Origin of the sequence: Sphingopyxis sp. SE2, from assembly GCF_032227185.1 — a bacterium.
Classification (GTDB): domain Bacteria; phylum Pseudomonadota; class Alphaproteobacteria; order Sphingomonadales; family Sphingomonadaceae; genus Sphingopyxis.
Window position 1 is genome coordinate 2209262 of record NZ_JAPMXW010000001.1, and the last position, 115343, is coordinate 2324604.

General features: G+C 64.2%; 107 protein-coding genes. 33 read left to right on the top strand and 74 right to left on the bottom strand.

The genetic code is table 11. The features are described from left to right. Positions 1-157 precede the first annotated feature (157 nt). Complete coding sequence (locus tag OVY29_RS10525) at positions 158-2404, bottom strand: TonB-dependent receptor (RefSeq protein ID WP_313911295.1); 2247 nt, start codon at positions 2402-2404, stop codon at positions 158-160. 177 nt (positions 2405-2581) lie between these two features. Between OVY29_RS10525 and OVY29_RS10530 the strand changes: the two genes are divergently transcribed. Continuing rightward, positions 2582-3151 carry a MarR family transcriptional regulator gene (locus OVY29_RS10530; RefSeq protein WP_313911296.1) on the top strand — a complete coding sequence of 190 codons (570 nt, stop codon included), beginning with the start codon at positions 2582-2584 and terminating at the stop codon, positions 3149-3151. Here OVY29_RS10530 and OVY29_RS10535 read toward each other — a convergent pair whose 3' ends face one another. Genes OVY29_RS10535 through OVY29_RS10560 form a run of 6 tightly spaced genes read right to left on the bottom strand, consistent with a single transcriptional unit; the run spans position 3152 to position 9530 of the window. After that, positions 3152-4762: an acyl-CoA carboxylase subunit beta gene (locus OVY29_RS10535; protein WP_313911297.1), complete on the bottom strand. Its 1611-nt coding sequence runs from the start codon at positions 4760-4762 to the stop codon at positions 3152-3154. 3 nt (positions 4763-4765) lie between these two features. Further along, positions 4766-5227, bottom strand: a complete 462-nt coding sequence (locus tag OVY29_RS10540) for an acetyl-CoA carboxylase biotin carboxyl carrier protein subunit (protein WP_313911298.1) — start codon at positions 5225-5227, stop codon at positions 4766-4768. Continuing rightward, positions 5227-6702 carry an acetyl/propionyl/methylcrotonyl-CoA carboxylase subunit alpha gene (locus tag OVY29_RS10545; protein WP_313911299.1) on the bottom strand — a complete coding sequence of 492 codons (1476 nt, stop codon included), beginning with the start codon at positions 6700-6702 and terminating at the stop codon, positions 5227-5229. The genes OVY29_RS10540 and OVY29_RS10545 overlap by 1 nt, the downstream gene beginning before the upstream one ends. Before the next feature lie 4 nt (positions 6703-6706). Continuing rightward, entirely contained in the window at positions 6707-7477 is a 771-nt protein-coding gene (locus OVY29_RS10550; RefSeq protein WP_313911300.1) for an SDR family oxidoreductase, read from the bottom strand. Positions 7478-7479: 2 nt separating this feature from the next. Further along, positions 7480-8340 (bottom strand): SDR family oxidoreductase, encoded by an 861-nt coding sequence (locus OVY29_RS10555; protein WP_313911301.1) that lies wholly within the window; start codon positions 8338-8340, stop codon positions 7480-7482. Continuing rightward, on the bottom strand, positions 8337-9530 hold the full coding sequence (locus tag OVY29_RS10560) for an acyl-CoA dehydrogenase family protein (RefSeq protein WP_313911302.1): 1194 nt from the start codon (positions 9528-9530) through the stop codon (positions 8337-8339). Before OVY29_RS10560 ends, OVY29_RS10555 begins: the two co-directional genes overlap by 4 nt. 181 nt (positions 9531-9711) lie before the next feature. Here OVY29_RS10560 and OVY29_RS10565 point away from each other — a divergent pair, with 181 nt between their 5' ends. The 7 genes from OVY29_RS10565 to OVY29_RS10595 all read left to right on the top strand — a co-directional run bounded on the left by OVY29_RS10565 (position 9712) and on the right by OVY29_RS10595 (position 17817). Continuing rightward, positions 9712-11244, top strand: coding sequence for an AMP-binding protein (locus OVY29_RS10565; RefSeq protein WP_313911303.1), 1533 nt, complete (start codon positions 9712-9714; stop codon positions 11242-11244). After that, a complete protein-coding gene (locus OVY29_RS10570) occupies positions 11241-12020 on the top strand; it encodes an enoyl-CoA hydratase/isomerase family protein (protein ID WP_313911304.1) in 780 nt (259 codons plus the stop codon). Before OVY29_RS10565 ends, OVY29_RS10570 begins: the two co-directional genes overlap by 4 nt. A gap of 75 nt (positions 12021-12095) precedes the next feature. Continuing rightward, on the top strand, positions 12096-12605 hold the full coding sequence (locus OVY29_RS10575) for a hypothetical protein (RefSeq protein WP_313911305.1): 510 nt from the start codon (positions 12096-12098) through the stop codon (positions 12603-12605). A 105-nt stretch (positions 12606-12710) separates the two neighbouring features. After that, complete coding sequence (locus tag OVY29_RS10580; protein ID WP_313911306.1) at positions 12711-14882, top strand: TonB-dependent receptor; 2172 nt, start codon at positions 12711-12713, stop codon at positions 14880-14882. After that, positions 14879-15766 carry an alpha/beta fold hydrolase gene (locus OVY29_RS10585; RefSeq protein ID WP_313911307.1) on the top strand — a complete coding sequence of 296 codons (888 nt, stop codon included), beginning with the start codon at positions 14879-14881 and terminating at the stop codon, positions 15764-15766. Before OVY29_RS10580 ends, OVY29_RS10585 begins: the two co-directional genes overlap by 4 nt. Before the next feature lie 57 nt (positions 15767-15823). Beyond that, positions 15824-16786: a triacylglycerol lipase gene (locus tag OVY29_RS10590; protein ID WP_313911308.1), complete on the top strand. Its 963-nt coding sequence runs from the start codon at positions 15824-15826 to the stop codon at positions 16784-16786. After that, positions 16783-17817, top strand: coding sequence for a lipase secretion chaperone (locus OVY29_RS10595; protein WP_313911309.1), 1035 nt, complete (start codon positions 16783-16785; stop codon positions 17815-17817). Before OVY29_RS10590 ends, OVY29_RS10595 begins: the two co-directional genes overlap by 4 nt. A 5-nt stretch (positions 17818-17822) precedes the next feature. On the opposite strand, the gene OVY29_RS10600 is transcribed toward OVY29_RS10595, so the two are convergent. The 10 genes from OVY29_RS10600 to OVY29_RS10645 form a co-directional block, all read right to left on the bottom strand. Beyond that, on the bottom strand, positions 17823-19490 hold the full coding sequence (locus tag OVY29_RS10600; RefSeq protein ID WP_313911310.1) for an acyl-CoA dehydrogenase family protein: 1668 nt from the start codon (positions 19488-19490) through the stop codon (positions 17823-17825). Then, positions 19487-21346, bottom strand: coding sequence for an AMP-binding protein (locus OVY29_RS10605; protein WP_313911311.1), 1860 nt, complete (start codon positions 21344-21346; stop codon positions 19487-19489). The genes OVY29_RS10600 and OVY29_RS10605 overlap by 4 nt, the downstream gene beginning before the upstream one ends. 44 nt (positions 21347-21390) lie before the next feature. After that, positions 21391-22206 (bottom strand): SDR family NAD(P)-dependent oxidoreductase, encoded by an 816-nt coding sequence (locus OVY29_RS10610; protein WP_167921592.1) that lies wholly within the window; start codon positions 22204-22206, stop codon positions 21391-21393. A 240-nt stretch (positions 22207-22446) separates the two neighbouring features. Beyond that, entirely contained in the window at positions 22447-23205 is a 759-nt protein-coding gene (locus tag OVY29_RS10615) for a tyrosine-protein phosphatase (RefSeq protein WP_167921593.1), read from the bottom strand. Between the two features lie 28 nt (positions 23206-23233). Next, positions 23234-24334, bottom strand: coding sequence for an NAD(P)-dependent alcohol dehydrogenase (locus OVY29_RS10620; RefSeq protein ID WP_167921594.1), 1101 nt, complete (start codon positions 24332-24334; stop codon positions 23234-23236). Between the two features lie 15 nt (positions 24335-24349). After that, positions 24350-25318, bottom strand: a complete 969-nt coding sequence (locus OVY29_RS10625) for a hypothetical protein (protein WP_167921595.1) — start codon at positions 25316-25318, stop codon at positions 24350-24352. After that, positions 25315-25794 (bottom strand): hypothetical protein, encoded by a 480-nt coding sequence (locus OVY29_RS10630; RefSeq protein WP_167921596.1) that lies wholly within the window; start codon positions 25792-25794, stop codon positions 25315-25317. Before OVY29_RS10630 ends, OVY29_RS10625 begins: the two co-directional genes overlap by 4 nt. Then, positions 25791-26951, bottom strand: coding sequence for a phosphotransferase family protein (locus OVY29_RS10635; protein WP_167921597.1), 1161 nt, complete (start codon positions 26949-26951; stop codon positions 25791-25793). Before OVY29_RS10635 ends, OVY29_RS10630 begins: the two co-directional genes overlap by 4 nt. Beyond that, the gene (locus OVY29_RS10640) at positions 26932-27879 is read right to left on the bottom strand and encodes a hypothetical protein (RefSeq protein ID WP_313911312.1); all 948 of its coding nucleotides are present in this window, start codon (positions 27877-27879) and stop codon (positions 26932-26934) included. Before OVY29_RS10640 ends, OVY29_RS10635 begins: the two co-directional genes overlap by 20 nt. A gap of 88 nt (positions 27880-27967) precedes the next feature. Next, entirely contained in the window at positions 27968-30580 is a 2613-nt protein-coding gene (locus tag OVY29_RS10645) for a TonB-dependent receptor domain-containing protein (RefSeq protein WP_167921599.1), read from the bottom strand. A gap of 136 nt (positions 30581-30716) precedes the next feature. Between OVY29_RS10645 and OVY29_RS10650 the strand changes: the two genes are divergently transcribed. Then, a complete protein-coding gene (locus tag OVY29_RS10650; RefSeq protein WP_313911313.1) occupies positions 30717-31763 on the top strand; it encodes a 2Fe-2S iron-sulfur cluster binding domain-containing protein in 1047 nt (348 codons plus the stop codon). 16 nt (positions 31764-31779) lie between these two features. Then, entirely contained in the window at positions 31780-33219 is a 1440-nt protein-coding gene (locus OVY29_RS10655; protein ID WP_313911314.1) for an aldehyde dehydrogenase, read from the top strand. Positions 33220-33262: 43 nt separating this feature from the next. On the opposite strand, the gene OVY29_RS10660 is transcribed toward OVY29_RS10655, so the two are convergent. Both OVY29_RS10660 and OVY29_RS10665 read right to left on the bottom strand, forming a co-directional pair. Beyond that, entirely contained in the window at positions 33263-33610 is a 348-nt protein-coding gene (locus OVY29_RS10660; protein WP_167921602.1) for a DUF2834 domain-containing protein, read from the bottom strand. Then, positions 33610-34719 carry an alkane 1-monooxygenase gene (locus tag OVY29_RS10665; protein WP_313911315.1) on the bottom strand — a complete coding sequence of 370 codons (1110 nt, stop codon included), beginning with the start codon at positions 34717-34719 and terminating at the stop codon, positions 33610-33612. The genes OVY29_RS10660 and OVY29_RS10665 overlap by 1 nt, the downstream gene beginning before the upstream one ends. 136 nt (positions 34720-34855) lie before the next feature. Between OVY29_RS10665 and OVY29_RS10670 the strand changes: the two genes are divergently transcribed. After that, entirely contained in the window at positions 34856-35584 is a 729-nt protein-coding gene (locus OVY29_RS10670) for a MerR family transcriptional regulator (RefSeq protein WP_313911316.1), read from the top strand. Here the strand turns inward: OVY29_RS10670 and OVY29_RS10675 are convergent. From OVY29_RS10675 to OVY29_RS10720, 10 genes are all read right to left on the bottom strand, one after another. Beyond that, entirely contained in the window at positions 35539-36711 is a 1173-nt protein-coding gene (locus OVY29_RS10675) for an enoyl-CoA hydratase-related protein (RefSeq protein ID WP_313911317.1), read from the bottom strand. The two genes, OVY29_RS10670 and OVY29_RS10675, sit on opposite strands and share 46 nt — an antisense overlap. Before the next feature lie 14 nt (positions 36712-36725). Beyond that, complete coding sequence (locus OVY29_RS10680) at positions 36726-38117, bottom strand: AMP-binding protein (protein ID WP_313911318.1); 1392 nt, start codon at positions 38115-38117, stop codon at positions 36726-36728. 2 nt (positions 38118-38119) lie between these two features. After that, the gene (locus OVY29_RS10685) at positions 38120-39043 is read right to left on the bottom strand and encodes a 3-keto-5-aminohexanoate cleavage protein (protein WP_313911319.1); all 924 of its coding nucleotides are present in this window, start codon (positions 39041-39043) and stop codon (positions 38120-38122) included. 12 nt (positions 39044-39055) lie between these two features. After that, a complete protein-coding gene (locus tag OVY29_RS10690; RefSeq protein ID WP_313911320.1) occupies positions 39056-40300 on the bottom strand; it encodes an acetyl-CoA hydrolase/transferase C-terminal domain-containing protein in 1245 nt (414 codons plus the stop codon). 18 nt (positions 40301-40318) lie between these two features. Next, entirely contained in the window at positions 40319-41113 is a 795-nt protein-coding gene (locus tag OVY29_RS10695; RefSeq protein WP_313911321.1) for an enoyl-CoA hydratase-related protein, read from the bottom strand. Beyond that, positions 41110-41529, bottom strand: coding sequence for a PaaI family thioesterase (locus OVY29_RS10700; protein WP_313911322.1), 420 nt, complete (start codon positions 41527-41529; stop codon positions 41110-41112). Before OVY29_RS10700 ends, OVY29_RS10695 begins: the two co-directional genes overlap by 4 nt. Before the next feature lie 7 nt (positions 41530-41536). Continuing rightward, complete coding sequence (locus OVY29_RS10705; RefSeq protein ID WP_313911323.1) at positions 41537-42301, bottom strand: glucose 1-dehydrogenase; 765 nt, start codon at positions 42299-42301, stop codon at positions 41537-41539. Positions 42302-42315: 14 nt separating this feature from the next. Continuing rightward, positions 42316-42801 carry a MarR family winged helix-turn-helix transcriptional regulator gene (locus tag OVY29_RS10710; RefSeq protein ID WP_054735054.1) on the bottom strand — a complete coding sequence of 162 codons (486 nt, stop codon included), beginning with the start codon at positions 42799-42801 and terminating at the stop codon, positions 42316-42318. Positions 42802-42904: 103 nt separating this feature from the next. After that, positions 42905-44071, bottom strand: a complete 1167-nt coding sequence (locus tag OVY29_RS10715) for an acyl-CoA dehydrogenase family protein (RefSeq protein WP_313911324.1) — start codon at positions 44069-44071, stop codon at positions 42905-42907. A 27-nt stretch (positions 44072-44098) separates the two neighbouring features. After that, positions 44099-44986: an SDR family oxidoreductase gene (locus tag OVY29_RS10720; protein ID WP_313911325.1), complete on the bottom strand. Its 888-nt coding sequence runs from the start codon at positions 44984-44986 to the stop codon at positions 44099-44101. 139 nt (positions 44987-45125) lie between these two features. Here OVY29_RS10720 and OVY29_RS10725 point away from each other — a divergent pair, with 139 nt between their 5' ends. From OVY29_RS10725 to OVY29_RS10770, 10 genes are read left to right on the top strand one after another with little or no spacing between them, the layout of a single operon-like run. Continuing rightward, complete coding sequence (locus OVY29_RS10725; RefSeq protein WP_313911326.1) at positions 45126-46556, top strand: 3-oxoacyl-[acyl-carrier-protein] synthase III C-terminal domain-containing protein; 1431 nt, start codon at positions 45126-45128, stop codon at positions 46554-46556. Positions 46557-46559: 3 nt separating this feature from the next. Further along, complete coding sequence (locus OVY29_RS10730) at positions 46560-47759, top strand: acetyl-CoA acetyltransferase (protein ID WP_313911327.1); 1200 nt, start codon at positions 46560-46562, stop codon at positions 47757-47759. 11 nt (positions 47760-47770) lie between these two features. Further along, positions 47771-48223, top strand: a complete 453-nt coding sequence (locus tag OVY29_RS10735; protein WP_313911328.1) for a MaoC family dehydratase — start codon at positions 47771-47773, stop codon at positions 48221-48223. Then, entirely contained in the window at positions 48220-49083 is an 864-nt protein-coding gene (locus OVY29_RS10740; RefSeq protein WP_313911329.1) for a CoA ester lyase, read from the top strand. Before OVY29_RS10735 ends, OVY29_RS10740 begins: the two co-directional genes overlap by 4 nt. Before the next feature lie 16 nt (positions 49084-49099). Beyond that, positions 49100-50278, top strand: coding sequence for an acyl-CoA dehydrogenase family protein (locus OVY29_RS10745; protein ID WP_313911330.1), 1179 nt, complete (start codon positions 49100-49102; stop codon positions 50276-50278). Positions 50279-50288: 10 nt separating this feature from the next. Further along, positions 50289-51203 carry an SDR family NAD(P)-dependent oxidoreductase gene (locus OVY29_RS10750; protein WP_313911331.1) on the top strand — a complete coding sequence of 305 codons (915 nt, stop codon included), beginning with the start codon at positions 50289-50291 and terminating at the stop codon, positions 51201-51203. 3 nt (positions 51204-51206) lie between these two features. After that, entirely contained in the window at positions 51207-52061 is an 855-nt protein-coding gene (locus tag OVY29_RS10755) for a MaoC/PaaZ C-terminal domain-containing protein (RefSeq protein ID WP_313911332.1), read from the top strand. Beyond that, entirely contained in the window at positions 52058-53005 is a 948-nt protein-coding gene (locus OVY29_RS10760; RefSeq protein WP_313911333.1) for a nitronate monooxygenase, read from the top strand. Before OVY29_RS10755 ends, OVY29_RS10760 begins: the two co-directional genes overlap by 4 nt. Then, positions 53002-53997, top strand: a complete 996-nt coding sequence (locus OVY29_RS10765) for an NADP-dependent oxidoreductase (RefSeq protein ID WP_313911334.1) — start codon at positions 53002-53004, stop codon at positions 53995-53997. The genes OVY29_RS10760 and OVY29_RS10765 overlap by 4 nt, the downstream gene beginning before the upstream one ends. A 14-nt stretch (positions 53998-54011) precedes the next feature. Beyond that, on the top strand, positions 54012-54722 hold the full coding sequence (locus tag OVY29_RS10770) for an SDR family oxidoreductase (protein ID WP_313911335.1): 711 nt from the start codon (positions 54012-54014) through the stop codon (positions 54720-54722). 12 nt (positions 54723-54734) lie between these two features. On the opposite strand, the gene OVY29_RS10775 is transcribed toward OVY29_RS10770, so the two are convergent. The 9 genes from OVY29_RS10775 to OVY29_RS10815 all read right to left on the bottom strand — a co-directional run bounded on the left by OVY29_RS10775 (position 54735) and on the right by OVY29_RS10815 (position 65745). Next, positions 54735-55493 (bottom strand): enoyl-CoA hydratase, encoded by a 759-nt coding sequence (locus OVY29_RS10775; protein WP_313911336.1) that lies wholly within the window; start codon positions 55491-55493, stop codon positions 54735-54737. Beyond that, positions 55490-57049, bottom strand: a complete 1560-nt coding sequence (locus OVY29_RS10780; RefSeq protein ID WP_313911337.1) for a class I adenylate-forming enzyme family protein — start codon at positions 57047-57049, stop codon at positions 55490-55492. Before OVY29_RS10780 ends, OVY29_RS10775 begins: the two co-directional genes overlap by 4 nt. Before the next feature lies 1 nt (position 57050). Then, on the bottom strand, positions 57051-57839 hold the full coding sequence (locus OVY29_RS10785; RefSeq protein WP_313911338.1) for an enoyl-CoA hydratase/isomerase family protein: 789 nt from the start codon (positions 57837-57839) through the stop codon (positions 57051-57053). A gap of 181 nt (positions 57840-58020) precedes the next feature. After that, positions 58021-60312 (bottom strand): TonB-dependent receptor, encoded by a 2292-nt coding sequence (locus tag OVY29_RS10790; RefSeq protein ID WP_313911339.1) that lies wholly within the window; start codon positions 60310-60312, stop codon positions 58021-58023. Positions 60313-60446: 134 nt separating this feature from the next. Then, a complete protein-coding gene (locus OVY29_RS10795) occupies positions 60447-62339 on the bottom strand; it encodes an AMP-binding protein (protein ID WP_313911340.1) in 1893 nt (630 codons plus the stop codon). Continuing rightward, on the bottom strand, positions 62336-63001 hold the full coding sequence (locus OVY29_RS10800; protein ID WP_313911341.1) for a class II aldolase/adducin family protein: 666 nt from the start codon (positions 62999-63001) through the stop codon (positions 62336-62338). The genes OVY29_RS10795 and OVY29_RS10800 overlap by 4 nt, the downstream gene beginning before the upstream one ends. Then, positions 62998-64026 (bottom strand): 4-hydroxy-2-oxovalerate aldolase, encoded by a 1029-nt coding sequence (gene dmpG / locus OVY29_RS10805; protein ID WP_313911342.1) that lies wholly within the window; start codon positions 64024-64026, stop codon positions 62998-63000. The genes OVY29_RS10800 and dmpG overlap by 4 nt, the downstream gene beginning before the upstream one ends. Next, positions 64023-64967, bottom strand: a complete 945-nt coding sequence (locus OVY29_RS10810) for an acetaldehyde dehydrogenase (acetylating) (protein WP_313911343.1) — start codon at positions 64965-64967, stop codon at positions 64023-64025. The genes dmpG and OVY29_RS10810 overlap by 4 nt, the downstream gene beginning before the upstream one ends. A gap of 1 nt (position 64968) precedes the next feature. After that, positions 64969-65745, bottom strand: a complete 777-nt coding sequence (locus tag OVY29_RS10815) for a fumarylacetoacetate hydrolase family protein (protein ID WP_313911344.1) — start codon at positions 65743-65745, stop codon at positions 64969-64971. A 110-nt stretch (positions 65746-65855) separates the two neighbouring features. On the opposite strand from OVY29_RS10815, the gene OVY29_RS10820 reads away from it, so the two are divergent. The 6 genes from OVY29_RS10820 to OVY29_RS10845 are packed head-to-tail and all read left to right on the top strand — an operon-like array spanning position 65856 to position 70737. After that, positions 65856-67118: an aromatic ring-hydroxylating oxygenase subunit alpha gene (locus OVY29_RS10820; RefSeq protein WP_167921633.1), complete on the top strand. Its 1263-nt coding sequence runs from the start codon at positions 65856-65858 to the stop codon at positions 67116-67118. Further along, the gene (locus tag OVY29_RS10825; RefSeq protein ID WP_313911345.1) at positions 67115-67621 is read left to right on the top strand and encodes an aromatic-ring-hydroxylating dioxygenase subunit beta; all 507 of its coding nucleotides are present in this window, start codon (positions 67115-67117) and stop codon (positions 67619-67621) included. Before OVY29_RS10820 ends, OVY29_RS10825 begins: the two co-directional genes overlap by 4 nt. A gap of 9 nt (positions 67622-67630) precedes the next feature. Then, positions 67631-68527, top strand: coding sequence for a VOC family protein (locus OVY29_RS10830; RefSeq protein WP_313911346.1), 897 nt, complete (start codon positions 67631-67633; stop codon positions 68525-68527). Next, a complete protein-coding gene (locus tag OVY29_RS10835; protein WP_313911347.1) occupies positions 68520-69263 on the top strand; it encodes an SDR family oxidoreductase in 744 nt (247 codons plus the stop codon). Before OVY29_RS10830 ends, OVY29_RS10835 begins: the two co-directional genes overlap by 8 nt. Positions 69264-69295: 32 nt before the next feature. Beyond that, positions 69296-70126 (top strand): alpha/beta fold hydrolase, encoded by an 831-nt coding sequence (locus OVY29_RS10840; protein WP_313911348.1) that lies wholly within the window; start codon positions 69296-69298, stop codon positions 70124-70126. After that, the gene (locus OVY29_RS10845; RefSeq protein ID WP_313911349.1) at positions 70123-70737 is read left to right on the top strand and encodes a TetR/AcrR family transcriptional regulator; all 615 of its coding nucleotides are present in this window, start codon (positions 70123-70125) and stop codon (positions 70735-70737) included. Before OVY29_RS10840 ends, OVY29_RS10845 begins: the two co-directional genes overlap by 4 nt. Here OVY29_RS10845 and OVY29_RS10850 read toward each other — a convergent pair. The 3 genes from OVY29_RS10850 to OVY29_RS10860 all read right to left on the bottom strand — a co-directional run bounded on the left by OVY29_RS10850 (position 70734) and on the right by OVY29_RS10860 (position 73407). Next, a complete protein-coding gene (locus OVY29_RS10850; protein WP_313911350.1) occupies positions 70734-71591 on the bottom strand; it encodes a fumarylacetoacetate hydrolase family protein in 858 nt (285 codons plus the stop codon). The two genes, OVY29_RS10845 and OVY29_RS10850, sit on opposite strands and share 4 nt — an antisense overlap. 108 nt (positions 71592-71699) lie before the next feature. Then, positions 71700-72629 carry an electron transfer flavoprotein subunit alpha/FixB family protein gene (locus OVY29_RS10855; protein ID WP_313911351.1) on the bottom strand — a complete coding sequence of 310 codons (930 nt, stop codon included), beginning with the start codon at positions 72627-72629 and terminating at the stop codon, positions 71700-71702. A 28-nt stretch (positions 72630-72657) separates the two neighbouring features. Then, on the bottom strand, positions 72658-73407 hold the full coding sequence (locus OVY29_RS10860; protein ID WP_313911352.1) for an electron transfer flavoprotein subunit beta/FixA family protein: 750 nt from the start codon (positions 73405-73407) through the stop codon (positions 72658-72660). A 112-nt stretch (positions 73408-73519) separates the two neighbouring features. On the opposite strand from OVY29_RS10860, the gene OVY29_RS10865 reads away from it, so the two are divergent. Next, positions 73520-74662 (top strand): acyl-CoA dehydrogenase family protein, encoded by a 1143-nt coding sequence (locus tag OVY29_RS10865; protein ID WP_313911353.1) that lies wholly within the window; start codon positions 73520-73522, stop codon positions 74660-74662. A 38-nt stretch (positions 74663-74700) separates the two neighbouring features. Here OVY29_RS10865 and OVY29_RS10870 read toward each other — a convergent pair whose 3' ends face one another. Together OVY29_RS10870 and OVY29_RS10875 are read right to left on the bottom strand one after the other, a co-directional pair. Continuing rightward, positions 74701-75924: an NAD(P)/FAD-dependent oxidoreductase gene (locus tag OVY29_RS10870; protein WP_313911354.1), complete on the bottom strand. Its 1224-nt coding sequence runs from the start codon at positions 75922-75924 to the stop codon at positions 74701-74703. Positions 75925-76119: 195 nt separating this feature from the next. Then, positions 76120-77373 (bottom strand): aromatic ring-hydroxylating dioxygenase subunit alpha, encoded by a 1254-nt coding sequence (locus OVY29_RS10875; RefSeq protein ID WP_313911355.1) that lies wholly within the window; start codon positions 77371-77373, stop codon positions 76120-76122. A 227-nt stretch (positions 77374-77600) separates the two neighbouring features. Here OVY29_RS10875 and OVY29_RS10880 point away from each other — a divergent pair, with 227 nt between their 5' ends. Together OVY29_RS10880 and OVY29_RS10885 are read left to right on the top strand one after the other, a co-directional pair. Further along, positions 77601-78305: a CoA transferase subunit A gene (locus OVY29_RS10880; RefSeq protein WP_409581461.1), complete on the top strand. Its 705-nt coding sequence runs from the start codon at positions 77601-77603 to the stop codon at positions 78303-78305. Then, positions 78305-78946 carry a 3-oxoacid CoA-transferase subunit B gene (locus tag OVY29_RS10885; protein ID WP_313911356.1) on the top strand — a complete coding sequence of 214 codons (642 nt, stop codon included), beginning with the start codon at positions 78305-78307 and terminating at the stop codon, positions 78944-78946. The genes OVY29_RS10880 and OVY29_RS10885 overlap by 1 nt, the downstream gene beginning before the upstream one ends. Positions 78947-78961: 15 nt before the next feature. Here OVY29_RS10885 and OVY29_RS10890 read toward each other — a convergent pair whose 3' ends face one another. The 13 genes from OVY29_RS10890 to OVY29_RS10950 all read right to left on the bottom strand — a co-directional run bounded on the left by OVY29_RS10890 (position 78962) and on the right by OVY29_RS10950 (position 92959). Further along, positions 78962-79756, bottom strand: coding sequence for an SDR family NAD(P)-dependent oxidoreductase (locus OVY29_RS10890; protein WP_313911357.1), 795 nt, complete (start codon positions 79754-79756; stop codon positions 78962-78964). A 13-nt stretch (positions 79757-79769) separates the two neighbouring features. Next, a complete protein-coding gene (locus OVY29_RS10895) occupies positions 79770-80531 on the bottom strand; it encodes an enoyl-CoA hydratase-related protein (protein WP_313911358.1) in 762 nt (253 codons plus the stop codon). Positions 80532-80581: 50 nt separating this feature from the next. Continuing rightward, on the bottom strand, positions 80582-82228 hold the full coding sequence (locus OVY29_RS10900; RefSeq protein WP_313911359.1) for a GMC family oxidoreductase: 1647 nt from the start codon (positions 82226-82228) through the stop codon (positions 80582-80584). Between the two features lie 55 nt (positions 82229-82283). Further along, positions 82284-83783, bottom strand: coding sequence for an AMP-binding protein (locus OVY29_RS10905; protein ID WP_313911360.1), 1500 nt, complete (start codon positions 83781-83783; stop codon positions 82284-82286). A 28-nt stretch (positions 83784-83811) separates the two neighbouring features. Continuing rightward, a complete protein-coding gene (locus OVY29_RS10910) occupies positions 83812-84702 on the bottom strand; it encodes an enoyl-CoA hydratase (RefSeq protein WP_313911361.1) in 891 nt (296 codons plus the stop codon). A 69-nt stretch (positions 84703-84771) separates the two neighbouring features. Next, on the bottom strand, positions 84772-85638 hold the full coding sequence (locus tag OVY29_RS10915; RefSeq protein WP_313911362.1) for an enoyl-CoA hydratase/isomerase family protein: 867 nt from the start codon (positions 85636-85638) through the stop codon (positions 84772-84774). 43 nt (positions 85639-85681) lie between these two features. Continuing rightward, on the bottom strand, positions 85682-86422 hold the full coding sequence (locus tag OVY29_RS10920) for a glucose 1-dehydrogenase (RefSeq protein WP_313911363.1): 741 nt from the start codon (positions 86420-86422) through the stop codon (positions 85682-85684). A 67-nt stretch (positions 86423-86489) separates the two neighbouring features. Further along, a complete protein-coding gene (locus OVY29_RS10925) occupies positions 86490-87386 on the bottom strand; it encodes a TauD/TfdA family dioxygenase (RefSeq protein ID WP_313911364.1) in 897 nt (298 codons plus the stop codon). Between the two features lie 35 nt (positions 87387-87421). After that, entirely contained in the window at positions 87422-89134 is a 1713-nt protein-coding gene (locus OVY29_RS10930) for a sulfite reductase flavoprotein subunit alpha (protein ID WP_313911365.1), read from the bottom strand. A gap of 40 nt (positions 89135-89174) precedes the next feature. After that, complete coding sequence (locus tag OVY29_RS10935; protein WP_313911366.1) at positions 89175-89507, bottom strand: non-heme iron oxygenase ferredoxin subunit; 333 nt, start codon at positions 89505-89507, stop codon at positions 89175-89177. Continuing rightward, the gene (locus OVY29_RS10940; protein ID WP_313911367.1) at positions 89504-90802 is read right to left on the bottom strand and encodes a cytochrome P450; all 1299 of its coding nucleotides are present in this window, start codon (positions 90800-90802) and stop codon (positions 89504-89506) included. The genes OVY29_RS10935 and OVY29_RS10940 overlap by 4 nt, the downstream gene beginning before the upstream one ends. Before the next feature lie 144 nt (positions 90803-90946). Continuing rightward, positions 90947-91696, bottom strand: coding sequence for an SDR family oxidoreductase (locus OVY29_RS10945; RefSeq protein WP_313911368.1), 750 nt, complete (start codon positions 91694-91696; stop codon positions 90947-90949). A 90-nt stretch (positions 91697-91786) separates the two neighbouring features. Beyond that, complete coding sequence (locus tag OVY29_RS10950) at positions 91787-92959, bottom strand: alpha/beta hydrolase (protein WP_313911369.1); 1173 nt, start codon at positions 92957-92959, stop codon at positions 91787-91789. A gap of 150 nt (positions 92960-93109) precedes the next feature. On the opposite strand from OVY29_RS10950, the gene OVY29_RS10955 reads away from it, so the two are divergent. Further along, positions 93110-93982, top strand: coding sequence for a helix-turn-helix transcriptional regulator (locus OVY29_RS10955; RefSeq protein ID WP_313911370.1), 873 nt, complete (start codon positions 93110-93112; stop codon positions 93980-93982). Between the two features lie 77 nt (positions 93983-94059). Here the strand turns inward: OVY29_RS10955 and OVY29_RS10960 are convergent, their stop codons facing one another. The 16 genes from OVY29_RS10960 to OVY29_RS11035 all read right to left on the bottom strand — a co-directional run bounded on the left by OVY29_RS10960 (position 94060) and on the right by OVY29_RS11035 (position 110291). After that, positions 94060-94668, bottom strand: coding sequence for a VOC family protein (locus tag OVY29_RS10960; RefSeq protein ID WP_313911371.1), 609 nt, complete (start codon positions 94666-94668; stop codon positions 94060-94062). Between the two features lie 84 nt (positions 94669-94752). Continuing rightward, complete coding sequence (gene leuD / locus OVY29_RS10965) at positions 94753-95373, bottom strand: 3-isopropylmalate dehydratase small subunit (protein WP_313912059.1); 621 nt, start codon at positions 95371-95373, stop codon at positions 94753-94755. After that, complete coding sequence (leuC, locus tag OVY29_RS10970) at positions 95373-96779, bottom strand: 3-isopropylmalate dehydratase large subunit (RefSeq protein ID WP_313911372.1); 1407 nt, start codon at positions 96777-96779, stop codon at positions 95373-95375. The genes leuD and leuC overlap by 1 nt, the downstream gene beginning before the upstream one ends. Next, entirely contained in the window at positions 96776-97687 is a 912-nt protein-coding gene (locus tag OVY29_RS10975; RefSeq protein ID WP_313911373.1) for a hydroxymethylglutaryl-CoA lyase, read from the bottom strand. The genes leuC and OVY29_RS10975 overlap by 4 nt, the downstream gene beginning before the upstream one ends. Further along, positions 97687-98916 carry a CoA transferase gene (locus OVY29_RS10980; RefSeq protein WP_313911374.1) on the bottom strand — a complete coding sequence of 410 codons (1230 nt, stop codon included), beginning with the start codon at positions 98914-98916 and terminating at the stop codon, positions 97687-97689. Before OVY29_RS10980 ends, OVY29_RS10975 begins: the two co-directional genes overlap by 1 nt. Then, complete coding sequence (locus tag OVY29_RS10985; protein ID WP_313911375.1) at positions 98916-99551, bottom strand: nuclear transport factor 2 family protein; 636 nt, start codon at positions 99549-99551, stop codon at positions 98916-98918. The genes OVY29_RS10980 and OVY29_RS10985 overlap by 1 nt, the downstream gene beginning before the upstream one ends. Beyond that, the gene (locus OVY29_RS10990; RefSeq protein WP_313911376.1) at positions 99551-100660 is read right to left on the bottom strand and encodes a Gfo/Idh/MocA family oxidoreductase; all 1110 of its coding nucleotides are present in this window, start codon (positions 100658-100660) and stop codon (positions 99551-99553) included. The genes OVY29_RS10985 and OVY29_RS10990 overlap by 1 nt, the downstream gene beginning before the upstream one ends. After that, a complete protein-coding gene (locus OVY29_RS10995) occupies positions 100661-101917 on the bottom strand; it encodes a cytochrome P450 (protein ID WP_313911377.1) in 1257 nt (418 codons plus the stop codon). Between the two features lie 106 nt (positions 101918-102023). Further along, complete coding sequence (locus tag OVY29_RS11000; RefSeq protein WP_313911378.1) at positions 102024-102431, bottom strand: heme-binding protein; 408 nt, start codon at positions 102429-102431, stop codon at positions 102024-102026. Between the two features lie 12 nt (positions 102432-102443). Continuing rightward, positions 102444-103406 (bottom strand): SDR family NAD(P)-dependent oxidoreductase, encoded by a 963-nt coding sequence (locus OVY29_RS11005; RefSeq protein ID WP_313911379.1) that lies wholly within the window; start codon positions 103404-103406, stop codon positions 102444-102446. Then, positions 103366-104487 (bottom strand): phosphotransferase, encoded by a 1122-nt coding sequence (locus tag OVY29_RS11010; protein WP_313911380.1) that lies wholly within the window; start codon positions 104485-104487, stop codon positions 103366-103368. Before OVY29_RS11010 ends, OVY29_RS11005 begins: the two co-directional genes overlap by 41 nt. A gap of 38 nt (positions 104488-104525) precedes the next feature. After that, positions 104526-104963 carry an SRPBCC family protein gene (locus tag OVY29_RS11015; RefSeq protein ID WP_313911381.1) on the bottom strand — a complete coding sequence of 146 codons (438 nt, stop codon included), beginning with the start codon at positions 104961-104963 and terminating at the stop codon, positions 104526-104528. Between the two features lie 33 nt (positions 104964-104996). Further along, on the bottom strand, positions 104997-105755 hold the full coding sequence (locus OVY29_RS11020; protein ID WP_313911382.1) for an SDR family NAD(P)-dependent oxidoreductase: 759 nt from the start codon (positions 105753-105755) through the stop codon (positions 104997-104999). Next, positions 105756-106484, bottom strand: coding sequence for a glucose 1-dehydrogenase (locus OVY29_RS11025; protein ID WP_313911383.1), 729 nt, complete (start codon positions 106482-106484; stop codon positions 105756-105758). It abuts the gene before it with no gap. 133 nt (positions 106485-106617) lie between these two features. After that, positions 106618-107817 (bottom strand): cytochrome P450, encoded by a 1200-nt coding sequence (locus OVY29_RS11030; protein ID WP_313911384.1) that lies wholly within the window; start codon positions 107815-107817, stop codon positions 106618-106620. A gap of 116 nt (positions 107818-107933) precedes the next feature. Then, a complete protein-coding gene (locus OVY29_RS11035; RefSeq protein ID WP_313911385.1) occupies positions 107934-110291 on the bottom strand; it encodes a TonB-dependent receptor in 2358 nt (785 codons plus the stop codon). Positions 110292-110714: 423 nt separating this feature from the next. On the opposite strand from OVY29_RS11035, the gene OVY29_RS11040 reads away from it, so the two are divergent. Then, complete coding sequence (locus OVY29_RS11040) at positions 110715-110969, top strand: hypothetical protein (protein ID WP_313911386.1); 255 nt, start codon at positions 110715-110717, stop codon at positions 110967-110969. Continuing rightward, positions 110969-111820, top strand: coding sequence for a MaoC family dehydratase N-terminal domain-containing protein (locus OVY29_RS11045; protein ID WP_313911387.1), 852 nt, complete (start codon positions 110969-110971; stop codon positions 111818-111820). The genes OVY29_RS11040 and OVY29_RS11045 overlap by 1 nt, the downstream gene beginning before the upstream one ends. A 48-nt stretch (positions 111821-111868) precedes the next feature. Here the strand turns inward: OVY29_RS11045 and OVY29_RS11050 are convergent, their stop codons facing one another. Both OVY29_RS11050 and OVY29_RS11055 read right to left on the bottom strand, forming a co-directional pair. Further along, the gene (locus tag OVY29_RS11050; RefSeq protein WP_313911388.1) at positions 111869-112375 is read right to left on the bottom strand and encodes a hypothetical protein; all 507 of its coding nucleotides are present in this window, start codon (positions 112373-112375) and stop codon (positions 111869-111871) included. Positions 112376-112990: 615 nt separating this feature from the next. Next, positions 112991-113200 (bottom strand): hypothetical protein, encoded by a 210-nt coding sequence (locus OVY29_RS11055; RefSeq protein WP_313911389.1) that lies wholly within the window; start codon positions 113198-113200, stop codon positions 112991-112993. Positions 113201-115343 lie beyond the last annotated feature (2143 nt).

The window sequence follows — 115343 nt, forward strand, 5'->3', positions numbered from 1 at the left end:
TTACTAAATCAGTCTTTGCGATGAAATCCGGGGCCGTTGCAAGCCCTAATGACGGGGTAAGGGAAAGCTTTGTCCTACAGGGATCCGGGGCGACGAATCCGCGCCGCGGCTCCGCCGGGAGCGACCCGCCACCGGCGGGTCGCTCTCCAGCCGTCGATCACATCGACCAGCCGACCGTCAGCCCGTAAGTGCGCGGAGCGCCGGGGTAGCCGACGAGCTGCCCCGGCAGCGCGAGCACGGTGCGCCGATAATATTTGTCGGTCGCATTCATCACGAAGGCGCTCACCCGGAAGTCTCCGATCCGGGCGGTCGCGCGCAGGTCGAGCAGGCCGTAGCTCGGCTGGACCGCGAGCGGCGTCGTCGTCCCGTAGATCGCATTGCCTTCGCCCGGCTCGAAAAAGAACTGGCTGAGCAAGGCATAGTCGGCGCGCAGCTGGAGCGAGTTGTCGCCGCCGAACGGGATCGTCCACTGCGCCCCGGCATTGACCGAGTGCACCGGCGCCCGCACGAGCCGCGTGTCGGAAAAGTCGGTCGTCGCGTTGAACGGGAAGCTCTTATATTTGGCGTCGGTATAGGCGTAGCTCAGATTGGCCTCGAAACGGTCCGAAGGCCGCGCGACAAGTTCGAGCTCGAAGCCCTTGATCTCGCTCGTAGCGGCATTGGTGATCAAGGTGGCCGCGCCGCCGCCCGGAACCGCGACGACGCGCAGCACCTGGAGATCCTTATAGTCGTAATAATAGGCCGAGCCGTTGAAGGTCAGGCGGCGATCGAGAAGCTGGGTCTTGAAGCCCACTTCATAGGCATCGAGGCTCTCGGGCTCGAACACGACATTCGCCTGCGCGGCGGAGAAAGGCACATATTGGAAGCCCCCCGACTTGAAGCCCTGATTGTAGCTGGCGTAGAAATTGAGGTCGCGCGTCGGCTGATAGGACAAGGTCACGCGCGGATCGAACGAACTGAACTTGCCGCCCTGCGCGGTCGTGAAATTGGCGGCGACCAGCGGGATGCCTGGCGCGGTGGTCGTGCCGCTCGACACCGCGTCCTTGTCGTCCTCGGTGTAGCGCCCGCCCAGCGTCAGATCGAGCGTGCCCGTGATATGCACCGTCGCCTGCGCGAAGGCGGCGAGGCTCTTGGTCTGGTAGCGCGTCGCCGCGACGTCGGTCTGGCGCGCGCCGGTCAGCGCGAACTTGACGCTGTCGGCGCCGAAATTGAAGGTGTCGACGCGCGTGCTGCGGTCGTCATAATAAAAGCCGCCGACGATCCAGTCGACCGCCCCGCCGAAGGACAAGGGCCCGCTCGGATCGGACGCGAAGCGGATTTCCTGTGTGAACTGCTTGCTCCGCTCGTCGCTCACCTGCTGAATGACGTCGAGCGAGGTGTTGTCGAAATCACGGTCGTCGATCGCGCGGTTGTGCCGATAGGCGGTGATCGAGGTGAGCGTGCCGAGGCCGAGATCCCAATCGATCTTGCCGCTGAAGGTCTCGACATTGCGATCGAGCAGATTGTCGCGGTCGGTGCGCTCGGTGTAGCGGCCGGGCGACTTGACCGGGACCACGCCGGCGCGCGCGAAGAAGACCGCGTTCGGATTGACGATCGTGCCCTCGCTCTTGCCCGAGAAGGAGTAGCCGTCGTCGCGCAGCAGCTCGCCGATCAGGCTGATGTGAATGTCTGCGCTCGGCTCGAAATCGAGACGCAGCCGCCCGCCATAATTGTCGATGCCCTGGGCATGGTTGCCGGTCTGCGGATTCTTCATATAGCCTTCGGAAAAGGTTCGCCAACCGGCGATGCGCCCCTTGACCGTGTCGCCGAGGAGCGGTCCCGAGACCGCGGCGAAGACATTATAGGCATCGAAATTGCCGAAGCCCGCCTCGGCTTCGGCCGCGAAGCTGTCGGTCGGCCCCTTGGTGATGACGTTGATCGCGCCGCCGATGGTGTTGCGGCCATAGAGCGTGCCCTGCGGCCCCTTCAGCACCTCGATGCGCTCGATATCGCGGAGCGCGCCGAGCGTGCCCGCGGTGCGCCCGAGATAGACCTCGTCGACGAACACGCCGACCGACGCCTCGGAGCCCGCGTCGAACTGGCGGCTGCCGATGCCGCGGATATAGAGCTGCGGCCGGGTCGCGCCGGCGCTGCCGCCGTAGAAGCCGGGAACGCGCGGCGCGATCTGGGTCAGGTTGATGATGCCGCTGCCTTCGAGCTGCTCGCTCGAGAAGGCCGAGATCGAGACGGGCACGTCCTGGAGCCGCTGCGAGCGCTTCTGCGCGGTGACGATGATCTCGCCCGGCGCGATGATATTGCCGGTATCGCCGGTTTCGGTTTCGCTGTCCTGCGCCATTGCGGGCGCGGCGCCGAGCAGCGCCACTATCAGGATGGACGCGCCTGCGCCCCGGATCGCCTGTTGCATTATCTCTCCCTTCCCGCCGGCGTCGTTGGCCGGCCTCGTGTCGGGCCGACCGTTCGCTGGCCCGCCTCGGGATGGTGCTAACTGCAGAATCAAAATAATGCAAGAATTGAACAATCAAATTATTTCACTGTTGAAACTTTGCGCTTCATGGCACAGTCACCCCCTTGAGAGGGTGTGATGGCAAAGCAGGACAAATCGGGACAGGACAGCGCCGGCCGCGCCGGCGCGGCGCCGGCAGGCGGGCCCCGCGGCGACGACCAATGGCGTTCAAGCCTCGGGGATCTTTTGTCTTTCTACTATCCGATGCACTACCGGATCGGGATCGACGTCGAGACGGTGATGGGCCAGGGCCGCATCTCGCGAAAGCAGGGCACGATCCTCTGGCTGATCCATTCGCGCGGCGACAAGGATGGGTGGCTGCGCCGCAAGCTGATCGAGGAGCGGCTCTCGGCCTGGTTCGAAATCAGCAATTCGAGCGTGTCCAACCTGCTGCGCGAACTGACCCGGCCGCCGCTCGAGCTTGTGAAGCAGATCGAGAACCCGACTTCGGGGCGCGAGAAGCTCGTCTGCCTGACGCCCAAGGGCCGCGCCTTTCTCGACGAGTCCATCCGCCAGTCGATCGACTATCTGGGGCGTCATCTCGAGCATATCGACCAGACGCAGCTCGATCGCGGCATCCAGTTCTTCAAGCTCGCTTTCCAGCCGCTCAGCAGCGATGCGCCGCCGGCACCCGAAGGCACCGACTGACTACATTCTGAAGACGCCATAATGCGCCGGATCGTCGATCGGCGCATTCAGCGCCGCCGATATCGCGATGCCGAGCGCGTTGCGCGTCGCGACCGGATCGAGGATGCCGTCGTCCCACAGCTCGGACGTCGCATGCCAGGCGCTCGCCTTGTCGGCATAGTCGGCAAGGATCGGCTCGCGGATCGCCGCCGCCTCGGCGTCTCCGAGCGTGCGCTCCTCGCGCGCAAGCTGGCGCATCTTGACCTCGGTGAGCACATTCGCCGCTTGTTCGGCGCCCATCACCCCGACCTGCGCATGCGGCCAGGAGAAGAGGAAGCGGCTGTCGAACGCCCTGCCCGCCATCCCGTAGGTCCCCGCCCCGTAGCTCGCATTGGCGTTCACCGTGAACTTGGGCACCCTCGCCCCCGAGACCGCCATGATCATCTTGGCGCCATCCTTGGTGATGCCGCCGCGCTCATAGTCGCGCCCGACCATGAAGCCGGTGATATTCTGGAGGAAAAGCAGCGGGGTGCGGTCCTTGTCGCAAAGCTGGATGAAGTGCGTCCCCTTGAGCGCGCTTTCGGAGAAGAGCACGCCATTGTTGGCGAGGATGCCGACCTTGTAGCCCCAGATGCGCGCGAAGCCGCAGACGAGCGTCGTGCCGAAGGCGGGCTGATATTCATGGAAGCGGCTGCCGTCGGCGATCCGCGCGATCACCTCGCGCATGTCGAACTGGGTGCGCGGGTCGCGCGGCAGGATACCGTAGAGCTCCTCGGGGTCATAGGCCGGGGGCTCGGCGGCCGCTTCGTCGATCCGCGTCTTCGGCCGCGGCGCGAGCGAGGCGAGGACCTCGCGCGCGAGCGCGATCGCATGGGCTTCGGACGCCGCGGGATAATCGGCGACCCCCGAGACGCTGGTGTGCATGTCGGCGCCGCCGAGCTCGTCGACGCTCACCACCTCGCCGGTCGCCGCCTTGACGAGCGGCGGCCCGCCGAGAAAGACCGCGCCGGTGCCGCGCACGATCACCGAATAATCGCTGAGCGCTGGGATATAGGCGCCGCCCGCCGTGCAATGCCCCATCACGATGGCGACTTGCGGCACCGCGAGCTTCGAGAGGATCGACTGGTTCCGGAAGATGCGTCCGGCATGATAGCGGTCGGGGAAGAAATCGGCCTGGAGCGGCAGGAACCCGCCCGCGCTGTCGCACAGATGGACGACGGGAAGCCGGTTCTCGATCGCGATGTCGAGCGCGCGGACGATCTTCTTCACCGAGTGCGGATACCAGGCGCCGCCCTTCACCGCGGGATCGTCGGCACGGATCATCACCTCGCGGCCGCCGACGATGCCGATCCCGGTCAGCTGACCTGCGCCCGGCACCTCGCCCCCATAAGCGCGGCCCGCGGCCAGGGTGGAGAGCTCGAGGAAGGGCGTGCCGGGGTCGAGCAGCGCCGCAAGCCGCTCGCGAAGCCCCATCTTCCCCTGCCGCGCGAGCCGCTCGCGATCGCGTTCCGGCCGGTCCTCGCGCGCGCTGCGCTGCCGTTCGGCGAGGTCGGCCGCAATGGCGCGGTGGTGCGCGGCATTGGCCGCAAAGTCGGCCGAGGCCGTCGAAATCCTGCTGATGATGCGCCGCATATGTCAGTCCTTCGGCGTGATGGTGGCGAGCGGCGCGCCGCGATCGAACCCCTGTCCGGCCGCGACATGGAGCGCGAGCGCGCCGTCCGCCGGGGCACGAAGGGTCGTCTCGAGTTTCATGCTTTCGATCACGAGCAAGGGATCCCCCTCGCAAACCTCCTGCCCCTCGGATGCGATAAGACGCACAACGAGGCCCGGCATGGGCGCCGCCACGATATTGTTGGCGCCGGCGGCGCCAGCCGCTTCATGAAAGGCGACGGGGTCGACCCAGACAAGCTCATGGATTTGGCCGCCAAGATGGACCCAAAGCCGGTCACCGTCGCGCGCATAGGCGACGGGCCAGCGATCGCCGCCAACGTCGAGCCCGTCCGCCCCCAGCGAAACGAGACGGCCATCGGCAAGCCTCGGCCCCTTCGCCAGCGAAAGCGGGGCGACCATGTCGCCGATGCGCAAATATCCCTGCATCAGTTCCGCCACCTCCCCATCGCAGCGTGCATCTCCGGGACCGCCTCGAGCGCTGCCGCGACGTCGGGAACGGCAAGCGCCGCGAGCGCGCAAAGCGCGTCCAGCGTCTCGGCGCTCGGCGGCGGCTCGGCGGCCAGCCCGGCTTTCTCCGCGATGAGCCCGGTATGCATGCGCCCCGCCGCGACATCGGGATCGGCGAGCAGGCGGCGGAGATAGTTGATGTTGGTGGTCACCCCGAGGAGGGTGAGGCGCGCGAGCGCGCTGTCCATCGCGGCGAGCGCTGCCGCGCGGTCGGCGCCATGGACGATGAGTTTTGCGATCATCGGGTCGAAGGCGGCATGCACCCGTTCGCCTTCGACCAGGCCGGCATCGAAGCGGGCGCCGGCGGGCGGCACAAGGCGAAGCACCGGTCCCGTGGTCGGCGTGAACCCCGCCGCCGGGTCCTCGGCATAGATACGCACCTCGATCGCATGGCCTTCACGCAAGAGACCATCCTGCCCCACCGGCAGCGGAGCACCGGCGGCGATCGCGAGCTGCTGTTCGACGAGATCGACGCCGGTGATCATCTCGGTGACCGGATGCTCGACCTGGAGCCGGGTGTTCATCTCGAGAAAATAGAATTCGCCGCCGCCGCCATAGATGAACTCGACCGTCCCCGCGCCGCGATAGTCGCAGGCGCGGGCGATGCCGGCCGCTGCCTCGCAGATGCGCTGGCGCTCGGTTTCGTCCAGCGCCGGCGAGGGAGCCTCCTCGACGATTTTCTGAAACCGGCGCTGCAGCGAGCATTCGCGCTCGAAAAGATGGAGCGCGCCGCCCTTGCCGTCGCCGAGGACCTGCACTTCGATATGACGGGGATTTTCGACATAGCGCTCGATGAACAGGCGCCCGTCGCCGAAATAGCGCTCGCCTTCCGACCGGGCGGTCGCGATCTCCTCTTCGAGCGTATCGAGATCGCGCACGATGCGCATGCCCTTTCCGCCCCCGCCCGCCGAAGGCTTGATCAGGAGCGGCGCGCCGACCGCGCGCGCATGCGCCGCAAAATTGCCGGGGTCGTCTTCCTCGATGACCGACGGCGCGACGGGAAAGCCGCGCTCCGCAACGAAGCGGCGGGCCGAGATCTTGTCGCCCATGAGATCGATCGTCTCGGGCGCTGGGCCGATCCAGACGATCCCCGCTGCCTCGACCGCGCGCGCGAAGGCGGCATTTTCGGAAAGAAATCCATAGCCCGGATGGATTGCGCCGGCGCCCATCGCCTTGGCCGCGGCGATGATCGCATCACCGTCGAGAAAGGCCGCGACGGGAGTGTCGCCTTCGATCATCATCGTCTCGTCGGCCAGCGCCATGGCCGGAGTCCGTCCGTCGACAGCGTGCGCGACCAGGAGCGCACGCAGCCCTTTCGCCTTCACGGTTCGCAGGATGCGCGCCGCGATCTCGCCGCGGTTGGCCACGAGCACGCTATCGAGAGGATAGGTCATGGCGTCACCTCGAGCCGGACGGGACGGGCAGATCGCCGAGGCGCATGCCGCCGTCGCAGTCGAGGATCGTCCCGGTCACATATCTCGCGGCATCGCTGCACAAAAAGGCGACGGCATCGCCGACGTCGCTGCCGCGGCCGAAATAGGGAAGCGCGAGCGCCGCCTGCACGCGATCGGCGAGATCGCCCTCGCCCGTCAGCCGTGCCAGCCCTTCGGTATCGGCAATCGGGCCCGGCGAGACACCGTTCACCCGAATACCATGAGCGCCCCATTCGAGCGCGAGGCATTTGGTGAGCATATCGACGCCCGCCTTGGCGGCGCAGGCATGCGCCTGGTTGCGCATTGCGCGCTGCGCCTGCGGCGCCGACACGGCGACGAGCGAGGCGCCCGGCCGCGTAAGATGCGCAAACGCGGCCTTGAAGACGTTGAAGGTGCCGATGAGATCTATCTCGACGACGGTCCGAAAGCCGTTGGCGGACATCTCCTCGGCGGACGCGAAGAAATTTCCCGCGGCGCCCGAGACGACGATATCGATTCCGCCGAGGTGGCGCGCCGCCTGCCCGGCGACATCCTCCATCGCGGCCGCGTCGCGCACGTCGCCCGCGATGCCGATCGCGTCGAGACCCTCGGCGCGAAGCCCCTCCGCTGCCGTCGCGATGCGCTCGGGCGTCCGGCTCGCGACCACAAGGCGCGCGCCCTGCTCGCCGAGCCGCTTCGCGATCGCGAGATTGATCCCGCTCGATGCGCCCACGACGAGCGCCTTCTTACCCGACACATTCACTGTTCCGTTGTTCCTCGATCATAGGGGCTGGGACGATGGGTCCAAAGTTCGCCCGAAAGCGCACCGCCACCGTCGATGACCAGCGTTGCCCCGGTCACGAACGACGCAGCCGGGCTTGAAAGAAAGGCCACCGCCTGCGCGACCTCCCAAGGGTCACCCGACCGGCGCTGGGGATTGGCGTTCGCAAAACCGGCACGGGCTTCGTCCGGATAGACGTCGAGACCCGGCGTCTCGATGAGACCGGGGGCGATGCAATTGACGCGGATCGCGTTGGGCGCCCATTCGACTGCCGCCGTCTTGCTCGCGTTGATCACCCCCGCGCGCGCAGCGCTGCTGTGAATGATGCCGGGCATGCCGCGTTCGTTCGACGCGACGATGTTGACGATCGACCCCGGTCGGCCCGCGCCGATCCAGTGCGTCGCGGCGGCCTGCATCATGAGCCAGCTGCCGGTCAGGTTGGTTTCGACGACCGCGCGCCAACCCTTGGGAACGATGTCCGCGGCGGCCTGCGGATATTGCCCGCCGGCGTTGTTGACGAGAGCATCGAGCGATCCGAAACGGCCGGTGACGGCATCGAACAACCGCGCTACCGCCTCTTCGTCGCGGATATCGGTCGGCATCCAGAGGAGGTCGATCCCGTGCGCCGTCATGTCGGCGGCCGCCTGTTCCAGCCGCTCGGCCGAGCGCCCACAGATCGCGACGTGCGCGCCAAGCCGGCCGAAGAGCCAGGCGATCGCCATGCCGATGCCGCTCCCGCCGCCCGAGACCAGCACCGTCCGGCCGGCGAAGAGATCGGGTGCGAGCGCATGCGGCTCGCGCGCGAGCCGGGTCGCCGCAGTGCGCGCGACGCCGCTCATTTGAGAAGATCGGCCGCGATGATGAGCTTGCGCACTTCGGTCGTTCCGGCGCCGATCTCCATCAGCTTGATCGAACGGAAGAGCCGGTTGATCTCGCTCTCCCAGATATAGCCGGTGCCGCCATGGATCTGCACCGCCTCGTTGAGAACGCGGTTGGCGGTTTCCGCGGCATACATCACCGACGCGGCGGTGAGCGCATGGATGCGTCCGCGCCCGCCCTCGCCGTGCGCGATGGCCGTACATTCGGCGAGAACCTGATAGGTGAAGCTGCGCATCGTCTCGATCCAGACGAACATGTCGGCGAGCTTGGCCTGGATCATCTGGAAACCCGCGATCGGCTGGCCGAACTGTTCGCGCGTCTTGGCATGTTCGATCGTGAGTTCCAGCGCGCGCTCGCAGATGCCGAGCATGATCGGCGAGATGATCGCGCGCTCGAGGTCGAGCCCGCTCATCACCACCGCGACCCCCTGATTTTCCCCGCGCAGCCGGTTGGCGGCGGGAACGCGGCACTCTTCGAAGACGAGCTCGGCGGTCTGGCTGCCGCGAAATCCCATCTTCGTCAGTTTCTGCGCGACCTTGAACCCCGGGGTGTCGGTTTCGACGACGAAGGCCGATATGCCCTTGGGACCCGCCGCCATGTCGGTCTTGGCGTAGACAAGGACCGCGTCGGCGACGGGCCCGTTGGTGATGTAGATCTTGCCGCCGTTCAGGACATAATCGTCGCCATCGCGCCGCGCGCTCGTGCGCATCGAGCCGAGCGCGTCGGATCCGGCACCCGGCTCAGTGAGCCCCAGCGCCCCGATCCACTCGCCGCTGAGCAGCTTCGGCAGGAAGCGCGCACGCTGCTCGTCGCTGGCATTGGCATAGACGTTGCCGAGACAGAGATTTTCGTGGACCACCCAGGCGAGCGCAAAGGCGTGGTTCGAGCGGGCGAAAGCCTGGGCAACGAGGCCGGTGGTAAAGATGTCGGCGCCGGTTCCGCCTAGCTCGGCAGGCACGCTGATCCCGAAATAGCCAAGCTTGCCGAGCGACCGAAACATCGCGTCGGGCCACCATTCCTCATCGTCCATCCGGGCCGCGAGCGGCCTCAGCTCCGAGCGGGCACAACGGTCGGCTTCGTCGAAGATCTGCTGATGCTCGGGCGACAGCGCCGTGCTCCACGGCGCCATATCGATTGCATGGCTGGCCAAAATCTTCTCCCCGATCCGTCTTTTGCTGTTGGGCCGTCTCCTATGCAAGATTGTTCAATATCGCAAGTGTTCAAAATTTGCATAATCTGCCGCGCCGCGCATAATGCGGGAGAATCGACAAGAATCGGGAGAGAGATATGACGGCATCGAACTGTGCCTCCGCGCTCGCGGGAGCCCCGTTGTGAACCCGCAAGTGGTAGCGCAGAGCGCGCCGGACCGCGCCGCAACGATCATGGCCGCGACCGGCGAGACGATGACCTATGGCGAGCTCGACAGTCTCGCCCGCAAGGTCGCCGGGCTGCTGCGGAGGCTCGGGTTCGGACCGGGCGATCATCTCGCCATGATGATCGACAACGAGATCATGTACCACCCGGTGGCATGGGGCGCCTGGTATGCGGGGCTCTATTTCACGCCCGTCAGCACGCGCCTGACAGCAAGCGAAGTGGCCTATCTGGTCGAGGACAGCGGTTCGCGGATCGTCATCGCCTCCCCTGCCCATGAGGGTCTGATCGCCGAAATCAAACCGGGGCTGCCGCAGGTCGCGCACTGGATTCTCACCGGGACGGGAGCGGGAGGAACATCATCCTTGCGCACCCTGATCGAGAGCGAGGCCGAACTCGCGGTCGGGCCGACCGATGCCGTCGGCGCCGACATGCTCTATTCGTCGGGCACGACCGGGCGGCCGAAAGGCATCAAGCCGCGCGGCGGTGCCAAGCGCGACGAACCGAACCCCCTCGCCTCGCTTCTGACCCAGCTCTATGGCTTCGACGCCGCGACGCGCTATCTGACCCCCGCCCCGCTCTATCACGGCTCGCCGACCAAATATTCGATGGCGGTCCACCGCGCCGGCGGCACGAACATCATCATGGAAGGCTTCGATGCCGAGGGCGCGCTCGCGGCCATCGACCGCTTCGGCGTAACCCACAGCCAGTGGGTCCCGACGATGCTCCACCGCATGGTTCGGCTGCCAGACGAGACAAAGGCGCGCTACGACCTGTCGAGCCACCGCGTCGCGATCCATGCGGCCGCGCCCTGCCCGCCGGAACTCAAGCAGCAGATGATCGACTGGTGGGGCCCGATCGTCTGGGAGTTTTACGCAGGGTCCGAGGCGGTCGGCTATACGTCGATCGACAGCGCCGAGGCCCTCGCCCGCCCGGGATCGGTCGGCCGCTCGGTCTTTGGCGACCTCCATATTCTGGACGGCGATGGCAAGGCGCTGCCGGCGCGCGAGATCGGCCATATCTATTTCGCCAACGGACCCGCGATGGAATATCACAAGGACCCGGCAAAGACCGCGCGCGCCTATAATGACCGCGGCTGGGTGACGCTCGGCGACATGGGCTGGCTCGATGAGGAGGGTTATCTCTATCTTGCCGACCGCAAGGATTTCATGATCATCACCGGAGGGGTCAATGTCTATCCGGCCGAGATCGAACAATTGCTCGTCATGCACCCCGAGGTCGACGATGCTGCGGTGTTCGGCATCCCCAACGAGGATTTCGGGCAGGAGGTGAAGGCTGTCATCCAGCCAAGGCTCTGGCCCGACGACGAAGCGGCCTTCCAGGACGCGATCATCGCCTATTGCCGCGCGCATCTTTCGCGGATCAAAGTGCCCCGCTCGGTCGACCTCTCGCCCGAACTGCCCCGCCAGCCCAACGGCAAGCTCTACAAGACCGCGCTCCGCGCCGCCTATCTGAAGGAAAGCCAGTCATGACCAGCAAGGCCGATAGCGAGAGCGTCGTCACCGAATATGAGGCGGGGCTGCTCCGGATCAGCCTCGACCGGCCGGCAAACGGCAATGCCGTCACCCCGGGCCTCATCGCCGACCTCATGGGCGCGGTGGCCGAAGCCGAGGATCCCGACGTTCGCGCGGTCCTGATCGCGGGCTCGGGCGCCAATTTCTGCGCCGGGGCCGATCTCAGGCATTTCGCCGGCAAGCTCGACCGCGTCGCGGACGAGCTGCAGGAGATGGCGACCGGTTTTCACGCGATGCTGGAGCGGCTCTACCGCCTGCCCAAACCCGTTGTGGCCGCCGTACAGGGTTCGGCAATCGGCGCCGGCTTCGGACTCGCGCTCGCCGCCGACCTCGTCGTCGCGGGCCGGTCCGCGCGCTTTTCGACGGGATATGCCCGGCTGGGCCTCAGCGCCGATGCGGGCGTCAGCTGGTTCCTGACGCAGGCCCTCGGGCCGCGCCAGGCAGGCGCTCTCCTGATGACCGCGCGCTTTCTTGGCGCCGGCGAGGCCCATTCGCTTGGCCTGATCGACGAGGTTGTCGAGGACGAGGCCCTGCCTGCAGCCGCCGAGGCGGCCGCGCGGGCCTTTGCAGCGGGACCTGGCGGGGCCTATGCGGCCATCAAGGCGCTTACCCGCGCGGCGCGCGGCAACGACCTGCCCGCGCAGCTCGCACTCGAGGAAGCGCATGTCGTGCGCCTCGCGCGCGACCCCGCAGTCGCCGCAGCGATGGCGGCGATGCTGAAGCCGCGAAGCTAGCCGACGATCCGGTCTCATACTTGCGCCGTCCCCGCCGCATCGTGCAAGGTAGCGGGCGAAGGGGACGATGCGTCAATGGAAGAGAGTGAAAAAGGAAGGAAGCGCGCGCGGCGCGCCGGACCGGACGCGTTTGCCGAACGCGTGCTCGGCTATTTCTACCCCGTCCACTACCGGTTCGGCATGGAGATGGAGCAGGCGATGGGCCAGGGCCAGCTCGGCCGGAAGCAGGCTGCCCTTCTCTGGCTCATTCATTCCGAGGCGGGCAGCGATGGCTGGATGCCGCGCAAGGACATCGAGGCGACGCTCGGCACCTGGTTCGAAATGAGCCCGCCAAACGTCACCAAGATCATCCGCGACACGGCCAGCCCCCCGCACGAGATGATCGAGATCATCGAGAGTCCGGGGTCGGGACGCGAGAAGCTGCTGCGGCTGACCCCGAACGGGCGCGAGTTCGTAAGCACGATGATCGCTTCGGCAACGAAATTCCTCACCGGCCGGGTCGGACATATGGATCAGGCCAAGCTCGCTGCGGGACTCGCCTTCCTCGAAGAAGCCTTTGGACAGGAAACCAATTTACCACCTTGAAACTTCCAACTTGGAATCTTACAGAAACTGCATAATATAGCCGGGGCAGCGTCAGGCTGCGCACGGCGAGTCGCATCAGCGACCGCAGGTTCGGGAGAGGTCAGGATGGAATTTCGGAAACTGCGCCGCCGCGCGCTCATGGCCTTGTGCGCGAGCGCCGCTTTCACCCCCGCCGCCGCATGGGCGCAGAGCGACAGCAACGGTGCCGCCTCTCCCGACGACGGTACCATCATCGTCACCGCGCAGAAGCGCGAGCAGCGCCTCCAGGACGTGCCGGTCTCGGTTACCGCCCTCGGCAGCGCGCAGCTCGAAGCCGCGGGGATCGACAGCGGCACCGAGATCGCCCGTCAGACCCCCAATCTTCGCGTCTCGGTGCTCGGCGACGAGAGCCAGCCGAAGTTCGCGATCCGCGGCATCTCGACCCCCGAGTTCAACCTCAACGCGATCTCGCCGACCGGCGTCTTCTACGACGAAGTCTATGTCGGCTCCTCCTTCCTCGGCGGCGCCCAGATCTTCGACATCGAGCGCGTCGAAGTGCTGCGCGGCCCGCAGGGCACGCTGTTCGGCAAGAATACGACGGCGGGCGCGATCAACTTCATCTCGCGCGCACCCACCTTCCGCAACGAGGGCGAGATCAGCGTCGGTTATGGCGAATATGGTTACGCCGAGATCAAGGGCGCCGGCGAAGCGCCGCTGATCGAAGACAAATTGTCGGTGCGCTTCGCCTTCAACGTCGCGCATTCGGACGGCTATATCGAGAATGTGAACCCCGCGGGGCGCGACCTCTCGAACATCGACCGCAAGGCCGGCCGCCTCACGATCGGCTATAAGGACGACAGCGGCTTCGACGCGACCCTGCGGCTCTTCGCGGTCCAGAATGACGCGCGCGCGATCGGCGCGATCAACGAGGGCCTCGGCCCGGGCGGCACCAATGCCTTCGGCCTCAACCCCCGCCTCAATCCGTTCGACGGCACGCCCCTCACCCGTCACCAAGTCGCGACCGACCGCTCCGGCGTGATCGAAGTGCGCGGCCGCGGCGCGATCCTTACGATGAACAAGGATCTGGGCGGCGTCACGCTGACCTCGATCAGCTCCTACATCGGGGGCCGCTTCCTCAACCTCGTCGATGGCGACGGCACGATCGCCCCGCTGCTTCACATCGATTTCGGATCGAAAACCGAGGAATATAGCCAGGATCTCCGCCTCTCGACCAATGGCAGCGGCCCGTTCAACGCGATCGTCGGCCTCTATCACCAGCGCGACGATATCGACATCGAGACGACCTATCTTCTCTTCGGCGGCCCGCCGGTCTTCCCGGTGCTGACCCAGAGCTATGAGCAGGCGCGCCGCTCCTACGCCGTCTATGCCGACGGGACCTTCGACCTGTCCGACGCCCTCGCCGTCTACGGCGGCCTTCGCTACACATGGGACAAGGGCCGGCTCACCAATTTCCAGGTCGCGCCGATCATCCCGATCCAGGCCGACAAAAGCTACCGCGACGGCGAGCCGACCGGGCGTATCGGCGTCCGGCTGAAGCCTGCCGACGACATCATGCTCTACGGCCAGTTCGCGCGCGGATACCGCAGCAGCGCGATCAACGGCGGGGCGCTCACCAACCCCGCCGACCTCAACGTCGCCAATCCCGAAAAGCTCGACAGCTGGGAAGTCGGCCTGAAATCGCAATTGTTCGATCGCATGCTGACCTTCAATGCCTCGGCCTTCCTCTACAAGTTCCGCAACCAGCAGTTCATCAACGTCGTCGGCATCGGTACGCAGCAGCTCGTCAACGCGGGCCGCTCCGAGATCAAGGGCATCGAGATCGAGGCCGCGCTTCGCCCCGCCGAGGGCCTGAGCTTCACCGCCGGGCTCGGCCTCCTCGACAGCGAATATAAGGAGTTGCTGCTCAACGGCGTCGATCTTTCGGGCAACGAACTGATCGAGGCACCGCACCGCACGCTCAACCTCGCGGCCGACTACCGCGTACCCGTCGGCGCCGAGGGCTCGCTGAGCTTCCATTTCGATGCCACCAACGTCACCCGGCAATATTTTTCGGCAACGAACAGCGCCGATTTCCGCGTCCCCGCCTTCTGGGACCTCGGCGCGCGCATTGCCTTCGTCGAGCCGTCGGGCCGCTTCGAGATCGCCGCTTATGCCAAGAACCTCACCGACAACCGCAAGTCGACCGGCATCCAGATCGATCCCTCGACGCTCACCAAATTCTCGACCGTTCCCTATCCGCGCCGCTTCGGGGTCGAACTGACGGCCCGCTTCCGGTGACGGGCGCACCGATCGCGGAGGAATATTTCCGGCTCCGCGCGCGGGGCGGCCACGCTCCGCTCGCGCGGCGCTGGTCATCGGGCGCGCCGATCCGCGCGATCATGGTGGTCGCGCACGGGATGGGCGAGCATGCAGGCCGGTACAAGGCCCCGCTCGAGGCGATCCTTCGCCGCGGCGTCGACGTCGTGGCGATCGACCATCGCGGCCATGGCGAGGATGCCCTCGCGGCCGGCAGCCTCGGCGACTATGGCGAGGGCGGCTTCGACGGTGTCGAGGCGGACCTTCTCGCACTCGTCGAATGGGCGCGCGCCGCAGCGCCCGGCCTGCCCCTCATTCTTCTCGGCCATTCGATGGGCTCGATGATCGCACAGGCACTGGCCATCGATCATGGCGACCGGCTGGACGGGCTCATTCTCTCGGGCTCGGTCGCGGTCGACCATATTCCGGCGGGCGGCGACCCGGCGGGACTGATCGCGGCGCTGAATTCCCCGTTCGAGCCGGCGCGCACGCCGTTCGACTGGCTGAGCCGCGACGAGGCCGAGGTCGACCTTTATCTCGCCGATCCGCTCTGCGGCTTCGGCCTCACCGAGGCGAGCTTCGCCTCGCTCGCGGCCGCGGGACCGCGCCTCGCAGATCCCGGCTCGCTCGCCGCCATCCCGGACGATCTTCCCATCTATATTTTCTCGGGCGACAGGGATCCGCTTCACTGTGTTCTCGGCGGCGTGACGCCACTGATCGAACGCTACCGGGCGGCGGGCAAGACCGTCGAGAGCCGTCTCTACGAGGGCGGCCGCCACGAAATGCTCAACGAGACCAACCGGGCCGAGGTCGCCGATGACCTCTGGCGCTGGCTTTCACTGCTTCTGTCCGAGGAGAAGCGCTGACGCCCGCAGCCAAGCCCGCCGATCGATCCACAAGGAAAAACAGCTGGGAGACGGAACATGAGGAGGCTTATCAGGACGCTCTTGAAGGCGGCGGCGGTCGTCGCTGCCGCGCTGGCCGCCACGCCGGCGATGGCGTGGGATATCTGCTGGTCGAACTGCGACTTCACGCGAACCAAATTTCCGATCGTCCTCGAGCATGGACTCGCGGGGTTCAACGAACTGGGGGGCGTCCTCCCCTATTGGAACGGCATCCCCGAGAATCTGCGATCGACCGGCGCCGAGGTCTATGTGACGCAGGTGAGCCCGTTCAACAGCTCGGTCGTTCGCGGCGAGTCCCTGATCGCGCAGCTCGACGACATTCGCGCGATCAAGGGCAAGCCCACGCTGAAGTTTAACCTGATCGGCCACAGCCAGGGCGGTCTCGACATTCGCTATGTCGCGGCGGTGCGGCCCGATCTCGTCGCCTCGCTCACCACCGTCGGCTCGCCGCACAAGGGATCGGATCTCATCACCTTCGACATCAACGGCCAGCTCATTCCGACGCCGGCCGCCAATGCCTTCAGCGACTTCGTGAGCATGGTCTGGAGTTCGCTCGGCGGCAGTCCCGATCCGGTCAGCGTCGAGGCGGTTCTCAAGAATTTCTCGCCGGCCGGGATCGCGGCTTTCAATGCGAGCTTCCCCGCCGGTATGCCGACGACGCCCTGCGGCCAGGGGCAAGCGGTGACCCAGACCTCCGCCGGCCAGATCCGCAACTATAGCTGGTCGGGCGATGCGCCCTTCACCAACATGTATGACCCGAGCGACCCCGCGATGGTCGCGCTCAGCCTCTTTTACGACGAGCCGAACGACGGGCTAGTCGAGCGATGCGCGAGCCATTTCGGCACGGTCATCCGCGACAATTACCGGATGAACCATCTCGACGAGGTCAATAATCTCTTCGGACTGACCTCGGTCCTCGAGGTCGATCCGCGCACCCTCTATCGCAACCATGCGAACCGGCTGAAGACGGCGGGCCTGTGACGGGAGCGAATGGCAGCGTCCGGCCTCACGGCCGGGCGCTGATGATCGCGGCGGGCGGCGGGCTGCTGCTCGCCGCCATCGCAGCCTGGCAGATCATGGCGAACGGAAGGGGTGACGGGAGCGAAGCCTCCCCGCTCGTGACGCTTCCCGCGAGCGGCATCGGGCCCGGCACGAGAGCCGGCCTCGCCATACCGGCCGCCGCCCGCGCACCACTGCCCTCCTCGCTCGCCGGAACCGCGGTCGACGGAGGGTTCACGATCGACGGGCGCGGCCATTTCGTGCCCGACCGCAATGCACTGCGCGTCTTCGATTATTTCTTGAGCGCGGGCGGCGAAGAGAGCGAGGAGGTGCTGCACGGGCGCATCCTCCTTCACGCGATCAACGGCGGGCTTGCCGACAGCGCGGTCGCCGAGATCGCCGCCGTCCTCGACCGTTATATCGCCTACCGCAGCGCGGCGCGCGCCGCCCTTGCCACCGGGACTGCGGCGCCCGCCGATCTCGGCGCCAGGGTCGCAGCGATGCGAGGCCTGCAGACCATGATGCTCGGCCCCGATCTTGCCAAGGCCTTTTACGGCGACGACGGCGACCTCGCCGACATCGAGTTGCGGCGCATGACCATCCTTCGCAATGCGGCGATGACGCAGGACGAGCGGGAGCGCGCGCTGGCCGCGATCGACGCCGAGCTGCCGCCCGGGATACGGAGTGCCCGCACGCTGTCCGCGGCACCCACGGCGCTGCACCTCAAGGTGGAGGCGCTGCGCGCCGCGGGCGGGTCGGACGCGGATATCGCCGCTATGCGCCGGTCGGAATATGGCGCGGCGGCGGCCGAGCGGCTCGCGGAGCTCGACGGCGCGCGCGCCAGATGGGAGCAGCGCCTCGCTGCCTATCGCCGCGAAGATCAACGGCTTCGCGCGGACCATGGCGGCCAGGGCAATGCGGCCTATCGGCAAGCGCAGGATGCGCTCCGCCAGCGCCACTTTTCCGGCAGCGAGCTCGCGCGGGTGCGCGCGCTCGATGCCGAAGCCCGCTGACCCGATCAGCCCGCGACGAAACTCCGCTCGAGGATCGCATCCTGGTCCGCGCCCGCCGGCAAGGTTCCGAACGCCGCGCCGCCCGCGCCGCCGAGACGCGTGGCGCAAAAGGCATCGGCCACGGCGGCAGGCGAATGCCGCACAAGCGCTGCGGCCTGCAGCGAAAGCGCCATGCGCTCGGCAAGGTAGCGGGCGCTCGCGTCGGCGAGGGGCTCGCCGCGGATGAGGCTGTCGAGCTCGGCCGCCGCGGCATCGAGATGGCGATTGCCGCCCTTGGCGGTCGCGAGCTCGTCGAAGAAGAGATTGGCGGCCTCGGGTTCCTTGCGGAGCGCACGCTGGACATCGAGGCTGATCACATTGCCCGCCCCTTCCCAGATGCCGTTGAGCGGGGCCTCGCGATAATAGCGGGGGATTACCGATTCCTCGATATAGCCGGCGCCGCCATGCACCTCCATCGCCTCATGGATGAAGGGCACGACCCGCTTGTTGAGCCAATATTTGGACAGCGCGACCGCGAGCCGGCCGAAGACGCGCTCGCCCTCGTCGCTGCGCGACGCGTCGAAGGCCCGCGCGATGCGGAAGACCATCGCGGTCGCCGCTTCGCTCTCGACCGTGAGATCGGCGAGGACGTTGCGCATCAGCGGCTGGTCGATGAGCCGGCGCTGGAAGGCCGAGCGATTGCGCGCGTGGTGCGTCGCATGGGCGAGGCCGAGCCGCATGATCCCGGCAGGCACCAGCGACACGTCGAAACGGGTGTGGAGCATGAACTCCATCACCACGGGAATGCCCCGCCCTTCCTCGCCCACGAGCCAGCCATGCGTGCCCTCGAACTCGAGTTCGGTCGAGGCGTTCGACTTGTTGCCGAGCTTGTCCTTCAGCCGCTCGAGCGAGATCGGGTTGCGGGTGCCGTCGGGAAGCCAGCGCGGCACGAGAAAACAGCCTGGCCCCTTCTCGGTCTGCGCGACGACGAAGATGATGTCGGCGCCGGCCGCGGAGCAGAACCATTTGTGCCCGGTGAGGATATATTCGCGGCCCGGCCCCGGCTGGCCCGCCGGCTTCGCCTCGGTCATGTTGCGGCGGATATCCGATCCGCCCTGCTTCTCGGTCGCGGTGAAGGCGATCGAGATGCCGCTCTTCTCGCCGTGCGGGATGGGGCGCGGATCATAGTCTTTGGAGACCATGAGCGGCTCCCATTGCTCGGCGAGATCGGGCTGCTGCCACATCATGGGCACGACGCCATAGGTGATCGCGGTCGGGCAGAGGACGCCGCATTCGAGCTGCGCGAAGAGCATCGAGGCCGCGCCGCGCGCGACATGGCCGCCGCTCTCCTTCGTGCGCCAGGGAAGCGCATGCACCTCATGTTCATAAGCGAGCCCCATCAGATCGTGCCACGCCGGGTGGAATTCGACGGTGTCGACGCGCTGACCGAAGCGGTCGAAGCGCTTGAGCTCGGGGGTATAGCGGTTCGCCGTCACCGCCTTGTGCACCCATTCGGGGTCGAAGACCTTGGCGCCGAGCGCCGCGAGATCCTCGGCCGCCCAGGCCCCGCCCTCGCGCGCCACCGCTTCGCAGAGTGCCGGGTCGCCGAGGAAGGCGTTCGCGCCTTCGAGCGGCGGCGGCTGGTTCTCGACGCTGTGGGTGCGTAGCTGGGTGCGCGGGCTGCGAAAGGTCATGCGAAAGCTCCGGTGAGATCGACACGCGTCGTAAAAGTGTAAGGGGCGAGAATACGTTCTATCCGCGCGCGGTCGGCCACATCCTCGGCGGTGACGACGAGCGTGAGCTTGCCGCCCTTCTCCTCGACGGCGACATCCCGTCCCGGGCATGCGGCGCGTCCCACCGCTTCCATCGCCATGATGCGCAGGTGCGGTTTCGAGACCTTGCCGACGGCGGTCATCGGCAGGGCCTCGAGCAGGATGATGTCGACCGGGACCGCGGCGCGCTCCTGGATCTTCGCACGCGCGTGCGCCGCCAGCTCGCCCTCGGCGACGCGCGCCCCCGGCTTGAGCTCGACATAGGCGATCGGAAGCTCGCCCTTCGAGGGACAGGGCCGCCCGATCGCCGCCGCGTGCAGCACCGCCGGATGCTGCGCGAGAATTTCGTCGATCGCCGCGGAATCGATATTGTGGCCGCCGCGAATGATGACGTCCTTCTCGCGCCCGTAGATCCACACATAATGATCCTCGTCGACCATTCCGATATCGCCCGTCGTCGCCCAGACGAGCCCATCGGGACCGCCCTCGACGAAGAAGCTCTTGTCGGCGGCGGGATCGACATAGCCCGGGATCAGCGTCGGACCCGCCGCGATCAGCACCCCGCGCTCGTCGGCCGCGGCTTCGCGAACGAAGCGATTGCCGTCGAGCACCGCCGAGATCACCCGGTGATAGGGCACCACGCGCCCGCACGAACCGAGCCGCGGCGGCACGCCCCCGTCATAGTGAAAGCTCAGGATGCCGTGAAATTCGGTGCCGCCCCAGACCTCCTTCAGCTGGATGCCGAAGCGCCGGTCGAAGGCGCGCGCCACCTCGAGCGGGAGCGGCCCGCCGCCCGTGGTATAGCGCACAAGCGACGCGGGCCCGTCGCCCTCGGCGTCGGCAAGGCCCGCTGCCGTCGTCGGCGCCGTGACAATCGCGGTGATCCCCTCGCGCCGCACAATGTCCCAGAAGCGCGGCATCACCGCCGGATTGCGGAAGCCGTCCGCGGTCAGGGTGACGATGGTCTGGCCATAGACGATCCCGCGCGTCCCCGAAGCGATCGCTCCGCCGACGTGGAAATTGGGCATGGCATGACCGAAGATGACATCTTCCTCGGGTCCCATCGCCATGCCGCAGAGCCAGCCCTGGAAGAGCTGGCCTTCATGGGTGTGGCGAACGAGCTTCGGGCTCCCGGTCGTGCCGCCGGTATGAAGATAGGCGCACACGCCGGCAGGGTCGGTTGCGGGCACGAAGCCGAGCGCGCTGTCCTCGCGGCCAAGCGCCGCCTCGAAGCATCGGGCATCGGACGCGTCGGCCCCCGCCAGCCAGACCTGTGCGATCGAGGGCACGCGTTCGAGCAACGCATCCAGCCGCTCCCACACCCCGCGTCCCCGTTCCGGCGGCACGGAGACGAGAATATCGGCCTTGGCCGCATTCAGGATGGCGGCGACATGCTCGACATCGAGGAACGGGTTGATCGGAACATAGCGCCCCGCGATCCCGCCGGCCCACATGGCGACGAACGCCTCGGGCAGGAAGGGCATGATCACGGCGACGACGGGCTCGGCGTCGCCTCGGCCGCGGCGAAAGAGATTGGCGGCCCGGAAGATCCGGTCGCGATATTCGGCAAAGCTGAGACGCGGCGACCCCATGGCATCGTCGTCGAGCTGCACGATCGCGGCCTTGTCGGGGAATCGGCTCGCAGCCTCCTCGATCGCGCCGGCGAGCGTCCAGCACGGAAGCAAATCGCGCCAGGGCCCGGCTTCAAGTGCCTCGACCGCCATCGCCGACGGCAAGGCCCGCCGCATCACCGCTCCTGCCGCACTCTCGCTGCTCACCCTGTCTCTCCCGATCGTCTGTCCAGGCCGGTCCGCTGTGCGGATCAGGCCGCCGAAATGCCTCCGTTGACGCTGATCGCCTGGCCCGTGATGCGCGCTGCATCGGGCGAACAGAGGAAAGCGATCGTTGCCGCGACATCGTCGGCATCGGCGACGCCGAGCGAGGCGAGCTTCGCCGCCTTGCCGAACAGGCGGGCGCTGAACTCGTCCTCCATCAGCCGGTCGTAGATCGGCGTGCCGCTGATCAGCGAGGGCGTCACGACGTTGACGCGGATACCGTCGCGCTTGACCTCCATCGCCATGGCCCGCGCGAACATGGTGATCGCGGCCATCGCAGCCCCGATAACGGTTTCGCCCGGCGTTGCCGACTTGGCCGCATCCGACGCAACGACGACAATCGACCCTGAACCACGCGCCCGCATTCCGGGCAGGACCGCCCGGCTCATGACCATCGGTGCCGCCGCCTGATCGACGAGGGTGCGCGCGATCTCGGCGGGCTCGATGTCGCCAAGGAGGCGCGGCAGCACGGCGGCCGCGGTGGAGACGACGAGGAGGTCGATGGCGCCGAAAGCGGCCTCAACCTCATCGACGAGACGGACCGCTTCCGCGGGATCGTTCGCGTCGCAGGCGAAGAAGCGCGCCTCGACCGTGGCGGACGAAAGACTTGCGGCAGCGGCTTCGCCGCGCTCGACCGATCGGGCGGCGATCGCGATCCTGGTAATGCCCTGCGCGACAAGGCGGTGCGCGGTCGCCAATCCCACGCCGGACGACCCTCCAACGATCAGCGCGGCCCCTGCACCGCCGCCAGATGGCGTCGATGCGTCGGCTGTGCGCGGCGCTACGCTTGCGTTCGAACCCATGGTCTCTCCGCTCCCGTTTTAGCAGATATTTTATGTAAACAGGGTTACTATATGCCGCTTACGTGAACGTCAAGCGCCGTGCCGGACCAGGTCTCCGACCGAGTATATCTTCGAATTTCCTGAGGACTTCGCCCTGCCGGTCGAAATGTCACAATCTCGCGCTCAGCGAGAACAGCGGCTCAACAGGTTTATCAACAAGGCGGAACGCTCGCGCCGCCAGCCGTGCTGGCCGGTGAGACCCTATTGGAGGAGACGCCTGCGCAGGCGGTTCGCGAGCGGCGGCGCTGCCCCGATTGCATCGAGATAGGCGGCCAGCGATCCGAATTCGCGCGCGATGGCGGCGAAGCTCGCGAGCAGATAGTCGGGCTCGACGGTCAGCATCGCCTCGAGGATATCCTCGTCGGGCTGGGCGATGCCATGCGCTTCGATCCGACGCAGGATTTCGGGGCGCAACGCCCGTGTCGCCTCGGGTGCGGCGGAGATCATATAGTCCTCGACGATGGCATCCATCGGGACATTGAGCAGCGCGAGGATCAGGCCGCAAACGATCCCTGTGCGGTCCTTCCCGGCCGAACAGTGGATCAGGACGGGCCCCTCGGCGTCGGCGGCAGCCGTCAGCGTCCGGCCTATCAGCGACATGTAGCGCGGGTCGGAGGGCAACCCGCTGTAAAAATCCAGATAGCGTGCCCGAACCTCGTCAACCGTCTTGAACCGGGTGCTCATGAAGGCGTGATGCGGGGCCGTGCCGCCCTTTATCGCGCCGCCGATCGCGAGGACCTTTCCGGCGTTCGCCGCCGGCCACGGCATCGGGGCCGCGACAGCCTCGTCCGGGAACCGGAGATCCGCGACGACCGAGAAGTTCAGGCCCGACAGTTCGTCGAAGGGCATGTCGCCGAGCGGTCCGGTCTGGCCGGAGCGATAGAGCAGCCGCCGCCGGACATGGCGCGACGCGACGGTCGCCATGCCGCCAAAATCGCGAAAATTCGAGACGCCGGTCATGATCTCGTCGGCACGCGGCCCGGCAGCTTCACAATATGAGGACGGGTTTGATCGCGGAACCGTCTTCCGACGCGTGCGCCGCTGCGTTGATCTCCGCGAAGGGAAATTTGCGGATCAGGCGATCGAACGGAAATTTGCCGTCCCGGTACCAGCCGATCATGCGCGGGATGAATTCCTGCGGATCGGCGTCGCCCTCGGTAATATATTTGATCGTCGTGCCGCGAACGAGCATCGACATCATATTGGCGGGCAGCATCGCCTCGGGCGGCGGAACCGCGACGAGACCAACCGTGCCATGCGCCACCGTCGTCTCGACCGCGACGGCGACGACCGCCGGTATTCCCGTCGTGTCGAGCGCGTGATTGACGCCGCCGCCCGACAGTTCCTTGACCGCGGCGAGGACGTCTTCAGTCGCCGCCGGGTCGATGACATGCGCTGCGCCGAGCTCCAGCGCGAGCGCCCTGCGCTCGGTATTGGGCTCGACGACAATCACCGGGCCTGCACCCACTGCCAGCGCACCCAACAAAGCCGACAAACCGACCGCGCCGCCCCCGAAGATCGCCAGCGACTGGCCCGGCCGGATGCCGAGCGAGATGACCGCCGAGCCGGCGCCGGTCATGATGCCGCACCCGAGCGGGCCCAGGATTTCGAGCGGCAGTGCCGGATCGACCTTCACCGTGTTGCGCCGGTGCGCGACGGCGTAGGCGCCGAATGACGACTGGCCGAAGAAATTGCCGTGAATCACATCGCCTGCCTGACTGAGCGGCGACGTGCCGTCCTCGAGACGCACCCCGGCGAAATTCTTGCCGAGGAACTGATGGCAATAGGCGGGAAGTCCCTCGTCGCAGGTCGGGCAGGCCGCGCAGCTATCGAAGCTCAGCACCACATGATCGCCCGGCGCCAGATCGGTGACCTCGGGGCCGACGCTTTCGACGACCCCGGCGCCCTCATGGCCCAGCACGATCGGCATCGGCACGGGAAAGCCATCGCGCGCGACGAGGTCGGTGTGGCACATGCCGACGCCGACGATGCGCACGCGTACCTCCGCGCCCCGCGGCTCGGCGACTTCGATGTCCTCGATCGAGAAGTCACCCCCGACGGCGCGAACGATCGCTGCGGTAGCTTTCATGGATATTCTCCGAAGTCAGTAGCGTTGGCGGATCGCGTCGCGGTGACGCGTGAGATAGGCGCGACTGAGGCCGAGCTGCTGCACGCCCGTGCCGACGAGGCCCTTGTGCGCGGCGCGCATGGAGGCCTGCAGATAGGTGTTCGACGGATAAGGCGCCCAGTAGCAGCCATTGACGGTCGAAAAGGTGAAATCGAACGTCTTTCCGCGCGCGTCGGTCACGCTGACCTCGCCGCCCATTGGCATCACGCGCCGATACTCGTTGCGGCCTTTGGCCTCGACAAGTCCCGACAGCTCACCGTCCTCGAGTATATATCCGCTGATGAGCGCCCCGAATTCGTTGGTCTTCGCGATGTCGTGCTGGACGAACATATGGCAGGTCAGCGCCTCGCCGAAGCTCACATGCCACCAGATGACGGCACCATTTTCGCGCTCGGGCCGCGGCCCCCAGCTACGGTCTCCAGTCTCGACGCAGTCAACCGCCATGCGCTGGCCGCGAACGCAAAGTTCGCCTGTAATGCGGTAGGTCATTTCATAATGGCCCGACCAGCTGCTGTCCCACGCGGGACCGTTTCGCTTCGCCGCGAGCGGATCCATGGCCGGGTCGTTGATGTCATAGGCGGTGTGCAGCGCATGATAGTCGAGCTTGAACCAGGTATCGTCGATCCCCTGATACTCGACCTGATAATGGTTGACCGGGTCGACGGCCCGCACGGTCAGACCGTTCGGTAAGCTGAAGTCGCTGAGCTTCGCGGGGCACGGCATATGCTGCTGATTGTCGACATAGGCCTGCTCTTCCCAAAGATCGGTAATCCGGTCGATGATCGTCACATCGGCCATGCACACGCCGAGCATCGGCCGCGTGACCACATAGACGATGACATTGATGTTCGCCTCGGGAACGCAAAACGGGAGCGCTATGGTCTCGACCCACTGCCAGTGCGAGCCCTGAGAGAAATGAAACTCTGCGTCCTCCGGGCGGATCATGCCGCCGCGTCCATCGTGTCGAAACCGTAAGGCAGGAACCAGCGGCGATCCTTCTCGACGCGATTGCCTTCGCGGCGCAGGATGATTTCGGAAAGCCGCGCCTTCGCTCCCTCCGCACCGTCCGCCGAAACGGCCTGTACCACGCGTTCGATCGCGCGGTTGAGACCCGTCAGCGACCCGCGGACATCGGCATTTACGGCTCCAATGGCCGCCTTCAGGGCGGCCACCGCAGCCGACGTATCACGCCCGCCATCGATCGCCGCAGCGAGCTCCGAAGCGAGCGCCTCGGTGTCCGCAAGTTCCTCCGCCTCGAACCCGAGGACGGAATCGAACTGGAGACGGAGGATCTGCAGATGGCCGATGGCGAGCTGGACCTGCTCCTGCGCCAGCGACGCGTCCGCCGGAAGATGCGGCAGGACCACCTCGGTCAGCGAACGGATGACGCTTGCGAGGCGCTCGTCGGTCGTCGGTGTCATTCTCCGGCTCCTTTGCTCAGCAAGCGGACGAGATCATTGGCGAACATCGGCGCCGCAGCGCCCAGGAAGGTGAGCAGCACATCCTGGTGATTATGCTGCGACCGCGCCGCAGCCAGGCCGTTGGCGGCGACGATGACGTTGCACTTCCAGCTCGACATCACGTCGTAATAGTGGAGCGTCTCGCGGTTGACCGTCCGGCCCGAACGCCGCTCATATTCGGTGATGAACTCCTCGCGCTCGAACAGGTCGCTGGCCCGAAAGACCCCCTCACCGTCGAAGCTACCGAAAATCTCCATCAGCACCCAGCCGAGATCCTCGTGATAATCCCCGATCCGGGCCAGCTCCCAATCGAGGAGCGCGGTGATTTCGCCGCTTGCCTCGTCGAAGAGATAATTGCCGGTCCGGTAGTCGCCGTGCAGCATCACGAGCTCGGCGGTGTCGGGCATATTGTCCGCGAGCCATTGGGTCGCGAGCGACATGATGGGCCTGGGTTCGCCCTCGTCGACTTCCCACAATTCGCGCCAGTAATTATAGGCCCAGCGCGCGGCCTGCTTGGCATCCGCCTCGGGGATCTCGAACCCGGGGAGCGGATTGGCGCGATAGTCGTAGCGGTGGATCTCGACGAGATGGTCGAGAAACTGGTCCTTGATCTTCTCGCGAAGATCGGGGCCGAGCCACGTGCCGAGGCCGGACACCTTGACCCCGGCATCGCTCGGCTTGGTGACGCCCGAGACGACGCGCAGGATCGCGGCCGACTGCGGGAAATGCTTCGCGTCATTGTCGATCCACACCGGTTCGGGAACGGGAACCCGTCCCCGCATCGCACCGATCAGAACGAACTCGCGCTCGCGGTCCGTCTCGGTGATCGCCGAGCGCGGGTCCATACGAAGCAGGAACTTCTCCTCCGCACCGCCCTCGGATAGCGTGAAGAAGAATTGCTCCTTCGAGGCCCCTCCGCCGACGCGGCGAACGCCCGAGACGGCCGCGCCGGGTCGCTCTTTCGCAAAAAAGCTCGAGAGGATCTCGACGATCTCTTCGGTCAGCGCCGCGCGGTAGGGCGGCAGGGTCCGGTTCGCGCTGCGGCGATCGATGATGTGCCGATGGACGGCTTCCATGTCGTTCCGCACGACGGGGCGCTCAATAAGGTCCGTTTGCACGAATATGCTCCAGATAATCGGTGGGCCAGCAGCATTCCATCCAGCCGACCCCTTCCTTGCCGTCGATGAAGGACCGGCCGCCGCTTTCGTTGAGGCTGCAATTGGGAACGGGTTTCAGCGTGTAGCATCCGAAGACCTCGGTCCTGACGCTCGTCGTCCGGCCCGCCTCGTCGACGATCTCAGCGGTATAGCCGGTCTGCCAATATTGGTCGTCGTAGGTCACGTCGACGGCAACAGTGGAAACGCGTGAGGCCTTGCCGTCCTTGAAGACATAGCCGCGGACATTTTCCTTGCCGAGCGCATTGAAGCGCCAGAAATGCACCGAAATCTCGTCGCCGACCTGCCCGACGAACCACTCATATTGCTGGAACGGCACCCAGTCGCGCGTGCCCCAGCTATGGTCGCGGTGTCCCGTCGCGTCGAACTCGATCACGCGGTCGCCGATCCGCAGCGTGCCCTTGACGCGGCCCGCCTGCTCGATCCGGTCGGTGGCGCAATAGGCCGGGCAGCCGCGCGGGTCGGATGCATAGGCGTAGGGCGGATGGGTTGCGGTAAACTCATAGTCGACGGTGGCTTCGGGCGTCTCCCAGCGAACATGCGCCGAGCCGAACTTCAGATCCTGCTGCATCTCGAAACCCTCGATGCGCCAATCGTCGAAGCCCATGTCCGCGGGCACCGGCCTGTCGGCGAGCCGCTGCTGGATCGGATCGCCGCCGACGCCCGGGCCGAAGACCGCGAGCGCCGCGCCGGCGACGCTGTCCTTCGACACCCAGGTATAGGTGAAGAAGGCGATCTGATGCTCGGGAAGCACAACGATATAGGGAATGGACTCGCGTCCCATGGCGACGTCGGGGAGCACATGGCGACCATCGTGAACGGCATCGACGTCCATATCCGGTTCGACCCAGACATTGCTCTCTAACATCATCTCTCTCCATTCCGTTTTTGATATCTAGTCGGTAATTGCGCCGCGGCCCTGACGGGAGGGTGTCAGGGCCGCGACACCCCCTTTTTCGTTAGAAGCGCAATGTGGCCTCGACGCCGTAAGTGCGGGGCTGTGCACGGACCCGGTATCCGGTGCCGAACAGATTCTCGAGGCTGATGCCGAACGGGTAGTAGAGCTTGTTCGTCAGATTCTTGCCCCAGACCGAGAGCGAATAATTGCCCATCGTATAGGTCGCGCGGGCATTGGCGACCCAATATTTGCCATTGCCGTCGCCGAACTTGCCCGATGCCACGGCAGGCAACGGTCCGCGGCTGTAATCCTTGAACGAGTCGAAGTAGAACTGGCCGGTGTAGTTGACGTCGCCGTGCAGCGTCAGCTTGTTGTCGCCGTCGTCGATGACGTCCCAATCGGCGGCAAAGGAGGCCGACTGCTTCGCGGCATAGGGGAAAGGATTACCCCCGACGCTGACCGGACCGCCCGACGACACGACGCAGCTGCCGAGCTGGGCCGGGAAGTTCGGAATGGTCGAGGGATCAGCCGGGCAATCGCCGCCCTTGTAGCTCGAGTCCAGCAGACCGAAGGAGGCGCTCAGCGTGAAGCCGTTGACCGGCTCGACGATCGCTTCGACCTCGAGCCCCTTCAGCGTCCCGTCGAGCGAAATAAGGTTCGCGGTGGCCGACGCGTCGACGACCTGTCCCTGCTGGCCCTTATATTTATAGTAGAAGGCCGAGACGTTGAACTGGGCGCGATTGTCCCAGAAGCGCGACTTGATCCCGCCTTCGAACGCGTCGACCTGCTCGGGCTTCACGAAATATACCTGGTTGGCACTGCCATAGGCCAGGCCGTTGAAGGTGCCCGAGCGGTAGCCGCGGCTGTAGCTCGCATAGACCATGACATCGTCGACGGGCTTCCAGTCGACGATCGCGCGTCCGGTCACACGTCCCGCCGAACCCTGGTTCTCGAGGCCGCCCGGAAGCGGAATGCCGAGACCCTGGAAAGACGGAATGACCACATTGCCGGCTTCGTCACGCACGTCCTGGAGGAAATAGGGAGCGAAGGCCCCGCCCTGCTGGAAGTCCGACACCGTGATGAGGCGCGCCGTGCCGGTGTCGTCATAATAGGTGGTGACACCGTCGAGGAACCGGTTCTTGTCCTTCGTATAGCGCAGGCCCGCAGTGAACTTGAGGGTCGGCGTCAGCTCGTAGCTCGCCTCGCCATAGGCCGCGTAGGAGGTGCGCTTCTGGACGAAATGCTGGGTCGCATAGATGCCGGTCGGGAGCGAGCCTGCCGAAAGCGCGGTCCCATTGAACGCGCCGCCCGGGTTGAAATAGCTCGCCGGAAGTCCGACCGCGGCGCGCACATCGCGCAGGAAGTTGAAGAAGTCGGGGGTGTTGTCCCCCGTCACCTTGTCCTTGCCGTAGAAGGCACCGACGATCGCCTTGAACGGCCCGCCATCGAAGTCGAGACGGACGTCCTGGTTGAACGCGCTGAACTTCGACCGGTAGCCGATCGCACAGAGGCGCAGCGGCGTGCCGTCGCAGTCGGTCGACGACTGGGCATAGAGACCGTCGTCATAGCCGCTCACCGAGATGAGCTTCAGATTATCGGTGAGATCGATGCGGGCATCGAAGACCACGCCGCGGGCCCGCGAGGTCGCGACGCCGACCGAGTCGAGTTCGACTTCATTGATCCCGAGGCCGCGGCCCGACTGGCTGTAACTCGTCGGCAGCAGACCCGCCGGGGCAAGCGCCGAGAACAGCCCGCCGAGCAGGAAGTTGGGATTGGTGTAGCTGATCACGTCGCTGTTGCGCGACGAGCCGGTCGGGATCGGGCTTTCAGTGCCGCCCTCGGCTTCGGCTGCATAGACCTTGAGCTTCAGGTCGACGGTGTCGACGGGCTTCCAGCGCATCGACAGGCGAAGGCCGTAGCTCTGCGTGCCGCCGGGGCTCCGGCCGGTGTTGAAGTTCAGGCCCGACGCGCCGCCGCCAGCCGCCGTGCTCGGGCCTTCGGGCAGCCGGTTCTTGATATAGGAATCGGCGTCCACATAGGTAGCGGCGAGGCGAATACCGAATTTGTCGGGCGACGGCGTGACTTCGATCGCGCCTTCGAGGTTGATGCGGTTGTAATTGCCGTAGCCGGCGGTGAAATAGCCCTCCTGCCCTTCGAGCTGCGGTGCCTTGGTAATGAAGTTCACCGCGCCGCCCGTGGTGTTGCGGCCATAGAGGGTGCCCTGCGGGCCGCGCACGACTTCGATCTGGTTGAGATCGTAGAGCTGCTGGCCATGGCTCGAGCGGAATGCCTGATAGACTTCGTCGACATAGACGCCGACCGGCGATGCCGCATTGGCGTTGAACTCGGTGCCGACACCGACGCCGCGCACCGAGAAGTTCGGCTGCTGCTGGCCGTACGGCGAGGACACCTGGAAGTTCGGCATCGTGTTGTTGAGATCGCTCGTCTCGAACACGCCCTTGTTCTGGAGCGATTCGGACGAGATGGCCGAGACCGCGACGGGCACATCCTGCAGATTCTCGGACCGCTTGGTCGCGGTCACGATGATGTCGCTGAGGCCGACCTGATCCTGGGTGGTGCCCGTTTCGTCCGCCGGCGCTTCCTGCGCAGAAGCGGGCGTCGACAGGCTGGCGATCGCAACGGCGAGCACGCTCGCGGACATAAGGCTCTTCACTATCGCTCTCCCTTTGGCACTCGGACGGGGAGATCCGGTGCGATCATGTCCGCAATTTATTGCGTGACCTTGATACGCAAAATAATCTGTGCCACAAACATGTCAACCACTTTACGAATTTTGAGAGAGATGCCGAATGTCGCTGTTATCCAAGCTTTTTGGGAAGGCGCCCGCTCGCACCGTCGAAATCGAGTCGTCGGGCGACCGGTTCGAGGTCGGTTCGGGGGCGACGATTCTCGAACGCGCGCTCGCCGAGGGAATCGCCTATCCCCACGACTGTACGGTGGGGACCTGCGGGTCGTGCCGCAGCCGCCTGATCTCCGGGAAAGTCGAGGCAATCACGCCCTTTGGCTATACGCTGAGCCGCGAGGAGCTCGATGCGGGCTATATATTGGCGTGCCAGGCACTGCCCAGGTCCGACCTCGTGCTCGACGTCGAAATCGGGGGGAGCGCCTCGGAGGAAATCATCCGTCAGCCGGCCGCCTTCACCGGTGCCAGCGAGCTCACGCACGACATCAAGCGGGTCGCTCTCAAAGTTGATAAACCGATACACTATAAGGCCGGGCAATATGCCAATATTCACTGGGGCGACGGCGCGATCCACCGGTCGTACAGCTTTGCCGACGCCCCGGCTCCGGGCGGCACCCTCGAGCCCGGCTTCTTCGTCCGCCACGTTCCGGGCGGCCAGTTCACCGATCGTCTGTTCGGCGGCACCCTCGCGAGCGAAACGCTCGAGATCGATGGACCGCACGGCAATTTCTGGCTGCGCGAGGGCAAGGGCCCGATCCTCTGCATCGCGGGCGGCTCGGGGCTCGCGCCACTGCTGAGCCTCCTTCAGGATGCGGCAAACCGCCGCGTCCGCCGGGACTGCATTCTCCTGTTCGGCGGCCGCGGCGCGCGCGATCTCTACGCCGCCGAAGCGATCGCTGCGATCCGCAGCGGCTGGACTGCGAGTTTCGACTATTGGCCGATCCTCTCCGAAGAGCAGAACCCCCAATATCGGCACGGCTTCGTCACCGCCTATGTGGCGCAGGCGCTCGAGCGTCTCGGACCGGGCGCGCAGGGCTATATGTGCGGACCACCGCCGATGATCGACGCGGGGATCCACGCGTTCAGCGAAGCAGGCATCGGCCTGCCCGATATTCACTACGACAAATTTACAGACGCCAGCACCGGCGCATGACTCACGGGAGAATGGGATGAGCCTCGATCGCAGCAGTTTTTTCATCGGCAACCAGTGGGTCAAGCCCGCGTCGGACCGGACCTTTCGCATCCAGAACGCCTCGACCGGAGAACAGGTCGCGACCGTACCCGAAGGCAGCGAAGCCGACATCGATGCCGCAGTCGCGGCGGCCAGGCACGCCTTCGACCATTCGCCCTGGCCAAGGATGAAGCCCGCCGACCGCGCCGAGATCATGCTGCGCTTCATGGCGGAACTCGTCGCGCGCGGCAGTGCGATCGCCGAGGCTGTGAGCCTGCAGAACGGCATGCCGGTGACTCTCGCCAACATGCTCGAGGCGCAATTCCCGGCGGGCGTTCTCCAATATTATGCCAGCCTCGCCGACGGCATCATGCTCAGTGAAAGCCGCCCTTCGCAAATGGGCCAGGAAACGCTTGTCGAGCGCGCGCCGGTCGGCGTCGTTGCGGCAGTGGTGCCGTGGAACTTCCCCGTAACGCTCGCTTTCAGCAAGATCGCGCCCGCGATGCTCACCGGCTGCACGCTGGTGATCAAGCCCTCGCCCGGTACGGTTCTCGATAGCTATCTCGTCGCCGAGGCCGCGCTGGCCGCCGGCGTGCCCGCCGGCGTCATCAACATCGTCGCGGCCGACCGCGAGGTCGGCGCCTATCTCGTCTCGCATCCCGGGGTCGACAAGGTCGCCTTCACCGGCTCGACCGGCGCGGGGCGCGCGATCGCGGCGCAATGCGGCCAGCTCCTCCGCCCGGTCACCCTCGAACTCGGCGGCAAGTCCGCCGCACTGCTTCTCGAGGATGTCGATCTCGCAGCCTTCCTGCCGGCCATTCCGATGGTCAGCATGCTGAACAACGGACAGGCCTGCTACAATGGCACACGCCTTCTCGTCCCCGACCGGCGCTATGACGAGATCGTCGAAGCGGTGGCGGGGACCGTGTCGAGCTTCACGGTCGGCGACGCGCTCGATCCGGCGACGCATGTGGGACCGATGGCGTCCGCGGCGCACCGCGACCGGGTCGAATCCTATATCGCCAAGGGCCGCGACGAAGCCCGGCTCGTTGCCGGCGGCGGCCGACCCAAGGGCCACAACAGCGGGTGGTTCGTCGAACCCACCGTGTTTGCCGATGTCGACGAAAATGCGGTGATCGCGCAGGAAGAGATCTTCGGTCCCGTCCTTTCGATCATCCGCTACACCGACGAGGCCGATGCCGTGCGGATCGCAAACGCCTCGCAATTCGGGCTCGGTGGCTCGGTGTGGAGCCAGGACCAGGCACGCGGCATCTCCGTTGCCCGGAAGGTCGAGAGCGGAACGATCGGGGTCAACGGCTATATGCCGTCGCTCGGCTCGCCGTTCGGCGGGATCAAGGCGAGCGGCATGGGCAGCGAGTTCGGCCCCGAAACGCTCGCCGGCTACCAGCGCACCAAATCAATCTATGTGATGGGATGAGCCCCGGGGCGCCGCCGCGCGGCGCCCCGTCCGCTCGCCGCGCTCAGCCGGCCGTGCCGGCTTTCGCGAGATGGCGTTCGCGCGCGACCAGATAGAGCGGGAAGGCGAAGCAGGTCCCGATGAAGGACAGGCCGAAATAGAGCCAGCCCTTGCGCGCACCAAGCCCGATCCGCACCGCATCGGGCACGACCCAGATCATGAAGACCGCCCAGGCCGCCAATATGTCGATGGTGAGAAAGGCGGCGGCGCTGCCGCTGCGATAGGCATCGAGAAAGAAGGTCGGCAGGAGCAGCAGATTGCCGCCCTCCCTCACCCACGCGATCCCGTGAAACCAGGCCGCGGCCGCCGAGGCGACCGCGATCAGGATATAGAGCAGGTGGCGCGCGGCCATCAGCTGGCGGCCCAGGCGCCTGCAGGCTTTTCGTCGAACCAGTCGGGCCAGCCCGCGGCGCGGTTTTGCGCCCTCGCAAGCTCGCGTTCCTCAGGCGTCGCCAGTTCATTGTCCCACCTCTTCAGCGCCGGCTTGATCACCATATTATGCCAGACGGGCGGGATGAGCGCCGAGAAGAAGCAGACGAAGACGCTCGGCATCGGGATCCATTGGCGGTCGGGACGCAGTTCGTGGAAGGCCGCGAAACTGTCGGTGTGGTGGTCGGCATGGTTGGTGATTTCGAAGCCCATCACGCGCGACAAGGGCTTCAGATGGTTCCAGACATGACGGCGGGCGATTGCGCCGCCTTCGATGCGGATGAGCCCGTAATGCTGGAAATAGTTGAAACTTTCGACCCAGAAGCGTGCGCCGACCATACCCGCGAGCACCACCGCAACAGCCGTCCAGCCGCCGATCAGGAAAACGAGGCTCTGCATGACGAGCTGCGCGAGAAGCGCCTTCCAGATGCGGTGGCGGATCGACCAGCGTCCATAGCCCTGCTTTTCGAGGCTGTCGCTTTCCATCCGCCACGCATCGCGCGTGCTCTGAATGACGGCATTCCCTGTGAACGCGTAAAGCGAGACCCCGCGCCGAGCGGTATCGCCGTCATGTTCGGTCGCGACGTCGAGGTGGTGACCGGTCACATGCGCGATCTCGCGGGTGCAGTCGAGATAGCAGACCTGCGAATAGGTTCCGATGAACCGGCGCAGCTTGCCGCGCTGATGATAGAGTTCGTGCGAGGCCGGTACCAGCGGGACAACGCTCATCCAGGCAAGCGAGAGGATCGCACCGGCATATTGCCAGGGCGTGATCGCTTCGGCCGAGCGGACCCAGAAGGCCGCCATGAAATAGAGACCGACGGCGAGGATCGTCGCGAGCCACACCGGAAGGTCCGCCATCAGGCCACGCTTCATTTCGCGCGGGCGCATATCATTGGCGAGAACCGAGTCGATCAGGCCGAGAAGCGGGAGCGAGGCGATGCCGATGAAAACCCAGTTTCCGCCGAGCGCGAACCCCGCATAAGCGGCGAGCTGCACGAGCACGGGTACATAATAACGCGTATAGTCCATCGTCGGAACTCCTCTCTCCGACTCAATGCGTAACATATATACGCATTACGATAAAGCACTTTATCATTTGACGACTTATGAGCGATTTTTTGCGTTGCCCTCGGCGCAAGGGAAGGCTTATTCGGGGCGCGTGAAGATGCGCGATCTCGAAAAAAGGACTGGGGTCCACCGGGAGACGATCCGGGTTTACTTTCGGCACGGGCTCCTCCCGGAGCCGGAGCGCCCGGCACCCAATGTCGCCGACTATGGCGAGGCGCATGTCCAGGCCGTGCTCGCGGTTCGCAAGCTTCAGCGCGACGACGGCCTCACCCTGCCCCAGATCAAGGAAGCGCTACGCGGGCAGAACAGCGAAGGCCGGGTCGATGCCGCGGCCTTCCGCAACCTCGAGGCGCTGGTCGCCGCGCGCGTCGGCATGGACGGCGAGGTCCTGCTTGAAACGCTGACCGCGGCCTGGCCCTATGCCGAGCATGACGCGAAGGTCTTTCAGGGTCTCGGGATCGTCGAGATCCTCGACACGCCCAAAGGCCCTGCCCTCAGCATCATGGACAGCCGCATCGTCACGATCTGGCAGTTGATGCGCGCCGAGGGCTATACCGAGGAAAACGGGTTTCCTCCGACCGTCGTCGATTTCTACGCCAAGCCCGCCGACATGGTCGCCCGCGAGGAATCGCAGCGGTTCATCGATGCGACCGAGGGACGAATGGACGACGCCGAGGCCGCGCGGATCTTCCATGCCGGCATCCGCCACATGGTCGACTTCTTCGCGCTTCTCCGCCTCAAGAGCCTGATGCGCTACATCCATTTCGACGACGTCACCGGTCATGTCGACGCAGCGCGGCGCGAGGCGAACGGACCGCCCAAATAGGCCGGATAGCCAAGCTGGCTGACCACCGCATAGTCGGCCATCCGCAGATCCTCGTCGGCGCGTCCGTCCGCAAAGGGTGCAATGGCTTCGGCGGCGCTCTCGCGCGCAGCCACGTCACCTAAGCGGCCTTTCAAGGGCTGCAAGGCCGCTACGACATCGGCAATGAAGGCCGGAAGCGTCTCCTTGCGGGCGTGCCGATCATAGTCGGTCTTCCCGAGGAAGAGCGTCTGGATCATGTTCCGCGGTTCGGGGCGCTGGATGAGATGCGCGAAGATCGCCATTTCGCTGCGGATCGCGCCATCGAAGCATTGCGGGAGACCGAACTCGATACAGTCGAGGATCGCGATCGGCGCCGGATAATAGCCCTCGGTCTCCGCCATCACGCGGGCGCGCACCGGATCGATCTGAGCCGACACCGAAGCCGGAGCGGAGTCGAGCCAATCCTCCTGGTCCCAGGGTTGGGCCGCCTCGGGCCGCGAGAGAAGCCAGGCCTCGGCGGCTGCAACTTCCTCCCCTTCGGGGACGAGCGCATGGACAAGGCCTGCATCAAGCGCCGCCTGTCCAGCGAGGCGGGCGCCCTCGAGCAGGATCGGCAGGGCGGCCTGGACGCCGACGAGGCGCGGGAGCCGCTGCGTCCCCCCCGCGCCGGGAAGCAGACCGACGAGCGATTCCGGGAGGCCAAGCGCAGCACGCGGGCTGTCGGCGAGAACACGGTAATGCGTCGCGAGCGAAAGCTCGCAGCCGCCGCCAAGCGCGAGTCCGGCAATCGCCGAGGCCACCGGCTTGCCGGCGGTTTCAAGCGCGCGGAGGGCAGCGCTCAGCGGGAAGAAATGGTCGAAGGCGATGGTGAAGCGTTCGCGCGCCGGCGCCGCGACGATCATGTCATATGCAACGCCGAGTTCGGTGAGATCGGCCCCTGCGCAAAAGGCATTGTCCTTGCCCGACCGGACAAGTACGCCGAGGACATCGCTCGTACCGAGCCAGGCCGCAAAGGCCTTGAGCTCATGGATCGCGGCGTTCGAGAAGACGTTCATCGTCCGTCCCGGCGCGTCGAAGACAAGATGGACGAGGCCATTGTCCTGAAATTCGAGCCGGAACTGTTCCATGGCGGGTGGCGGATTGGTCATCATATGTCCTTCGGTCAGGAGGCGGGCGCAAGCTGGCCCTTACGGACCTTGCCGGCGTCGTCGCGCACGGGCTGGGCCCGGATTTCGAGGCTGCGCGGATGCTTTTCGCGCGCAAGCCAGGGATTGAGGAACTGGCCAAGCTCGGCGAGGCTGAGCGCGCCGGTATCGGCTTCGACAACGGCATGAACGGCCTGACCGAGATCGGGGTGCGGAATGCCGACGACGGCGCAGGAGCGGACCGCCGGGTGTCGGAGGATCGCCGCCTCGACTTCGGCCGGCCAGACGTTGACGCCGCCCGAGATGATGAGGTCGGTGCGCCGGTCGGCAAGGTAGAGATAGCCATCGGCATCGAGCCGGCCGATATCGCCGACCGATTCCCACCCATCGGACGTGGCCCGCCGTTCGGCGCCGATATAGCGATAGGTCGAGCCCGGCCCCCCGGGGGGCATGGCGAACACTTCGCCCTCCTCCCCGGCCTCGCACTCCTGCCCGTTCTCGCGCAGGATCCGGAGGCGCCCGCCGCCGATCGGACGCCCGACCGAACCCGGGCGCTCAAGCCATTCGCGCCCGCCGATCCAGCAGCGCACCAGACCCTCGGTGGCGCCATAGACTTCCCAGATATGATCGCGCCCGCACCATTCGATCCAGGCCTGCTTGAGCCAGGGCGCCATCGGGGCCGCCGTGTGGACCACCATCGCCCAGCGCGAGAGGTCGTGACAGGCGCGCGCCGTCGGCGTGAGCGCCATGATCCGGTGCATCATCGTCGGGACCATCAGCGCCCAGGTCGCGCCCTCGTCGTCGATCAGCCCCAGCGCCGCCATGGCATCGAACCTGTCCATCGTGACGATCGCCGAGCCCTTCCAGAGGGCGAAGACCGCCGCGCTGAAGGGCGCGTTATGATAGAGCGGCCCCGGTACCAGCACGCAGCTGTTCGCCGGAATTCCGATGAAGTCGGTCCCCTCGGGAAAGCCTGCGCTTCTCCCGTCGACGATGACCTTCGGCACGCCCGTGCTGCCGCCGCTCGTACAAGCCTTCCACGATGCCGCGACATGCCTCGAAGCTTCGCCCTGCGGATCGCCCGGCGCAGGCCCCTCCTCCCCGCCCACGACGAGGCGGGGCTGCATGACGGCGATGATCGCTGTGCGCTCATGCGCCGTGATCTTCCAGGATATCGGCGCCGGGGTGGCGCCCGCGCGATAGATGCCGAACGCGAGCGCGATGAAGTCGGGACCATTGGGCAGCGCGAAGGCGACGAGATCGTCGGCCGTCACTCCGCGCGAGACCAGCCACGCGCACCACTGCGCCGAACGCCGGTCGAGATCGCCCCAGGTCCAGCGCGCCGCGCCGTGCACGATCGCGAGGCGATCGGGCGGAAAGGCTGCGGGAACGTCGGCGAGGGTGCGCATCGTCAGAAGCCGACCTTGTCGCCGCCCTTGAGCGAGAGAATCTCCCGTGCATCGTCCGGCGTCGCCACTTCCAGTCCAAGGCCTTCGATGATCTTGCGCACACGCGTCACCTGCGCGGCATTGCTCGGGGCGAGCACACCCTTGTCGAGCCAGAGATTGTCCTCGAGGCCAACGCGGACATGGCCGCCAAGCGCGGCTGCCTGCGCCGCGATCTTCATTTGCGACGCACCGGCGCCGAGCACCGACCAGCGATAATTGTCGCCGAACAGGCGGTCGGCGGTGCGCTTCATGTGCAGCACTTCTTCGGGGTGCGGGCCGATGCCGCCAAGGAGCCCGAAGCAGGTCTGGATGAACAGCGGCGCTTGGACGAGGCCCTCGGTCCAGAAATAATGGAGATTATGGAGATGGCTCGTATCGTAGCATTCGAACTCGTAGCGCGCGCCGGTCGCGTTCAGCGTTTCGAGCGCGTAGCGGATGTCCTTGAAGCTGTTGCGAAAGACGAGATCGTGGCTTCCTTCGAGCATGGCGGGCTCCCACTCATGCTTGAACTCCTTGTAGCGCTTCAGCATCGGGAACAGCCCGAAGTTCATCGACCCCATGTTGAGGCTTGCGACTTCGGGCTTCCAGACCGCGGCGGGCTGTACCCGCTCTTCGACCGGCATATAGGGCGAGCCGCCGGTCGTGAGGTTCACCACGACATTCGACGATTGCTTGATGACCTTGAGGAAGGGCTCGAAAGCCTCGGGGCTCTGGTCGGGGCGCCCGTCTTCGGGATTGCGCGCGTGGAGGTGGACGATCGCGGCGCCCGCCTCGGCGGCGGCGAGCGCGCTTGCCGCGATCTCCTCCGCCGTCACCGGCAAATGCGGCGACATCGACGGGGTGTGGATCGATCCGGTGATCGCGCAGCTGATGATGACCTTGCTCATATTTCGTCCTTTTCAAAGTTTCGCCGCATAGGCGCGCCAACCGGCGGTCAGCGCCTCGCGGTGCTGCGGGGCGGCGATGGCGACGAGCGCTTCGGCGCGCTCGTCGTAGGATAGCCCCCGGATATCGGCGGCGCCGAACTCGGTAGCGATGATGTCGCTGTCCATGCGGCCGAGCGTGACTGGGCCCGACGAGGCGCCGGGAAGCGCGATGCGGCTGATGGCTCCGCCATCGGCGGCGGCCGGCAGCGCGATGACGCGAAGCCCCCCGCCCTGCCGCGCGCCCGCCGTGAAATCGGGCGCTCCGCCCGGACCCGATATCAGCCCGCGCGGCCCGAATTCGGAGAAGACCTGGCCGAGAAGATCGACCTCGAGCGCCGAATTGATCGCGACGAAATTGGGAATGCCCGCGATGATCGCGCGGTCGTGCGTGACCGCGGCGGGAAGAAAGGCGAATTCCGTCCCTTCGATCGCACGGTAGAGCCGGCGAGAGCCGATCGCGACACCCGCGGTGACCGCCTGCCCCGATGCCAGCGCGCCCGCCTCGAGAAGATCGACAACCTCGTCGCCGACGAGCCCGCTGTGGATACGCAGGTTCCGCCGACCGGTGAGCGCGCGCAAGATGGCGCCCGGCACATTGCCGACCCCGGTCTGAAGCGTGGCGCCATCGGTGATCCAGGGTGCGACATGGCCAGCAATCGCCTCGGCGATGGGATCGGCCGTGCCGTCGGGTTCGCCGTCGAATCCCGCCGCCTGCTCGACATAGGCGGTGAGCGCGCTGAAAGGGATGCCGCTGTCGCCGCGCGTTCGCGGCATCGCGGGATTGATGTGCGCGATCCGGATCGGGATATGCGGCCAGAGTTCGGCCGCGAAGTCAACCGCAGGGCCGAAGCTGCAGAGGCCCTCACCGTCGGGCGGCGTCACCATGCAGATCAGCGCGTCGATCTCGATATTGCGGAGCCGACGGCGGATGTCGCTGTAGCAAAGCGGCAGCTGTTCGACGCGCCCGCCCAGATCCTTCTTGAGCGGCGGGGTCACGAAGAAGGTCTCGACGCGCGCCGTAGCGCTCGCAAGATAGCTATGGCGATTGAGCCCCGGCACGAAGATGCCAGTGAAGGTCATCGCGCCGATCGCCTCGCCCGCTGCCATCACCGCCTCGGCAAGGAGCACAGATTCGCCCGAGGCTCCCGTCACCAGCACGCGCCCGCCGGCCGGCAACAGCTCGGCAATATCGGCGGGATCGAAGGGTACGGGAGCCATGTCGGTCGCTCGTCCGCCCTATTTCACATATTTGTGGAAGTCGGGCGCCCGCTTCTCCTGGAAGGCGCGCATGCCTTCCTTCGATTCCTCGGTGTCATAGAACAGCTTGACCGCGTTCAGGCCAAACTGGCTAATGCCGCGGATATTATCGCTGTCGGCGTTGAAGCTGCGCTTGGCGAGCGCCAATGCGGTAGGCGAGCGCTGCGCGATGATGTCGGTCCATTCGTTGACGGCGGCGTCAAGCTCGTCAGCGGGCACGACCCTGTTGACGAGACCCATTTCGAGCGCCTCCTGCCCGCTATACTGGAGGTTCAGATACCAGATTTCACGAGCCTTCTTGTCGCCGACATGCCGCGCGAGGAAGGCCGTGCCCCAGCCCGCGTCGACCGAACCGACCTTAGGGCCGACCTGGCCGAGCTTCGCGGTGTCGGCCATGATCGAGAGGTCGCACAGCGTCGCGAAGACATGGCCGCCACCAATTGCGAAGCCGTTGATGCGCGCGATCACGGGCTTGGGAATGTCACGGATGATCGACTGGAGTTCGTCGATGGGCAGGCCGACGATGCCGCGGCCGTCATATTGGCCGTCCTTGGCGCTTTGGTCGCCGCCGGTGCAGAAGGCCTTGTCGCCGGCCCCCGTCAGCACGACCGACGAGACGCCCTTGTCGTCCGCCGCAAGCTTGAAGGAGGCGATGAGTTCCTCGATCGTCTGAGCGCGGAACGCATTGTAGAGCTTCGGGCGGTTGATGATGATCCAGGCGGCGCGGCCGCGGACCTCGTAAATCACGTCTTCGAAAGTGTTGGGGTCGATCATCTTATCTCTCCTGAAGGTTCGGGTTTGCGGTAAATCGCCGATGCGCGTCCGATCCTGCGTCCCTCGACGGTGAGCAGCGACTGGACGAACAGCATCGTGCGGGTCTGGTTCACGAGCTCGATTTGCCCTTCGACGAGCGCGCCGGACGGCGCGGGCGCGAAGTAGTCGACGCTGAGCGTGATCGTCGGCGTGTGCGCGGCGCCGGACTCGCAGCCCGGCCAGACCGCGACGATCATCGCGTCCGAAAAGGTCGCGAGCGCCCCGCCATGGCAGGTGTCGACGGGGTTGAGATGCTGCTCGCCGACGCGAAAGGCCATGCGCTGGCCGGAGCGGTCGATGAAGACCGGTCCGAACCTTGCGCTATACCCTTTGCCTAGATCGACGAGCGCATAGCCGGGAGGCGGCGCTTCGGACATGATCTTGTCAGATCATGTTCATGCCACCGGCGACCGAGAAGGTCTGGCCGGTGATGAAGCCCGCGTCGTCGGAGGCGAGGAATGCGACGATGCCCGCATAATCCTCGGGTTCGCCCATGCGCTTCAGCGGAATGCCGCGAACCATCGCGTCCTTCCACTTGACCGCCTGTTCACCCTCGCCGAGCACGCTCGCCATCATCGGCGTGTTGGTCGGGCCCGGACAGACGACGTTGAGCAGCACGCCCTTCGAGGCGAGCTCGCGCGCGACCGACTTAGTGAAGCTGATCAGCCCGCCCTTGCAGGCCGAATAGACTGCTTCGTTGCTGGTGCCGACGCGCGCCGCGTCCGAGGCGATATTGATGATCCGGCCGCCGCCACGCGCGACCATACGCGGTGCGACAGCGGCATGGGTGAAGAGCGGCCCGTAGAGGTTGATCGCAATGATCTTGTCCCAGAGCGTCTTGTCGGTCGCGAGAAACGGCGACGGCTTGTCCCAGCCGGCGTTATTGACCAGCGCCCATATGGGACCGAGATCGGTCTCGACCGCCTCGACTGCGGCGTTCACCGCGTCCTGGTCGCTGACGTCGAGCGCATAGGTCTTGATGACCGCCCCCTCGCCCGCGATTCCCGCGGTTTCCTCGCCCGCTTCGGGCTTGAGATCGAAGATCGCGACCTTACAGCCCTCGGCTGCGAGACGGAGCGAAAGCGCCCTGCCGATACCCTGACCGCCGCCTGTGACGATCGCTACCTTACCCTGCAAACCCAACACCATATCTCTCCTGATTGCTAAGTCATAAATTCTGGATCGGAGCCCAGCGCCTCGGCCTCGCTTCCGGCGAGTTCGAGGAGCGTCTCCTTGATGGTCAGAAGCGTCGCGGCGGCCTGATTCAGCGCATCCTCCGACACATTTTCGAGGATCTGGAGCTCGATCTGCTCCACATTCTCTCGGATGGTGATCACCATCTTGCTGCCGGCGCGGGTGAGATAGACGCGGCGCGCGCGGCCATCGCTCGCATCGGCGCGGCGTTCGACGAACCCTGCCGCTTCCATGCGGTCGAGCAAGCCGCCGATCGCGACCTTGGTGAGGTCGAGGTCCGCCGCGAGCGCGGTCTGGGTCATGCCGTCGCGGCGCGACAGGAAGGCGAGCACCCACCATTGCGAGCGGGTGATGCCGAGCGGCTTGAGCGCACGGTCCACCACGACGCGGCGCAGGCGCGACACGTCGTGAATGAGAAAGCCGAAGCGAAGTCCGGTGTTGAGGTCTTTGGTCACAGCAGATCCTTGGTGTTGGTTTGCACCGCCACCGCTAGCCCCGATTGATAGATTTTCAAAAGGAACTGTTTCGGAATCTTTTGGACCGCGTGCCATAATCCGGTCAGCCCCGGTTCTTCTGAAGCTTGCCCTTGAACATCTCGCGCGCGATGATCGTCTTCATGATCTCGATCGAGCCGCCCGCGATCTTGACGATGCGCGCATCGGCATAGGCCCGGCAGATCGGATATTCCCACATATAGCCCCAGCCGCCGAACAGCTGGAGGCACTTGTCCGCGGCCTCGCAATGAAGCTCGGAGGTCACCATCTTCGCCATCGCGGCGTCGACAGGATCGAGCTTGCCCTCCATAAACAGCGAGATGCACTTATCGGTGAAGACGCGCGCCATCACCGAACGCGCCTTCAAATCGGCAAGAACGAACTGGGTGTTCTGGAAATCGCCGATCGACTGGCCGAACGCCTGGCGCTCGGCGGTATAGTCGACGGTCCATTCGAGCATCACTTCGGTGACCGTTGCGGAGCGGATCGCCTGTGCAAGGCGCTCCTGCGGCAGCTTGGTCATCATGAGCTTGAAGCCCTCGCCCTCGCCGCCGAGCATCGCGCCCTCGGGAATGCGCATATTGTCGAAGAAGAGCTCGGACGTGTCTTGCGCCTTCATGCCGAGCTTCTCGAGATTCTGGCCGCGGTTGAACCCGGGCGTCGCCGCATCGACGAGGAAGAGCGTCACGCCATGCGCGCCGGCCTGGCTGTCGGTCTTGGTCGCGAGCACGATGACGTCGCAAAGCTGACCGTTCGAGATGAAGACCTTCTGGCCGTTGATCACAAACTCGTCGCCGTCGCGCACCGCCTGTGTGCGCACCGCCTTGAGGTCGCTCCCCGCGTGAGGCTCGGTCATGCCGAGCGAGCCGATCGCCTCGCCCCGGACCATCTTGGGCAGCCAGTGGCGTTTCTGCTCTTCGCTTCCGAAGGACAGGATATAGGTCGCCACAAGATCGGTATGGATCAGAAAGCCCGGCCCGCTCGCCCCGACGCGCCACAATTCTTCATAGACGACAGCATCGAACAGATAGTCGAGGCCGAGGCCGCCATATTCCTCGGGCACGGTGCAGCATAGCATGCCCGCCTCGCCGGCCTTCAGCCAGAGCTCACGCGGGACGATGCCCTCCTTCTCCCACCGCTCATGATGGGGGACGATTTCCTTTTCCACGAACTTGCGAACGCTCTCGCGCCACATTTCATGTTCTTCGCTGAAGATATTGCGTTCGATCATAGCCGAGGCCCCTGTTTTTCTTGTTCGTCAGCCTGCCCGATTGGCCTTGTCGCGCTGCGTCGATTGCTCGATCGCCTCGCGCGCCGTCTGCCACTGGGCGTCGGTCATGCCGGTCAGATCCGCGAAGGTTCCGGGTCCCGCGAGATGCTGGCCGCCGTCGATCGCGATCGTCTGGCCGGTGAGATAGTCGCAGCCGTCCGAGAGCAGGAAGGTGATGAGGTTCTGGAGTTCGGGCATCGCGCCGTAGCGCCGGAGCGGTACCGTCTCGTCGCTCGTCGCGGAGGATTTCGCATCGGGGATCGGGTTGAGCTTTTCCCAGGCGCTCTCGGTCGGGAACGGCCCGGGGGCCGTCGCATTGAGGCGAATGCCATAGGGGCCCCATTCGACCGCAAGTGACATCGTCATTGCGTGGAGTGCGGTCTTCGCCATCGCCGAGGGAACGACGAAGGCCGAGCCCGTCCAGACCCAGGTGACGAGGTTGCTGACGACCGAGCCCTTGATGCCTTCATCGATCCAGCGCTTGCCGAGCGCCAGCGTGACATGGAAGCTGCCGTCCATCACCGTCGAGGTGATGGCGCGAAAGCCGCGCGGGCTCAGACCCTTGGTCGGAGCGATGAAATTGGCGGCAGCGTTGTTGACGAGACTCGTGACCGGTCCCACCTTCCACATCGCTTCCACCATCGCGTCGACCTGATCGGCGTCGCGGATGTCACAAGTATGCCAATGTACCTTTCCTGCCGCGCCTTTCGCGATTTCGGCGGCCGCCTCCTCAAGCACGTTCGCGCGGCGGCCGCAGATATGGACGGTAGCCCCCTTGGCCGCCAGCGCCTTAGAGATTTCTAGGCCCAGCCCCGATCCGCCACCGGTCACGAGAATCGATTTGCCCGCGAGCACGTCGGGCCGGAATATATCCATGGTGAGCCTCTTCCCCGTTTATGGTCCTGGCGAGCGACTTGGGGTCACCCGAATTTCGTAAGCCAGTTTACAACTTCCAAAATTGCTGTCAAGGATGGTTGCAGGAAACAACTGAACCTATGGCGGGAGGTAGCAAAAGGTGACCCATGAACCGGGGTCGATTGTGGCTGTCGGCGGCTATCTGCCGCTCTTGCGCCTAGACCGGGCGCAGGCTGCCAAATCGCTGAGACATTTCGGCCTGGGCGGACGCCAGGCGGGCTATCGCACCGTCGCGGGCTGGGACGAGGATGCGTTCACGCTCGCCGCCGAAGCGAGTCGCGCCATCGTCGAGTCGCCGCCGGCACGCGTTTGCTTCGCCTCGACGTCGGCCCCCTTCATCGACCGGGCCCATGCGAGTCTGCTCGTCGACGCGCTTGCGCTTCCCCGCAGCACGCGAACCCTCGACGTCGCTGGCAGCCGCCGCTGCGCGGTCGCCGCGCTGCTCGATGCATTGCTCGGCGCCGACGATGCGCTGATCGCCGCGGGCGAACGCCGCCCGGCCAAGGCCGGCAGCCCGTCGCACCTTGCCTATGGCGACGGCGGCAGCGCCGTGCGCACCGGGACCAACGGGGCGGCGAAGCTGGTCGGCTGGGCGTCGGAGGCGCATGACCTTCTCGACAGCTATGCCGCGCGCGGACATGAGACCGCCTATGCGAGCGAGGAGCGGTTCATACGCGATATCGCGGGCGGGACGATCATTGCTCCCGCCATCCTCGCGGCGTGCACGAGGGCTGGTATTGCACCCGGCGACATCAAATGGGCCGCGGTCCATGAGCCACTCTCGGGCATGTGGAAGGATATCGCGCGCCGGACCGGCATCACCGCGCCCAATGATGCCGCGACGCTCGCCGAACAGACCGGAGATCTCGGCGCGGCGCATGCGCTCTTCGCGCTCGCTCTCGCCTTCGATGCCGCGCGCCCGGGCGACCATGTCCTGCTCGCTGGCTTCGGCAGCGGCTGCGATGCCCTCATATTCCGTGTCGATGCGAAAGTCCCCGGCGCCGCGGAAGCGCGTGCCGCGCTCGGTCTTGGCGAGGCGAGCGCCGACTATGTGCGCTTCCTCTCGCTTTCGGGGGCGCTCGATCTCGACTTCGGGGTCCGCTCCGAATTCGAGCAAAAGGCGCAGGCGACGGTGCTCGAACGCTACGGCCGCGACACGCTCGGCTTCATCGGCGGGCGCGACGCCAAGGGCAATGTGCAATTCCCCAAGACCGCGATCCCCGTGCGCCCCGGCGCCGAGGGACGCGAAGCCCTCGAGGATGTCCGGCTCGCCGATCTCGCCGCGACGGTCGCCTCGGTCACCGCCGACCGCCTCAACTACACGCCCGACCCGCCCTTCTGGTTCGGCCTCGTGCAGTTCGACAATGGCGCGCGCATCCTGATGGAACTGACCGACGCCGGGCCCGCCGGCTTCAAGGTCGGCGACCCGCTCGGCATGCGGCTTCGCATCAAGTCTGTAGACAAGCGTCGCGGCATGCGGACCTATTTCTGGAAAGGCGCGCCCGCGAAGCGGCCGCAGATGGAGGCCTGAGCGATGGCGACGGGTATCAAGGACAAGGTCGCGATCATCGGCATGGGCTGTTCGGTGTTCGGCGAGCGCTGGGACCGCGGCGCCGACGATCTGATGATCGAGGCATTCGAGGAAGCGATTGGCGACGCCGGCATCGAGCGCAGCCAGATCGAGGCCGCGTGGATGGGCAATGCGCTCGACGACATCAATGTCGGCAACAGTGCGCTCCCGCTCGCCCACGCGCTCCGTCTCGAGACGATCCCGGTAAGCCGCGTCGAGAATATGTGCGCGACCGGCACCGAGGCGCTGCGCGCCGCGGTCTATGCCGTCGCCTCGGGCGCGATCGATTTCGGACTCGCCCTCGGCGTCGAGAAATTGAAGGACACGGGCTATGGCGGCCTTCCCTTGCGAACCAAGGGCCTCGCGAACGACCTCTGGATGCCCTATGGTTCGGCGCCCGGCACCTTCGCGCAGCTTGCGGGCGCCTATAGCGCCGCGCACAGCCTCGATGGCGGCGATCTCAAGCAGGCGATGGCGCATGTGAGCTGGAAGAGCCACCAGAATGGCGCGCTCCACGGCAAGGCGCATCTGCGCAAGACAGTCGGGATGGACACGATCCTCAAAGCCCCGATGATCGCCGACCCGCTCGGACTCTTCGATTGCTGCGGCGTGTCGGACGGCGCGGCCTGCGCGATCGTGACCACGCCCGAGATCGCAAAGAGCCTCGGCATCGCGAACCCCGTCGTCGTAAAGGCCATCCAGTTGTCGGCCAGCAACGGCTGGGAGATGGGATATGGCGAGTGGGACGGCGCCTCGGTGCGCAACACCCAGGTCGCCGCCAGGCGCGCTTATGCCGAGGCCGGAATCAAGGACCCGCGCGCCGAGATTTCGATGACCGAGGTGCATGACTGTTTCTCGGTGACCGAGCTGGTCACGATGGAGGATCTCGGTCTCTCCGATCCGGGCCGCGCGGTGTTCGACATCCTTGACGGCAAATATGACCGCGGCGGCGCGATCCCCTGCCAGACCGACGGAGGGCTCAAATGCTTCGGCCATCCGGTCGGCGCCTCGGGGCTCCGGATGGCCTATGAGGTTTATAACCAGCTCAAGGAGCGCGCCGGCGACCGGCAGCTGTCGCGGGCCGATTTCGGACTGACGCACAATCTTGGCGGCGCGCCGTTCAACAGCGTCGCGGCGGTCTCGATCCTCGGCCGCCTCGACTAGGGAGAGATATTATGGCGGGACTTTATTTCGAGCAGTTCAGCGTCGGCCAGGTCTTCGATCACGAGATCAGGCGCACGGTGACCGACATGGACAATATCCTGTTCAGCTCGCTCACCTATAATCCGGCGGCGATCCATATCGATCACGCCTATGCCGCGACGACCGAGTTCGGCAAGCCGCTGATGAACTCGATTTTCACACTCGGCCTCGTCATCGGGGTGACGGTCCAGGACACGACGCTCGGCACGACGATCGCCAACCTCGGGATGAGCGAGACGACCTTCCCCAAGCCCGTCTTCGCCGGCGACACGATCCGCGCGCGCACCACGGTGATCGAGCTCAGGGATAGCAAGTCGCGCCCGACGCAGGGCATCGTCACCTTCGAGCATCTGGGGCTCAACCAGAAGGACGAGATCGTCTGCCGCACGCTGCGCGGCGCACTGATGATGCGGAGCCCCGCATGAGGCTGCGCTCGCTCCTCTTCGTGCCCGGCGACAGCGAGAAGAAATTCGCCAAGGCAAGCGGCATCGGTGCAGACGTCCTCATCCTCGACCTCGAGGACAGCGTCGCGCCGAGCATGAAGGAAGCCGCGCGCGCGCAGGTCGCGGCGCTGCTCGACGATCGCAGCCAGCGCGACTGGTCCTTCTTCGTGCGCGTCAATCCCTTCGACACCGGCATGACCTTCGACGATCTCGCCGCGGTGGTGAAGCCCGGGCTCGACGGCCTGCTGATCCCGAAGGCCAATGGGGCGGCCGACATCGCGCGCATCGGCGAAGAGCTCGACCGCCTCGAGGCAAAGGCCGGCATGACGCAAGGCAGCGTCAAGATCGCCGTCGTTGCGACCGAGACCCCGCTCGCCATGTTCAATCTTGGCAGCTATACGCCGCCGCATCCGCGCCTCGTGGCGCTGACCTGGGGCGCCGAGGATCTTGCCGCCGCGATCGGTGCGACGGGCAACAAGGAAGAGGATGGGCACTGGACCGATCCCTATCGGCTCGCCCGTTCGCTCTGCCTTTATGCGTCCGCATCGGCCGGCGTCGCGCCCGTCGACACGCTCTACGCCGATTTCCGTAACCCCGAAGGCCTCGAGACCGATTGCCGCCGCGCGCGGCGCGACGGCTTCACCGGCCGCATCGCGATCCATCCCGACCAGGTCGCGATCATCAACCGCTGCTTCAGTCCCTCGGACGAAGAGATCGCCGAGGCGCAGAAGATCGTCGATGCCTTTGCCGCGAACCCCGACGCCGGCACGCTCGGTATCGACGGCAAGATGGTCGATATTCCCCATTTGAAGGCTGCGCGCCGCACGCTTGCCAGCGCCTGACCACGGAGAGACGCACATGACTGCCACCCGCCCGCTCCCGACCGAAGAGGATCTCGCCGCGATCCGCGAAGGCGTCCGCGCCGTCTGTGCGCCGTTCGATGACGAATATTGGCTCGACCGAGACAATACAGGCGAGTTTCCGAAGGATTTCCACCGCGCCATGGCCGACGGCGGCTGGCTCGGCATCACCATGCCCGAGGAGTTCGGCGGCTCGGGCCTCGGGGTCACCGAGGCGATGGCGATGATGAACGAGGTGGCGGCCTCGGGCGGCGGTTTCGCCGCCGCGTCGACGATCCACATCAATCTCTTCGGCCCGCACCCGATCGTCGTGAAGGGTACGCCCGAGCAGAAGGCGCGCTGGGTGCCGCGGCTCGTCGCCGGCGAGGACCAGTGCTGCTTCGGCTTCACCGAGCCCGACGCCGGGCTCAACACGACGCGCATCAAGACCTTCGCCGAGAAGGTGCCGGGCGGCTATGTCGTCCATGGCCAGAAGGTGTGGACCTCGACCGCCCAGGTCGCGAACAAGATCATGCTGCTCACGCGCACGACCAAGTTCGAGGATTGCGCGCGGCCGACCGACGGCATCACCATCTTCTACACCGACCTCGACCGGAGCAAGATCGACGTCCATCTCATCCCCAAGATGGGCCGCAAGGCCGTGGATTCGAACGCGATCTTCATCGACGGCCTGTTCATTCCCGAAGAGGACCGGATCGGCGAAGAGGGCAAGGGCTTCTCCTATATCCTCCACAGCCTCAATCCCGAGCGCGTGCTGATCGGCGCCGAGGCGATCGGCATCGGGCGCGACGCGCTGCGGCGCGCGACCCAATATGCCAAGGAGCGCATCGTCTTCGACCGGCCCATCGGCCAGAACCAGGGCATCCAGCACCCGCTCGCCGAGAAATGGATGTATCTGGAATGCGCCTGGCTGATGGTCGAGAAGGCCGCGCGCCTCTACGACAGCGGCCTCCCGTGCGGCGCCGAGGCGAACAGCGCGAAGTTCCTCGCCGCGCGCGCCTGTCACGACGCGGCCTGGCAGGCGGTCGCGACGCATGGCGGCTTCGGTTATGCCAAGGAATATCATGTCGAGCGGCTCTACCGCGAAAGCGCGCTGACCCGCCTCGCCCCGATCACCGAGCAGCTGATCATGAGCTTCATCGCCGAGAAGGTGCTCGATCTCCCCAAAAGCTATTGAGGACAAGACCATGGGAATGATGGACGGAAAAGCCGTGCTGGTCACCGGCGCGGGACGCGGCGTCGGCCGCGGCATCGCGCTCGAGATGGCGAAGGCCGGCGCCGCGGTGGTGGTCAACGACCTCGGCGTGTCGCTGACCGGCGAAGGCGGCGACGAAGGCTCGCCCGCCGAGCAGGTCGTCGCCGAGATCGCCGCGATGGGCGGCAAGGCGATTGCCAACCATGACAGCGTCGCCGACTGGGACGGCGCCTGCGCGATGGTGAAAGCCGCGGTCGACGGGTTCGGCCGCATCGACGCGGTGGTGAACAATGCCGGCAATCTGCGCGACGTCTATTTCCACAAAATGGGCCCCGACGATTTCGACGCGGTGCTCGCCGTCCACCTCAAGGGCAGCTTCAACACCAGCCGCGCCGCCGCCCCCTTCTTCAAGGAGCAGGCATCGGGCGCCTATGTCCATATGACCTCGACGAGCGGGCTCATCGGCAATTTCGGCCAGGCCAATTACGCCGCGGCCAAGCTCGGCATCGTCGGCCTCTCGAAATCGATCGCGCTCGACATGCAGCGCTTCGGCGTGCGCTCGAACGCGATCGCGCCCTTCGCCTGGACGCGCATGATCGACTCGATCCCGACCGATACGCCCGAGCAGCAGAAGCGCGTCGACGGCCTCAAGAAGCTCGAGGCCGACAAGATTGCGCCCTTCGTCGTCGCGCTCACCGCCGATGCCGGCGCCAAGGTGACGGGACAGATTTTCGCGGTGCGCAACAACGAGATATTCCTCTTCTCGCAGCCGCGCCCGATCCGCACCGCGCATACCGCCGATGGCTGGACCCCCGAAACGGTCGCCGAGCGCGTGTTCGACCAGTTCGCGAACGACTTCTACCCGCTCCACCGCTCGGCCGACGTCTTCACCTGGGAACCGGTCTGAGCCATGACGTTTCGGCCGGACCGCATTCTCGCCCATGATTTCGGCGAAGCGCGGCAAAGCTACACCGCGCGCGACGCCATCCTCTACGCGCTCGGCGTCGGGCTCGGCGGCGACCCGCTCGACGAGGGCGACCTCGCCTTTCTCGACGAGACGCGGCTGTCGGTCCTGCCCACCTTCGCGGTCACCCTCTGCTCGCCCGGCATGTGGATCCGCGACGCGGCTTTCGGCGTTGATTTCCGCCGCCTCGTCCACAGCGCGCAGTCGGCCGAATTTCACGCGCTGCTGCCCGCGTCGGCAGAGGTCGTCGGTACCGCTCGCGTCGTCGGGCTCGCCGACCGCGGCGAGGGCCGCGGAGCGGTGCTCGAGCTCGAGCGCCAGATCGCCGATGCGGCGGATGGCGGCCTTTATTGCACGCTCCGCCAGACGCTGCTGCTGCGCGGCAACGGCGGCTTCGGCGGTTCGCCGCCGCCACCCACGACATCTGTCATTCCAGATACCGCACCGGACGCGGAGGCCAGCGCCCGTCTCTCGCCCCGCGCCGCACTCATCTACCGCCTCTCGGGCGACTGGAACCCGCTCCATATCGACCCGGCCTTCGCGAAATCCGCGGGCTTCGAGCGCCCGATCATGCACGGTCTCGGCAGCTACGCCGTCGCCGGCGCCGCCGTCTCGCGCGCCCTCGACCGAAATCCCGCCGACTTGCGCGCCCTCTCCTGCCGCTTTTCGGGCATCGTCCTGCCCGGCGACACGCTCACGTTCAGCATCTGGCTCGACGCCGACGGCGCCGCCTTCCGCGCGCATGTGGAGGGCCGGCTCGTCCTCGACGAGGGACGGATCGCCTGGAGGAGCGGCGAATGACAGACCCCACACTGGCCGCCCGCCTCAAGGCCGGTCTCCGCCTCCCGGTCATGGCGGGACCGATGTTCATCGCCTCGACGGCCGATCTCGTCATCGCGCAGTGCAATGCGGGGATTATCGGTGCCATGCCCGCGCTCAATCCACGCAGCACCGAAGCGCTCGACAAGGACCTGGCGCGCATCGCGTCAAGCGTCGGTAGGCAGCCCTGGTGCGTCAATCTCGTCGCCCACAAGAGCAACGAACGTCTCGCCCCCGATCTCGATGTGGTCCTGAAGCACAAGGTGCCGATCGTCGTGCTGGCACTCGCCGCCGACCCGGGGCTCGTGCGCGAGCTCCAGGCCAACGGCAGCCTCGTCTTCCAGGACGTGATCCGCAACCGCCACGCTCAGAAATGCGCCGAGATGGGGGTCGACGGGATCATTGCGGTGGCCGCCGGCGCCGGCGGACACACCGGCGACCAGTCGCCCTTCGCGCTCGTCGGCGAAATCCGCGAATGGTGGGACGGGCTGCTCCTGCTCGCCGGCTGTATCGCGAACGGCCGCGGCGTCCTTGCCGCCGAAGCGATGGGCGCCGACCTCGCCTATATCGGGTCCCCCTTCCTCGCCTCGAGCGAAGCCAACACCCAGCCTGAATTCAAAACCATGCTCGTCGAAGGCAGCGCGAAGGATGTGCTCGTCACGAGCTGCTTCACCGGCGTGAAGGCGAGTTTCCTCAAGCCTTCGCTCGTCGAAAACGGCCTCGACCCCGACAATCTCGTGCCCGCGACAAGTGGCGGGGCGATCAACATCAACAATGGCGGCGCGAACAGCAAGGCGTGGCGCGATATCTGGAGCGCGGGGCAAGGGATCGGCGCGATCAAGTCGGCCGGACCTGCGGGCGAATGGCTCGACTGGCTCGCCGACGATTATTCCGCTGCGCGCCGCAGCATGGGACTTGCCCAATGAACCGCCAATGCCTCCTCGTCTGCCGCCCCGAAGGTATCGCGCAAGCGAAGAATTTCGAGATCGTCGAGGCGCCGCACCAGAAGCTCGGCGAGGGTGAGATCCGGGTCCGCAATCACTTCCTGTCGGTGGAGCCCGCGATGCGCGGCTGGATCGCCGATAAGGGCAATTATGCCGAACCGGTGGCCATCGGCTCGGTGATGCGTGCTCTCACTGCAGGCATGGTCACCGAAACGCGTCACCCCGGCTATGCGGTTGGCGACGCGGTCACCGGCTGGTTCGGCTGGCAGGAAGAGGCGGTCGCGCCCGCGAGCGCCGTCGTTCGCAAGATCGCCGAGACCGATCTTCCGCTGTCGCTAAGCCTCGGCATATTGGGGATCAACGGCGTGACCGCGCACCTCGCGCTCACCGGCATCGGCAAGCCGCAGCCCGATGAGACATTGCTCGTCTCGACCGCAGCCGGAGCAGTCGGGTCGGCGGTCGGACAGATCGGCAAGCTCCTCGGTTGCCGCACCGTCGGCATTGCGGGCGGTCCCGACAAGGTGAAGCTCTGTCTCGAGCGTTTCGGCTATGATGCCGCTATCGACTATAAGGCGGGCGACCTTCGCGCTGCGCTTGCCCGCACCTGCCCCGAGGACATCGATATCTATTTCGACAATACCGCGGGCGCAATCAGCGACGCGGTGCTGGCGCATCTGGCGCTCCGCGCCCGCGTCGTCGTTTGCGGCACGGCTGCCATCGATCGCTGGGACCCCTGGCCCGAAGGTCCGCGCGTCGAACGGCACCTGCTCGTCAAGCGCGCGCGCATGGAAGGCTTTGTCATCTTCGATCATATGGACCGCTATGAAGCGAGCGTCGCGCAGCTTGCCGAATGGGTGCGCACCGGCCAGCTCGCCTATGAAGAAGATATCCTCTCGGGTATCGAGGCGTGCCCCGACGCGCTCGCCGGACTGTATCGCGGCGAAAACAAGGGCAAGAGGATCATCCTGCTCTGAAGGAAAGGCACGACATGCTCGAAGGCCGTCACATCGTCATCATCGGCGGAAGCTCGGGCATCGGCTTTGCCGTCGCCGAGTCCGCGCTGGCCGCGGGCGCCAAGGTCCATATCGGTTCGTCGAGCGCCGCAAGGATCGAAGATGCGCTCGCGCGGCTCGGGCTTCAGGCGAGCGGCGGCGTCGTCGACACGACGGACGAGGCGAGTCTTGCCGCCTTCTTCGCCGGGCTCGAAGACATCGACCATCTCGTGCATAGTGCCGGCGACCGCTTGCCGCGCGGGCTCGCGATCGGTCCCGACTTCGACATTTCCGCCGCGCAGACCGCCATGGGAACCCGTTTCTGGGGTCCGTTGCTCGCGGTGAAGCACGCGCTTCCGAAACTGTCGCCCGAGGCCTCGATCACGCTCACCGCAGGACTTTACGCCCACCGGCCGACAAAGGGTTCGACGATGTCGACCGCGATTGCCGGCGCGGTCGAACATCTCACGCGCGGGCTTGCCGTCGACCTGGCCCCCGTGCGGGTCAATGCGGTAACGCCGGGTCTGATCGCAACGGAGATGTGGGCGAAGGTCCCCGAGGATGCGCGCGGCGCGATGACGAAATCCCAGCCGCTCCCCCGCATGGGTTTTCCGGTCGAGGCGGCCGAGGCCTATCTTTATTTCATGCGCGCCGGCTTCACGACCGGCCAGGTCGCCGTGGTCGACGGCGGCCGTCTACTTTCCTGATCCGCCCGCGCTCTACTGCGCGCGGGCCCGCGTAAAGCCCGCCGCGACGGCCTCGGGCGCGACAGCGAGATTGGCTACGCGCGCCGCGGTATCTTCCATGCGGAGGCCCGCCTCGAGCGTCGCCTCGAACCCGGACCGGATCAGCGCCTTCATGGCCCGGACGCCGCCAGGTTCGTGCGAGGCGATCTGCTGCGCGAGGGAAAGCGCAGCGGGCACCAGGTCGGCGGGTGGATAGACGTGGTTGGCAAGTCCCCAGGCGACAGCTTCTTCCGCGCCGAGCGGGCGCGCCGAAAGCGACAGCTCGTTGGCGCGAGACAGCCCGACGGCCCGTGCCAGTCGCTGCGACAGACCCCATCCCGGTGTGATCCCGACACGCAGATGGCTGTCGATGAAGGAGGCTTCCTCGGCGACGAGCAGGATGTCGAGCGCCAGGGCGATCTCGAAGCCCCCTGTCACCGCGATACCGTTGATCGCGCCGATGATCGGTTTCGAGAAGGCGGAGATTGCATCGACCATATTCTCGGCGCCGACATTGGCTTCGACGCTGGCCCCCGACGCGGCGATCTCGCCGAGGTCGAGGCCCGCCGAAAAGGCGCGCCCTGCGCCCGTCAAGACCACCGCGCGCACCCCGTCGTCGTCCGCGAGGTCCGAAAGGGCGGCAAGAAAGGCGCGGCGGAGCGCCGACGTGAGCGCGTTGAGCTTGTCGGGGCGGTTGAAGGTAAGCAGCGCCACGGCACCGTGGCGTTCGACGAGCAGCGGATCGCCGCTCATGCGACGCTGCGCTGTTGCCCATCCCAATAGGGCGCCCGAAGGTCCTTCTTGGACACCTTGCCCGACGGGACGAGCGGGAAAGCCTCGACGAAATCGACGCTCTTGGGCACCTTGTAGCCGGCCAGCAGCCCGCGGCAATGCTCGACCAGCAAGGCTTCGTCGGCCGTATGTCCCTCGCGCACGATCACGATCGCCTTGACGCATTCCCCCCACTGCGCGTCGGGCACGCCGATGACGGCGACGCCGGCGACCGCGGGATGGGTCGAGAGGACATTTTCGATTTCGGCCGAATAGATATTTTCGCCGCCAGAGACGATCATGTCCTTGGCGCGGTCGACGATATAGTAGAGCCCCTCCTCGTCGCGCCGGGCGATGTCGCCCGAGCGGTACCAACCGTTTTCGAGAACCTGCTGGGTGAGGTCGGGCTGACGCCAGTAGCCGGTCGTGATCGAGGGCTGGCGGATCAGGAGTTCGCCGGGTTTGCCGTCCGGGACATCGGCACCTTCGCCGTCAACGATGCGGAATTCGATCAGCGGTAGCGGGCGGCCGCAGCTCTTGAGCTTTTCTTCATGCTCGAGGTCATGCTCGTCGGGACGGAGGATCGAGGTCGCCCCTCCCGCCTCGGTCGAGCCGTAAAATTGCATGAACTCGCCGGGCATGGACGCGATCGCGCGCTTGATGAGACCGAGGCTGATCGGCGAGCCCGCATAAAGGGTCAGCCGGATCGAGGAGAAATCGGTCTTTGCCGCATCGGGATGATCGAGAAGCATCTGCAGCATCGTCGGCGTCAGCGTCAGCAGCGTCGGCTTCATCCGGTCGATCGTCGCCAGCATCGCGGCGGGGTCGAACTGCCGGACGATATCAATCGCGACGCCATTGTAGAGGCATTGCAGCATGATGCCGATGTGCAGGAGGTGGAAGTTGGGCAAGCCGTTGACGAAGCTGTCGCCCGCCTGCCACTTGTAGGTCGGCTCGAGATGCTCCGAGAGGCGCATCATGTTGGTGCCGCCGTGCGAGAGCATCACGCCCTTCGCACTGCCCGTCGTTCCCGAGGTGTAGAGCTGGAACGCGGTGTCTTCGAGGTGCGGGCGCTTGGCGACGGGCTTCTCCGAACAGGCTGCGACGCGCTTTTCCAGCGTCTCCTGCTCATCGATCCAGATCGCCTGCGGGGGCGTGCTGAGGTGGGCGCACGCCGCCTGCCAGAGCTCCGCCTGCTCGCGTTCGACGATCGCATGACGGACCTCGCTGTCGGCGATCTGCGCGGCGAGCTCGGCGGGCGCGAGGCGCCAGTTGAAGATGACGAGGCCGGCGCGGGTGCGCGCACAGCCGAAGAGCGCGAAATAGAAGTCGAAGCTGTTCTTGCCCATGAAGCCGACCAGCTCACCCGGACGCGCGATCCCGTCCGAGAGATAGTTGGCGACACGCGCACAGGCGCGATCGAACTCGGCGAAATCGACGACCCGCGCCGCCGTGCGGAGTGCCGCGCGCGAAGGGTCATGGCGCGCCCAATATTCGGGATATTGGCCAAGACTGCGGATTTCCGGAAAGAGCCACATATCACATCCCTCCGAATTCAGGTCGGCGGCGCTCGGTGAACGCCTTGATCGCGCCTGCGGCATCGCGCGTCCCCGACGACCGGCTGAGCGCCTGGGCTTCGAGTTCGAGCTGCGTTTCGAGCGGCTGATCGAAGACCGAGAGCATGAGGCGGCGGATTTCTCCGAACGCCTTGGTCGGCCCCGCAGCCAGTTGCCGGGCAACCTCTTCGGCCCGCGCGCGAAACGCATCCTTCGAATGGACCTCGTCGGCAAGGCCGCATGCGAGCGCGGCTTCGGCGCCGAGACTTTCGTTCAGCAGGAGGAACCGGCGCGCGCGCGCAGCGCCCATCCGCCGCGCATACATGATCGACGATCCCGCGTCGCACGAGAAGCCGATCCCGGGATAGGCGGCGACGAACTTCGCATCCTCGGCCGCGATCAGGATGTCGGCGCCGGCGACGAAAGCCGACATGCCGCCTGCACAAACGCCGTGCACCGCCGCGACGATCGGCGCATCCATGCGCTGGAGCCGCGCTATCCCGCTGTGGAGCGTCGTCGTCCAGCGTTTGATGTTCGCGGGCAGGGAGTCGAGATCGTTGACGAAGCTGGTGATGTCGCCCCCATAGCCGAAGGCGTCGCCGAGCGCGGTGACGAGGACGCACCGCACCGACGGATCGACCGACAACTGGGTCGCAGCCTCGCAGGTTTCCGCACAAAAAACCTCGTCGATCGGGTTGCCCCGCACCGCATTGTTGAATTCCAGACGGGCCAGCCCGTCTTCGACTGTAAGCGTCAAGCGCTCGAACGCCATGCCACTCTCCCATGATCACTTATTTGTAAGTATGTTTACTAGATCATGCTCCCCGGTCAAGCGGGCGCCCACAATAAGTTATCGTCATACGCAAAAAGGGGACCGGAAGATGCCGCGTTGCCGACACCCTCCGGTCCCCGAGTCCGCCGCCCGCCAGCCCTGGCGGAGCGACCGGAGGAGATCAGAAGCGATAACCGACCTTGAGGCCGTAGATGCGAGGCTCGCCCGGAAAGTCGCTTAGGGTCGAACCAAGCGCGAGAACCGTGCGGCGATAGTCCTTCTTCGTTACGTTGGTCACATAGGCGGTGATCCGGAAGTCGCCGATCTCATAGGCGGCTCGAAGGTCGAGCAGGCCGTAGGACGGTTCCTTCGAAAGGCTGACAGCGCCGCCGTAAATGGGATCGGCCTCGCCGGGTTCGTGATAGAATTTGGCGAGCATCGCATAGTCGGCACGCAAGGTCAGGCCGCTGTCGTCGCCGATCGGAATGCGCCATTCGCCGCCGACATTGATGCTGTGCTTGGGCGCACGCACCAGCGCCCTGCCCGAGAAATCGGTCGCCGCGGTCGGCGGGACGCCTGCCGCGTTGGTGAAGTAGGAATCATATTTGGCGTCGAGATACCCATAGGTCACGCTGAGGTCGAAATTGTCGCTCGGACGAAGCAGCAGTTCGACGTCGGCGCCATAGATCTTCGACGCTGCGGCATTGCTGATCAGGCTCGCCGCCGCACCGCCGCCAAGGTCGACGATGCGCGAGACCTGCAGGTCCTTATAGTCGTAGTGAAAGGCCGCGACGTTGAAGCGAAGGCGACGATCGAGCCACTCGGACTTGAAGCCGACTTCATAGGTCGTGATGTCCTCGGGCTGGAACAGGACATTCGCCTGCGCCGCGGAGAAAGGCACATATTGGAAGCCGCCGCTCTTGAAGCCGGTCGAGAAGCTCGCATAGATGCTGGCGTCGGGGCTGAACTTGTAGGTCGCGACGACGCGCGGATCGAAGCTTTCATAGGTTGCACTGTTGTCGACCGCGAACGGCACCGCGATGAGCGGCACGCCGGGACGGGTATTGAGCCCCTGTTGCACCGCACGCTTTTCGTCGCGCGTGTAGCGGCCGCCGAGCGTCACCTCGAACTTGTCGCCGAGATGGATCGTCGCCTGTCCGAAGATGGCATAGCTGTCGATCTCATAATCCGAGATCGCGGTGCTGACCTGCGGCCCGCCGGGAGTCCCCGCCGGGTTGGGCGGGCTGGGAAGCGGAATTCCCGCGACGACGCTATCGTTGCCCAGACGGAATTCGTCGCGCCGCGAGCTGCGATCGCGATAGTAGAAGGCGCCGATAATCCAGTCGAGCGCGCCATCGAACGAGGCCGGTCCGCTCGGATCCGACGTGATGCGGATTTCCTGTGTGAACTGCCTCGAGCGCTCGTTGCTGAGCTGGTTGATCACGTCCAGCGAGGAACCCTCGAGGTCGCGGCCGTCGGAGATGCGGAGCTTCTTGAGCGCGCTGATCGAGGTGATCGTCGCAAAGCCCGCGTCATATTCCACGCGTCCGATATAGCTTTCGGTCTTGCGATCGAGATAGGGATCGAACGACCAATAGCCCTCATTGCCGCCGGTGTAGGCGATCGGCGTTCGCCCTGCCCGTCCGAGGAAGACGGCAAAGGGATTGGCGGGGGTCGTGACACCGGCCAGCGAACGCGCCGGACCGCTGCCGCGGTTGAAACCTGCAAAGGCGGCCTTGTCGCCGTCGCGCGACAGTTCCGCGGTGAGATCGATCGTGAACTCGTCGCTCGGCGCGAACTTCAGGCGGGCGCGGCCGCCCCAATTGTCGATGCCCTGGAACTTGTTCCCGGTCGTGAGGTTCGTCTGATAGCCATCGCGCTCGGCCTTCCAGCCGGCGACGCGGAACATCAGCTTGTCGCTCGCGATCGGGCCGCCCACGGCGCCGAACAGGCTGTAGCCGTCGAAGTTGCTGATGCCCGCTTCGGCTTCGCCCGTGAAGTGATCCGTCGGGCCTTTGGTAATCACGTTTATTGCACCCGCAATCGTGTTGCGGCCATAAAGTGTGCCCTGCGGACCGCGCAGGACCTCGATGCGTTCGATATCGCGAAGCGAGCCGAACGACCCCGAAGCGCGGCCGGCATAGACGTCGTCGATGAACACGCCGACCGAGCTTTCCGAGCCGGGATCGAAGGAGCGCGTACCGATGCCGCGAATATAAAGCTGCGGCCGTGCCGCGCCGAAAGACCCAAAATAGAAAGACGGAACGCGCGGGGCGATGTTCTCAAGGCTGAGAATTCCGAGCTTTTCTACCTGCTGGCCGCCAAATGCGGTAATCGCGACCGGGATATCCTGAACCCGTTCCTCGCGGCGCTGGGCCGTGACCAGGATCTCGCCGGAGTAGGCATCTTCCTGTGCGGCAGGCGCTTCGGGCGCCGCGGCATCCTGTGCCATGGCGGCGTGCAGCGGCGCCATCAGGGCCGCTCCGGACAAAAGGATTCTGAGTGCAGTCGCCTTCATGATCAACCCTCCCAAGTTGGCCGCAGTCTGTTGCTGTCGGCATTGATTATCGAATCTATGTAAACCAGTTTATATTTTCTGAGTCAAGGTTATCCTTCCAACATGGAAGTTTTGGCGACCGATTGGTAAATGTGGTCGAGGGCGGCCGGATCCTCGATCGTGGCGGGCACGGCGACGGTCTCGCCATTGGCAATTGCACGGATCGTTGCACGCAGCGTCTTGCCCGAGCGCGTCTTGGGCAGCGCCTTCACGACATGGACCGATTTGAACGCCGCCACGGGGCCAAGCTCGTCGCGAACCCGCGCCACCACTTCGCGCGCGACCAGCGCGTCGGCCGCCTTCACGCCGGCCTTGAGGACGACGAAGCCAAGGGGAACCATTCCCTTGATGGCGTCGTTGGCCCCGATCACCGCGCATTCGGCAACCGCGGGATGCGCGGCGACAATCTGCTCGATCGAGCCGGTCGAGAGGCGGTGGCCCGCGACATTGATGATATCGTCGATCCGGCTCATGACGTGGACGAAGCCGTCTTCGTCGACCAGTCCCGCATCGCCGGTCGTATAATAGCCCCGATGCTGGCTGAGATAGGCGTCCTGGAAATGGGCATGGCGCTGCCAGAGCGTCGGAAAGCAGCCGGGCGGGAGCGGCAGCCTGAGGACGATGTCGCCGACCTCGCCCGTCGGGAGGCAGTTGTCCTCGGCATCGAGGATTTCGAAACCATAGCCTGGAATGGGATGGCCCGCGCTTCCATGGCGCGTGCGCGTGTCGCCGAGGCCGATACAGGTTCCAAGCGCGGGCCAGCCGAGCTCGGTTTGCCACCAATGGTCGATGACAGGCACGCCGAGCATCGCCTCGGCCCAGCCGAGCGTATCGGGGTCGGCGCGTTCGCCCGCGAGGAAGAGCGCGCGCAAGCGGCCGGTTCCCTTCTCGGTCAGCAACCGCCCTTCGGGATCGTCGCGCTTCACCGCACGGATCGCGGTCGGGGCGGTGAAGAAAACATCGACGTCATGGTCGCGGATCACACGCCAGAAGGCACCCGCATCGGGTGTTCCAACGGGTTTGCCCTCATACATCACGCTGGTGCAGCCGTGGATGAGCGGGCCATAGACGATATAGCTGTGGCCGACGGCCCAGCCGATGTCGGAGCCCGCCCAAAAGGTCTCGTCGCGGCCGACGCCGTAAATATTGGGAACCGACCACGCCATGGCGACCGCATGTCCGCCATTGTCGTGGACGACGCCCTTGGCGATGCCGGTCGTTCCCGAAGTATAGAGAATATAGAGCGGATGATCGGAGGGCACCGCAACGCAGCCCGCCGGTTCGGCGCCTGCCACCGCGTCCGCCCAGTCGAGATCGCGCCCCGCGACAAGCGAGGCGGCAAGCTCGGGGCGTTGAAGGACGATCGTGCGCGGCACCTTGTGCGCGGCGAGATCGATCGCCGCGTCGAGCAGCGGCTTGTAAGCGACGATCCGGCCAGGCTCGAGCCCGCACGATGCGGTGAGCACGAGGCGAGGCTGGGCGTCGTCGATGCGCTTGGCGAGCTCGTTCGAGGCGAAGCCGCCGAACACCACCGAGTGAACCGCGCCGATGCGCGCGCAGGCCAGCATCGCGAACACCGCCTCGGGCACCATCGGCATATAGATGATGACGCGATCGCCGGGCGCGACGCCCTCGGCCGCGATCATTCCCGCGACGCGAGCGACCTCGCGCTGAAGGTCGGCGTAGCTGTACCGCGTAACCTTACCCGTCATCGCGCTATCGTGAATGAGCGCGATCCGGTCGCCGCGGCCCGCCGCGACATGCCGGTCTACCGCATTATGACAGGTGTTGAGGCGCCCGTCGGGGAACCAGGTCCAGATGCCGTCGTCCTGCGCGTCCGCTGCCCGTGTCGGCGCCTGCTCCCAGTCTATCGCCTTTGCCGCTTCCATCCAGAAAGCCGCAGGATCGCCGATGCTCGCGGCATAGACCGACGCGTAGGTCACAGCGCCTCTCCTGTCAGATGGTGCCACATCCGCTCGACGACGCCGCCCGACCAGATTTGCCGCGCGTCGATCTCCTCGGGCGAAAGCCGTGCCACCTCTTCGTCGAGACCCATGCTGCGGACCGACTGCTCGACACGCGCCGCATCCTCGAGGAACCAGCCGAGGGTCACCGCCTGCGGCAGGTCTGCGCCGGCGACGACCGCGCCATTGCCGCGCATGACGAGCGCGGGCGCATCCCCAAGCCTGTCCGCGAGCGCTGCCGCCGCCGCGTCGTCGCGCAGCAGTCGCGGATCGTTCCAGAGCGGGAGCCGTCCGAAATAGGCGCCGATGCCGTGACGCGGGACGGGAACAAGGCCCGCCACCGAGAGCGCCATCAGCGCGGGCGGCATGATCCGGCAAACACCACCCACCTCGGGGCGACGCCGATAGATTTCCCGGTGGATGCGCACCTCGCCGAGAACGCCGTCGGGCAGCGGCCCATCGAGCGGCACGACCGTACCCGGCTCGTCCGTGATACGCCCCATCGGGAGCGGCGCGCAGACGAGAAAGCTGCCCTCGTCGACGCGAGCGCTGCAATGACCGAAAGCATGGACGAGCCCAGCCGAAGCGAGCGCCCGGGCAGCGAGCCGGACCTGCGCGTCGAGGCCGGCCGGTACCGTCATTTGCTGGTCCGGACCATGTCGAGTGCGACATCGACGATCATGTCTTCCTGCCCCCCGACCATCTTGCGGCGGCCGAGTTCGACAAGGATCGCGCGGGTATCGAGGCCGTGGTCGGCAGCCGCCTTTTCCGCATGGCGTAGAAACGACGAATAGACCCCCGCATAACCAAGCGTCAGCGTCTCGCGGTCGACGCGGACCGGCCGATCCTGCAGCGGGCGGACGAGATCCTCGGCGGCGTCCATCAGCGCATAAAGATCGCAGCCATGGTTCCAGCCATGGACGTCGGCGGCGGCGATGAAGACTTCGAGCGGCGCATTGCCCGCGCCTGCCCCCATGCCCGCGAGCGACGCGTCGACGCGGACCGCGCCGCCTTGCACCGCGACGATACTGTTGGCGACGCCGAGCGAAAGATTGTGGTGCGCGTGGACGCCGCGCTGCGTCTCGGGCCTGAGTACCCGGTCATAGGCCGCGAGCCGCGCGGCATATTGGGCCATCGTCATCGCGCCGCCGCTGTCGGTGACATAGACGCAGTGCGCGCCGTAGCTTTCCATGAGGAGCGCTTGGCTCGCGAGCGCGTCGGGCTCGGACATATGGCTCATCATCAGGAAGCCCGAGACGTCCATGCCGAGGGTCCGCGCTGCCTCGATATGCTGCTTCGACACATCGGCCTCGGTGCAATGGGTCGCGATCCGCACCGAGCGGACGCCCAGATCATAAGCGCGCTTCAGATCGTGAACGGTGCCGATGCCGGGCAACAGCAAGGTCGTCAGCACGCTATGTTCGAGCACCTCGGCCACCGCGCCGATCCACTCCCAATCGGTGTGGGCGCCAAAACCATAGTTGAAGCTCGAGCCCTGCAAGCCGTCGCCGTGAGCGACCTCGATCGCGTCGACCTTGGCGCGGTCGAGGGCGCGCGCGATCGCCTTCACATGGTCGAGGCCATATTGGTGGCGGATCGCGTGCATGCCGTCGCGCAGCGTGACGTCCTGAATGTAGAGCTTGGTCGTGGCGGGATCGAAGGTCATGCCGCAGCCTCCGCATGCATCTGCGCCGCAATCCGCTCGGCGGTACGCAAGGCCGCCGAAGTCATGATGTCGAGATTGCCGGCATAAGCCGGCAGATAGTGCGCCGCGCCCTCGACCTCGAGGAAGACGCTGACCTTGAGGCCGGTAAAGCTTCCGCCCATTTCGGGGATGCGCAGCGGCGCGTTGCTGCCGATGCTCTCGAACTGCACCGCCTGCTTCAATCGATAGCCCGGGACATAGGCCTGAACCTCCGCCACCATCGCCTCGATGCTCGCGGCGATCGCCGCGCGGTCACCATCGTCGCACAGGCAGTAGACGGTATCGCGCATGATCAGCGGCGGCTCGGCGGGGTTGAGGACGATGATCGCCTTGCCGCGCGTCGCGCCGCCGACATCGACGATTGCCTGGCTGGTCGTTTCGGTAAATTCGTCGATATTGGCCCGGGTACCCGGACCCGCGCTTTTCGAGGCAATCGAGGCGACGATCTCGCCATAATGGACTTTCGCCACGCGATTCACCGCCGCGACGATCGGGATCGTCGCCTGCCCGCCGCAGGTCACCATATTGACGTTCGGCGCGGCAAGATGCGCATCGCCGTTGACCGGCGGAATCACATAGGGACCGATCGCCGCCGGGGTCAGGTCGACAACGCGCTTGCCATGGGCGATCAGCCGCTCGCTGTGCCGTTTGTGCGCGCCCGCCGAGGTCGCATCGAACACGATTTCGATATCCGCAAAAGCCGGCATTGCGACCAGCCCTTCGAGCCCGTCGGCGGTGATCGGTACCCCCAGGCGCTCGGCGCGCTTCAGCCCGTCGCTCTCGGGATCGATCCCGACGAAGGCTCCCATCTCCAAAACGTCGGACAGGCGCATGATCTTGATCATCAGGTCGGTGCCGATATTGCCCGAGCCGATGATGGCGACCTTGGTTTTCGCCATCACATCAGGCCCGGTAGGTGAAGCTGCAGCTGCCGATCCCGGCAATGCGCGCTTCGACATGATCACCGGACGTGAGCGCGACCATCGGCCCGAGCGCGCCGGCGAGCAATATATCGCCCGCTTTCAGCGGCTCGCCTCTCCCGGCCAATGTCTGCGCCAGCCACGCAGCGGCGTTCAGCGGGTTGCCGAGCGCCGCGGCGCCCACCCCGGTCGAGGCGGTCTTGCCGCCGACATCCATTTCCATCGCCGCGCCCTCAAGGTCGAGCCCGGCGAGCGGCAATCCTTGATCAGCCAGTACGAAGAAAGCCGAGGAGCCATTGTCCGCCACCGTATCGGCAAAGCTGATCTTCCAGTCGGCGATGCGGCTGTCGACGATCTCGATCGCAGCATGCACGCTCGCGACGGCCGCGGCGACCTGCTCCACGGTCGTTGCCGGGTCCGGCAGGTCGGCACCCAGTACGAAGGCAATCTCGGCTTCGGCTTTCGGCTGCAGCGTCTTCGCGGGATCGAGCGTGCCGCCGTCGGCGATGCGCATATCGTCGAACAGCACCCCGAAATCGGGCTGGTCTACGCCGAGCTGTGCTTGCACCGCCTCCGCGGTCAGTCCCGCCTTGCGGCCGACGATGCGGCGCCCCTGCGCTTCCCAATAGCGCGTGTTGATCGTCTGCACCGCATAGGCGCCGTCGGCGTCGGCCGGATCGAGCGCATCGCGCAGCGGCGGGACAGCGCCGCCTGCATAGGCTTCGCGCAGCCGCGCGGCGGTGTCGTGATGGCTCGGCATCGTCCCTCTTCCCGTCTGCGGCGTTTGTTCACCGATTGACTAATTGCGACTCATGTTACATACCAAGTGCACGGTTTGTAAAGAGCCCAAGAGCTCGAAAGGGATGAGGAATGGAACAGAGCCTGCGGCCGGTTGTCGACGAAACACGCGGAATCTACCGCGTTCCGCGCCGCGCCTTTGTCGATCCGGGCGTGTTCGAGCGCGAATGCCGCGCCATTTTCGATAAATGCTGGCTCTATCTCGGCCATGCGTCCGAGCTTCCGAACCCGGGCGACTACGTGACGCGCAAGGTCGCCGGCCGCCCGATGCTCTTCACCCGCGACAAGGATGATCAATATCATGCGCTGATCAACGTCTGCCCGCATCGCGGCGCGGTCGTATGCCGCGAGCGCAAGGGCTCGTCGCCCGCCTTCCAGTGCATGTATCATGGCTGGGTGTTCGCCAATACAGGTCGGCTGATGGTCGTGCCCGGGCATGCCGGCTATCCCGCCGACTATAAGGACGACCCGGGCAAGCAGCTCAGCCACGCGCCCCGCTTCGACCGCTTCGGCGACTTTTTCTTCGTGAGCTTCGCTGCCGACGGCGAAGACCTCGCGACCTATCTCGCAGGCGCCGGCGACTATCTGAAGCTCGTCTCCGAGCAATCGTCAAAGGGCATGACGATCGTCGGCGGGACGCAGGAATATTCAATCCGCGGCAACTGGAAGCTGCTCGCCGAGAACAGCGTCGACGGCTATCATGCCGCGAGCACCCACTCGACCTATCTCGAATATCTCAAGAACGCGAACGGCTCGACGCACGACACGCGCCTCGCCGGGTTCGGGCACGACCTCGGCAACGGCCACGCGGTCATCGAGTATTTCGCGCCCTGGGGGCGGCCGATCGCCAACTGGATCCCGCTCTGGGGCGAGGAAGGCAAACGCGAGATCGAGGCGATCCAGCAGGATCTGACCGCGCGCCTCGGGCAGGAGCGCGCCGAGCGGATCGCGAAGCAGAGCCGCAACATGATCATCTTCCCCAATCTCGTCATCAACGACGTGATGGCGATCACGGTGCGCACCTTTTGGCCGACCGCGCCCGACTATATGGAGGTCAATGCCTGGGCGCTCGCTCCTGCCGAGGAGTCCGAGTGGCTGCGCAAATTCCGCCTGTTCAACTTCACCGAGTTCCTCGGACCCGGCGGTTTTGCCACCCCCGACGACGTCGAGGCGATCGAGAAGTGCCAGACCGGCTACCAGGCGGCACGCGAGGCGCAATATAATGATATCTCGCGCGGCATGCTGCGCGAAGGCGGGTCGGCCTATGACGACGAGCTCCAGATGCGCTGCTTCTGGAACGAGTGGGATCGCCGCATCCAGGAGCATGGCGCATGACCCGCGAGGCCGAGATCGACGCGATGCTCCTCCAGCACCGCGTGCAGAGCTTCCTCTTCCACGAGGCCGACCTGCTCGACCGGTGGCAGCTCAACGAATGGGAAGCGCTCTTCGCCGATGAGGCGAGTTATCTCGTGCCCCCGACCGACGTCGATGGCGACTTCGCCGACCCGAGCAAGTCGCTTTTCTACATTTTCGACGACCGGACCCGCATTCATGAGCGCGTCGTGCGTCTCGAGAAGAAAGGCGCTCACAGCGAGTTCCCGCGATCGAAGACCCGCCACCTCGTCAGCAATGTCCGGGCATCGGCGAACGGCGACACGATCGAGGCGACCGCCTCCTTCGCGGTCTGGCGGTCGAAGGATGGGAACACCGATATCTTTGTCGGTCATTATGCGTACAAGCTCGTCGAGATCGACAGCGCACTGCGCATCGCCGAGAAGAAATGCGTACTCGATACGGACGCGCTCCGGCCGCACGCCCGCATCAGCATCTTGCTCTAGGATGACGATATGACCGCACCCTTCCGCTACCGGCGCCTGTCCTACGTCGCGCTCGACGTCTCCGACCTCGAACAATCGCTCGGCTTCTACCGCGATCTCGTCGGCCTCACCGTCGACCGCCGCGACGGCGATACCGCCTTTCTTCGCTGCAGCGAGCTGCCGCAAAACCTCGTGCTGCGCGAGGGCGATACGCCGGGCCTCGCGCGCGCGGCGTTCGAACTCGAAAGCCAGGCCGATCTCGATCGCGCCTATACCTATCTCGACGACGAGGGCTTCGCGCCCGAATGGCTGACTTCCGAGGAAGCGGGCGAGCTGAAGGTCGGGGCGGCACTCCGCTTCAGGGAGCCCGGCTGCGGGCTGCATTTCGAGTTTCACGTCGAGCCCGAACTGCAGGATGATTTCGAGGCCGGTCACACCGCGATCGCGCGTCTCGGCCATGTCGTGCTCAACGTCGCCGACTTCGCCACGGTAGAAGGCTCGCTCGTCGGCAAGCTCAACTTCCTGATTTCGGACCATGTGCCGGGGAAGATCGCCTTCCTGCGCGCCTTCCCCAACAAATATCATCACAGCTTCGCGATCCTGACCGGCCCGTCGGACGGCTATAATCACGTCAATTTCATGGTCTCGGACATCGACGACGTCGGGCGCGCGATCAACCGGATGAAGAAGGCCGAGGTGCCGATCGTCTTCGGCCCCGGCCGCCACGAACCATCGGGCAGCATCTTCCTCTATTTCCTCGATCCCGACGGCATGACCACCGAATATAGCTTCGGCATGGAGGAGTTTGCAGAAGAGGGCGCGCGGCCGCCGCGCGAACTCGAAGCGAAACCCGAGGTGCTCGACACCTGGGGCAGCATTCCCGACCCGCGCTTCGGCAAGGGCGGCGCGATCCTCGCCCATGCGTGAGTCCCTTCATGAAGGCCGGGTTGCGATCGTCACCGGCGCCGGGCGCGGCATCGGGCTCGCGATTGCGCGGCGCCTCGAGGCCGACGGCGCGCGCGTCATGTTCGCCGACCTCGACGAGAGCGCCGCGCGCGAAGCCGCGGGCGAGAGGGGCGGCGCCTTCTGGGGCGACCTTTCCAACGAAAAGACGGCCAAACAGCTTATCGTCAAAACCGTCGAGACGCTCGGCGCACCCGCAATCCTCGTGAACAATGCCGGGGGCGGTATCCTCCGGCCCTTTCTCGAGCATACGCCCGATACGCTCCGCGCGACGATCGACCGCAATCTCTGGACCGCGATCTGGTGCTGTTGGCATGCATTGCCGCACATGAAGGCGGCTGGCTGGGGGCGCGTGATCAACATCGGCGCCGACAGCGTCCGCAACGGACTCTTCGACCATGCCGGTTACAATGCGGCGAAGGGCGGCATGCACGGCATGACTACCGGGCTCGCCCGCGAGTTCGCGAAGGACGGCATCACCGTCAACACCGTCGCGCCCTGCGCGGTCGTGACCCCGCAATATCGCGAGATCGAGAAGAACAATCCCGATCTTATCGCAAAGGTGGTGAGCGTGATCCCGATGGGCCGCGCCGGTACCGAGGAAGAAGTCGCCAGCATGGTCGCCTATCTGGCGCGCGACGAGGCCGGTTTTGTGACCGGCCAGATCGTCAGCGTCAATGGCGGCACCACGATGCTCTGAGCGTTCGCGCTCCAACTCAGGGACAATACAGCATGACCAACCCCGAAATCGGCCAGTCGATCGTCGCGAACGGCATTCGCACCAATTATATCGAAGCCGGAGATCCGTCGCTTCCGGCGCTCGTCCTCATTCATGGTTCCGGACCCGGCGTGACCGCCTTCGCCAACTGGAACGGCGTCATCCCGGCACTCAGCGAGCATTTTCATGTTCTCGCCCCCGACATGGTCGGTTTCGGCTACACCGAAGTGCCCGAAGAGGTGACCGACTTCACGCTCGACTTCTGGGTCGATCATATCGTCGGCTTCCTCGACGCACTCGGCATCGAACAGGCGAGCTTCATCGGCAACAGCTATGGCGGCGCCTTGAGCCTCGCCGTCGCCGCCCGCCACCCCGAGCGTGTCCGCCGCTTCGCGTTGATGGGCGCGGCGGGCCTCAAGTTCGAAATGTCGAAAGGCCTGCTCGACGTCTGGGGCTATGAGCCTTCCGAGGCGAATATGCGCAAGCTTATGGAAACCTTCGCCTATAATCCGGGCCTCGTCACCGACGCGATCGTGCTCTCGCGCCACAATGCGAGCATTCGCCCGGGCTCGCACGAGGCCTTTTCGCGCCTTTTCCCTGAGCCGCGGCAGGCGAAGCTCGACCGGCTGGCGACGCGTGAAGAGGATATCCGCAAGATCGAAGCCCCTGCCCTCATCATCCATGGCCGCGAAGATGTGATCGTTCCCGTTGACGTGGCCTATCGTTTCTCGGCATTGCTGCCCCATTCGGAGCTGCATGTGTTTGGGGAATGCGGGCATTGGACACAGATCGAGAAGAAGGATCGGTTCGTCGAGGTGGTGATCCCGTTCCTCACGGCAGCGTGAAGCGTCCACGGCGCTCGCAGGGCGAACGCTCGGAGGAAATGCGCGAGCGGGTCGCGCATGCGACGTTCGAGGTGATTGCCGCGCGCGGCTTTTCGGGACTGCGAACCGCCGCGGTCGCCGAACAGGCGGGCGTCAGCCAGGGCGCCCTCCTCCATCATTTCGAGACCAAGCATGGCCTGACGCTGGCGACCGTCGAATATGCCTTCGCGCGCGCCTCGGCCAAGACCGAAGATATCATCGAGGCGGGCCTCGCCAAGGGTGAAGACCCGATCGATCTGATGCTCGACGATTTCCGGCTCTATTTCTTCAACGATGATTTCTGGGTCTCGCTCGACATCACGATCAACGCATCGAAGGATCCCGAGCTCAAGGGCGGCATACGCGAAATCGTGCCGCGCTACCGCCTCGGCGTCTATCGCCGCTGGGTCGGCATCCTATCGGAAAATGGGTGGTCGACCGGTGACGCCGAAGAGATTGTGCGCATGAGCGCGGCGCTCACCACCGGGCTCGGGATCCGCACGCTGTTCGACGATGTCGACGCCTATCTCGGCCCGACGATCGAACGATGGCGCAAGATGGTCGACGCCACCTGGCCGAGGCAGAAGGCCTAGCGGGCTTCGGCGACCACCGGATTTTCGATCGCGCCGACGCCATCGATCTCGCAGCGCACGACGTCGCCGACCTTCAGGAAGACGGGCGGATCCTTGGCGATCCCGACCCCTTCGGGCGTGCCGGTCGCAATGAGATCGCCGGGTTCGAGCGTGAAGGCGGTCGAGAGATATTCGATCTGCTCATCGATATTGTGGAGCATCATGCGGGTATTCGATGACTGGCGCTCCTCGCCGTTCACGAAGCAGCGGATGGGCAAGTCGTGCGGGTCGGAAATCTCGTCGGCGGTCACGATCCACGGACCGATCGGGCCGTGGGTGTCGAAGGATTTGCCCATCGTCATCGTCTGCGAGTGGAATTGCCAGTCGCGCGTCGAGATGTCGTTGGCGACAAAATAGCCGAAAATATAAGACCGCGCATCGGCGGCGGACACATGCTTCGTGGCCTTGCCGATCACGACGCCAAGCTCTGCTTCATAATCGACCTGGTCCGACACGTCGGGCTTCACAATGCCATCAAAAGGGCCGGTGATCGACGTCGTCTGCTTGTTGAACCAGAGCTGCTTCTTGGGCTCGGCAATGCCAAGTTTCGCGCCCTCCTCGACATGCTTGCGATAATTCATGCCGATCGCGAGATATTTGCCGGGTCGTTCGATCGGCGCGAGAAGCCGGACCGATGGCAGCGGAACCGACGCCGCGGACGCGGCAAGGTCGGTGATGCGAGCCAGCGCCCCCACGCCCTCCCGCACCACCGACAAGAGATCGAGGAAACCAAGCGGCTCCAGATCTACGACGGTATTGCCGACCACCACGCCTGCGCGCGCGCCAGCACCAGCGTCGAACCGAACCAGCTTCATTTTGCCCTCACCCCTCGATCTCTGATGATCTCATTTACATACCGTGCGCTTGGTATGTCAACGATCGCGCGACAGCGAGCGACAGTTCCGGAGCCCATTCTTCAGCCTCTAAATCTTGGCCGTGAGCTCTGGCACCGCGTTGAACAGATCGGCAACGAGGCCGAAGTCGGCGACCTGGAAGATCGGGGCGTCCTCGTCCTTGTTGATCGCGACGATGGTCTTCGAATCCTTCATACCGGCGAGATGCTGGATAGCGCCCGAGATGCCGATCGCGAAATAGACCTGCGGCGCGACGATCTTGCCGGTCTGGCCGACCTGATAGTCGTTGGGGACATAGCCCGCGTCGACCGCGGCGCGCGACGCGCCGAGCGCGGCGCCGAGCTTGTCGGCGAGCGGCACGATGACTTCTTCATATTTCTCGCTCGAACCGAGCGCACGGCCACCCGACACGATGATCTTCGCCGAAGTGAGTTCAGGGCGGTCCTGCTTGGCGATTTCGGCGCCGACGAAGCTCGAGATGCCGGCATCGCTGCCCGAACCCACCGCTTCGACCGTACCCGAACCGCCCGAGGTCGCGGCCTTGTCGAACGCGGTGCCGCGCACAGTCAGGACCAGCTTGGCATCCGACGATTCGACAGTCGCAATCGCGTTGCCGGCGTAGATCGGACGGGTGAAGGTCTTCGGACCCTCGACCGACAGGATTTCCGAAATCTGCATCACGTCGAGCAGCGCGGCGACGCGCGGCGCGATATTCTTGCCGGTCGTCGTCGCGGGCGCGAGGAACGCATCGTGCGAGGCCATCAACTCGGCGATCAGCGGCGCGACATTTTCGGGCAGATTATGACCGAAGGCGGCGTTATCGGCGACATGCACCTTGCCGACGCCCGCGATCTGCGCGGCTTCCTTGGCGACCGCATCGACGCCCGAACCGGCGACGAGCAGATGAACCTCGCCCAGCTTCGATGCAGCGGTCACGACCGCAAGCGTGGCGTCCTTGACCGACGAGCCATCATGTTCGACCCAAACCAGAGTTTTCATAGCAAACTTCCCTCTATTCCGTTCAGGCTCAGCTGTGGACGCCGATCGCCTTCAGCTTGGCGACCAGATCATCGACATCGGCGACCTTGACACCCGCCGAGCGGACGGGCGGTTCCGAAACCTTGACCGTCTTGACGCGCGGCGCGGTATCGACGCCGTAATCGGCCGGGGTCTTGGTATCGAGCGGCTTCGACTTCGCCTTCATGATGTTCGGCAGCGACGCATAGCGCGGCTCGTTCAGGCGCAGGTCAGTCGTCACGATCGCGGGGAGCTTGAGCTTCACCGTCTCGAGGCCGCCATCGACTTCGCGGGTCACGCTGACATGATCGCCTTCGACATTGACCGCGCTGGCGAAGGTACCCTGCGCCCAGCCGGTCAGCGCTGCGAGCATCTGGCCGGTCTGGTTGTTGTCGCCGTCGATCGCCTGCTTGCCGAGGATCACGAGGCCCGGGCCTTCGGCGTCGGCAATCGCCTTGAAGATCTTCGCGAGCGCGAGCGGTTCGACTTCGTCGTCGGTCTGCACCAGGATCGCGCGGTCGGCGCCCATCGCGAGCGCAGTGCGCAGCGTTTCCTGCGCCTTTACTGGGCCGACGGAAATCGCGATGACCTCGGTCGCGACGCCCTTTTCCTTCAGGCGGATCGCTTCTTCGACACCGATCTCGTCGAACGGGTTCATCGACATTTTGACATTGGCCAGGTCAACGCCGGTGCCGTCGGACTTCACCCGCGGCTTGACGTTATAATCGAGCACCCGCTTTACGGGGACGAGGATTTTCATCGGTCTCTCCCATCCTGTGCGGCTCCACCGCACGAATAGCTCCAAATAGATAAACTGGTTTACCTTTGTCAATCGCTTCCCTAAGCGGGGCGTCAGGAGAGAGGAGAGAGATATGCTCGAACGTGACGGCAGCAGCCTGTTCGGCGAGGAACACCGCGCCTTTCGTGCAACAGTGCGCAAGTTCATCGATCGCGAGTTTTCGCCGCGGCTCCAGGAGTTCGAGGAGGCCGGCAAAGTCGCCCGCGACTTCTGGCTGAAGTGCGGCGAAGCCGGGCTGCTTTGCCCGACAATGCCCGAGGCCTATGGCGGCCTCGGTCTCGACTTCACTTTCAACGCGATCATCAACGAGGAACTCACCTACGCGATGATGGCGGACTCGATCACGCTCCAGACCGACATCACTATGCCCTATATCCTCCATTACGGGAGCGAGGAGCAGAAGGCGCATATTCTGCCCCGCATGCTATCGGGCGAGACAATCGTGGCGATCGCGATGACCGAACCCGGAGCCGGATCCGATCTCCAGGGCGTTCGCACGACGGCGCGTCTCGATGGCTCGGACTATCTCATCAACGGCGCCAAGACCTTCATCACGAACGGTCAGAATGCGGACCTAATCATCACGGTCTGCAAGACCGATCCCGACGCCGGAGCCAAGGGAACATCGCTCCTCCTTGTCGAAGCCGATCTTCCGGGCTTTGCGCGCGGGCGCAACCTCGACAAGGTTGGTCAATGGATGGCCGACACGTCCGAACTATTCTTCAACGACGTCCGTGTTCCCGCGTCAAACCTGCTTGGCCGCGAGAATGGCGGCTTCCTCCACTTGGTGAGCGACCTTCCGCAGGAAAGGCTGACGATCTCGATCACCGCGCAAGCGGCGGCGCAGCGCGCCTTCGACGAAGCGGTCGCTTTCACCCGCGAGCGTAAGGCGTTCGGGAAGAATGTGATCGATTTCCAGAACACGCGGTTCGTTCTCGCCGACATCAAGGCCAAGCTGCAGGTCGGCTGGGCGCATCTCGACTGGGCCATCGCCCGACATGTCGCCGGCGCGTTGACCGCCGATGAAGCCGCCGCGAGCAAATATTGGCACACCGAAATGCAATGGGAGGCATGCGATGCCGCCCTCCAACTGCATGGCGGGTCGGGCTATATGAACGAGTATCCGATCGCGCGTATCTGGCGCGATGCACGCGTCCGCCGAATTTACGGTGGTACGAGCGAGATCATGCGCGAACTGGTCGGCAGGAGCCTCTGAGGGGCTACCGGGAAGATTTTCGGGCCGGGTACCGCCGTTCAGGTGGGGAGCAATTCCTTGAGCGGCCTCTCGGTGTCGGCAAGTTGCTCCACCGTCGCCTTCAGTCCGGCGGTGACGATCATGCGGCCCTGGACATAATCCTTGGTCGCATTCACGCAGTCGATGGCGATCACCCGTCCCGCCTTCAGATAGACGATCGAGAAACTCCGGCTGGCCACATCACCGCGCAAAACGGCCTGGTCATGTCCCGTCGACAGGCCCGCGGTCTGAAGCTTCAGGTCATATTGGTTCGACCAGAACCACGGGATCGCATGATAGGGCGCCTCGTCGCCGACGATGCCCTTGGCGACGACATTCGCCTGGTCGTTCGCATTCTGCACCGATTCCAGCCGGATCACCGCGCCTTCGGCAAAGCCATTCTCGTGCGCGGCGCAATCGCCGATCGCATAGATGTCGGGCAGGCTCGTCTTGCAGTGCCGGTCGACGAGCACGCCGTTGCCGCCCTCGGCGCCTGCCGCGATCAGCGGCTGCGTCGCGGGCACGATGCCGATGCCGACGATCACCAGATCGGCGGGAATGACCTCGCCGTCGGCCAGCCGCACGCCGGTAACATGCGTATCGCCCTCGATCGCCTCGACATTGACGACGAGCCGCAGGTCGACGCCATGATCGCGATGCTCCTTTTCATAGAAGCGCGACAGTTCGGCCCCCGCAACGCGTGCAAGTACACGGTCGAGCGCTTCGAGCAGCACCACCTTCTTGCCCGCCTTGCGGAGCACCGCCGCGGCTTCGAGCCCGATGTAGCCGCCACCGATCACGACGATCTGACCCGCGGTCTCCGACGCCGCCTTCATCGCATCGGCGTCGGCGCGCGTGCGCACGCCCTGCACGCCGGGCAGGTCGCCGCCGGAGATCGGCAGCATGCGCGGGGCTCCGCCGGTCGCCCAGACGAGCTTGCCATAGCCAATCGTCTCGCCGCTTTCGGTCGTGACGCTATGCGCGACCGGATCGACCGAAACGACGCGCTTGCCGAGCAGCATCGTGACCTCGCGCTCGTCCCAATATTTCGCGGGGCGCAGCTGGATGCGTTCGAATTCCTTTTCGCCCGCGAAATATTCCTTGGACAGCGGCGGGCGCTCGTACGGAAGCTCGGGCTCGTCGCCGACGATCGCGATGCTTCCGGTGAACTTCTGCGTGCGCAGCATGATCGCCACCTGTGCGCCACCATGCCCGCCGCCGACGATCAATACGTCGTACCGCACGTTTTCCGTCTCCCTATGCCATTCCGTGGGGCTAGCGGATCCCCCCCTTAAGCGGTCAACAAAGCCGAGTGACAATCCCAAAGTCATTTCAGGATTACCGAGCGCCTGCATGGAAGTAGGCAGCGCATGATCCGACATACGCCAACCGCAACATTTGTTTCGGCCGCCCGGCTTAACCTCTTGCCCTATGGCAACTTAGCTCGGCTCCTCCATCTGAGCATAAGGCAAATCAACCGGGACGACGGCCAGCGCGGCAGGAATATTTTCACGGCCAATCACGACGTCGATCTCTTGCTCATGATGGTAGAGGAACTGCTCCGACCAACACAACGGGATCGAATCGATCCCTCCGTGCGACAGCGCTTGATGCATTCCGGCCAGCGCTTCGAGATCCTCCCCAATGAAGGCTTCGAAAAAGGTCAGCGTATCCTTGTCGAGCTGCTCGTTCGTTTCAGACGCCCCGGTCTTGACGAAAGACACCTCGACCCGGCTTCGCCCGACGCCGATTGGCCACACCATGACGATTGGAAACAGATATTCGGCGAGCGGAAAGGTCGCGTTGGGGAACACATTGTAGCTTCGTTGGCCGCTGCGCGAGATTTCGGCGAGCTTGGCGGCGCGCTGCTCTTCGCTGTCGGTATCTGACTTGAAAAAGGCCGCGCCCATGCCGCTGGTCAGCTCGCCGCGCGATTTGATCACGATAGCGCTGTGGCCGCCGCGGATCATCTGCAATGCCGACGTCTTGGAATCGATCACCTTGTCGATCGTATTCTCATGAACATATTTCGCGTGATAATTTTCCGCAAAATTGTCTTGCACACACTTCCAGTTGCAATCGACCTCGAAGCTGAACCGCTTGTGGAGCCGTAGATCGTCGAGCGGCAGGTCGGCCCATAGAGCGGGAATCTCCGCAAGATATTCGAGCAGTGGCACAGCCGACGTGTCGAAGTTGACGAAGACCAGGCTTCCGAGTTGCTCGCAGCGGATCGGTTTCAATCCGCGCTCGGATTTGTCCATGCCCGCAAAATAATGCTCGTCGGGGACGAAAAGGAGCTTGCCGTCGAGATCATAGGTCCAGCAATGATAAGCGCACCGCAACGCGCGCTCCTTGCCCTCCGGCTGCTTCATCAGCATCGAGCCGCGATGCTGGCACGTGTTGTGAAAGGCACGAAGGACTTCATCCTTGCCGCGCACGACCACCACGGGGGATTCGTTAAGCATATAGGTGCGATAGGTTCCGGGTTCAGCGAATTCGCTCGCGAGGCCGACAAACAGCCAAGTCCTCGGCCAGAGAAACTTCTTCTCCAGATCATAGAATTCATCGCTCGTATAGCGCGCGGCCGGGATATCGGGAAACGCCGGAAAGTTCTCGGGGAAACGGCGTTCACGCATATTGACGGTCGCGGTCTCCCACATGGACTGGATGCGCTCGGGAGTTTCGAGGGTCATTTTGTGCCTATCCTCTCACTGACAGATGCTTCGATTGTAGCGATCGTCCGGCGCGGCACTATCCCCGTCGCGGGGGACCGACGCGGCGCAACCCGTTTGCACCCCAAACTAAGCGATGATCGTCCCGTTCGGCAGGGACTGCGGCGGTCGCGAAGAACGCCTAGCACCGCCCCCGATTGCCTGCGCGGGGCCCGCCGGGCGCGCCTCTCGGAACAAAGGACAGGATTTTGCCCACGATCGTAAACGACGCGGCCGCCGCCATCGAGGGTCTGCTTTTCGACGGCATGACCATCGTTGCGGGCGGGTTTGGGCTTTGCGGTATCCCCGAAAAGCTCATTCTCGCCATAAGGGATGCGAAAGTGCGCGACCTCACGGTGATCTCCAATAACGCCGGTGTCGACGACTTCGGCCTGGGATTGCTGCTGCACACCCGCCAGATCCGCAAAATGATCAGTTCCTATGTCGGCGAAAATAAGGAGTTCGCGCGTCAGTATCTTGCTGGCGAACTGGAGCTCGAGTTCAATCCGCAAGGTACGCTCGCCGAGCGCATACGCGCGGGGGGCGCCGGAATACCCGCCTTCTACACCAAGACGGGGGTCGGAACGCAGGTGGCAGAAGGGAAAGAAGAGCGCATCTTTCATGGCCAAAGATATATTATGGAAACGGGCCTTTTCGCGGACCTCGCGATCGTGAAAGCCTGGAAAGCCGATACCAAAGGCAATCTCCTGTTTCGCAAAACCGCGCGTAACTTCAATCCGATCGCGGCGACTGCCGCTACGATCACTCTGGCAGAAGTTGAATTGATCGTGCCAGCGGGAGAAATCGACCCGGATCAGGTGCATACGCCGGGCATTTACATCGACCGGCTTTTTGCGGGCGAGCATTACGAAAAACCGATCGAGCAGCGAACGACCCGGACGGAGCTGGTATAATGTCATGGACCCGCAACGACATCGCCGCGCGCGCCGCGCGTCAGTTGAAAGATGGCGATTATGTAAATCTGGGGATCGGCGTACCGACGCTCGTACCCAATTTTCTCAAGGCGGGGCTCGAAGTCACCTTCCAGTCGGAGAACGGCATGCTCGGCGTCGGCCCCTTCCCCTTCGAGCATGAAGTCGATGCGGATCTGATCAACGCGGGCAAGCAGACGGTGACCGCACTGCCGGGTTCCGCCTTCGTCAACTCGGCGGAGAGCTTCGCGATGATCCGCGGGGGTCATGTCGACCTGTCGATCCTCGGAGCGCTCGAGGTAGCGGAGAATGGCGACCTTGCGAACTGGACGATTCCCGGCAAGATGGTGAAGGGCATGGGCGGCGCAATGGATCTTGTTGCCGGCGTGCCGCGCATCATCGTTCTCATGGACCATGTCTCCAAAAACGGCGAGCCCAAGTTTCGGGGCTCATGCAGTCTACCGCTGACCGGAGCCGACGTGGTCGACATGATCATCACCGATCTTGCCGCATTCGAGCGGTCCGATCGGGGCGAGACGCTCTTTCGGCTCATCGATATGGCGCCGTCGGTGACACTCGACGAACTCCGCGCCAAGACCGAAGCTCAATTCACGGTCGATTGAATCGAATGTCTGTCATCACCGGCCGTCCTCGTACCGCTCGGCATGCGATAAGGACGGAAGCCGGCACGTCATTCCACCGTCGACGGTGATCGCCTGCCCCGTGACATATGCACCGCCGTCGGACGCGAGGAAAAGAGCGGCAGCGGCAAGGTCCGCAGGCGCGCTGTACCGCCCAAGGACCGTCGCGATATCGAGATAGGCCTTCCCTTCGGCAGTATGCGGCGCCGCGAACCAGTCGCGTGTGATGCCGGTGACGGTGTTTGCCGGATGAATGCAATTGGCGGTCACGCCATCGGGACCGAGTTCGATCGCGAAGCCCTTCATGAGACCCGCCACCGCATGCTTCGACGCAACATAAGCGCCTTGGAGACGAAGGCCGAATTCGGCGCACACTGATCCCGTCGTTATGATGCGCCCGAACCGGCTGCCGCGCAGCAGGGGTACGCATTCGCGCGTAAGGCGAAAAACCGCGTCGACATTGACCGCGAATATGCGCGACCAGCTGGCATCCGTCGTCTCGTGGAGCATGGCGAGTTCACCCGGAATTCCGGCGTTGTTGACAAGAATGTCGAGCCCGCCAAGCTCGCTTTCGGCCATACAAGCAAGCTTGCTTGCCGCCTCCGGCGTTGCGACATCCAGGGCGCGCACCACGATTTCATTACGCCCGGCAAAGGCCGTCTCGAGGCGCGGCGCATCGATATCGACGACGATGACGCGGGCTCCTTCATCCGCGAAGCGCTCGGCGATGGCACGGCCGATCCCGTCTGCCGCGCCGGTCACCAGCGCGCGGCGACCGGCCAGATAGCTCATTGGCTATTCCTCATCATGCACGCCCGGCCGCGGAGAAGTCTGGCTTGCGCTTTTGGGTAAAGGCAGCGACGCCTTCCCGGCCTTCCGACCCTGCGGCTTGCAAGCCCACGTTGCGCGCTTCGGCCTCCATCTGATCCTCGGGAGAAAGTTCGCCGCTGGACAGGAGCAGCCGGCGAATGGCTGCGTGCGCGCCGACTGGGCCGTTTGCCAGCGTCGCCGCGACGGAGCGGCTTTCCAACGGTAGTTCCGCGTCTGGAACCACGCGTGTTACCAGCCCGATCGACACGGCCTCGTCGCTCGATAAGCGGCGGTTGAGCAGGGCCAGCTCCTGACTGCGCCTGAGACCGATTAATCTGGGCAAAAGCCAAGTCGAGGCACCGTCGGGCGAAAAACCGATCCCGGTATAAGCCATGGAAAAGTGCGCCGACATTGCGGTGAGGACGATATCTCCGACCAACGCGAGACCCAGCCCCCCGCCCGCAACCGGCCCGTTGACAGCGACGACGAGGGGCTTTTCCATGTGCAGAAAGGTTGCGATCGCGGCATGGAGCGGCGTCGTGATGCTACCGAGCAATACGCCGACGCTCTCGCCGGCGGCCCCGATGGCCATCACGTCGCCACCCACACAGAAAAAGCGTCCGTTCGCAGTTAGGAGCACGGACCGAACGGTAGGGTCGCTGGCAACCTCGCTTGCCCTCAAGGCCAGTTGCTCCGCCATTGCGACACTGATGGCATTGCCCGTGTCAGGGCTGTCGAGCGTCAGTGTCGCGACCATCCCATCGTCGTCTCTTCGTACTAGCATGACTGTGCTCTCCAAATTGAACTTTACGCCTTGGCTGCGGCAGGGATCGCCGGCGGCGCGCGCCCGGCAATGATATCCGCTGCTTTTTCCCCGATCATGATGGCGGTCGCGTTTGTATTGGTACTGGGAAGCGTCGGCATGACCGACGCATCGGCGACGCGCAGGCCACTTATTCCCCGGACACGGAGCTGTGGATCGAGGACCGCGCCGTCGTCGATCCCCATGCGACACGTGCCCACCGCATGATAGCCAAGCGCGGCTTTCGCGCGGACGAAGTCCGCCCACTCTGCATCGGTCGACGGCATCGGGTTCGGGACGCGGTTGGCCGTCACCAAAGACCGCATGGCCGGTGTCCGGTAAAGTTCGTCGATCAGCTTGCAGCCATCGACAAGCGTCGCGAGGTCGCGCTCGTCTCCAAAAAGCTGGTGGACGATCCTGGGGCGAAGATTCGCGTCGAGCAGGACTTGCCCGCGGGATTTCGGATGGCAGACCGACGCATAAAGCGTGATGATCTGTTCTCTAGGCAGGCCCTTGGCATCCCAGGACGTCGCGTTGGGGTCCATATCATAGCCCAGCGGCATGAAATGAAACTGGATGTTGGGCTCGTCGAGGTCGGCACGCGTTTTTACCAGCCCCATCGCCGGAACGGCGGGGGCCGACAGCGCTCCCGTCCTGTTCCACGCATAACGGAGCAGGTAACCGATGATATCGACCGGTCGCATTCGGCTGTTCATCGTCGGCCGGTTGACATATTTATTCTGGCCGACGCCTGGATGCTCCTGGAGATTGGCGCCGACGCCCGCCGCGTCGATTAGCACTTCGATCCCATGTTCCGCGAGCACCGCGCTCGGGCCGATCCCCGAGCGCATCAACAGAGCGGGCGAACCCATCGCCCCCGCCGAAATAATGACTTCGCGGCGCGCGCGCGCGGAGTGCATTTTGCCGTCCCGGCGGAACGTCACGCCGGTTGCTCGCTTCCCTTCAAAATCAACGCGATCGACTTCCGCCGCGGTGATGATCTGGAGATTGGAACGCGTACGCGCTGGGCGCAGATACGCCTTCTCCGTGCTGCATCGCCACCCGTCCCTCTGCGATCCGTGGGTCAGAAATACGCCTTCCATCCGGCCATCCTGATATTCTCCGAGCGTCGCGATCCCCATCTGATTGCACGCTTCGAGAAATATGTGCGTGAGGGGATGAAATCCGGGCCGCATCGGCGAAACCGACTGAGGGCCATGGGTGCCGTGCGCCTGGTTCGCTTCGCCGGTCCAGCTTTCAGAGCGCAGGAAATACGGGAAAACGTCCGTAAATCCCCAACCGGATGCACCGGCCTGCTCCCAGCGATCATAGTCGCGGCGCGTGCCTCGCACATAAACCATCCCATTGATCGAACTCCCGCCGCCAAGCGCCTTGCCCGCTGACCAGGCGAACGCCCGGTTTCCAATCGTGGGATCCGGCTGCTGCTCGTACAGCCAATCGAACTTGGGATTGCCGATCAACTGCACGACCCCGGCCGGAACCTGCACGAGGAGGGCACGTGCCTCACCGCCCGCCTCGATCAGCAGGACCTGCGACGCGCCATCTTCGCTGAGGCGATTGGCGATGACGGCCCCGGCGCTTCCGCCGCCGACGATGATATAATCCGCCTCAAAGGCTTCGCTGCCGTCCATATCAATCTCCCGTAGGCGCTCGCGCGCGCTGCCGGCGCCGGCTATAAATAGTCCATCAAACCGACGAGGCGTGGATCGGGGCGGCGGCCTCGCGCATCGCGATCCTTTGCTCGCGCAACTGCTGGCGCCGGACCTTGCCGGCATCATCGCGCAATTGCCCGTCGACGAATTCGAAGCTGCGAGGCAGCTTATAGGCCACCAGTCGATCGCGAAGAAAAGTTACCAACATGTCCTGATCGAGCTTGCCGCGCCAACCATCGGTAGGTTGAACGATCGCGTGCACCGAAGCGCCGAAATCTTCGTCGGGCAGGCCGATAACCACGGCGCCCTCAATCCCCGGATGCGCCATCAGTGCACTTTCGACTTCGGCGGGGAAGATGTTGGCGCCGCCCGACACGATCATGTCGGTACGTCGGTCGGCGATGTAGAGAAATCCGTCTTCATCAAGCCAGCCGAAATCGCCGAGCGTCTCGTAACCGTCCGGGGTGCTCCGCGTTTCGGCACCGATATAGGCATAGGTCGAACCACGTCCACCAGCCGGAAGCGCAAAGATTTCACCGACCTCGCCCGCGGGGAGATCGCGGCCCCCGTCATCGACGATGCGTATCTTGTCGAGGTGCGGGCGGCCGACCGAGCCACGATGCGCCAGCCATTCGACGCCGTTCAGGATCGTCGTAACAATACCTTCGGTGCCGCCGTAGAGCTCCCAGATCTTCTCCGGCCCCAGCCAGTCGATCCATGCCTGCTTCAGCTCGGGCGGCATCGGCGCGGCCCAATGCCATACGGTTTCGAGCGACGAGACGTCATAATTCGCACGAACCCCGTCGGGCAGGCGCCAAATGCGCATCATCATCGTCGGCACGAAACTGGTCCATTGGATCGCGAAACGATCGATAAGACGCAACGCTTCCTCGGGATCGAAGCGTGACATGCCGACAATGGAATGCCCTTCGAACAGTGCCTGGATATTCGTCGTCACCGGCATATTGTGGTAGACAGGACCCGTAGCGAGGATCGGTCCCGCCGCAGGAAATCGCAGTGGCGGCTTGCGGTCCGGATCAAGGGCGTTCAGACCCGGCGCGACGATGATCTTCGGCTGGCCCGTTGAGCCGCCCGACGACATGGCTTTCCAGCGCGGCGCAATAACCGGCTCGATCACCGCTGTATCCGCGTGATCGCGGCCGAAATCAGCTGGAGCGGCCGCAAGGCCTTTCCGAAGTGCGGGATCGGCGGCGATGACCATCTTGGGATTCGCCACTGCGACGATTGCTCGCAATTCGGCAAGCGGCAGGCGGTAGGAGACGACGTGCGGGGTCGCACCGATCGTCCATAAGGCAAACATCACTTCGTAAAAATCAGAGCCATTCGGCAGTGCGAGCGTCACAAGATCGCCTTGCGTTACGCCCGATGCGCGCAGCGCGTGGGCGCGCCGCGTTGCGCGGTCGGCAAGTTCGCCCCATGTGACAATGTCGTCGCCATGGCGAATCGCCCAGGCACTCTTGCCATGCCGCGCGGCGCCGCGCCGCGGGATGTCGGCGAGCGGGATCAGAGCCATTTGGAGCCGCGTCCTTCGATCGACATGCTCATTTGGGCTCTTCCGAAGGCTTGCCCCAGGCAGCCTTTCCTTTCAGCGCACCGGGAATGCCGCTGGGGTCGATTGGCAAGCCATAGAGTTGCTCGTTATGCGAATGGCTGAGCTGATGAAGGGCAAAACTTGTGTTCATCGCCGAAATGCGGCCCTGCGCGTCCTGCGCGCCGTTCACGGCTTCTTTGAGCAGCTTGAGCACGAACGACGGTTTTTTCGCGATCCGCTGCGCCATCTCGAGCGTGAAGCTTTCGAGCGTCTCGTTCGGCACGACATGGTTGACCATGCCAAGACGGTGCGCGTCGCGGGCGTCGAGGAAATCACTTGTGAACAGCATCTCCTTCGCTTTGCGAACGCCGACTTCCCACGGATGATTGAAAAACTCGGCGCCTGCGACACCGATCGATGCCGTATTGTCGGCGAACAATGCGTCCTCACCGGCGACAATGAGGTCGCACGGCCAGATCAGCATGAGTCCGCCGGAGACGGCCTTGCCTTGCACCTGCGCGATCGTGACCTTGGGAATGTTGCGCCACCTCTCGCTGAGGCCGAGGAACATTTCCTTTTCGATGCCCATGCGGCCTTCGGCCCCGGCGCAGTTGAACCCGCACCACGTTCCGACGGGGTCCCAAGGTGCCATTTCGGCAACGAAATCCTCGACGCGAAGATCGTGCCCCGAAGAGAAATGCGGTCCGCGCGCGCCAAGAATGATGACCTTTACGTCATCGTCGCGCGCAGCATCGTCGAACGCCGTGTTGAGTTCATAGAGCATAGCGGCGTTCTGGGCATTGCGGCTCTCGGGTCGATTGAGCATGATCCGGGTTACCCCGGGATGCGGCGTTTCGACGAGAATTGTCTCGAAATCCCTGTTCTTTGTATCTCTCGTCAAAATTCGCTCCTTTTGCTCATTATGGAGTGAGCCGACCGCGCGTGTTTGAGCGGCCGGCCCGTCCCATCTTCAGGCTGCGTCTTGCTGCCGGCCAGCGCCAGCATCGGCCTGGTCTTTGGGATATAGGCGTTGCAGCGCGCGATAGCCTTCCTGGCCTTCGTTGCTCTTGTCCCAGACCATCCAACCGCGATCCATGTGCGAAAGCGCCTGAAGGGCCATGCCGTACCCGACGCCGACCTGATCGTTGAAAAGCTGCTTCCAGCGATCGACGAAGCATTGACGTGTGTAGCGCAAGGTCAGGTCGTCATAGGTTGCCATCTGATGCGCGAGCTCCAGCGCGCGGGGCATGAGCTGGTCGGGTTCGAGCACCTCGTTGACGACGCCGAGGCGGAGGGCTTCCTGGGCGTCGATATGCTGACCGGTCAGCAGGAAATATTTCCCGCGATTGGTTCCGAGGAGTTCCTGCCAAAGGATGTGGACGCCGTCGCCCGGGACTTCGCCCGCGGTAAAATGGCCCTCGTCGGCATAGACCGCCTTCGTCGAGGCGAGATTGATATCGCCGAGTACCATCAGCTCGCCATGGATCAGCGCGGGGCCGTTGCAGGCGCAAATCACCGGCGCTTCGATTTCGAACAGGCGGCGGAACATCATCTTCTCGCCCCAGGCTGGCACGTCGAAGTTGCTGGGTGTCTTGATCGGAGCCCCCCATTCGCCGTGCCGATCGATGAACACGTCACCGGTGCCGGTAAACACGACGACGCGGTTGCCGCGATCGCCGCCAATGTCCGTGAAAGCAGGCGCCCATTCGGAATGATGCTTCGCGCCGTAGAGAACCGGGCCGCCGTCGCTGTGCCAGGTCACGACAAGTACGCCGTCGTCGGAACGCTCGAACTTCAGAGTTTCATATTTATCGAAATAGTCGGGGCGGTCAGTCATCACATCATCTCCGTTGAATGTCTAAAGGGTCGAAAATCGTCGTTCAGGCAATCACCATCCCGCCGTCGACCGACAGCGTGGCGCCCGTGAGGTAGGAGGCCGAATCCGAACATGCCCAGATAACGGCCGAAGCAATCTCTTCCGGCTGACCCGCCCGGGCCATCGGAACGGACGACTGGACATAGTCGTCGACGCTGAAGAAGCCTTCGGCGGCTTTCTTCATCAGCATCGGCGTCTCGATGACGCCGGGGCACACGATATTCACCCGAATATTCTGCGCCGCATATTCGAGCGCGGTGACCTTGGTCAGCCCGATCAGGGCATGCTTGCTTGCGACGTAGGCGGGAAGCTGGGGCGCTGCGCGTAGCGATGACACCGATCCGGTGTTGACGATGGCGCCGCCGCCCGATGCGCGCATCGCCTCTATCTCATACTTCATGCACAGCCAGACGCCGGTCACATTAACGGCGAAGATTTGATCCCAAAGCTCGCGCGTGCAATCGACAGTGGTGCCAGTGTCGGGCGAAATACCGGCATTGTTGTGTGCAGCGTCGAGGCGGCCGAACCGCCGCACGGTTTCGGCGACGGCAGCCGCGACCGACTCTTCTTCCGTCACGTCCGCCGCGATATAGATCGCTTCGCCGCCCGCTGCGCCGATCGCATCGAGGGTCGCGCGTCCGGCGTCTTCGTCACGGTCGACGACCGCGACGCGCGCACCGAGCTCTGCAAAGCCCTGCGCGGTTGCCCTTCCGATGCCGCTGCCGGCGCCGGTGACCAACGCCACGCGACCGCTCCAGTCCATGACCTTCACTGCGATACTCCCATCTGTTCCAATATTTGAGCCGGGGCGATCACTTGCGCATGTGGGCGGGCAGACGATCGTCAGGGATCGGCGGGCGATACATCTCGGCCGGTGCCTCGGTGATGCATACCCGCTGGAGCGTGCGCGTCTTGCCGGGAACCAGCCCGCCACGTGCGTGGTGATAGGCCTGGTTCGCCCAAATCACGACGTCCCCGTTCCGCCAGCGGTGTTCGTAGATATTCGAGTCCGAGTAGAGATGGGCGTGCAATTCGGCGATCAAGTCTTCGCTTTCGGCCTCGTTGAGACCAAGAATGAGCGCGGTATTCTGCTGCGTTGCGAAAAGCACCTCCATGCCCGTAATCGGATCGGTATGGATGATCTCATGCTCGGCGCGCGGCGCATCATCGGGATAGCCTTCGATCCGCTGGCGCCCCGTCAGACCTTCCTCGCTGGCCGAGAACAGGTTCAGCCCCTTGAGTCCGCGCAACCGCTCGCGCGTCGCGGGCGAAAGTGCTTCGAGCGCAAGGCGCCCACTCGCAAAGCGGGTCCACGTCTCCTCATAAGGCACCTCGATGCCGTGGAGGGAGATGCCGAGCAGCGGAATCGGCGTGTACAGGAAGTCGAGATGAAACGAGACTTCGGAATCACCGAGGATCCCATCCGTGCGCGTGTTCGATACATAGCCGACAGTAGTAAAGTCTTCGAGCACCGGGCCGAGCTTCGCCATCACCCGCTTTTGCTGTTCTTGGGTCAGTTCCTGCTCGCGAAACACGAGGAAACCATGTTCCTTGAAAAGCGCTGCCACCTCGGCATCATTCTTTTCATCGTGCAGGTCGATATCGACCGTGACCCCGAACGGCGTGTTCGGCGTAACCTTGGTTGTGGATTGGACAGACATATTCATTCTCCTGAATGCCAGACTATGACAAGGCTGCGGGCGCGGCACGAGCCTGCGTAGAAATTCGTACTTCGGGCGAGAAATCAGTAGACATCGCGCTGGTACCGCCCCTCGCGCTGCATGGCGGCGACGTAGATTTCCGCCGCGTCGGCGCTCATGTTCAAGCCTTCTTCGAGCGCGCGAAGCAACGCGCTGTGAACGGCTGGCGCCATGTCTGCGGCATCGCCGCAGACATAGATATGAGCCCCGCGCGTGACCCAGCGACCCAGTTCGGTCGCATGTTCGGCGATCCGGTGCTGGACATAGACTTTGGCCTCGCCGTCGCGGGAAAAAGCGGTGTCCAACCGGGTCAACGAGCCCGAATTTTCGAACGCGCGAAAATCGGCTTCGTAAAGAAAGTCCGTGGCTCGATTGCGTTCGCCGAAAATCAGCCAGGCCGGACCCGATGCCGGGGTACGTTCCTGCAGAAATGCACGATAGGGCGCCACGCCTGTGCCGGCACCGATCATGATGATCGGCACATCGTCCGCGGGAAGCCGGAAGTGCGAATTGGGTTGAACATAGACGCTGAGGCGCGTGCCCAGAGGTGTGCGGTCGCACAGCATGCCGGTTGCGACGCCCTGACGTGCCTCGCCTCGCAGCGAATAGGCGACGGGAGCGATCGCGAGATGGGCCTCGCGTCCCGCCGCGCGCATGCTCGAGGCGATGGAATAGAGCCGCGGTTGCAGGGGTCGCAGGCTTTGGACGAAACCTTGCGCCTCAAGACCGGTCACGGGATTCTGCCTGACGATATCGACAATATGGTGATCGCGAAGAAAGGCTCTGCGTTCGGCGGCGCGCTCGTCCGTGAGCAATGACGCGAGCTCGACCGAAGAGGTCAAGGCGGCCCAATATTCGAGGAAGCGAGGAGTGACGGTCGTGACTTCGCAATAATCGCGCAGCGCTTCGGATAGCGCAAGCGGCACCCCCGCCAACTCGACCGTGGTCTGGGGGTCGAGCGCCGTGACGGCCAGAAGCGCCGCGACGACCTCGGCATCATTCGCGACGATGATACCAAGCGCATCGCCTGGCGCGTAGACGGTCTCGGCATCGGCAAATGCGAGCGCGAGGTGCCGCGTTGCTTTCGTCGAGCCGGAGCCGACAAGAAGCCGATTCTCGATCACAGTCGCCTCGACAGCGCCGTACTTGGTCAGCCGCGCCTGAGCGGGACCGGGCAACGGTGCAGGCAGGATCGCTTCCGTCGAAGGGCCCGCCAAGAGATCGAGCGCCGACTCTCGCCAAGCGGCTGCGGGCTCGTCATAGTCGATATCGCAATCGATGCGATCGAGCAGCCGCGCTGCGCCGAGACGCGCGAGGCTCTCGTCGAGGCGCCGGCCAGCCGCGCAGAATTGCGCGTAGGTCGAATCGCCCAGGGCAGCGATGGCGTACCGAAGATGGTCGAGGCGCGGCGCAGCGGCGCTTTCCACCTGCGTGAAAAAATTCTCCGCGGCGTAGGGTGCGTCGCCCTCGCCGGTCGTGCTGACAACGAAGATCGCGTGATCGATGTCCGCAAGGTTGGCGATGTCCGTGTCCGCAAGGTCAACGGCCTTTGCCGTGAGGCCCCGCGCCACCGCGCCATCGCGCACCGCATTGGCAATTTCCTCGCTCGCGCCCGTTTCAGTAGCGAAAAAGACCGTTATCGCATCGACTGCCATTCCGCTTCCTGCCGTCGAGCCGGAGCCCGTCCCCGGCGAGCGCCAGTCAAGGTCGTCGGACCCCGCTTCGGTAGAGCCGTTCCATGCCTGTTCGGTCAGCACCTCGGCGCCTCCATATGAGTGAGGAGGATGATCGAGTTCATCACGCTGCACGCGCTTCGGCACTATCGAGATCGACAAAGACAGCCTCGCCCTCGACATGGACGTCATAGACCTTGATCGGCACCCAGGCCGGGACGCCCGTTACTTCGCCGGTCAAAAAGCTGAAGCGCGAGCTGTGCGCCGGACATTCGACGCTGTCGCCGCAAATCCAGCCTTCGCTCAGCGACTCATCCTCATGCGTGCAGCGGTCGTCAATCGCCCGGAACCCATGGCCTTCGATATGAGCAATGCACAGCGCGCGCCCGTCGATCTCTACCTTCTGCATCTCGCCCGGCGCGAGATCGCCGATCCTGATGACCTCAACCTTGTTCATGAACTTGCACTCCATTTGTCGAGCACGACCGGAAAAGTGATGTAAGTCGGGATGCGATCCCGCGGATCTTCAAGATTGCGCATTTCGAGCACCTGCGCCTCGCACTTGGGATCGCGCCGGATGCCGGCGCGGAACAGGCCTTGCACCATCCGCAAATGGCTACCGCTCTTCCCGTCGTTGCCGAGGACGGCGCGAAGGCCAAGGCACTGGTGCGGACCTGTTGCGAAGGCGAGCCCGTAACGGCTAATGCCCTCGGGGACGCCGCGATCGGGATCGAAATCATTGGCATTCGCGCCGAACACGGCCTCGTCGCGGCCGGCGCGTGCGACCCAGGCATGAACTTCGTCCCCGGCCTTCAGCGTCACGCCGCCGACTTCGAGGTCCTCAACCGCCAACCGGGTCAGATAGGGAACGAAAGGTGCGCGAAGGCGCAATGTTTCCTGGAGCGCCTGGCTGATGAATTCCATGTCCTCGATGCGCGCCCGGTCTTCCGGATGCGCTTCAAACCAGTCTGACAGATATTCGATCGTCGCGAGAACGGCTTGCGCGCTCGTACCGGTCGTCGCGACAAAGAACAGGATCGCTTCGTTTACCGCGACGCTCTCGTCGTGGTAGCTTTCATGGGCTTCGGTCGCGATCATGCGCAGGAGGTTGAGCGGCACCTCCTCCTCGCCGATCTCGCCCGCATCGAGCCGCTCCAACTGCTTCTTGACAAAGGCAAGCGAAGGGCGAAAAAATTCCTCGACAAAGACTTTCTTTGCTTCAACGCCGGCGCGCGTCACGCCTTCCCGATCCTCGAAGTGCGACGCGCTCAGTCCCCCGAAGATCGGAAGGGCGCAAGCGCGCAGTCGCGCCATGCCCTCTTCGGACTCGACACCCTGGATTCCGATAATTTTCGCCGCGAACTCAAGGAAGATCAGTTCGACCACCGAGGCCAGGTCACAGCCATAAAGGCCGTCTTCGTTCTTCTTGACCGACCGGTCCATCCAACGCTCGACCGACGGAAGGATGATGTCCTCACGGAAGCGGACAAGCTCCTCGGGACGGACGAGTGCGTTTAGCAGACGGCGACGCTGGCGATGAAGATCGCCGTTGATCATCGCGAGATTGCCGGCTTGGAATTCGCGTACGTTGATCTCGGCGAGCGCGTTGGGGCAGATGTAATTGTCCGCCGACACATCGGCGTTTTCCTCCACTGCTTTCGAGCGGAGAACCTTTTGCATGTCGTCGAGACTGTCGATCCTTACCCGCGATACGGGGCAGCGCGATTCAGGGATCAGCGGATTTGCATCCATCGGTTCATTCTCCTTTGCGGCGCGAAAGCGACCTCTTTCTGGGGTCCAGGTCACACGCCGGCATCCTCGCCTTTGAAATAGAGGATTGTTCGCCAGACGTATGTCACCGATGCCGGGGACTGCTCCGAAAACACCGAAAAGCGCTCACAGAGCCGCCCAACCGCCATCGACCGAAAGACATGCTCCGGTCACGAACGCCGCTTCGGCGGAGCTGAGGAACAGGACCGCCTGCGCTATCTCGCGGGGAGTGCCGAGACGCTTCATCGGGTGCATGTCGCCGATAGCCTTGCGTGCCGCCTCGCGGCCCGCTTCGTCGACGTCAGCGAGGCTTTGCGCCATCATGCCGGTCGGAATGCCGCCCGGAGCGACGGCATTGATGCGGATATTCTCGGCAGCATATTCGATGGCCGCATTCCGCGTCAGGCCAAGGACCGCATGCTTGCTGGCGACATATGCGGTCTGCATTGCCATGCTGTGCAAACTGAGAAAGGAGGCAGTGTTGACGATCGATCCGCCGCCCTGCTTCAGCATCAAGCCTATCTCCGCGCGCATGCAGAGCCATACGCCGGTGACATTGATACGCATGACACGCTCCCATTCTTCGTGCCCGATGTCGGCGGCGAGCTTCGAGGATTGCGTGATGCCCGCGTTGTTGAAAGCGCAATCTATTCGACCGGTTATGACGGCCGCACGCTCGAAAGCGGCAGCCACTGACCCTTCGTCACCCACATCGGCAACCAGTGCTTCGAAGCGCGCGCCCGTCGACGATAGCAGGGCGGAGGTTGCCGCAAGCCCTTCCTCGGACCGGTCGAGGCCGATGACTACGGCTCCCGTTTCAGCAAATGCCAACGACGTTTCCTGTCCAATGCCGCTGCCCGCGCCCGTGATCAGCACGGTCCTTCCCTCGAAGCGTCCCGTCATCATTTTCTCCTCTTCTGATCTTCGCCGAATATGATCTCAAAAATCGTGGAACGGCTGCCGGACTCAGCGGCCTCTTAGCCCCCGATCGCCCAGCCACGTCTCGGACAGCCGCGTGACATGCCCGAGCAAATCGGGCTGGCCGACGTAATAATGCGTCGCCCCTTCGATCACCTCGTAGGTCTTGTCGGCCGTCGTTGCGGCGTCGAAGACCGACTTGCAGTGATAGGCCGGGACCGCGTCGTCCGCGCTATTTTCGATGAACAGAAGCGGCGCGCTAATCCGCGCGGCGCACGCCACTCCCTCGCCATTGGTGTCGTCGATGGACCATTGCGACAGCCACGCCCGAAGGGTCGAGAAGCGCGCGAGCCCGACCGGGCCGCTATTCACTGTTTCGGGGTCACCGAGATAACAGCGTCCGATGGGACGATCATTAGGATCGAGGGCGGGATCGAGAAAACGGGGATCGGCAAGTGTTCGGTGTGTGACGAACCCACGCTCAAGTTCCGCCCCGCCATTTGTCGAGAGTTGCTCGATCATCTCCTTGACCCAGGCAGTAATTCGCCTGACGCGCTCCAACTGAGCCGTCCGGTAGCGGGCGATGAATTCGGGCGAATAGGGCGGTACGAGGGTTCCGCTGTAAATGTCGAGACTTCGGTCGCGCCGGTCGGGATCGGTTTCGTCGAGGACCGACGGATCGATGATGTCGAGCAGCAGTCGCGCACGGGAGCTGTGAGCCGCTTGGAATATGACGGCGTCGGCCGGGATAAGGCCTGCGCGCGTCAAATCGACGTCGTCCCCCGCCGGCGTATGCGTAATGGTCGGTTTCTCGGCCTGCGATTGGTAAAAGAGAGAAAGCGAACCGCCGCCGCTCCAGCCGACAAGAACGACGTGGCGATAGCCCAAAATCATTTTGGCGTGCCGGATATAGGCGCCCAGATCGAGAAGGACCTTTTCCAGGATGCAGGCGGTGTCGTTGCGCGCGTAGCGGCTCGCGGCACATAGCACATGGGCGCCGCGGCGCGCGGCTTCGCGCGGAACGGGCAGCAGCTGCAGCGTCGAGGCCGGATGCATATAAATCTGCAGCGTGTCGCTCGCGATGTTCTTGGGTCGGATCAAAATCCCCTCGAGATTGACGGCGCCCTGGTTACCGGCAAACCCGTAAGTCTCCGTAAAGCTTTGCCGTTCGTCATAATGGAGATGCACCCAGTCAAACTGGAGTTCGTGTTCATCCGTCATCCCAATGCGTTCCTGCTTGGCGGGCGCGTCGCGTTTCGCTTGTCGCCATTTTGTTCGAGGTGTAGGCTGTAGCAGGAGATCGCCCACCGCCATGTCCCCGTGATGCGGGACGGAGCGAGAATAAGGTCGCGCGGCTCCTAGGAGAGTGACGTGAGTTTTTGGACAGCCCTTCCCGAACCAGCCCTTGAAAAGCTCGCGGCGAATTTCCCCGCGCTCATCATGTCGATTGGGGAAAAGCGCTTTGGTATTGAGCTGCTAAGCCTTCTGCACGCTACGTGCGGCGCCGAGCATGCGACCGTTTTCAACCTGACGGCAGACAATCTGTTCGAAGTGACGGCGGCAAGTCTCGATGGCTCGGACACGGCGCACCGGCAGGTCGGCGTCTATCTCAAGGAAGGCCTGTGGCGCCAAGATCCGACCATGACCGAGGCGCAGCATCGACTGGAGTCGGACACGTCGGCATTCGTCCGGACCGATATCGGGCATCTCTCTGACGATGCCCTGCGTGAAATCGTCTATGGCGAGACGGACATTCAGGACCGGTTGCTCATCTGTTCGCGCTGGGGTGACGACATCGTCGGGCTGAGTGTCCTGCGGTCTTCGAACGTGGGTCGGTTCACGACGACGGACATTGAAGCCGTCAAGTCGATAGCGGGTACGATTTTTGCTCTGCTTGCCAAGCATATCAGCATGACCTGGAACGGCCCCAACGTCTCGGTGGCGCTAACGTCGCTCGAGGAAATCGAGGCGTGCATCCGCGAGTGCGCGGCGCTTCCTCGCCGCGAGGCCGAAGTTTGCAGCCGGATCATTTACGGCATGTCGTCGCTCGGCATCTCGCTTGAACTCAACATATGCGACGAAACAGCGATGACGTATCGCAAGCGCGCCTACAATCGCCTCAATATCGCGACGCAGCGCGATCTGCTGCTGTGGTATCTCGAATTGTGGAGCAAGTGGCAGGATCGCGCGACCCGGCAGGTTCCGAAGCTGGAAAAAGTGCTTCCCGACTATAAGGCGGCCTAATCCCCTGACGCTGTTCAGCCGGGCGGACCCACACCAGCTAAGGGTGCAGGCATTGGCCCGCGCGTATCGATGTCAGATCACTCGCGCTCCCGGCGCTGCACGATCAGTTCTGTCATGGCTTCCATCAGGTCGCGCCCCGTTGCGCGGGCGCGATTCTTGCCCTCATTCCACATCGTGAGGTCCTTCAGCGCCTGATCGGTATGCCGGTTCCAGTCCGGATCTGTTGGATAGGTGATTTCGAGACGCAGGCCGTTGGGGTCGCGAAAATAGATGCTGTAGATCAGACCGCCATGGTCGGTCGGACCAACGACTTCGATTCCCTGCCCCACCAGCCAATCCCGCCAAGTGTCCACTTCTTCGCGCGTTTCTGCCTGAAGGGCGATATGATCGAAAATTTCATAGGCCGGATGGGTAACTGGCGGGCGCTGGGGAAGGCCGGGCGCCTCGAAAAAGGCAATCGTCGACCCATCCTTCATGCGGAAAAAGATGTGAAAATAAGGGAAAGCATCGCCCGTCGAAGGCACCGTATCGTCGATAACCGTGCTCGCGAGATCCATGCCCATGACGTTCATGTAAAAGTCCGCTGTCGCTTCAACGTCATGCGTCACCCATGCCGCGTGATTGAGCATCAACGGGGTCAGCTTTACCGTCGGAACGGCGGCCAAGATCGGAGCGGGACTATCCATTTGAACACCTCATCGAAGGGAATTGTCGAACATTAACGAAAAGAGCGGGGCTCCGCTGTCCCCTGCGTGCGGGACGCGGACGCTTCACCGGTTGGAAAGGACGACCGGAGGGGTTCTTTCGAGATTGTCGCGCTTCCACGCATCGATCTTTTCTCGATGGAGTAGAGATTCCGATATTTCGTCGCGCCCTTCCAGCAAGGCGACCTTTGCCCCGGCCTCGACATCGAATCGGGCGATTGTCCCGTCCGAGCCGACTATCTGCTGCGTTGTGAGATCGACACGCAGCCGCGCGGTCTCCAGATCGCCGACGGCACTTACCAGACGCCCATGAAAGTCGGCTTCGAGCCGAATCGGCAGAATGCCGTTCTTGAAGCAATTGTTATAGAAAATGTCGGCGAAACTGCGGGCGATGATGCAGGTGATGCCAAAATCGAGCAGGGCCCAAGGCGCATGCTCGCGGCTCGATCCGCAACCGAAATTGTCTCCGACGACGAGAATCTCGGCTTCGCGCCAGGGATTACGATTGAGGATGAAGTCGGCGATTTCACTTCCGTCTTCATGATAGCGCATTCGCGCAAAAAGCGCCTGACCAAGCCCGCTACGGCTGACAGTCTTCAAATATTCGCCAGGCAGGATCTTGTCGGTATCGATGTTGTCGATCAGCAGCGGCGCGGCGACGGCATCGAGTTTAGTGAAGCTGCGCATCAACAATAATCCCGGGCATCGACGATTGCCCCCGCGACAGCCGCGGCCGCGGCCATCGCGGGCGACATTAAGTGCGTGCGCCCGCCACGTCCCTGCCGTCCCTCAAAATTGCGGTTCGAGGTAGAGGCGCAGCGTTCGCCAGGGCTGAGCTGGTCGGGGTTCATGCCAAGGCACATCGAGCACCCGGCGTCGCGCCACTCGAAACCGGCCGCGCGAAATATATCGGCGAGCCCCTCCTCCTCGGCCTGCTGCTTGACGCGGCCCGAGCCCGGCACCACCAATGCGCGAACGCCGTCGGCAACGTGGCGCCCCTTTACGATTTGGGCGGCGCTCCGCAAATCCTCGATCCGCCCGTTGGTGCAACTGCCGATGAACACGACATCGATCGGAAGGTCGCAGAGTTTCTGGCCTGGCTTCAACGCCATATATTCGAGCATCGCGGATGTTTGCTCGCGCTTGCCGATAGGCGTTTCGTCGGTTGTCGGAACGACTCCATCGATGCGCACCACCGCTTCCGGGCTGGTGCCCCAGGTGACCATCGGGGCGATGTCGTTCGCATCGATTCGATGTTGCTTATCGAACGCAGCGCCAGGGTCGGAAGCCAAGGTTCGCCAGCGTTCGCTCGCCAGGTTGAACGCGTCGCCGGACGGGACGCCGGCCCGCCCGCGCAGCCAGGCAAAGGTCTTTTCGTCCGGGGCGATCATTCCCGCCCGCGCACCCGCTTCAATCGACATGTTGCACAGCGTCATTCGCCCCGCCATATCGAGCGCCTCGACTGCCGCGCCGCAATATTCGATAACATGTCCAGTGGCGCCGGCGGTACCGAGTTGGCCAATGATGTGTAGAATGAGATCCTTCGCCGAGGTTCCTGCCGGGAGTTCATTCTCGACATGAACGCGCAGCGTCTTCGCCGGCTTCTGGCGGAGTGTCTGGGTCGCCAGCACATGCTCCACTTCCGACGTCCCGATGCCAAATGCCAGTGCGCCGAACGCGCCATGGGTCGACGTGTGGCTGTCGCCGCAAACGATCGTCATGCCGGGAAGCGTCAGGCCGAGCTCAGGCCCCACGACATGGACAATGCCCTGAGCTTCGCTTTGCAGCGGAATGTAAGGGACGTCGAACTCCGCGACATTGCGCTCGAGCGTCTGGACCTGGATGCGGCTGTCCCTGTCGGCGATCGGCAGGTGCCTGTTCTTGGTCGGAACATTGTGATCGGCAACGGCAATCGTCAGCTCGGGGCTGCGAACTTTCCGTCCCGCCGCGCGCAGCCCCTCGAAGGCTTGCGGGCTCGTCACCTCGTTAACGAGGTGTCGGTCGATATGAAGCAGCCAGCTCCCGTCATCCATTTCGGCGATGGCATGGGCGTCCCAGATTTTCTGGAACAAGGTGCGAGGGCCCTGGCTCATGCCGCAGTCCGTGTGCGAGCAAGAAGTGCATCGCGAACGCGCCCCCCAAAGCTTGCGCCCGGTAGCTCGGCCGCCTCCCGCGCTGCCTCGATGAGACGCGGCAGGTCGATGCCGGTGGACAGCCCCATCTCGGTGAATGTCCACACAAGGTCCTCGGTCGCGACGTTGCCCGTCGCGCCCGGCGCGAAGGGACAGCCCCCCAAGCCGGCAAAAGACGAATCGATCACGGAAATCCCGGCGTTCCAGGCGGCAACAGCGTTCGATACGCCTTGTCCGTAAGTGTCATGGCCGTGGAAGGCCCATCGCGGTGCCTCCGGATTTATTGCCTTGGCGGTGGCGAACAGGCTTGCAACCCGGTCGGGCGTGACGCGCCCGGTCGTATCACACAGGCAAAATTCAGCCTTCGGCGCCAGCGCGACGAGCGGTTCGAGCAGTGCCAGTGTCGCCTCGGCCGGCACCGGGCCGTCGAAGGGACAGTCGAATGCCGTAGCCATGTTGAGCCGGAGACGCGTCCCGATCGGAACAAGCTCGACCAGTTCGCTGAACTCCTGGACGGACTCGGCAGGCGAACGGCGCACATTCCCTCGATTATGCTTTTCCGACACCGAAAGCACGAATGCGAGATGCCGGGCACCAGCTTCTAGCGCGCGCTCGGCGTGCCGGAGGCTCGGCACCAGAACTTGGGCATCGAGGCCAGGCTTGTCGGCAATATGGTTGAGCAGTTCTCCCGCATCTGCGAGCTGCGGCACCGCGCTGGTGCTAACAAACGCGGTCGCTTCCATGCGGCGGACACCGGCGTCGTAGAGCATGTCGACCAGCTCGAGCTTCCGTTTCGTCGGAATCAGCGGCCCGATCGACTGGAACCCGTCCCGGGGACCGACCTCGACAATTTCGATAATATTCGACATCAACCCAGGACTCCGGTTCGTTTAAGTGCGGCAATCCGACCGTCGTCATATCCGAGCAATTGGCGGGCAAGATTTTCGCCATCGGCGCCGATCGCGGGCCCAGTACGGCGAATGCTTCCCGGGGCGCCCGGAAAGTGTGGAACGATGCCTGGATGCAGCGTTCGGCCCAACAACGGGTCATCGACATCTCGCACCATGCCTCGGGCGCGATATTGCGCGTCTTGCGCGATGTCTGCAGCGGTAAAGACCTTTGACGCGGGTATATCGGCGGCGGCGAGCCGTTCGCTGAGGTCCGCTGCCGTCAGCGAACGCGTCCAATCCGAAATGATCAGATCGAGGGCGGCTGCGTGACGCACCCGCTGCCCATTGCCTTCAAACCGCTCATCATTCCCCAGGTCTTGCCGGCCTATCAACAGAAGCAACTTCGCAAAAAGGGGTTCGGAATTGGCGGCGATCAATATCCATTCGCCGTCCGCCGTGGGATAGGCGTTCGACGGTGCCGCCGTTGCAATCGCGCCGCCAGTCGGCTGCTTGACCTTACCCAGTGCGCCATATTCGGGAAGCATGGCTTCCATGAGACTGAGCACGCTTTCGGTCAGTGCGACATCGACCGTCTGATACTGGGGATTCTCCCCGAAGCGCGCCTGGCGCCAAAGCGCCGCGACGATCCCGAATGCCGCGTACAGGCCCGCGAGCGAATCGCCGACGCTTACACCGACACGTACCGGCGGCAAATCATAGGTATCTGGCGCATGGTTGGTGAGGTGACGAATTCCGCCGATTGCCTCTCCGATCACGCCGAAAGCGGCTTGGTCGCGACCCGGTCCCGTCTGGCCGTAGCCCGAAACATGCGCGACGATCAGCCCCGGACGGCGCTTGCGCAAAATGTCGGGCGACAGCCCCATCTTCTCGAGCTGGCCGGGCCGGAAATTCTCGACAACGACATCACACTCGGCGGCGAGATCGATCGCGACTGCCCGTCCAGCTTCGGTCTTGAGGTCGAGCGCGATGCTATGCTTGTTGCGGCCGTGCACCGACCACCAGAGCGAGCGCCCGTCGACCTGCGCGCCCCATTGGCGGACCGGATCGCCGCCCAGCGGCTCGATCTTGATCACTTCTGCCCCAAGATCGCCGAGTAGACGGGTGCAGAATGGTGCAGCCACGAAGTGACCGATTTCGAGCACTCGAATCCCGGCGAGAACGCCTTCGTGCCGATCCGTTTCTGGCATCAGGACCTCGTCACTTCAGCCGCGCCGTCGCGGAGCCGCTTGTAGCCTGCAACGCGCTCGGGATCTATTTCCAGCGGACGACTATAGGACGGGTCACGGGCATCGCGGCTCGGCTGCGGAGCGGTCTCGGCAACCTGGAATTCGAACGGTACGAGGCAATCATAATTCGCGCCGCCTTCGGGCGTTTGCGAACCCTCGACGGTGTTGATCGAGGGGGCCACCCAGTCGACGATATATTGACGTGCGACGATACCCCATTTGCCATTCCGCTTCTCCATGCGGTCGATGTAGCGGCCGCCGATGGCGCTGAAGGGCGCCCCGGTCTTGTTGATGCCGGAATAGGAAAGATAGGTTTCGCAATGAGCGACGTCGCCATCGATCTCGGCCAGATGATTACCGATCATGTGTTGAGTGGAACTATGATGGGTTGAGTGCATATTCTGGACCCAGGTCCAGAACTCATCGGCCGTGCCGACAAACATCGAATGATCGTCGACGGCGTCGGGATGGTAGGCCGACATGACCATGGCGCGATCGAGCCGGTCAACGCCTCGACAGTATCGCGCTACGACATCGAGGATTTCCTGCCGATCCATCAAATAGGTCAGCTTTTCCTGCATTTCTTCCAAGGTCATTATGATGTCCTCTCCAGGGATCGCGCCGCAGATCGCTCGATGCGGTCAAGCACCCGATGAGTTTCGATAGCGTCGCGAAATGTCGGGGCGGTGGAGCCGCCCCCGGTCAGGTCGTCGTGCACCGCCCGATAGGCGTGCGCGACCGCGTCGGCATAACCGTCCGCATCGGTCGAAACGCGCCGATATTGCCCCGGTACCGGTAGATCGGTGAGCGGCCTCGATCCGCGTGCACCGCGGATCCGTATATGACCATATTGAAGATGCCCGCTTCTGCCTTCGACCAGCAGGGTACCGTCCGCGCCATTCATTTCCCAGCGGAAGCCCCCGCTGGGCCAGTCTCCGCCGCGATAGTGAAGCGATGCGACGGCCCCGCCTTCGAGCGTGCCACTCACGGCAATATGGTCGGGCGCGTCGGCAGCGACCGTCCGATCCTCATCGGTCAACTTCACATCGCGATGGCGGGTCGCCAGCGTAGCGTCCAGTCGATCGAAGCTGCCCACAATCCAGCCGAACGCGTCGACCATATGGCCGAAGGGAATGGTCAACATGGTCGCGCCGGTTTCAGCGTCGGTGACATAGGCCGTGCGGGCGGTCGCCATGCCCCCCCACGGAAATCCGCCCGCTCCGATGACACTGGTCGAGAGCAAATCGCCGACAAAGCCGTCGGCGACGAGATCGCGGAGATAACGCAGCGCCGGCGCCGACCGGGCCTGTAATCCCGCGAAGGCCGAGACGCCCTTTGCGCCGGCCGCGTCTGCCATGCCCCCGGCTTCCGTGACACTCCGGCCGAGCGGCCACTCGCAGTAGACGGACTTGCCTGCATCGATCGCACAGGAAACCAGTTCGCGATGGCGCGGCACCTTGACCGCAACGACGACAAGATCGACATCGGGGTGCGCTGCCAGCAAGGCCGCATCGCCGGTAGCAAATGCGACCCCGTGCACGGCGGCGGCGGCCGCTGCGGCCGTATCGCTCGAGGCTGCCAGTCCGGTTATAGCGTAACGTTCGGCCATTGCGCGGAGCGCCGGCACATGCGCCGTCGCCGCCCAACCTCCCTCTGCGCTCAGCCCAATGAGGCCGACGCCGATCCGTTTTTCGGCTGCCGTCATCTAACCAGCGATCTGCGAGCCAGGCGTAAAGCTGACGTGCAGGCTCTCCAGCGCGTGGATCTGAAAATGTTCCATGAAGCGGGGCTCGGGATGATGGTCCGAGAGGCGCAAATCCTTCAGCCTTTCCAGAAGGCGTGTGATCGCGACGCGCATTTCCATTCGTGCCAGCTGGTTGCCGACGCAAAAATGAATGCCGCGGCCGAATGCGAGATGGTTGCGCACACCCTTCCGGTCGATATCGATGCGCTCGGGGCATTCCCATTTGGCTGTGTCGTAGTTGCCGGCGAGATAGCTTATCTGCACCACGGTCCCCGCCGGAATGGCCACGCCGGCGAGTTCGGTATCCTGGGTCGTGAAACGATATTGATGCGGGACCGGCGCGTGCGCACGAAGCATCTCCTCGACCACGATGGGAATAAGCGCGGGATCGGCGAGGACCCGGTCGAGCAGCGCCTGGTCTTTGAGAATCATGTAGGTCGCCGTCGTAATGCCAGTTGTGGTAGTTTCATTTCCCGCGACCAGGATCAGTTGAGCGACCATGAGCAGCTGTCCCATGGTCAGGCGCTCACCTTCGACCTCGGCATGCACTAGCCGGCTCAGCATATTGTCCTGAGGATCAACTTCATATTCGCGAGCACGCGCCGCGAGGTAATTTTGCATATCGATCATGCGGTCCGTCAGCATCAGCTCGCGGTCCGGCGGACAATTGGGATCGTTCCGATCGACCCACGCCGTCGACCAGAGCTTGAACTGCTCATAATCTTCCCGGGCAACACCAAGCTGGTCCGAGATGATGTACATCGGCAGGTGGACTGCAAATCCCGACGCCAGATCGGTTTCGCCTGTTTCGATGAAACCGTCGATGAGCCCATCGACGATCGCGAGCGCCACCGGTTCGAGCTTCTTGACATAGCTCGGTGTAAAGACTTTATCGACGAGTGCGCGGTGAAGACCGTGTTCCGGCGGATCGGCGAAGGCGAGAACATGTTCTTCGGGCCAGCCGCGCTCGGCGTAACGCCGGCGGACCTCTTCCGAGACCGACGTTTCCCGGTTGATCATGATCGGCGTGCGGCTCGAAAAAATCTCTGGATGGCTGTTGACGTAGTTGATGTCGTCATAGCGGCTGACGATGAACATGCCGGTGCCGGGATCGCGGTATACCGGCGCTTCTTCAAGCAGCCGGGTCAGGAACGGAAAGGGGCAGCGCTGCACCTCCGGGTCCGAGTAGCTTCCGAGTCCGGCCTCGACAGTCGCCATTTTCCTGCTCCTTTTCTGCCCGAATCCGCCGTCCGGCGCCCGGGTTCTGAAGACGGTCTAGCAAAGTCGAACGGTTTCGCCTGTCACCGAAGGCCGGGACATAGCCTTATCCAGCCGGCGTCCAGACGCATGCCGACGCTACGGCGATAGCTTCGTCCTGGTCGGGCGAACCGCCCGATATCCCGACTGCGCCGACGCAGAAATCGCCTTCGAAGAGGGGGATGCCCCCACGAAAAGGGTAAATATCTGCGATAGCCACGATCGACGGCATGCCCGTCGCTGCCTGTTCGGCCAACGAGGTCGGCATCTTCATCTCAACCGCGGTGCGTGCCTTTCCTTCGGCGACGCGGAGCGATACCAGCGGCGCGCCATCGAGCCGTTCGAGGCGCAGCAAATGCCCTGCATCATCGACCACGCAGATCGTCACCGCGACGCCGGCCGCCTGCGCCGCCTCCCGGGCGGCCGACGCGACCCGATCCGCATCGGCAATCGCAATATAAGGCTTGGATGGCATGCGCTCTTCTCGCTACTCGGTTGCTGACAGTTCGGATTTCTCCACAATGCCGTCGAGTGGTGCTGAGCGGTACATGTCGAGAATGAAGTCGTCGATTTCGCGGTCCGAGCGAGTGGCCGCCATGTCGCACATGTATATGGCGTCGGCACCGACGGGATAGCGTGTCGCTGGATACGTCGCTTCAAGCGCTTGGCACACTGTGGCGGCGACAGCCTCGGGAGCGGTAAAATTCGCGTTCGCGATACCCTCGTCGGCGCGATACTTCATCTGCCGGTAGAGCTTGCCGTAAAGCGCTGTCTCGCTTTCAGGAAGCGATGCGATCGTCGCCGCGAGCGACGCCTGGCTGCGCCGCATCATCTGCGTGTCGAGCGCACCCGGCTGGATGAGAACAACTTGCACTCCCCAGGCCGACGCCTCCTGCCGGAGGACATCGACAAGTCCTTCTAGCGCGAACTTGGACGCGACATAGCTCGCCATCATCGGTGTTGCGACCTTGCCTGACCAGGAGCCGGTAAGCAGCAGACGCCCCGCTGACCGCCGCAATGCCGGTAGACAGCTCTGATAGACCGCAAGATTGGAAAGGCAGTTGATCTCGACGGTCTGGCGAAAGACATCGAAATCCGTCGTTTCCGCCGGAGCGAATGGCGCGACCGCCGCGCAAACGACGACGGCGTCCAGGCGCGGCAAATTCTCGACCAGTCCCGTGAGCTGCGCCTTGACGGCACCGGCGTCCGAAAGGTCGAGCGGCACAGCATGCGAACAGGCCGGGAAAGCGGCCAGAAACGCGTCCAGCGTATCCGGCCGGGAGACCGTTGCGGCGACATGATAGCCTTGCTGCAGCAAGGCGCGAGTAACCGCGGCGCCCATGCCGCCGTTCGCGCCGACCACCACAGCCGTGCGCGCGTCGCTCACCGCGCGGCTCTTCGCGAACGGGTCACGCAGGCGCCGTTTCGCGCACGAGCGCCAGCGTTCCATGATCCTCCACAGCCGTCGATACCCGCAGTAAGGCGACGGCCATGGTCTCCCAGCCATAACTTTCGGGAGGGCAGGTCAACCAACCGATGTACAGCGTCCAGAGCGATGCGCGGCGGTGCTCGAGCCAGAGCATATCGCGGTCGGGCGGGTTAACGACGCCAAATTCGATCAGCTTTTCGCGATAATAGTCGAGCAGCGACCGTTCGCTGCTGCGCCGCTCCTCGATCGAGAGCGCGGTGTTGATGATGTATGTGACGTCGTGCAGCGCAAAGCCACGAACGCATAATTGCCAGTCGTGCAGTCCGACGCTTCCGTCAGGCATCCGGTATGTGTTGCCGATATGGAGATCCCCATGAAGCAGCGTCTGGGGCAGCATCGCCTGATGCTTTTTGTTGGCGCACATCGCGCCGAACAATTCGCGCTCGGTTGTCTCAAGCCGTTCGAGAATTTCGCGTTTGAACTTGTGAAGCTCCAGCTGGCTGCTGATGCCCTGCTCGGGAATCACGCTTTGCATATGATCTTCGACGCCGCCCTTCAGATGGGTTTCCATCCACGAGAGATCGCCGGAAAAACGATCGCTCTCCCAATAGCGCGAATGGAGTGCGGCCACGACGTCGAGTATGCGGCGTACATTGGCAACGCCGACCGCCTCGAGATTGCTCGGGAAAATCGCTCCGCGCCGCGTCACGTCCTCCATGATCAGCACATAGCGTTTCGTCGCGGGATCGAAATGTCCGCCGAGGGAGCGCGGCGCCTCGATATCGAGCTCGGGCCGGATGCGGTTGTAGAAATTGACCTCGTTCGCGAACAGCCCGTCGAGCTGGCAGTACCAAGCGTCGGTGCCTTCCTTTCGCGGGTCGAACGACAATTTGAGGATCACGTCGCGCGGCAGCCCGGCGGGCGAGTCCTCGGAATAGCTAAGCTGCGCCGTCGCGCGCGCCGAAGTCGACACGTCGCCGTCGCCATATTCGTGCGACTTTACGATCGCGACTGCGGTCACCCACGCGGCGGGTTCGACAGTTTGCAGGACAGTGGTCAGCAAGTCCGGCGACAGATCGTGTGGTGAATTCGGTATGAGCAAGAGGGTCCTCCCGTTAAGTCGCTCGGCCGGCGCCGGTGCTATTTGAAAAGGTCGGCAAGAAGATCGAGGCTGGCCGCGAGAAGGTCGACCCGGCTTTGCGCGAATGCGACTGCCTCCTCCTCGGATAACGGGGTGTCATAGCTAAGGCGTCGCTCGACAAATGTGCCCGCGCCCGATCTGATCGCGTAAAGCTGCATGGCACCGATCACATTGTAGACCGGAAGGGGAAGGTCGCCGACCACGTCATATTCCTGGAGCCATTTGCGGTCATCCATGGCGGTCAATATCTCGTCGAAGAACGACCCGTCCCGATATGTTACCCGGCGTTTGACCCCAATCGTCAGCCCGTTGCCGCCCTCAAGCGAAATTGCCGGATGATGTTCGATCCATCGCGAATGCGAACCGAAGTCGCGAATGGCGTCCCAGACGTCGACCACCGGTGCATCGATGACTCTGCTGGCGCTAACAATGGGCATCGGCTTTCCTCTTCACTTCTTCAAACTCGAAATTCAGCGGGCTGTCATTCCGCCATCGACGGGAATGACCGCGCCGGTGATGAACGACGCCTCGTCGCTTGCGAGGAAGGCGATCACGCTCGCGATCTCCTCGGGTTCGGCGAAACGCTTGAGCGCGTGAAGTTCCGCCCACGCTTCAGCGCTGCCTTCTTCCATGAACGACCGCGCGAGCGGGGTCATGACACCGCCCGGGCAAAGAGCGTTGATCCGTATGCCGCGCCCTCCATATTCGAGTGCTGCGGTGCGCGTGAGCCCAAGCAGGGCCGCTTTCGATGCCGCGTAGATCGACAGCGTCTCGAAGCCGACCAGGGCGGCGACGGAAGCGACATTGACGATTGCCCCGCCGCTGTTGGCCACCATGTGGGGCAAGGCAAATTTCATCGTCGCCCAGGAGGCACGAAGATTGACGCTTAACACATGATCGAAATCCGCCGGGTCGCCCTCTTCGAGTATCGCGGGAACGCCGTCGATGCCGGCATTGTTCACCAAAATGTCGATCCGTCCCCATCGGCGGACGGTTTCGTCGACGGCGGCCGCGAGGGCCGACATGTCGGAGACATCGGTCACGGCCGCGTGGGCTGCTTCACCGATCCTCGCGGCGACCTTCTCGACCCTGCGGTTGATGTCGAGGCACATCACGCGCGCGCCTTCGTGGGCGAGGCGCCGCACCGCTGCCTCTCCGATACCCTGGGCGCTTCCGGTCACGATCGCGACCTTCCCCGAAAGGCGAGGCTCGACAGTCTTATTCTCCATTCAAAGTGTCCATCCTCCGTCGGCCAGATAGGCGCCGCCGGTCAGAAAACTGGCCGAATCCGACGCCAGAAACAGGATGAGATTGGCGATATCTTCGGGCTGCCCGAGCCTCGGGATCGGAAGGCCGGCGGCGAACTGCATGATGGCATCGAACGCCTCGGCGCCTTCCGCGGGACGCACCATCGGCGTTTCGACAAGGCCTGGATGAACCGAGTTCACGCGGATTCCATCCTTCGCCAGATCGAGAGCAGCGACCTTGGTCATTCCGGTCACGGCAAATTTGCTGGCGGTGTAGGCAATTGCCCCACGTTCCGCCTTGAGACCGGCAACGGACGACACGTTGACGATCGCGCCGCCGCCCGCTCTCCGCATCGAGGGCACCGCCGCGCGCATGCCGAGGAAGCAGGATATCTGGTTGACTTCGATCATGTGGCGATAGTCGGCTTCGCTCACATCCTCGAGCGAAACAGGCGCGACTGCGATTCCCGCGTTATTGATCAAAATGGAGACGGGGCCGAACTTGTGTTCCGCCTTTTCGAAAAGCGCGTCCCAGTCGCTGGCGAGCCGCACGTCGTGCTGCACGAAGAGAGCGCCTGCCCCAATTTCATCGGCAACTTGCGCGCCGTCGGTCCGATTTATGTCTGCGAGGACAACGGCCGCGCCAGCCGCGGCGAACAGGCGGGCGGCCGAGGCGCCAATGCCGCTTGCGCCGCCCGTGACGATCGCCACTCTTCCTGCCAACCCGTTTCCGCTCATGACCAATCTATCAGCCTTTCAAGAGATGAGGCCACAGACCGACCCCATTTGCTTCAATCCGCAATGCAGCGGGTCCTTGCCCCCGCCATGCTCATCATCCGTTCCATCAGCTCGCCGTGAAGGTGACCGGCACCGTCGCCGGACCGCGCGACTGACCCATTCTGTAGTCGATGTGGGCATCCGGCGGCACGACCAAGTCCGGCAATCTTCGTAGCAGGCGTTCGACGGCAACGCTGACGATCATGCGCGCGAACCACTCGCCGATGCATTTGTGGACGCCTCCGCCAAAGGCAATATGTTGCCTGATATTGTCGCGGCCGACCTGAAACTCGGCTGGGTCATCGAATACGGTCTCGTCCCGATTGGCCGAGGACCACATCAGGATGACGCGGTCGCCGACCTGCAGTTGCTGCCCGCCAAGTTCGATATCTTCCGTCACCGTTCGCATGATTGAGACCGCAGGCGGCATATGGCGGATCGTCTCCTCGAGAACCGAGGGCATCAGCGAGACATCGGCGGCGAGGCGATCGCGGATATCGTGGTGCCGGCCCAGTTCGAGCAGCACGTTTCCAATCGTGTGAACCGCAGTATCGTCGCCGCCCACGATCATGAGCTGGATGATGCCAATCAGTTCTTCCTCGGTGACCGGGCGACCGTCAACCTCGCCCGTTCGGACCGAGTCGATAAAGCCGCCATCGGATGGCAGTTCGCGACGGCGAACGACCAAGTACCGCACATATCTTTCGAGCTGGCTGAAGCCCTCGATCTGATCCTCGACAGAGGAGGAGAACATCGCCTGATTTGTTGCCCGCTCGCATTGCGCGGCTTCGTCGGGGGAGAGCCCAAAGAAAAGGTCGAAGAAGAAGTGGGCGGCGAGCGGTTTCGCGTAAGCTTCGGTGAGGTCGGCGGAACCGTTGGCGATGAATGCGTCGATGAGCTTGTCAGCGAACACGGCAAGCTGCGGCTCGAAAGTGGCCGCAGCCGCCTTGCTGAAGTGGGGATTGAGCAGCCGCCTGAACGACTGGTGCTGCGGTGGATCATACTCAACGGGCACATATTTCTGGGGCTTCGTACCCGCCAGAACGACACCACCAGCACTGGAAAAATGGCGCCAGTCGCGCGCTACCTGCGTCACTTCGCGATGCCCGACCACGACCCAGTAGCCGCCGTGGGCCTCCGACCGGTGGACGGGACCGCGTCGCCGCATCGCCTCCAGCGTTTCGTAGAAATGATCCTTCAGACGCTCGTCGTGAACGTCGAAGTTCTCGATCAGCCCTTCAAGCTCGAATTCGACAGTGGCTGTCATGCCTGTTCCCCCTGCTCGGAAGATGCGCCGCAAGAGCGCATGGCGTTCCATCAATGACGCTGCCGAACTCGAGAGATCCTAGCGAGGGTGATCCACGAACCACCCTCGCCCCGCGGTCAGAAGCGATAGCTCAAGTTCGCGCCAAAGGTTCGCGGTTCTCCGGCAAACCGCACGGCCCCATCGCCGGCGGACGCCACCGAGTTCCAGTAATATTCGTTGGTGAGGTTGCGCCCATAAAGTGCGAGGCGCCATCCATCGTCCGATTCGATGCCAATGCGGGCGTCGAACAGGGTATAGGCGGGTAACCTCGAATAGGCAGCTTCGCCAAGATCAGCGAAAGTCCGGGCGCGATAGGTCACCGATCCACCGATAAAGGGACGGATCGAGCCGCTGCTCGGAACGCTGTATTCCGCGTCGAGATTGGCTGACCACGGCGGCGCATAGTTGAATTCCCGCCCCGACGCGATCAACGGACGTCCCGCGAAGTCGACGTTCACATAATCCTTGACCTCGGTCTTGATATAAGTGGCGCCACCAGTGATGCGCAGCCCTTCGACCGGCTCCGCCGTTACATCAAACTCGAGACCATCCACCGTCGACTTGGGGATGTTGACCAAAGTTGCCGTAACAAGCGCTCCACCGAGGACAGGAAGGAACGTGAAAAACTGCTTGTCGACGTAATCATAGTGGAACGCCGCCATGTTCAGTTGGACTCGATTGTCGGCCAAGGTCAACTTTGTGCCGACTTCATAGGACGTCAGCTTTTCCTGCCCCACCGGCTGAATAGCCGAATCGAAGAGATTGACGATGACCGGGTAAGTGCCAGCCTTGAAACCCCGACTGACCGAAGCATAGAGCAGCACATCGTCGCTGGGCTTGTAATTGACCGCTCCGCGCCAAGCGAGGTTGTTTTCTTTTTGCGTTTGGTCGGCGAACACTGGCAGGAAAGTCGGATTCGGCCCGGAATCGTCGATGGTGATGCAACCCCCGCTAACATAGGCGGCCGCTAGGGCTGGATTGATCCCGCTCACGATAAACTGGGGAATTCCGCGAATGCCGGGCGTCCCGCCGCGATCGAACGTACAACCGAATATCGATTGCTCGGTATCGGTGTATCGGGCGCCGGCCGTTAGGGTCAGGCCGGGAGTCACTTCGACATCGATGCTGCCGAAAACCGCTTTTGCCTTTTGCGTCAGGTCATAGCGCCATTCGGCGGGAGAATTCGGCGGAAACCCCGAATAAGCGGCATAATTGTTGAACACGCCTTCGGTAATGTCGTCATCGCCGTAGCTGCCACCGATAACAAAGTTGACTCCCGCCGAGGGGAAAGCGCCGCTCAACCGGATTTCATGATTGATCGATTGGATGTCGGCAAACGCAAGTCCCTGTTGCGTGTTGACGGCGGTGCCATCCTGATCGTGCGGCGAGCGAAAGCGCGTCTCGACATAGTTGGTGATCGACGTCAGAGACAGTTCGTCAGTCAATTCATAGTCGCCGCGAAGCACAGCTTGATAGGTGTGGCTATCGGCCCGCGTATCGAACCCTTGGTCAAAGTCGGCATCGCGCGCATCGTCCGGCAGGTTGTTTGCATAATCGAGGAACGCCGGAGGAGCTCCAGCCGGAACGGCCGGCAGAATAAGAAACGCCTGCGCCTGCTGCTGTTCGCTACGGTCGCGCGACGCGTTGAGGTTGACGGAAATCGTCAGTCGTTCGGTTGGCGTCCAGTCGAGCAGCAGCCGTCCAGCCAACTTGTTCTGGCTGCCATTTTTCTGATCATTGAGAAAATAGCCGCGCTGCCAACCGCCGCCTTGGCTGGTTTGCACCGCCAATCGCCCCCGAAGCGTGTCAGACAGGGGGCCGCTGACGAAGCCCTCAGCATTGACTTCACCCCAATGGTTGGCATCGAGGCGGAAACCCGCCGACAGGTCAGCGGTCGGCTTCGCTGCGATTACGTTGATCGACCCGCCTGTCGCGTTCTGGCCAAACAGGGTTCCCTGCGGCCCCTTTAGCACTTCCACCCGCTCGATATCGAGGAAGAGTCCCTGGCCCATGATCGGATAGGGAAGCGCCGCCTCATCGACGTAGGTGCTTACGGTCGGCGGTGCAGACGCTTGGAACGAGTTGAAGTTGACGCCGCGGAGAGAGAAGACCGGTGGCCCGAAGACGCTGGTCGACGCGGTGAAGCCTGGCACGATAGCCCCAAGATCGGCAGCATCGGTTATGCCGGCGTTCTGGATCTGCTCGCCGGAGGCTACGGACACCGACAGTCCCACATCGTTCAGGCGTTGCTCGCGCTTCTGCGCAGTGACAACAATTTCGCCGATCCCGACCGTTTCGGGCGCTCCGCCCTCGGTCCGCTCCTGAGCCGGCGCGACATCGCCACTTGTACCTTGAGCATAAGCCGGCACGAAAACCGCGATGGGCGCGCCAGCCAGCGCCACGGCGGCCACAGACGCTTTGAATTGTGCTTTCACTTTAGGTCTCCTCCCTCGGTCGATTTTTGTTTCTTTATTTGTTGTCCGTTCCAATAGACGACCCTGGGCCGTCGCGCTGTCCCCTCAAACAGTGACTGCGCCTTCGCACGAGCCGAAGATGGCCAAAAACCCCGCTCTTCTAGCCATGAGCAGGCCTCAACGGCGGCGCGCGGGTTAGTTGCTCGCGGTGTCGGCGAACGCCGATCGGCCACCAGATGCAGTTCCTCCCTTTGGGCAATTCTGTACCAGCAAGGGTGACAGAAACACCGAAGCAGCTGCGCCATAAGCATGCCCGACTCCGTGCGACCGGCTGCGACCCGACAAGGTTCGGTCCGAGAACAAGCCCGGGGCGAAAACATAGCACGCACGAAATGTGCCTTGGGGAGATCGATGATGAAAAAAGGTTCGCCTAACAGGTCGATATTGCTGGCAAGCGCGGCGCTTTTGGCGGCCATGCCGCAAATGGCCATCGCGCAGGATGCGAGCGCGAGTGACACCAGCGATACATCTGCGGAACGCGGGATCGCCGAGATCGTCGTCACGGCGCAAAAGCGCGAGCAGCAATTGAGCGACGTGCCGGTCTCGATCACCGCGGCATCGGGGGAGCAGCTCGAGAAAGCCGGCGTGAATGACGAAGCGCAGGCCATCGTGCCCGGGCAGACCGGAGGGCGCAATTGATGAGCGAATGGGATGCGTGGATCGGCCGCGAAGAAACGCGCCAGGACCGGGTCGACAAGTCCGCGGTCGCACGCTGGCTCGCAACATTCGATCGAAGCACACCCCCGGACGGCAGCGTGCCGCAAGCCTATCACTGGTGCCTCTGCCTGCCCGACGCGCCGACCGCTGCGCTCGGGATCGACGGGCATCCGGTGCGCGACGACAGTGCATCGAGCTTCCTGCCGCCGGTCCCCCTGCCCCGCCGCATGTGGGCCGCAAGCAAGGTCGAATTCATCGCCGCGCTGCGGCCGGACCAAAAAGTCAGAAGAACCTCTCGCGTCGCGTCTATCATCGAAAAGCAAGGAGAAACCGGGAAGCTGGTCTTTGCCGAGATCGCGCACGAAACCCGCGCCGATGGCACGCTGTGCGTGCGCGAGATCCAGTCGATCGTCTTTCGCGAACCGTCACCGACGGGTGCGCCTCCGGCACAGGCGCCCCGCCGCGCCGATCGCTTCGATCCTACTGCATGGGATGCTCACCGGATGCTGCAACCATCGGAATCGCTGCTGTTCCGCTATTCGGCTCTGACCTTCAATAGCCATCGCATTCATTATGATGTGCCCTATGCGACCCGGGAAGAAGGCTATCCCGGTCTCGTCGTCCACGGCCCGCTAACCGCAACCTTGCTCCTCGACCTCGCGGCGCGGCAATTCGGCGACAATGTGCTCAGGCGCTTCGACTTTCGCGGCATTGCCCCGGCAGTTGCCAACGAAGAGCTTCATCTGGCGCTCCGAAGCGCGAACGACACAATCGAGCTCGGGGCTTTCACCGCTGACGCTCGGCAGATCATGACAGCAACCGCCGCGGTTTGAACAAGCCCGCATCGGACGAGAGCCAGGCCATGGCCGCCCACGGATGACCTATGTCAATTCAACCTGCACGGATGCCGCATTTCCCGCCGGTTCTATAGCAACGACGCGGCGCGCGAGCATGTCAGCGATCCTCTGGGCGAAATGCTCCCGCATATCTTCGCGGAGGCCCTCTGCGGAAATCCTTATCGTCACATTGGACTGCATTCCGGCTTCATTGGCTCGCCGGAACATACGTTCAGCGTCAACGGCAAGAATGAGCGAAACCGCCGCGACCATGTCGGGGAGCGTGTAGAGGTCGACATATTTCCGGCTTCGGTGGAGCGCCAGGTCGCTGAAGCTGGCGCGCAACATCCAGCGATCATGAGTCTTCTCGATCGCTCTGTGCAGCGTTATCGAGGTCCCCGACCATTCGGTGGCATCGACGATCGCCACCGCGTTCCGGCCATCGAGCCCCTTTCGCTTGACCGTTTTGGGGTCCAGGGAAAATGGACGAGCGAGCTGTCGTCGGTGACGACGCGCAGATCCTTGGGATAATCCGGAAAGAGTTTCCGGCATTCAGGTGTCCAGCCCCGGAATATCTCGTAGGGCGAGACGGGCCCCCAATAGGTAAATCCCGTCAGCCACCTCGCATCCATCGGGCGAAGCTCTGCCGGCGCAAGGTCGGGCAGTGCGTCAGGAGGCGGCACCTCATTCGAACGCCCGGGAGAATCGGGATGGCGCGCCAATATCGGGTCATCGACCCGGCCGCCTCGCAAGCGATCATAGATCAGGCGGCACGGAGCGCCCAAGGACTGGAGGTCAGTCTGTCAATCGGCGTGCAAACGTAACCCCTATCGGCGCGCGGTGCGGACCCCTTTTCAAGATGGCGCAGTTGATCGACACGCGCCTCTGGAAGCTGCGCGCGGCGGGAGGGCGGTTTCGATCGGAGGCGCGCGCGCAGCGCAAAGGCATCTTTTAATCGGAGTGCTCATGGGGTGGCTGCGGTTTCAGCGCCAGCTGTCATTGCTGGTCTGACGATACGCAATGATGGGTCACGCGATCGAGTAACTGGCCGCCCGGAGTGGGCGAATGGTGATAGCCCAGCTCATCCAGCACCACGAGATCGAGGTGGCGAGCTGGGCGGCGAAAGTGCATCGCCTGCCGATCCCGGCCCTCTTCCTCAGAGGCGGGTCACCAGATCGACGGTGCGTTGAAGTAGCGGCCTGGGCACCCGAGCGAACGACATTGGCGGGCGATAGCGATGGGCTGTAGGGTCTTGCCGCGCCCGTGCCGCCCCACCAGACGATATTGCGCCGTGTGGCAGGATGAAACGCGCTGTAAATGAACGCACCAGCCCTCGCCGATCGGTGTGCTCGAACCGAACGCATCGATATCCTTCACGACCGGTAGCTTTTGGCGGGCTGCCATCCGGTGCGTAATGGATCGATCGCGGCATGGTGATGCGTCGCTCCGCCCGCAGAAGGTCGGTCAGACTTTATCGTGGTGCGCTGGCGCTGAAGGCTGCGGTGATCGCATCGTCGAACGCGCCCGCTATGCCCTGGTTCAAGCCCGCGCACTGCCCGATCATGTCATGCCGCATCGAAGGTCCCTCAGCTGGTCGTAACGGGGCGCAGTCGGCGATCGGCGATGGCGTAGCGCGCTATCCTCGGAGGTGATGATCGTGGTGGGCGCGGCGGTTTGCGGCGGCGCGCCAGGATATTGAGGATCGGGATGTCGCCTGCCGTGCCGGTCGCCAGTGCTTTCGCGCACGGCCGTTTGACCGGATCCAGTGCGCTTATCGGTCAGCATACGACAGCACACGGACGAACCGGCGTCGGCATCGTCAGCCGTTCCCCAGCTTGCGGCGTGGCGAGCCAGTGCCGGCGGCAGATCCTAGTCCTGGAAGGGCGCACCACCCTGTAGCGCGCTGGGTTTGCGCGGGCCAGCACCGGCAGATAATGCCAGGGTCAAATCGTGCGGTTACGCCCGAAGTAGCGAGTGATGCTCGGCGACAACCTCTCGCCGCAGCGCATGATGATGTGGTCGGCATAGGCACGGACCTGCACCGTGCGCCGCGCCATCGTCGAGAGAACTGGAGGCGGCTGCGGTCGAAGATTTTAGAGTCGTCACGGCATGCTCGCTCGTTGAAGCCGTCGAACGGCCCTGCATCGGTTGCAGTGCCGATCACCCGATCTCCAGCCTGCGCGCCACGGTTAGCTTCTGCCCTGGCTCAGGATGCGCCTGCCGTTCCGCCCAGCGCCGACACTCGGCTCCAGCCAGCCATTGCCTCTCGAGGCTGGCGAACCGCAACCGCCAAGCGAAGAAGCGGCCTGGATCAAGTTCGCACCTGCTCGACCTGCCCTTCTCCCATCCGCCGCAGGCGGAGCAGGCACGGCTCGATCATACTGGGCGGTCATGATCAGGGAACCGCCGGTTGAAGACCTGTTCTGCCGGTATCACGCTGGTCACCGCTGTCTTATAGCGACTGTAGATGCCGCGCCCTGCACGCCGCCGAAGAAGGCAAGCCGCGCGCATGCGCGTCGAACAGCATCTCCGGCTCGCGTGGATAGGCTCGACATAGACCGCTCGCGATGCGCACAAATGCAGGTGCGCACCTTCACTTCGCATCGGTGTGCCATGATCTCTACATCCTCATGGCTCCAGTCGAACTGCGGTGGCCTCGCCCGGCTTGAACGTCAGCGGGATGAAGGCAGATACCCATCGCCGGCATCCTTGCGCGCCGAAGGGTTTTCCGCGCGCCGTGTGTAGCGGCGCATCGCACGTAGGTTTCAAACCTTCGCGCACCAGCAGGTCATGGATCCGCGTCATCCGCAGTCGCTGCGCTACGTACCTCATTCCCTTCCAGCAGCGTATCGGCCGATCCTGAAACGACCGACGGCGCGGCTGAAACTGCGCTGATAGTCGAATGTGCCTTCCGGCGCTCTGGATCGCCTTGCGGATCACCGCGACACATGCAAATCCCGCGCGACGTCTGATCGCCTTACCACCGGCATACCGCGCCGAATCCGGAACCACCGTCTCCAAAACCAATATCCCGATCTCGCCGCCTGATTATCCAGCCGGCTGCTTAAACCATCAGTCGAGGGGTCCTTTTACGCCAGATCACCCTGCTAACGGGTCCTTTGCACGCCGGTCCACAGGCCGTCGTCCCCTCCCGCGCACTGGCCAGCAGCGGATGCCCTGCGCGCGAACACCATCCTTTTGTAGAGCCAGTCGATCCGGTCCCAGGGCATGTCCCAATATTGCGGCGCGGTCTCGAATCTTTTCGATCAGCTTTCGCCTCGTCGACCCGCGTACCGGGATTCGGTCGGCATATGTCAGCGAGCGGCAAAATGGCCAAGTCTATATCGCTAACGGTCGGCTCTTCGCATCAGGCTTCCAGTTGTTGTGATCCTGTCGACGCGGCAACTTTCCTGGGATCGGCATTACAGGCTCTACGTACAAAGCATCGTCCAGCACCAGATCGCGCTTTTGTCGCGCAATAAAGCTACTTTGACACGCGCAACCGTCATTTCGCTCGGAC

Bases quoted from the DNA above. Each gene is read 5' to 3' on its own strand.
- OVY29_RS10525 (WP_313911295.1), bottom strand. From the start codon at position 2,404: ATGCAACAGGCGATCCGGGGCGCAGGCGCGTCCATCCTGATAGTGGCG.
- OVY29_RS10530 (WP_313911296.1), top strand. From the start codon at position 2,582: ATGGCAAAGCAGGACAAATCGGGACAGGACAGCGCCGGCCGCGCCGGC.
- OVY29_RS10535 (WP_313911297.1), bottom strand. From the start codon at position 4,762: ATGCGGCGCATCATCAGCAGGATTTCGACGGCCTCGGCCGACTTTGCG.
- OVY29_RS10540 (WP_313911298.1), bottom strand. From the start codon at position 5,227: ATGCAGGGATATTTGCGCATCGGCGACATGGTCGCCCCGCTTTCGCTG.
- OVY29_RS10545 (WP_313911299.1), bottom strand. From the start codon at position 6,702: ATGACCTATCCTCTCGATAGCGTGCTCGTGGCCAACCGCGGCGAGATC.
- OVY29_RS10555 (WP_313911301.1), bottom strand. From the start codon at position 8,340: ATGAGCGGCGTCGCGCGCACTGCGGCGACCCGGCTCGCGCGCGAGCCG.
- OVY29_RS10570 (WP_313911304.1), top strand. From the start codon at position 11,241: ATGACCAGCAAGGCCGATAGCGAGAGCGTCGTCACCGAATATGAGGCG.
- OVY29_RS10575 (WP_313911305.1), top strand. From the start codon at position 12,096: ATGGAAGAGAGTGAAAAAGGAAGGAAGCGCGCGCGGCGCGCCGGACCG.
- OVY29_RS10580 (WP_313911306.1), top strand. From the start codon at position 12,711: ATGGAATTTCGGAAACTGCGCCGCCGCGCGCTCATGGCCTTGTGCGCG.
- OVY29_RS10590 (WP_313911308.1), top strand. From the start codon at position 15,824: ATGAGGAGGCTTATCAGGACGCTCTTGAAGGCGGCGGCGGTCGTCGCT.
- OVY29_RS10600 (WP_313911310.1), bottom strand. From the start codon at position 19,490: ATGACCTTTCGCAGCCCGCGCACCCAGCTACGCACCCACAGCGTCGAG.
- OVY29_RS10610 (WP_167921592.1), bottom strand. From the start codon at position 22,206: ATGGGTTCGAACGCAAGCGTAGCGCCGCGCACAGCCGACGCATCGACG.
- OVY29_RS10615 (WP_167921593.1), bottom strand. From the start codon at position 23,205: ATGACCGGCGTCTCGAATTTTCGCGATTTTGGCGGCATGGCGACCGTC.
- OVY29_RS10620 (WP_167921594.1), bottom strand. From the start codon at position 24,334: ATGAAAGCTACCGCAGCGATCGTTCGCGCCGTCGGGGGTGACTTCTCG.
- OVY29_RS10625 (WP_167921595.1), bottom strand. From the start codon at position 25,318: ATGATCCGCCCGGAGGACGCAGAGTTTCATTTCTCTCAGGGCTCGCAC.
- OVY29_RS10630 (WP_167921596.1), bottom strand. From the start codon at position 25,794: ATGACACCGACGACCGACGAGCGCCTCGCAAGCGTCATCCGTTCGCTG.
- OVY29_RS10640 (WP_313911312.1), bottom strand. From the start codon at position 27,879: ATGATGTTAGAGAGCAATGTCTGGGTCGAACCGGATATGGACGTCGAT.
- OVY29_RS10650 (WP_313911313.1), top strand. From the start codon at position 30,717: ATGTCGCTGTTATCCAAGCTTTTTGGGAAGGCGCCCGCTCGCACCGTC.
- OVY29_RS10655 (WP_313911314.1), top strand. From the start codon at position 31,780: ATGAGCCTCGATCGCAGCAGTTTTTTCATCGGCAACCAGTGGGTCAAG.
- OVY29_RS10660 (WP_167921602.1), bottom strand. From the start codon at position 33,610: ATGGCCGCGCGCCACCTGCTCTATATCCTGATCGCGGTCGCCTCGGCG.
- OVY29_RS10665 (WP_313911315.1), bottom strand. From the start codon at position 34,719: ATGGACTATACGCGTTATTATGTACCCGTGCTCGTGCAGCTCGCCGCT.
- OVY29_RS10670 (WP_313911316.1), top strand. From the start codon at position 34,856: ATGCGCGATCTCGAAAAAAGGACTGGGGTCCACCGGGAGACGATCCGG.
- OVY29_RS10675 (WP_313911317.1), bottom strand. From the start codon at position 36,711: ATGACCAATCCGCCACCCGCCATGGAACAGTTCCGGCTCGAATTTCAG.
- OVY29_RS10680 (WP_313911318.1), bottom strand. From the start codon at position 38,117: ATGCGCACCCTCGCCGACGTTCCCGCAGCCTTTCCGCCCGATCGCCTC.
- OVY29_RS10685 (WP_313911319.1), bottom strand. From the start codon at position 39,043: ATGAGCAAGGTCATCATCAGCTGCGCGATCACCGGATCGATCCACACC.
- OVY29_RS10690 (WP_313911320.1), bottom strand. From the start codon at position 40,300: ATGGCTCCCGTACCCTTCGATCCCGCCGATATTGCCGAGCTGTTGCCG.
- OVY29_RS10695 (WP_313911321.1), bottom strand. From the start codon at position 41,113: ATGATCGACCCCAACACTTTCGAAGACGTGATTTACGAGGTCCGCGGC.
- OVY29_RS10700 (WP_313911322.1), bottom strand. From the start codon at position 41,529: ATGTCCGAAGCGCCGCCTCCCGGCTATGCGCTCGTCGATCTAGGCAAA.
- OVY29_RS10705 (WP_313911323.1), bottom strand. From the start codon at position 42,301: ATGGTGTTGGGTTTGCAGGGTAAGGTAGCGATCGTCACAGGCGGCGGT.
- OVY29_RS10715 (WP_313911324.1), bottom strand. From the start codon at position 44,071: ATGATCGAACGCAATATCTTCAGCGAAGAACATGAAATGTGGCGCGAG.
- OVY29_RS10720 (WP_313911325.1), bottom strand. From the start codon at position 44,986: ATGGATATATTCCGGCCCGACGTGCTCGCGGGCAAATCGATTCTCGTG.
- OVY29_RS10730 (WP_313911327.1), top strand. From the start codon at position 46,560: ATGGCGACGGGTATCAAGGACAAGGTCGCGATCATCGGCATGGGCTGT.
- OVY29_RS10735 (WP_313911328.1), top strand. From the start codon at position 47,771: ATGGCGGGACTTTATTTCGAGCAGTTCAGCGTCGGCCAGGTCTTCGAT.
- OVY29_RS10740 (WP_313911329.1), top strand. From the start codon at position 48,220: ATGAGGCTGCGCTCGCTCCTCTTCGTGCCCGGCGACAGCGAGAAGAAA.
- OVY29_RS10745 (WP_313911330.1), top strand. From the start codon at position 49,100: ATGACTGCCACCCGCCCGCTCCCGACCGAAGAGGATCTCGCCGCGATC.
- OVY29_RS10750 (WP_313911331.1), top strand. From the start codon at position 50,289: ATGGGAATGATGGACGGAAAAGCCGTGCTGGTCACCGGCGCGGGACGC.
- OVY29_RS10755 (WP_313911332.1), top strand. From the start codon at position 51,207: ATGACGTTTCGGCCGGACCGCATTCTCGCCCATGATTTCGGCGAAGCG.
- OVY29_RS10760 (WP_313911333.1), top strand. From the start codon at position 52,058: ATGACAGACCCCACACTGGCCGCCCGCCTCAAGGCCGGTCTCCGCCTC.
- OVY29_RS10765 (WP_313911334.1), top strand. From the start codon at position 53,002: ATGAACCGCCAATGCCTCCTCGTCTGCCGCCCCGAAGGTATCGCGCAA.
- OVY29_RS10770 (WP_313911335.1), top strand. From the start codon at position 54,012: ATGCTCGAAGGCCGTCACATCGTCATCATCGGCGGAAGCTCGGGCATC.
- OVY29_RS10775 (WP_313911336.1), bottom strand. From the start codon at position 55,493: ATGAGCGGCGATCCGCTGCTCGTCGAACGCCACGGTGCCGTGGCGCTG.
- OVY29_RS10780 (WP_313911337.1), bottom strand. From the start codon at position 57,049: ATGTGGCTCTTTCCGGAAATCCGCAGTCTTGGCCAATATCCCGAATAT.
- OVY29_RS10785 (WP_313911338.1), bottom strand. From the start codon at position 57,839: ATGGCGTTCGAGCGCTTGACGCTTACAGTCGAAGACGGGCTGGCCCGT.
- OVY29_RS10790 (WP_313911339.1), bottom strand. From the start codon at position 60,312: ATGGCGCCGCTGCACGCCGCCATGGCACAGGATGCCGCGGCGCCCGAA.
- OVY29_RS10800 (WP_313911341.1), bottom strand. From the start codon at position 63,001: ATGACGGTACCGGCCGGCCTCGACGCGCAGGTCCGGCTCGCTGCCCGG.
- dmpG (WP_313911342.1), bottom strand. From the start codon at position 64,026: ATGACCTTCGATCCCGCCACGACCAAGCTCTACATTCAGGACGTCACG.
- OVY29_RS10815 (WP_313911344.1), bottom strand. From the start codon at position 65,745: ATGCCGAGCCATCACGACACCGCCGCGCGGCTGCGCGAAGCCTATGCA.
- OVY29_RS10820 (WP_167921633.1), top strand. From the start codon at position 65,856: ATGGAACAGAGCCTGCGGCCGGTTGTCGACGAAACACGCGGAATCTAC.
- OVY29_RS10825 (WP_313911345.1), top strand. From the start codon at position 67,115: ATGACCCGCGAGGCCGAGATCGACGCGATGCTCCTCCAGCACCGCGTG.
- OVY29_RS10830 (WP_313911346.1), top strand. From the start codon at position 67,631: ATGACCGCACCCTTCCGCTACCGGCGCCTGTCCTACGTCGCGCTCGAC.
- OVY29_RS10835 (WP_313911347.1), top strand. From the start codon at position 68,520: ATGCGTGAGTCCCTTCATGAAGGCCGGGTTGCGATCGTCACCGGCGCC.
- OVY29_RS10840 (WP_313911348.1), top strand. From the start codon at position 69,296: ATGACCAACCCCGAAATCGGCCAGTCGATCGTCGCGAACGGCATTCGC.
- OVY29_RS10850 (WP_313911350.1), bottom strand. From the start codon at position 71,591: ATGAAGCTGGTTCGGTTCGACGCTGGTGCTGGCGCGCGCGCAGGCGTG.
- OVY29_RS10855 (WP_313911351.1), bottom strand. From the start codon at position 72,629: ATGAAAACTCTGGTTTGGGTCGAACATGATGGCTCGTCGGTCAAGGAC.
- OVY29_RS10860 (WP_313911352.1), bottom strand. From the start codon at position 73,407: ATGAAAATCCTCGTCCCCGTAAAGCGGGTGCTCGATTATAACGTCAAG.
- OVY29_RS10865 (WP_313911353.1), top strand. From the start codon at position 73,520: ATGCTCGAACGTGACGGCAGCAGCCTGTTCGGCGAGGAACACCGCGCC.
- OVY29_RS10875 (WP_313911355.1), bottom strand. From the start codon at position 77,373: ATGACCCTCGAAACTCCCGAGCGCATCCAGTCCATGTGGGAGACCGCG.
- OVY29_RS10885 (WP_313911356.1), top strand. From the start codon at position 78,305: ATGTCATGGACCCGCAACGACATCGCCGCGCGCGCCGCGCGTCAGTTG.
- OVY29_RS10890 (WP_313911357.1), bottom strand. From the start codon at position 79,756: ATGAGCTATCTGGCCGGTCGCCGCGCGCTGGTGACCGGCGCGGCAGAC.
- OVY29_RS10895 (WP_313911358.1), bottom strand. From the start codon at position 80,531: ATGGTCGCGACACTGACGCTCGACAGCCCTGACACGGGCAATGCCATC.
- OVY29_RS10900 (WP_313911359.1), bottom strand. From the start codon at position 82,228: ATGGACGGCAGCGAAGCCTTTGAGGCGGATTATATCATCGTCGGCGGC.
- OVY29_RS10905 (WP_313911360.1), bottom strand. From the start codon at position 83,783: ATGGCTCTGATCCCGCTCGCCGACATCCCGCGGCGCGGCGCCGCGCGG.
- OVY29_RS10915 (WP_313911362.1), bottom strand. From the start codon at position 85,638: ATGACTGACCGCCCCGACTATTTCGATAAATATGAAACTCTGAAGTTC.
- OVY29_RS10935 (WP_313911366.1), bottom strand. From the start codon at position 89,507: ATGAACAAGGTTGAGGTCATCAGGATCGGCGATCTCGCGCCGGGCGAG.
- OVY29_RS10940 (WP_313911367.1), bottom strand. From the start codon at position 90,802: ATGGATGCAAATCCGCTGATCCCTGAATCGCGCTGCCCCGTATCGCGG.
- OVY29_RS10950 (WP_313911369.1), bottom strand. From the start codon at position 92,959: ATGACGGATGAACACGAACTCCAGTTTGACTGGGTGCATCTCCATTAT.
- OVY29_RS10960 (WP_313911371.1), bottom strand. From the start codon at position 94,668: ATGGATAGTCCCGCTCCGATCTTGGCCGCCGTTCCGACGGTAAAGCTG.
- leuD (WP_313912059.1), bottom strand. From the start codon at position 95,373: ATGCGCAGCTTCACTAAACTCGATGCCGTCGCCGCGCCGCTGCTGATC.
- leuC (WP_313911372.1), bottom strand. From the start codon at position 96,779: ATGAGCCAGGGCCCTCGCACCTTGTTCCAGAAAATCTGGGACGCCCAT.
- OVY29_RS10975 (WP_313911373.1), bottom strand. From the start codon at position 97,687: ATGTCGAATATTATCGAAATTGTCGAGGTCGGTCCCCGGGACGGGTTC.
- OVY29_RS10980 (WP_313911374.1), bottom strand. From the start codon at position 98,916: ATGCCAGAAACGGATCGGCACGAAGGCGTTCTCGCCGGGATTCGAGTG.
- OVY29_RS10985 (WP_313911375.1), bottom strand. From the start codon at position 99,551: ATGACCTTGGAAGAAATGCAGGAAAAGCTGACCTATTTGATGGATCGG.
- OVY29_RS10990 (WP_313911376.1), bottom strand. From the start codon at position 100,660: ATGACGGCAGCCGAAAAACGGATCGGCGTCGGCCTCATTGGGCTGAGC.
- OVY29_RS10995 (WP_313911377.1), bottom strand. From the start codon at position 101,917: ATGGCGACTGTCGAGGCCGGACTCGGAAGCTACTCGGACCCGGAGGTG.
- OVY29_RS11000 (WP_313911378.1), bottom strand. From the start codon at position 102,431: ATGCCATCCAAGCCTTATATTGCGATTGCCGATGCGGATCGGGTCGCG.
- OVY29_RS11005 (WP_313911379.1), bottom strand. From the start codon at position 103,406: ATGGAACGCTGGCGCTCGTGCGCGAAACGGCGCCTGCGTGACCCGTTC.
- OVY29_RS11015 (WP_313911381.1), bottom strand. From the start codon at position 104,963: ATGCCCATTGTTAGCGCCAGCAGAGTCATCGATGCACCGGTGGTCGAC.
- OVY29_RS11020 (WP_313911382.1), bottom strand. From the start codon at position 105,755: ATGGAGAATAAGACTGTCGAGCCTCGCCTTTCGGGGAAGGTCGCGATC.
- OVY29_RS11030 (WP_313911384.1), bottom strand. From the start codon at position 107,817: ATGACAGCCACTGTCGAATTCGAGCTTGAAGGGCTGATCGAGAACTTC.
- OVY29_RS11045 (WP_313911387.1), top strand. From the start codon at position 110,969: ATGAGCGAATGGGATGCGTGGATCGGCCGCGAAGAAACGCGCCAGGAC.
- OVY29_RS11050 (WP_313911388.1), bottom strand. From the start codon at position 112,375: ATGCCGGAAACTCTTTCCGGATTATCCCAAGGATCTGCGCGTCGTCAC.